Here is a 114,667-nt window from a genome sequence, read left to right on the forward strand (position 1 = left end):
CGGAAACCTCGGGCGTTCGCTTCGCTCAGCCGGTGCCATCGACGCCGACCCGGACACGGCATGACCCTCAGCCTCGTGGGATTACGGGACAGCGCTTAGGCGGTCTGTTCGAGAGCCGGATTCAGGGTGCGCACGTTGCCGCTGCCAGCAGTTCCGGGAAGGCGGAGGGTTCAGCCTTGCGCAGGTCGAGCCACCAGCTCGCGTAGTCCACGTTTCGTAGGGCTTCCTCGACGGTCTCCCACTTGGCCTCCGCCGTGTCTTCGTCCATCACGAGGGCGGTGTACGCGTCGGAGAGGAGCTGGTGGCGGCAACGGGTGGCCCAAGGGACCATTCGTGCCGTGCCGTGGAGAACGGGCATCTGGTGAAGCTTCGCCCATTCCTCGACGGCTTTCTCTTCGGCCGCGCGTTCCTTTGCGCGTTCGGCCGAGCGCGCGGTTTCCCAGCACGCGGTGCAGGGCTGCGTCCCGAGCCACTCGGCGAAGCCGGCCCGGCGATCGGCGGGACGGTTGGTGAGGTCTCGCGTTTCCGTGTGGCCGCAGGTGTGATCGATGGTCCACTCTGTGGGGATTGCCATGTGTTGGTGCCGCTTTCTGTCTTCTGAGTCTGGTCGGCGTGGTCGTGTGGCGGCGGCTCAGCGTGTCTTGCGGATGGCGTCTGTGGCCGCCTTCGCGATGGCGGCGGGCGCGCTGGAGGGCTTGGGGAGGTGAAGAAGGGTGGCCCCCGGCAGGTGCTGGGACTCTGTGGTGAGGGTGAGCTGGAGTACGGCGCAGCCGGCGGCGGTGAGGCGTTTGACGCGGGTGACGGCTTGGGCGGTTTCGTCGCTGCCGTAGTGGGCGTCGGTGACGATCACGAGGAGGCGGCCTGCGCCGGGGCGGCTGAGGTCGAGTCCGTGGTCGAGCGCGTCGATGGCGTCGGCCAGGTTGTGGTTGCCGCCGTTGGCTTCGAACAGTGTCACGCGCTCCGGCGCGCGGTTGCTGGGCCGGGTCAGTGCGGTCAGGTGCATGTCGTAGGCGACGGTGGCGGTACGGGAGTCGGGGTCGGTCAGGGCCGCTGCGCGGGCCACGATCCAGGCAGCGGACGCGACGGGCCCTGTGGCGGCGCTCATGGAGCCGGAGACATCGACGGCGATACCCACGCGTAGCGGTGGGGTGGGGGAGGTGCGGCGGCGGGTGTGGGTGAACGGTTCCGCGGTGGGGACCGATCCGGCCGCGCGCTGTGCGTCGCGGGCGAGGGCCGCGCGCATGTTGAGGCGGCCGGGCGGGGTAGGGCTGGTGGTCCGTTCCTCGGTGCGTTCGCGGTAGGCGGCGGCGCGCAACGCGCGGCTCAGGCGCGCGGCGGCACTTCGCTCGGCAGCGGTGGGCTTGCGGCTGCCGGTGACAGGGTTGCCGTAGGGCGCCGGGGTTCCGTCGGGATCGACGGTGGTGCTGCGGGGGTTGAAGACCGACTTGGCGGTGGCGGCGGCTTTGCGTCGCTGGCCGGCCCGCCGAGCGCGGTCCTCGGCCTGCGCCTTGGACTGTGCGGCCATGGCGTTGGTCGCTGCAGCCTGTGCGGCAAGGTCGGCGGCGTCGGTGGCGGCCATGCTGTTCATGACGGCGCCTGCGGCGTCGGAGAGCAGATCGGTGAGGTTGCCGGGCACGGGCAGGGCGGGGGTCGCGGCGTCCAGAGCGTCGCACCATTCCTGAGCGTGCGCGAGCATCGTCGTGGCGTCGTGATCGGCGCACTGCTGGGCCGCGCCCCAGATGCGGGTGAGGGTGGCCAACAGCGGTGCGCTTAGCACCTGTTCGCACAGCTCGGCGACGGCCCGGGTTTCGGCGGCGTCGAGGATGCCGATATCGCGGCGGCCGAGGATCAGGGCCGCCGCGCCGGCGGCTTGCTCGATGCCCTGGAGGGTGGGGTGGGCGATGTCGGGCATGACCAGGGTCCGGGCGCTGGCGCGCAGGTATGTGCGGTCGGTGGGCCGCCTGAGAAGGTGCTGTCCTTCGACACGGCTCTCCTCCAGCAGGAGCGCGGCCTCAACGACACGGGGGGCCGCTCCGGCGGGCTCCGTCCAGATGGAGTGGGCCGCGTGCGCGGCCTCGTGGACGAACACCCCCCAGGCGGCCGGATACCGCTCCTCGTCGCCGACGATCCGCGGATTGATCTCGTGGGGCTGGAGGGGGGCGAAGAGGCGGGCGTCGAACTCGACCTCGGCCAGAGAGGGGGAAAAGGCGGCGGGTGCGCCGCTGCGGGTGCCGGGGCGGCAGGTGACGAGGAGGTCCTGGCGGCCGGCGAGGTCGACGAGGCGGTCGCCGAGTTCGGCTCCCACGCGCAGCCACGCCGCCGGGGAGGAGCGCGGCTGCGCGGGCGGGGCCCCGTCGTCGGCCCAGCGGGCGAGGTCGGCGACGTCGTCCGGCGCGGTGGCGGGGGACTGGACGTGGTGAGCGCTCATCGCGTGTGCCCCCGGTTCGTGGAGCCGGCGCTCGGGGGCTGCGGGGCGGCTGAGGCAGGGAGCTGCTTGCCGAGGGTGAGGGGAGCGATCTTCTTGACGCCAGCAGCCTTGGTGACGGCGTCGGCGACGGCGTCACGATCCTCCACGGGAGCGACGCCGATCAAGTTCGCGAGCGCGGCCGTGGTGCCGAGGACGGCCTCGGTCTTCTGGAAGCTGAGCAGCTCACGCAGCTGAGGCGCCCAGCCCAGCTCGCCGAGTTCGACCTGGCGGGCGAGGTGCCGGGCGACACGAACCACCCGCGCATCGATCCGCAGCGCCAGGGCCAGGTCGTAATCGGTGCCCACCTGGACCTGCACGCTGAAACGACTCGACAACGCCTCCGTCAGCACCGCCCCGTGCACGCCAGGATTGTGGCCCGCCACCACGTAGAAGCCGCTCTCGGCCTTGATGGTCTCGCCCTTGTGGGCCTTGACCTGGATCTGCCGGCGCCCGTCCATCGCCGGATACAACGACGCCAACACCTTCGGCGAGATCAGGGTGGCGTCGTCGATCAGCAGGGCGCGGCCCTCGGTCATCGCGGTGACCAGCGGACCGTACTGGAAGACGTAGCCTCCGTCGTCGTCCTGCGTGTACTCGCCGATCAAGTCGCCGACCGTGGTGTCGCCGTCCCCGGCGACGGTGAGCAGGTCCGGGAACGCCGCCTCCACCAACGACGTCTTGCCGGTGCCCGGAGGGCCGTAGAGCAGCACTGGCACGTCGGCGTCGCGAAGACGGGCCAGCGCCTCGACATCGGGCAGATCGGCCAGCTCCCGAGGGTGGTAGAGCTGGCCCCCCGCGCGACGGATCGGGCCGGTCTGCTTGGGCGTGGTTGCTGTGGGAATCGTCGTGCGGGCCGTGGCCGCCTGGACGCGGGGAGAGTGGGTGCCCGGTGGGCTGATCACAGCGGTTCGCGCGGCTGCGGCGGTTTTCGCGTTCGCGCGGAAAGTGGGCTGTCCGGTTCCGCCTTGGTCGGCCTCGCCGCGACGCACCAGGGTGAGGGCGGCGTTGCGGACGGCGCCGTGGGAGTGTCCCAGTTGCCTGGCCATGTCCCCGATGGTGAGCGCGTCCGCCGGCCGTTTGGCCAGTAGCTTGGCGACCTTGGCCCGTAGCTCGCCGCCCTTGGTACGAGCTGGACTGGTGGGCGGTCCGGGTGTGGTCAAAGCAAGCCCCTTGAACGGATGCGGATACGGACGGGGGTTGGCAACGCGCTGGAAGACGGGCCGCTCTCGTTGCGGGTCACGGACTGTGCCGATGTCGCCGACCGGCGCGGCCGGGGCGTGGTGGCGGCGCTCACCGGCTGACCGAGGGCTCGGTCCACATGCACGGGGTGGCCGGTGACGAGCAGTTCGCCGGCCGTCGAGCAGGGGCCTGCGTCCGCTCCGTCCCGGGTTTGGTCGCTTGGCAGGCGCAGAGGGGCGCCTCCTCGAAGCCGGACTCGAGCAGGATCCGCCGAGCGGCGGAGTTGTAGCGGGTGGTGGTGATCTCGCCGGTGAGGGCGTGCCGGATGGTGCGGACCGGCTCTGGCGCATCGGGCAAGGTGGGTCTCCTACCGGTGGTGACGGGAATGCGGCGGGGTGTTGGGCGGTGTCTGTGCAGACGCAGTGTGCGAACTGCGGACCATCTCTCCGATGCGCGTCGTGGACGAGGCGAGGCGGCGGGAGAGCCCCTGCGCGAGGACCCGGTAAGTGGCGGCTGCGCGGCCCATCTCATCTGCGGCGCGGCGAAGTTGGTCGGCACTGGTCACGGGTGTGGGGTCTGCGTCGTCGTAGAGGTAGATCTCGGTGCGGTGATGGATGGCGAGGTCGCACAGAGTGGCGGCCAGCGAAATCTGGGCGCAGGCGCCGGCGAGGTGCGCCAGGGATTCGGCGGCGCCCTCCATCTGGGGGTAGGGGCTGACCGACAGGTCGTAGAGCTGGCGCGTGCTCTTCGAGGCCAGCTCGTGCAGCCGCAGGCTGACAGGTGCGATCTCGCGGACAGGCTTGGCGATCTCGCCCCGTTGGATACGCCGGGCCTCGGCCGTCAGCTCCTCCAGGGTGGCGGACGCGTCGCCGAACAGGCGGATGTGTTGGGTCAGGTTGACGGTGCGCAGGGCTACTCCTGCCTCAGCGGGTGCGGGAACTGGACGCCTGTGCGGCGGTAGGACGAGGCGGCGAGAGGCTGATGTTCGCTTCGGTCACTTCAGGTGTGGGATTGCGCCGCAGGGCGGGAGGGGTCTGTACAGCCGCGACCGCGGCGTCGGGTCCGCGACGAGACGCGACGGGAGCGGCGTTGCGTGCCTCGGCGCGGTCGTGGAAGACGGCCTGGGCGAGGCCGGGGTCGGCTGCGACGATCTGGCCCTTGTTCTGCAGGGCGCGGATGGAGCCCGAGACGACGGTCAGGGCCGAGGCCCGGTCCAGTCGTCCGGGCAGCGTGTAGATGTCCAGTTCCTTGTGGTGAATCCAGCCGCGAGCGGTGAGAGCGTGGTCGCCTCGGTCGGGCCCGTCCGGGGTGCTGGCGGTGGCGGCGACGATGCCGAGTTCGGGGTGCTCGGCGAAGACGACGTCGGGGTCGGGGAGAGAGGTCATGGAAGCGTCTTCCTCTCGGTGATGGCGAGAACGGTGTGCGATGCGGTGCGCCTCAGCGGGAGCGGTGCGGCGGCGCCGGCGGGGAAGGTGACGGGGGCCGCTGGCCGACGGGTGTCTCGCCTGTCGGCGCGGCCGGTCGGGAGGCCGCGGCGCGGGTACGTGCGGAGGACACGGGCGGGCCGACGCGACTTGCGAGGTGGGCCCCGGCGCGCGCGAGCGCCGCTCCCTGGGCGGACAGGAGGTCGGCGTAGTGCCATCCCTCGCTGTTGCGCAGTTCGATGGCCCGGACCTCGTACAGGTCTCGGTACCTGGACGGCATGGGGTTGAGGTGGATGACGGCCTCCGCCCACTCGTCCTGCAGCTCGGCGGCCCGTTCGAGCGTGGACTCGATACCGCGCAGGTTGCTCAGATCGGTACTGAGCGGGCCGCTCAGGTAATCCACCGCCAGCGCGGTCGCGCGGACGCCTGCGAGGACTTCGGGACCGTGGGCGAGGAAGGTCTCGACGTGGGTCCATGCCTCGGCGTCGCGGCCGACTTTGCCATCGGCGTAGCGATCTTCGTCCAACGGCCATCCCTCGCTGTCGCACAGGGAGTCCGAGATGGCGTCCCACGCGTCGGAGGCGCGGGTGATGCCCTCGGCTGCGGCGGCCAGCGCGGGAACATGGCGGGTCCAGAGGGGCTCGTCGGCGGGCTCAGAGCCGGGGGCGCCGGTCGGGGTGGTGTTTGCGTCGGTCATGTGGTGGACCTCGTGAAGTGTGCGTGCCCTTGCCGGGCGCTCAGCGGGAGCGGGGGGACAGCAAGGGGGCCGCTGGGTCCGTGACCTCGGCGTTTTTGGGTCCCATGCGTGCGTCGGTGTCGAAGAGTTGGCGCTCTTCGGGGTGGAGGATGTGCTGGGTGATGAAGCTGCGGCCGGCGACCTTCCAGAGTCCCCGGCCGCGGGTCAGGGCGGAGACGGCCTGGGCCTCGACGCCGGTGAGGCCGAGAAGCGTGGTCGCGGCGGCGAGCTGGTCCTGCTCCTGGCGGTAGATGACGCGCGTGGAGCAGTCGCTGAGAAGTCCTTCGGCCAGGGCGCGTCCGCGCGAGCCGGCCGAACCGGCGGCGAGGAGGTCGCTGAGCCGGTGGATGACCATCCAGTTGGCCAGGCCCAGGCCGCGGGAGAGCTTCCACTGCGCCTGCATGCGTTCCAGGAGCCCGGTGTGGCGCATGATGCGCCAGGCTTCGTCGTAGATGACCCAGCGGCGCCCGGCCTCGGGGTCGGCGAGGGCGGCCTCCATCCAGGCGCTGGCGCAGGTCATGGCGAGGACGAGGCCGAGGTCGTCGCCGGTGCCGCCGAGGCGGGAGAGGTCGATGGTGAGCATCGGCGCGTTCGGGTCGAAGGTGACGGTGGAGGGGGCGTCGAACATGCCGCTCAGGTCACCGTGCAGGAGACGGCGGAGGGCGTGGCCGAGGTCGTCGGCGGCGGTCGCGATACGTCCGGCGGACCCGGCGAGGACAGCGTCGATGCGGTCCGGGTGGGTGAGGACGCTGGCGACGTCGCCGAGCAGAGGGACGGCGCCGGCGCTCTCGGCCTCGGCGACGGCGAGGTCGAGGGCCGTGTCGAGGGCGGTGTGCTCGGCGGGGCGAAGGTCGCGCCCGAGGACGGTGCGGACGAGTCCGGCGAGCAGCAGAAGGCGCCGCTTGCGGACTTCGCCGCGCCAGTCCTGCGGCGACACCGAGGCGGGCCGGGCCGGGGCGTCCAGCGGGTTGAGGCGTCCGCTCAGTCCCGGGCCGAGCGCGATCGTTTGCCCGCCCAGGGCCGAGGCGACCGGCCCCCACTCTCCCTTGGGGTCGGAGGGCACGTAGATCTTGTAGCCGTGCGCGATGGCGCGCAGCGCGATGCTCTTGGCGAGCGCGGACTTGCCTGTCCCGATGATCCCGGCGATCACGCCGTTGGGGTTGGTGAAGCCCTCGACGCGGCCGGAGGCGTACAGGGCGAAGGGGTCGTAGCAGAAGGCGGCGTCGGCGTGGACGTCGCGCCCGATGTAGAGGCCCTCGGCGCCGAGGCCACCCTCGGCGAGGAAGGGGTAGGCGCCCGAGACGACTGCCGTGGTCAGCCGGTGGGCGGGCAGACGGAGCTTCCCGCCGCGCGCGGAGGCGGGGCCGGGCCTGCCGGAGGCCGGATAGGTGGCCCGCATTTCGGAGTCGAGCCCTGGCGTGGGCTCCTCGCGGTCGCTCTGTCCGGCGGTGGCTGCGCGGCGGCGGGCGGCGGCGAGGCGGGCGCGGTGGACCTTGCGCTCGGGGCGGTCGGGCCGCTGGGTGGGGGAGAAGAAGGGGGAGGCGATGGCGCGGCGCATGAAGTCCTCGTGTCAGGTGCGGAGTTCGGCGGCGGTGGCCCGGCGGCGGATGAGCCGTACGGCGCCGTGGTGGCGTCGGCACAGGTGGGTAGGCGCGGGGCGCGGGCCCGGGGCGGCGTGGGCGGCGCGGTGCAGGAGGTCGGTCAGCTGCCAGGCGCGAAGCCGTGCTTCGCGTAGTGGTGCGGCGGCTTCCCGGATCGGGGTGGCGCGCTCGGCGTGGACATCGAGGAGGCGTAGCAGGGCGCATCCGAGGTCGTGGAGAGCGTCGAGGTCGTCCGGGCCGGCGAGGAAGGGCCCGGTGCAGGTGGCGCGGTGCAGGTCGAGGGCGGTGGCGGCGAGCGGGAGCAGGCCGTCGGGTGGGGGCGGTTCGGGCTGGTGCATCGGGTTGCCCGCTTATGCCGCGAGGGCCAGCGAGAGCGCCGCGCTCGTGAACGCTTCGGCCTGCTGCATGAGGAGGGGGCGGAGGTTGAGCTGGGCTGCGACGGCCGCCGTCTCGATCGTGGCGCAGGCGGCGCGCAAGTCCTTGTCGTTCTCGGCGGACACGGTGATCAGCCCGGTCAGCGCGACATCGGCGTGACCGGCGATCAACTGTCGTTCCCGGTCGCGGACATCGGCGTACTCGGTGCTGTCCGCCTCGGATTCCACCTGTCCGCGCCGGGCGCGCTCGGCGGCGTCCGCGATGATCGCGGACTTCCTGCGGCGTACGTCGCGCAGCGCGGAATCCAGGCCCTGCGGTGTGTAGAGGAGGGAGAGGGAGCGGCGTACCCCGGCGGAGAACTGGACGGGGTGGAGGAAGGCGGCGCTCACGGCCGTGCGGGGCCAGTTCTCCACCCAGTAGGTGGCGTGGACGGCGGAGTCGGTGCTGATCCGGTCCGGGTGCTCGACGAGGACGACGGGCCCGGCGGCGGTCGGCGCGGCGGCGGGCAGGGGGCCCTCGCTCCAGGAGTCGAGGGCGGGAAGGGCTGCCGGGTCGTACGCGGAGCGGGTCACGGCGGCGATCTGCCCGGCGGTGAGCCACCCGGACGAGGTGAGCCCGGCATCGCGCAGGGCCTGCTCGGCGGTCGAGGTGAGCTGGGCGAGCACGCCGAAGGCGCCGCTCAGGCCGCCGCCCGCCTGCGCGGCGAGACGTCGCGTCGCCTTGAGGTCGAGGGCGAGCGCGACGTACATCTCGTGCGGTGCCGCCGCCGGGCCCGCCGAGGCGATCAGCTCCTCGTACAAAGCCCCGGCCCCGGGGGCGTGCGGGGCGCCGTGCTGGGACCAGTACCGGCGCAGGGCGTCGCCGGAGCCGGGCACGGTGCGCTCCAGGACCTGGATGCGCGCGACGTGCCCGGTGCGGGCGAGTGCGGCGAGCGCGCGGCCCCACCCGGCGACGTTGGCCTGCTGGGTGGCCGGGTCGAGAAGGGCGAAGGCGCGCGAGGAGACGCGCAGCACGGCGGTGAGAGTGGCACCGTGGGGGTCGTGCACGGCGGACAGGCGGCCGTCGCCGCTCGTGACGACGCGCAGGCTCGCGGCCCGGCCCGGCAGGTGCAGCAGCCCGTCGCGCGCCGGGCGGGGGCCGGGGCGGCGCAGCCACAGGAGCTGGCGGCGTATGCGGCGCAGCGCGTACCGGAGCACGACGGGTGTCCAGTCCGGCAGTGGGCGGCCTCGGCGGCGGCCGAGCGTGAGGGCGAGGAGGACGGCCCACAGGGGAAGTAGCGCAAGCGCGGTGAGGACGCCGCCGAGCAGCACCACCACCAGGAGCAGGATCCCGGAGAGAGCGGCGAGCGCGAGCTGCGCGGTGGAGAGGCCGGCGAGCACCCCTCGGCGGGAGCGGTGGGGGAACTTCACGGTCGGGGAGGGGGTTTCAGGCATGGTGGTCCCAGCGGTCGAAGAAGCGAGGGGCACGGGGGCGGGCGGTGCGAGGGGCCGCCCGCCCCTGTCTCAGGTCACGAGCCCTCGGGCGGTGGCGACCCGGGGTCTGGGGCCGGCATGTTCGCCTTGCGAAGGTCCGGCGGGGCCGGGGCCGGGGCCGTGCTCGGCGCGGGAGCGTCGGCGGGCGCCCGGGTGATGAGCGGGGGGATGCCGGGCCTGCGGATGAGCGGGGTGCCGCGGTCGCCCTCGGCGTCCGGGTCCTCGCCGTAGCGGAAGCGGACGGGGGACTGCTCCGGCCCGCCGTCGATGCCTTCCTTGCTCAGCCGGCTCCCGCCGGTCGGGTCGATCCCGGCGGCCGTGCCCGAGGAGTCCGTGCCTGGCACGGACGGCGGCCCCTGCGGCGCGGGGACACCGGTGGATGCCTGGAACGCGAGACGGCCCGCGGTCTTCGCGGCGTTCGCGGCCACGGTCACGCCCGCGACGGCGGTGCGGTGCAGGTCGTCGTGGCCTCCGCTGTCCGTCGCCCAGTGCACGAACTTGTAGCAGGCGTAGGGGCACAGCAGCACGAGGACCATCACGACGAGCCCGGCCAGGGCGTCGGAGACCGCGCCGATGCCGTCGCGGGCGTGGGTCTGGCCCAGGGCGGAGACGCCGATGAGGAAGACAACGGTCATCACGAGTTTGGAGAAGACGAGGGCGGCGGTCGCCTCGATCCAGCCGCGTCGCCACCGCTTTGCCGCCTCCCAGCCACCACCGGCTCCGGCGAAGACGGCCAGGGTCACCATCACGAGGACGGCGACCTTGCGCGCGACCATGACGCACCAGTAGAGGAAGGCGCCGATCGAGCAGGCGAGCGCGACGAACGTGGGCGTGACCCACCCGTTGCTGTACATCGTGCCGAGGTCGGGCCCGCCCACGAGCCTGCGTACGGCCTCCGCGATCGAGGTGTGCGCGGTAGCGAAGAGGCTGTCCGAGAGGCTGTCGGTCACGGTGATCGCGACGGAGGTGAAGGAGACGGCGCAGAAGGAGAAGAGGACACCCGTGACGGTGCCGGTGACGGCCTGGGCGAGCGCCCGCTCGTCGCGCCGGAAGGCGGCCTGCACGAGCTGGAGGCAGAAGGTGGCGACGATCACCACCAGGCCGATGGGCAGGAGCAACTCGTAGTTCTGCCGGAACCAGTGCGCGTCGAGGTCGATCGCGGTGGTGGCGTCGACGGTCCGGGCCGCGAGGTCGGCGGCGGACGCGGCCAGTTCCCCCACGCTCTTCGCGATCCAAGCGCCGACCGCGTTCGTCACCGTCCCGCCGGGATTCTGCGCGAAGTCGATCGCGCCGCACACCTTGTCCATCAAGGGCAGATCACAGACGGCCACGCGAACCTCCGTTCATATGGTTGGAGTTGGAGGTCATGGGGCCACCGCCGGGAGCACTCCGGCCAGCGCGCACGGGCGCTGGGGCCGGCACTGGACGGCGAGCGTGGCCGTGCGGGTCTCTGCGCCGGCCTTCGCGTGCCCCTTCCACGCGATCGACTGGTGGCCGGTGACCGTGACGGCGTAGACGTACGCCGTGCCCAGACGGGCCGGGTCCTGGCGCAGCGCGCGGGCGAACGCCTCGGGATACCGGGCCTCCGCCGCGGTCGCCGTCGCGTACTGACCGGAGGCCGACATCTCGGTCCACAGCGTCGGTGAGGGCACCTGCTCCTCGACGGACTCCCGGTCCACGACCTGCCTCTCGCGGGTGAGCCAGCGCTCCAGCAGTGCGAGGTGCTCGACCTGCGTGGTGCTGCGGGTGTCGTACGACCACAGGGCGACGGCGGCGGCCTTGGCGTAGGTGAGCGGATCGGATGTCGACGGAGGGTCCAGCACCTTTGAGGGCGGCGCTGCTTCGGCCTCCGGCGAGCCCTCGGCGGGGGCGGGCGAGGAGGAATCGCGCCCTGTGGGGGCGGGCGATGCTGCCGGGATGTGAGCGGCAGGTGCGGCGTCGGGGCGGGTGAGATACCCGACGAGCCCGGCGACAGCGAGCAGGACGACGAGGACGAGCGCGCCGAGTACGAGCCTGCCCTTCGCGCCCGTGGCGCTGCGGTCAGGTGTGAAGGAACGTTTCTTCATCAGTGCACCTGTGTGCCCAGGGCGGAGAAGAAGGTCACGATCCCGTTCGCCGCCCCGAGCAGCAGGGCAGCCCCGGCACTGACCAGCACGCCCTTCTTACCGGTCGCTTCCGCCTGGTGGCCGCCGGAGTGGTGCCCCCACGCCCAGACCGCGGCGCTGACCGCGAGTGCCCCGACGGAGGCGATGATCGCGAAGAGGTTGATGCCCCCGACGACCTTCTTGAGGACGGCGAGGCCGGGCAGACCGCCCTCGGTGGGCTTGACGCCCGGGTCGTAGGCGAGCTGGATGACGTCGAGGACATGGTGCACGGGCACTCCGATTCCGGGCATGCCGACGGCAGCCCTGGCGCGGACGGGAGGAAAGAAGAGGAAGGAGAGGGGGAGGAAGCGGTCAGCGCTGCCGGGACGACTCGGCGGAGGTCGGTGACGACGGTGCGGCCGGGCGGTCGGCGTTGCCAGGACGCACGGCCCGGCCGGAGCGGGCCGAGGAGGTGCCGCTCGCTGTGCGGCTGAAGACGCCGGGGCGCGTGGCCTTGATCTGCCGGAGCAACTCGGGCTCAGGCCCGGATAGTTCGCCGGAGAACTCCTCGACGATCCACGCCGCCTCCTTGAGCTGCCCGTGGACGGACAGCACGGAGCTGCGGTACTCGTTCAGTTCGGTGGGCGCAGGCTCCGAGGAGAGATGGAAGCGCACCGCGCACTCCAGGGCCGGTGCCGCCCGCAGCAGCGCCTTGTTCACCAGCAGCGCGGCGTGCGCGTACGCGTAGGTGGCCCTGCGCTCGGCCTCCGCCTCCGGCGACTCGCCCGCCACGTCGACCGGCCCGACGGCGTTACCGACAAGCCCCGCGTACGACTCGGAGAGGTGCGTCAGCATCTCGGAAAGCCCCTTCCAGTGAACGGAGTTGAGGGCGGCGAGGCTGTAAAACGCGGCGGCGCACTGATCCAGGTGGCGGGCCGTCTCCCGCAGGAGGTCCGCCTGGCGCTCGACCGGCAGGTGAGCCTGCGGCTGGTACGGCAAATGATTCCCTTCTGGTCAGACGACCCGCCGGGCGGCGAGGATGTCCCCCCGCCAGGCGTCGAGGGTCGTGATGCGGACGACGTCGCCGGTGTGCGGCGCGTGGATGATCAGTCCGGAGCCGATGTACATCCCGACATGCTCCGGCGCGGCGGCGCTCCCCTCGGTGAAGAGGAGGTCGCCCGGCTCAAGGTGGTCGACCGAGACCGCCTTGCCTACCTTGACCTGCGTGTATGTCGTGCGGCTGAGATGGAGCCCGGCGGCGGCGTACGACTGCTGCATGAGCGAGGAGCAGTCGCACCGGCCCATCGGGTCCGGGCCGTGCGCATCCGTGCAGGACCCGCCCCACTGGTACGGCGTGCCGAGCTGCCCCTGGGCCCAGCGGATCGCGGTCCGCACCGCGACCGGGGCGTCCTTCGGGATGGTGTAGCCCTTCGGGACTGTGCCGGCCGGAATCGGCCCGAACTGCGCCTCGTCGGCGACGCACCCGTCGCCCGTGGCGAGGGAGGCAGCGCCTGTGTCGCCGTCGGGATCCAGGACGTGGGCGAGCGCGGTCCGGAGGGCGAGCGCGAGGTCCTCCCACTTGGCGTAGGCGTCGGGGAGAGCCGAGCGCTGCACTGCCTGCGCCGCCTGGGTGAGGGACAGCGACTGCCACCCGTCCACCTTCCGCAGCGCCTCGTAGAAGCGCGTCGCCGCGTGCACCGGGTCCCGGGTCTCCTCGACCGTCCCCCACCCCTGCGAGGGACGCTGCTGAAAGAGCCCCACGGAATCGCGGTCCCCGTACGCGAGGTTGCGCAGCCCCGACTCCTGAAGAGCGACCGCGAGGGCGATCACCTGGCCGCGCGCGGGGACGCCGAGCGAGATACCGGTGGCCACGATCCGCTCCGCGTTCGGGATCTGCTCGGCCGGGTCGGGAAGACCCTCGACGTTCACCTCGGTGGCCCTGCCGCCCGCGAGGAGGTGCTCGACCTGGCCGGCCACAGCAGCCGTGTCGACGGGGGAGGTTGAGGTGCAGCTCGCTTCGGCCGTCGTACTCGCGACAAGCAGTACGGGCGCGGCGAGCAGCAGGGGTGCGGCGGCCAGCAGACCGAGCGCCGCTCCGGTGGTCTTCACGAGGTCGTAACCCGTGTTGATGTGTGCATGGATGCCTCCCATGGTGAGAAGGCGCGGCGCCGGAGACAGTACGAGAAGGTCCGCGACGCCGCGCCAGGCACGTACCGCTCAAGGCGGCCCGGCCAGAGAGGGATGGGCCCCTGTTGGCCGTGGGTGCGAGCGCGGCAGCAAGCCGCCCTTGTAATCTCTCGCGCCGCACGAATGCCTCCGAACACGCAGGTCAACGCCCTCCGAACCGGCTTCCGGCGGGCTGTGCGGCGAGACGGTACGCACGAACCTCGGCCGCACCAAACGGCAGCCGAGGCACGGGAGTCGAGAGGCGGTCGCGTTAGGTACGGCCGAGGTTCGCGGCTACTCTCCGCCGGACCCATTCCCGCCTGGCAGAAAGGGGGCGAGCCGATGGGCTACACGCTTCACCGCGGCGACGCGCTCACCATCCTCAAGACCCTCCCCGACGAATCGGTCCACGCCGTCATCACCGATCCCCCGTACAACAGCGGCGGACGCACCAGCTCCGAGCGCACCGGGCGCACCGCGCGCGCGAAGTACGTCACGAGCAACAGCGCCCACGACCTCGCCACCTTCCCCGGCGAGAACCGCGACCAGCGCTCCTACCGCTCCTGGCTGACCGAACTGCTCACCGAGGCGTACCGCGCGGCGACCGAGCACTCCGTCGCCATGGTCTTCTCCGACTGGCGCCAGGAGCCCACCACCACCGACGCCCTCCAGATGGCGGGATGGACGTGGAGCGGGACGATCTCGTGGATCAAGCCCGCGAGCCGCCCCCGCAAGGGCGGACCCAAACAGGACACCGAGTTCGTCACCTGGGGTGTCAAGGGCACCCTCGACAACACACGCGACCTCTACCTCCCCGGCCACTACATCGCCTCGCAGCCCCGCAAGGACCGCGTCCACATCACCCAGAAACCCGTCGAGATCATGCGGCAGCTCGTCAAGGTCTGCCCCGAAGGCGGCACGGTCCTCGACCCCTTCACCGGCAGCGGCTCGACCGGAGTCGCCGCCCTGCGCGAAGGACGCAACTTCCTCGGCGTCGAACTCTCCACCCACTACGCGGACATCGCCGAACGGCGGCTGCGCGCGGAGCTGACCCAGGACGACTTCGTCCTCGCCGGGCCCGAGGAGTGAGGTCGAGAACCGGCCCGGGGCCGGCGGATCCCAGACGGCGAAGGGCGGCTGGTGCACCATGAGCCGGTGCACCAGCCGCCCTTCCGTGTGTGTCAGGCCGCTTCGAAGGCCCGCCGTATCAGCGGCTGCGCCCGCTCCAGGGTGGCGGGTGAGCCGACGCGGACCTCCAGGTCTCCCGTCCCGAGGTGCCCGATCCCGCGCATGTCGCGTGTGAAGCCCTCCTCCAGCTCGACGGTGTCGGGGTCGAGGCGCAGGTACGTGAGGATCACCTTGTGTCCGGGGCGGAACAGGACCGAGGCGATGTTCACGAAGCGCCGGTATGCGATGTAGTGCTGAAGCGGGGTGACCTCGACCTCACCCCACGCCGTGAGAGCCTCGTTCAGCTCGCCGTACAGGTCCTCCAGGCACGCCGGAGCGGAGCATCGCGCCGGCGGAACCGGCGCGGCGGAAGGCTTCGGTGCTCCCGCGGTTCGTTCTCTTCTGCGCTGCGCCCCGCTGGGGTGCGACACGCCGGGCGAGGAGTGCTCCAGCAGGAGGCTCAGCAGGTCCCCGTCGAAGACGCGGTAGCGCACGAGGTCGATCCGCTCGGGGACGTTGTCCACGGCGACGCGGTCGTGGTGGGAGAAGGCCGACGCGATGCAGATCATCCGGGGGCGACGCCAGTCGATGCTCTTGGCCGCCTCCGCGCCCAGCACGGCACGGACCAGCGCCTCGAACTCGTGACGCGCCGAACGCAGCCAGGTCATGTACGAGACGGCCTGCGACAGCACGCCGCTGTCCGAGCCCTTCTTGTACTCGATCACGACCGGGGCACCGGTCTCGTCGAGCCCGAGCGTGTCGATCCGACCCCGGTGCCACGGACCCGTCGCGTACTCCGAGGCCAGGAACCGCACCCCGAGCATCGCCTCCAGCCCCGCCTCGACCCGCCGCTGAAGCTCCACCTCCAGCGCCACCGCCGAGCCCACCAGCTCCACGTCCCGCCCGTCTGCACGCCGTCGGAACACCTTCAGCTCGGCCACCAGCAGCTCCTCCCGTGATTCCTGCACGGGACCCAATCACCGGACGGTCGCGAATATTCCACGTGCGCAAGAAGCTCTCCGCCGATGAGGCGGCGAGGCATCGCTAGCGCCGCCTACAACAGGCGGCACGAGCGCCATCTCGACGAAGTGCGCATCACGATGCCGTCCCCCTCCGAGCGACTGAGGTGGTGCGCGACAGTGCCCAGCGCCAGACCAGTAACCCGGCTCAGATCTCGTACGGAAGGCCCTTCGCCGTACTTCCCGATCCACGACCGTATGGACGCAAGGACAAGCGCCCTGCTCTCCCCGGGCTCCGTGGTCACGAGCGACCCGTCGGCGGACATGGGAAGCGGCAGAGCAGCTCGCGCCGTCGCGTATTCGACTCGGGTGCATCCAGTAGCGCGGCCGACTCGCGGATGAGACGGCGTCGCAGCCGGGTGACGTCGCTCGCACTCGCCCTCGCGAGAGCGCCGTAGGTGCTCCACCGCTGAGCGGCAAGCTGTAGGACAGGGTCGTGCTCCATACACCGACCCGATCACATGTTCGATTTTGGGCGCAAGTCGATGCGTCTCGCCGTTGGCGCAGAACAGCTGTGGCTGTGTCCTGTGTCACCGAACTTTGACCGCGTGCCATCGACGCGTGACGGATGCGAGTTTGTGTCATCGAAGGTTGATTGGGCTTCCGCCCAAGTCGGCAGCCGCCGCGTCGGCGATCCGCTGCCCGCTCCATCAGCGGCGCCTTCGATCCCAGCGCGCACCGGGCCAGCGCTCCGCCGTCCGATTGGGCGGGATCCGCGACAGCCTCAACCAGCTGAGCTGGTACGCGCCGATCTCCTCCACCCGCTCCAGTGCGCGGCGAACGCCTTGCTCGCGGTCCGCGTTGGCCAGCCTCCGTAAGGCACTCGGGACTCCACGTCTTATTGCATATAGCTTGCAATAGCGTAGTAGGTGCAATAATGCAGCGCTTGGGCTAAGGAGGGGACGTGGCCGCACCTGTGGTCCTCGGGATCGAGTCGTCCTGCGACGAGACCGGGGCGGGCATCGTGTCGGGCGGGCGACTGCTCGCGCACGTCGTGGCGTCGAGCATGGACGAGCACTCCCGCTATGGCGGTGTCGTGCCGGAGATCGCCGCGCGGGCGCACCTGCACGCGCTGCGGCCTGTCGTGCGGGAGGCACTGGAGCGCGCCGGTCTGCGGCTGCGGGATCTCGACGCGGTCGCCGTCACCACGGGCCCCGGGCTCAGCGGCGCCCTCCAGGTCGGTCTCGCTGGTGCAAAGAGCCTCGCGTACGGGATCGGAGTACCGCTGTACGGGGTGCATCACCTCGCGGGGCACGTCGCCGCGGACACGCTGGAGCACGGGCCGCTCCCGGACCCGTGCGTCGTGCTGATCGTCTCGGGCGGGCACACCTCGCTGCTCCTCGTGCGGGACCTGGCGCGCGAGCCGATCCTGCACCTCGGCGACACCGTCGACGACGCAGCAGGGGAGTGCTTCGACAAGGTGGCCCGTGTCCTCGGTCTCCCGTACCCCGGCGGTCCCGCCATCGACCGCGCGGCGCGTGACGGCGACGGTGGCGCCGTCCGCTTCCCGCGCCCGCTGACGGGGCCGCGTGACGACCCGTATGCCTTCTCCTTCTCCGGCCTCAAGACGGCGGCGGCGCGCTGGGTCGAGAAACACACTCTGGCCGGGGAACCCATCCCCGTCGCAGACGGTGCCGCTTCGCTCCAGGAGGCCGTGGCCGACGTTCTCACCCGCAAGGCGCTGGCGGCCTGCCGCGCCTACGACGTCTCCACCCTCGTGGTGGTCGGCGGCGTCGCGGCGAACTCACGGGTGCGGGCCCTCGCGGAAGAGCGCTGCGCCGCCGCCGGGATCGCCTTGCGGGTCCCGCCGATAACGCTGTGCACGGACAACGGCGCCATGATCGCCGCAGTCGGGGACCTCCTGGTCCGCGCCGGGGCGGAGCCGGCGCCGCTCGACGTCTCGATCGACCCTTCCGCGCCGCTGGAGTACGCGGCTCTGAACCCTGTCGCCGTTGTCAGCGCGAGGGCGGCGTGAGCGGGCTGGTGCGCGTGCGCCGCGTGACCGCCGCCGCGTTGCTGCGCAGGCGAGAGGAGGTCGGGCGAGTCTACGGGGAGGTCTTCGCCGAGCCGCCCTGGTGCGAGGGACCGAAGGAGACCTCGGCCTTTGTGCAGAGGCTCCCTGACGACGTGCTCCGCGAAGGATGCGTCGCGGCCCTGGCATTCGGCAGCGGGCGGGACCGCGAGCGCGTCGTCGGTTTCGCGACGGCCTGGACGACCCCCGCCGTCTTCCCCACCGGGCGGTCGTACGCCGCCGCGCGCGCCGCGCTCGGTGAGAAGAGGACCCGGCTGTGGCTGTGCGGGGCGAGGGAGATCGACGAGATAGCGGTGGCTCCGAGCGCACGCGGCGCGGGAGTGGGCACGGCACTTCTCGGCGCTGTGACCACCGACGCCCCCGACGGCCGTTGCTGGCTGCTCACCTCCGCCGCCGCGACCGGCTCGCTGCGCTTCTACCGACGCCTCGGCTGGGCACGGGCCACCTGTCCAGCCCCCGAGGGCGCCGGGCCCGTCGTTCTGCTCGGCCCTGGCCACCCCCGTCGCGGCGACATACCGGACTGACCCCCGTTCCCAGCCGTCCCGACCACCCCGGAGCACTTCCCTTGCGTACCGCCGACATCCGCAGCCGCTTCCTCGACTACTTCGCCGCCCGCGGCCACACCGTCGTCCCCAGCGCCCCGCTGCCCACGCCCGATCCGACGCTGCTCTTCGTCAACGCGGGGATGGTGCCGTTCAAGCCGTATCTGACCGGCGAACAACCGGCGCCGTGGCCGCGCGCGACGAGTGTGCAGAAGTGCGTGCGCACCCTCGACATCGAGGAGGTCGGCAAGACGACACGGCACGGTTCCTTCTTCCAGATGAACGGCAACTTCTCCTTCGGCGACTACTTCAAGGAGGAGGCCGTCACCTTCGCGTGGAAGCTCATCACCATGGCGCAGGCCGAGGGTGGGTACGGCCTCGATCCGGACCGGATCTGGGTCACCGTCCACCATTCCGATACCGAGGCCCGGAGCATCTGGCGCGAGATCGCCGGGCTGCCCGAGGAACGCATCGTGGACCGGGGCGACGAGGACAACTTCTGGTCGATGGGCGTCCCCGGTCCCTGCGGGCCCTGCTCCGAGCTGTACTACGACCGTGGCCCGGCCCTCGGCCGGGAGGGCGGCCCGGCCGTGGACGAGGACCGGTACATGGAGTTCTGGAACCTCGTCTTCATGCAGTACGAGCGCGGCGAGGGCACCGGGAAGAGCGGCTACCCGATCCTCGGCGAGCTGCCCCGTCGCAACATCGACACCGGCATGGGGCTGGAGCGCATGGCGACCCTGCTCCAGGGCAAGGACAACCTCTACGAGATCGACGAGACCCGCCCCGTCCTCGACCGCGCCGCGGCCCTCGCCGGAGTCCGCTACGGGAGCGACGCCCAGGCCGATGTCCGCCTGCGCGTCGTGGCCGACCACGTACGCACCGCCCTCATGCTTCTCGCGGACGGCACCACTCCGGGCAACGAGGGACGCGGCTACGTCCTGCGCCGCATCATCCGCCGCGCGGTGCGCTCGATGCGCCAGCTCGGTTACGGCGATCCCGCGCTGCCCGAGCTCCTGCCCGCCGCCCGGGACTGCATGGCCCCCAGTTACCCGGAGATCGCCGAGCACTTCGCACGCATCGGTGACCAGGCTTACGGCGAGGAGGACGCCTTCCGTTCGACGCTGCGCCAGGGCACCACGGTGCTCGACACGGCGGTCAAGGAGCTGAAGAGCGAGGGGAGCACCGCGCTGCCGGGCGCGAAGGCGTTCCTCCTGCACGACACCTACGGCTTCCCCATCGACCTCACCCTGGAGATGGCCGCCGAGCAGGGCATCGAGGTCGACCGGGCGGGCTTCACCACGCTCATGACCGCCCAGCGCGAGCGCGCCCGTGCCGACGCCCGCGCCCGGAAGTCGGGCGCGCTCACCGACACCACGGCCCTGCGCGAGATCCGCGACACGCACGGCCCTACCGACTGGCGGGCCTGGGACACCCTCACCACCGAGTCGAAGATCCTCGCCGTGCTCGGCGGCCAGGGACCCGTACCGGTGGCACGCGAGGGCGAGATCGCCACCGTCGTCCTGGACCGGACGCCCTTCTACGCCGAGTCCGGCGGCCAGGAAAGCGACGCGGGCCGGCTCACCGGCGCCTCCTTCGAGGCCGAGGTCATCGACGTGCAGCGCCCGCTGCCCGGCCTCGTCGCCCATCAGGTCCGCGTAACGGCGGGTGAACTCGCCGCCGGGGAGACGGCACACGCTGCCGTCGACCCGGAATGGCGGCTCGGCGCCCGTCAGGCGCACTCGGGCACCCACGTGCTGCACGCCGCCGTGCGCGAGGTACTCGGCCCCACCGCCCTCCAGTCCGGTTCCTACAACCGTCCCGGACACCTGCGCCTCGACTTCCCCTGGCGCGGCGCGCTGACCCCGGGCGTACGCACCGAGATCGAGGAGAGCGCCAACCGTGCCCTGCGCCGCGATCTGCCCGTCTCCGTGCGGTGGATGACCCTTCCGCGGGCGAAGGAACTCGGCGCGCTCGCTCTCTTCGACGAGACCTACGGTGAAGAGGTCCGCGTCGTGGAGATCGGCGGCGCGTGGTCGCGCGAGCTGTGCGGCGGCACGCACGTCGCCCACGCCTCGCAGATCGGCACGATCGCCCTCACCGCCGAGACCTCGGTCGGTGCGGGAATGCGCAGGCTGGAGGCGGCCGTCGGCATCGAGGGCTTCGGCTACCTGGCTCGTGAACGCGATCTCGTCACCCGGCTCGCGGAGCAGGTGGGAGCGCCGCGCGCCGAACTGCCCGAGCGTGTTGCCGCGCTCCTCGACCGCCTCAAGGCCGTCGAGCGCGAGAACACGAGGCTGCGGCAGAGCGCCACGAGCGCGCGTGCCGCCGAACTCGCCGCGCGGGCCGAGGACGTCGCCGGTGTCCTCACCGTCACGACGACCCTCGACGACACGCCTGCGGAGGCGCGTGCCCTCGCCACCGCCGTACGCGACCACCTTCCCGCCCGCACTGCGGGAGCGGTCGCCGTCGCGACAACGGGAGGCAATCTCGTCCTGGCGCTCACGAAGTCGGCCACCGAGAGCGGCCTGAACGCGGGGGCACTCGTCAAGCGACTCCTCGGCGGCCGGGGAGGCGGCTCGCCCCTCCTGGCCCAAGGGGGCGGGCTCGGCGAGGACGACACGACGGAGGCGCTGCGGGCGCTGCGCGGTCTGCTGACGGCGCGGTAGGCGCCGCTGCTCGCCGCCGGGGGGAGGGGGTGAGAGCGCGAAAGCCGGTGCGGTCGCTACCTGCTGAGCCCGTGGCCCGCGCCTCTGGCCTCGGTGTCGCGCGGGTCGGCCAGTGGTTCCGCTTCGTAGGTGAGGCGGACAACGCCGTCGAAGTGGCGTTCGGCACGGGCACGCACGCCGAAGACCTGGTGGAAGAGTCCCGGTGTCAGCACGTCGAGAACGGGTCCGCAGGTGACGAGGCGCCCGTGGTGGAGCACGGCGAGGCGGTCGCAGAGGCGGGCGGCCAGATCGAGGTCGTGGAGTACGGCGAGGGTCGTGATCCCGGTGGCGCGGATCAGGCCGAGAAGCTCGAAGCGGGCGCGGATGTCGAGGTGGTTCGTCAGTTCGTCGAGCACGAGCAGTTCGGGGTCCTGCGCGAGGGCGCGGGCGAGCAGGACCCGCTGCCTCTCGCCGCCGGACAGTGAGGTGAGGTCACGGTCGGCGAGCGCGGCGATGCCGCAGCTCTCCAGGGCCTCGGTGACCGCGTGCCGGTCGCTCTCGCCGTCGCGTCCGAGGACGCCGTGGTGCGGGGTGCGGCCGAGGGCCACCGTCTCGGCGACGGTCAGCCCGCCAGCGCCGGCACCGTCCTGGAGCACGGCGGCGGTGTGCCGGGCGGCGGCGCGCGCGGAGAGCCGCCACACGTCCTGCCCGTCCACCCGGACGACCCCGGCGACCGGCCGGAGGGAACGGTAGACGGTCCGCAACAGGGTCGATTTTCCGCTTCCGTTGGGCCCGACGAGGCCCACGATCTCGCCCGGGCCCACGTCGAGGCCGATCTCGTGCAGGACGGGCGTGGCGTCGAGCGATACGTGCAGTCCGTCCACAGTGAGCTTCATGCGGCGTCGAGTCCCTTGTTGCGGCGCAGCAGCCAGAGGAAGAAGGGGGCTCCGAGCAGCGCGGTGAGGATGCCCAGCGGGAGTTCGTTGGGCCGGTCGAGGGTCCGGGAGAGCAGGTCCACGAGGACCAGGTAGACGGAGCCGAGGAGCGCGCTGAACGGGAGGAGACTGCGGTGGTCGGCGCCCCGTGAGAGCCGCACCAGATGCGGGATCATCAGGCCGACGAAGCCGATGCCGCCCGCGACCGCGATGAGGGTCCCGGTGAGCAGGGCACTCGCCACGAGCAGCAGCGCGCGCGTGCGGTGCACGTCCACGCCGAGCGACGTCGCCGACTCGTCGCCCGCGAGCAGCGCGTTGAGGCGCCGCCCACAGAGGGCGAGCAGCGCCGTACCGAGCAGCACCACAATGGTGACGGTGGGAAGCTGACTCCAGCGGGCCCCGGACACGCTGCCCAGCATCCAGAACATGACCCCCCGCAACTCCGTCGGGGTAGCACGTAGTTGAACGAAGCTCGTTGCGGAGAGCAGGACATAGCCGACGGCGACCCCGGCGAGGACGAGCCGCGTGGGCGCGAGCCTCCCTCCGCGCTGCCCGAGCGCGAAGACGAGCAGCCCTGCGAGGAGCGCGCCCACGAAGGCGGCGCCCGACACCCCGATCCCGCCGAGCCCCGCCCCGCCGAGCGTCATGACGAGGACCGCGCCGAGCGAGGCTCCCTGCGAGAAACCGAGCACGGTGGGGTCGGCGAGCGGGTTCGCGACGAGGGTCTGGAGCACGGCCCCGGTGACGGCGAGTCCCGCCCCCACGACGGCCGCGAGGACCACACGCGGGGTACGGAACTGCCACACGATCTGATCGAGCGCCACGTCGTCGACCGGACCCCGGCCGCTGACGTGATGGACGAGGACCGTCCACACGTCGCCGACCGGGACGTTGACGGCGCCGATACCGACCGCGAGAACCATCGAGACCAGCAGGGCCGCCGTGAGCCCGAGCGTTCCCGCCCACAGGGGGAGGCGGCTCAGAAGGCGTCGGGATGGAGCATCTTCGCGATCTTCTGGACTGCCACGTCGTTGCTGGGGCCGAGGTACATCGAGTCGGACAGCACCACGAACTTGTTCTTCTTGGCCGCGGTCCACTGGGGGAACTCCTTGAGCAGCTTCTTGGCGTATCCCGCCGGGTCCGGGTCGTTGTAGCTGACGACGACGAGGGCGTCGACGTCGGTGGCGGCGACCTTCTCCTTGCTGAGGTCGGCGAAGGACGATTTCGACGCGCTCGCGAAGGCGTTGGAGCCGCCGGCCTTGGCGAGGATGTCGTTGTAGATGCCGTGCGCGGCGATCGAGCTGAAGTCGTTGCCGCCCATGACCATGTTCGAGAAGATCACCATGACCTTCGGCCTCTTCGCCCCCGCCACCTTGGTGGCGACGTCGTCGATGTTCCGCTTCTCGGCGGCCACGATCTTCTCGGCGCGGTCCTCGACCCCGAAGATTTTGCCCATGTCGCGCACGAGCGTGTAGCTGTCGTCGATCGTCAGGCCCAGGTTGTCCGCGCCGCAGCCCTCGGGCGAGACGTAGGTGCGCGCCCCGGCCTCCTTGAGCTGTTCCCGCGTCGCGAAGCCGTTCTTCGCGTCGAAGCCGTAGGCGGTGGTCGAGAGGACGAAGTCGGGACGCAAGCCGATCATCGCCTCGCGCGGGATGTCGAAGGCGTCGTTGGGCTTCACCCCGCCGGTCGGCAGTTTCTTGATCGCCTCCGCGCGCCCGGGCACCTCGGACATGCCGTAGGACTGCTGGTTGGAGACGATGCGCTCGCCCTGACCGAGGGCGAGCAGCGTCGAGACCTCGGCGACCGATGCCCCGTTCATGACGACGACGCGGCTCGGCGCCTTGTCGAACTCCTGCTCCTGACCGCAGTTCTTCAACGCGACGGGGTACGCATCCTTCGCGGCCGGAGAGGCGGCGGCACTTCGCGCACCGGCCTTCCCGGGGTTCTTCGTCTCGCCCGAGTCGCCATCGGAGCAGGCGGTGGCGCTCAGGCAGAGAAGGCCCGCGAGGGCGATGGCCGCCGGCCGGGGAGTCGGCATGGAAGTTCTCCTCGTTCGTCAAGTGGCTGGTATTGGGATGCCGTTGCAGGAGTCGGCGCGGAGTGCGGAGTAGTTCCCGGTGGCGGGGTGTGACGCGGCTCTCCACGCGGTGCCTCACATGTCGTGGGGACGCGCGCGCTCCGTGCGGAAGCGCGGGAACTCCCTGCCGCCCGGAGCGGACTTCTTGAGCGCGGCCGGATTCTCCCGGTCCGTCGGCGAAACAAGGAGGAGACCATGACTCTGCGGGTGCAGATCCTGCTGTACGACGGTGCCGAGGAACAGGACTTCACCGGTCCGCGCGACGTGCTCGGATGGGCCGCCCACGAGAGTGCCGACGTATCGGCCCGGTACGTGCGCGCTTCGGGCCCCGGTGAGGTGACGACCCTCTTCGGCACGCGCCTGATCGTGCCGGACGTGTGGGAACCGGAAGCCGGAGACGTGGTGATCGTGCCGGGCGGTGACTAGTGGCTGATCGAGGACGCCGCCACGCACCGCGACCTGGTCCGTGCCCAGAAGGCCGGAGTGACCATCGCGGGCGTGTGCACGGGAGTGATGGTCCTGTCGGCGGCCGGGCTCACCCGGGGGCGGCCGTGCACGACCCACCACATGGTCAAGTCCGAACTCGCCGCCCAGGGCGACACGGTCGTGGACGCGCGCGTCGTGGACGACGGCAACCTCGTGACCGCGGGCGGCGTCACGAGCGGCATCGACCTCGCACTGTGGCCCGTGACGCGCGAGTGCGGCCCCGACCTCGCACTCGCGGTCGAGCGGATCATGGAGTACGAGCGGCGCGGAACCGTCTGGCACGCCGTCTGAGCGAGGTGAGAGCCCGCCGGTCGCGGCCCGTACCGGGGAGGCGGGCGTGGCGACGCCCCGAGACCGGCGGGCGGGCGCCGGGCCACGTTCGGGAAGGCGCATTCCCCGTGGCCCGGCGAGACCGCATCCTGACACGGACCGACCGCTGTCATGGCCTGTCACGGTCGTAGTTCGCCCGTGAGGATCGTCCTACGCCCGCCGGGGAACCCATCGCCCTCCGGCGCCGACTTCCTTCCTCACCCCTTTTCTCCGCCGCGCCGTGGTTCCCTTCCCGGACAACTTCCGTCCCAGGGCTCTTCCGGCGACCCCGGGCCCTCGTACGTTCCGGGGTGACCCGCGTCACACTCCGTGTGCGGGAACTCACGCATGCCTCGCACCGACTCCTGTACGTCACCGTCCCACCGGTCCACGCACAAGGAAGAGCCGATGACCGAGACCCCCGCAGCCCCGCCGCCCCGGCAACGACAGGGCGGTGCCACCGATTCCGCCGCCGGATACTCCTCTTCCGCCGAGGGCTTCGCGACGCCCGCGCCCAAGAACGGCGGCGCCTGGAGCGGCCTGCGCCCCCTCCTGCTGCGCCTGCACTTCTACGCGGGCATCCTGATCGGCCCCTTCTTGCTCATCGCGGCCGTCACGGGGCTGCTGTACACGGCCACCCCGCAGATCGAGTCGGTCGTCTACCGCCACGAACTGAAGGTCACCCCTCACGGGGAGGCCCAGCCCCTCGCCGCGCAGGTCGAAGCCGCGCGCGAGGCGATACCCGGCGGGCAACTGGTCTCGGTCACCAAGGGAGCGGGACGCGAGGACACCACCCGGGTCACCTTCAACGTCAAGGGCCTGCCCGAGGGCTACTCGCAGACCGCCTTCGTCAATCCCTACGACGCGCAAGTCCGCGGCACACTGCGGACGTTCGGCGAGTGGCTGCCGGTGCGCTCCTGGTTCGACAGCCTGCACCGCACACTCCACCTCGGCGACTTCGGCCGCAACTACAGTGAGATCGCCGCGAGCTGGTTGTGGGTCGAGGTGCTCGGCGGTCTCGCGCTCTGGGCGGGATCGCCGCGAGGGCGCGAGCGCCTGCGCAAGCTGTTCGTGCCGAGCCGGGGCCCCAAGGGCCGTAAGCGCACACTGTCCTGGCACGGAGCGGTCGGGCTGTGGGTCTCGATCGGGTTCCTGGCGCTGTCGGCGACAGGGCTCACATGGTCCGCGCACGCCGGCACGAACATCGGCAAGATCCAGGACTCGCTGGGCGGTGCCACGCCCGCGGTCTCGACGGTCACCGGGCGCGGTGAGAGCTCGGACGCCGTGGACGACCCGGGCGGGCCGGGTGCCTCGGACCCCTCGCAGGCTTCCGCGCCGAGGATCGATCTCGACGAGGCGGTCCGTATCGCCCGCTCCGAGGGCCTCAAGGGCAAGCTCGTCATCACCCCGCCCGCCGACGCGAAGAGCACCTACGTCGTGGGGGAGAACACCCGGCACTGGCCCGAGCAGCAGGACTCGGTCGCCATCGACCCGGCCACCGGCAAGGTCACCGACAAGCTGGCCTTCGACGACTTCCCGGTCCTCGCCAAGCTCACCCGGTGGGGCATCGACGCCCACATGGGACTCCTGTTCGGGCTCGCCAACCAGATCGTGCTCGCTCTCATCGCCGTCGCCCTCATCGGAATGCTCTTCTGGGGCTACCGCATGTGGTGGCTGCGCAGGCCCACCCGCGCGAGCGGAAGGAAGGTCGGCAGGCCACCGACGCGGGGTGCCTGGCGGCGCGTCCCCGGCAAGGTCATGGCCCCCCTCGTCGCCATCGGCGCAGTGCTCGCGTACTTCCTCCCCTTGTTCGGACTGCCCCTCGTCTGCTTCCTGCTCGTGGACCTGACGCTCGGCCACGTACGGCGCCGCCGGCGCGAGCCGAGCCCGGCGGGCACCGGACCGGTACCCGAGGAGAGCCCCCGGGACGAGAACCCCAAGGAGATGGCCCGATGATCGCCGCCACCGGGCTGCGCTGGATACTGACCCTGCTCTTCTGCACCCTCGCCGCCCACGGCCTGTGGCGCGCCCTCGCGGCACGCTCCCACTCCTGGAGCGCCCGCCTCGCGCACGGCCTGCACGCCGTCATGGCCCTCGCGATGTTCGCCATGGCCTGGTCCTGGGGCATGAACCTGCCGACGACTCCGCAGGTGGTGTTCTTCTCCGCCGCCGCCGCGTGGTTCCTGCTGGTCGCCCTCGGCCTGCCGAACGCGACCGAGTCGCGCGGGCGCGCGCTCGTGGCGGCTCTTCCGCACGCCGTCATGACCGCCGCCATGGCCTGGATGGTCGCCGCGATGTCCTCGGGCATGTCCATGGACGGCATGGGCGGGGGACACGCGCACGACATGCCGGGGATGGACATGTCGGCCCCCGGTGCCCTCGCCTCGATGACACTCAGCGCCACCGGCGACCGCTGGAGCGCGACCCTCTTCGCCCTGGTCCTCCTCGCGCTCGCCCTGTGGTGGCTCGCGCGCGGCTTCGACACAGGGCGCCTGGCTCCCCGTGCGGCGGCCCCCGGCGTTCCGGGCACCGGCGCGGCATCGAGCGGCGCGGTGCACGCGGCCTGGGACCTGGGCTGCCACGGCCTCATGGCGTTCGGCATGGCGGTGATGTTCGTCGTCATGGTGTGAGGCCACGGAGCGCGGGGGAAGGCGGACTCCTGTCGCACGGCTCCGGAGCGCGGCGGCTCCGGGGGGTCGGTGTGGCAGGAGTCCGTTGTGTGACGCGGGTCACGCGCCGGTCGGGGAACTCGCGTCGCGCGGCGTCCGACTCCTGGACCGTACGTACGCACCACAAGCACCATCCGCACCACCCGCACTCATGCCGGAGCCCCGCTCATGGACCACTCGGTGACGCCGCCCGCAGGACGGCGTGCCACCCCCGCGCCGTACGCGCTGCTCGGGGGCTTTCTGCTGCTGCTCGCCGCCCTCTTCACCGTTTCGTACGGGGCCGGGCACCTGGCCGGACCCGTCGCCCCCGACCTGCGCGGGGTCTCCCACCACGACGCGGACCCCGGTTCGCAGCACGGGGACGGCATGAGCGGAATGGGGCACTGATGGGCCGCGAATCCGCTCCCCGTACGGCGCCCGAGCCCGGCCTCGCCACCACGGATCTCGTCGTCGGCGGCATGACGTGCGCCGCCTGCGTGCGCCGGGTCGAGAAGAAGCTCGGCGCGCTCGACGGCGTCAGCGCCACGGTCAATCTCGCCACCGGCACGGCGCGGGTGAGCCACCCGGACAGCATCGGACCGGACGCGCTCGTCGCCGCCGTCGAGAAGGCCGGCTACACCGCCCGGCTTCCCGAGCCACCCGTCTCGCGGGTCGGCACGAAGGAGGACGAGGAACCCGAGTCGTCTCCCCTCCAGCGCCTTCTGGTCACCGCGCTCCTGGCCGTCCCCGTTCTCGTGCTGTCGATGGTGCCCTCCTTCCAGTTCCGCGACTGGCAGTGGCTGTGCTTCATGCTCGCCGCGCCCGTGGCCGTCTGGAGCGCGTGGCCCTTCCACGAACGGGCGTGGCGCGGACTGCGGCACGGCGCGGCCACGATGGACACCCTCGTCTCGCTCGGCGTCCTCGCCTCCTTCGGCTGGTCCGCCTACGCCCTCTTCCTCGGCGGCGCGGGCGACCCGGACATGCGCATGGCGTTCACACTGCTGCCGACCGCCTCGGACGGCATGGCCCACGTCTACCTCGAAGCCGCGGTCGGCGTCCCGCTCTTCGTCCTCGTCGGCCGCCACCTGGAGGGCCGCGCCCGACAGGGCACCTCGGCCGCTCTGAGGGCGCTCGCCGAGCTCGGTGTGAAGGAGGTGACGGTACGCGACGGAGCCGTCGAACGGACCGTCCCGGCCGCCCGCCTGGCAGTCGGCGACGTCTTCCTCACGCGTCCCGGGGAGCGGGTGGCCACGGACGGTGAGGTCGTCGAAGGCGTGTCCGCAGTGGATCTCTCCCTCGTGACCGGTGAGACGCGGCCCGTCGAGGTCGCCGCCGGCTCCCCTGTCACGGGCGGAGCGGTCAACGCGGGCGGACTCCTGCTCGTACGGGCGACGGCGGTCGGCGCGGACACCCGGCTCGCGCGGATCACCGCACTCGTCACCGACGCCCAGGCCGGGAAAGCGCGCGCCCAGCGGCTCGCCGACGCGGTCGCCGGGGTCTTCGTGCCCGTCGTCCTGGCCCTGGCGGTCACCGTGCTCGGCTTCTGGCTGGGCGCGGGTGCCGACCCGCAACCGGCCTTCACCGCGTGCGTCGCCGTCCTCGTCGTCGCATGCCCCTGCTCGCTCGGCCTCGCGACGCCGACCGCGCTCATGGCGGCGACCGGGCGCGGAGCGCAACTCGGCGTCCTCGTCAAGGGCCCGCAAGCGCTCGAAGCACTGCGCCGCATCGACACCGTCGTCCTCGACAAGACCGGCACGCTGACCACGGGACACCTCACCGTCACCGCTCTCACGGCGCGCACCGACGGCCCCGGACCCCAAGAGGTGCTGCGGCTCGCCGCAGTCGTCGAGACGGGCTCGGAACACCCGCTGGGACGCGCACTCGTCCTGCACGCCGAACGCTCACTCGCCGAAGGCACGGTAGGCGGTGCGGCGCTGAAGGACTTCTCCGCCACCCCGGGCAACGGCGTCCGCGGCCACGTCGAGGGGCGCCTCGTTCAGGTCGGCGCCCCCGAGGGCGAGCTGCCCCCCGAACTCGCCCGCGGGCTCACCGCCGCCTTGGACGCCGCCCACACTCCCGTCCTCGTCCGGATCGACGGACGCCCGGAGGCCCTCATCGCCCTCGGCGATGTCGTACGCTCCGGCAGCTACCACGCCGTGGACCGGCTCCGACGCCTCGGCATCCACCCCGTCCTCGCCACCGGCGACCAGGAGGAACCCGCCCGCGCCGTCGCCACCGCCCTGGGCATCGCCGAGACCTACGCGCGCTGCACTCCCGAGCGCAAAGCCGAACTCGTCCGCGCCCTGCGCGCCGACGGCAAGCGCGTCGCCGTCGTCGGCGACGGCGTCAACGACGCGGCGGCACTCGCGAGCGCGGACCTCGGCATCGCCATGGGTACCGGCACGGACGTCGCCATCGGCGCCGCCGACGTCACCCTCGTACGCGACGACATCGAAGCGCTCGCCGACGCCGTCCGCCTCTCGCGCCGAACCCTGGCCACCATCCGGGGAAACCTGCTGTGGGCCTTCGGGTACAACGTCGTCACGATCCCGCTCGCCATGGTCGGCCTGCTCAACCCGATGCTCGCCGCCGCCGCGATGTCGCTCAGTTCCGTCCTCGTCGTGCTCGGGAGTCTCCGCCTGCGCCACTGGCAACCGGCGCCCGCCGCCGCCCGCCGGCGCCCGTCCCCGAGGGCGGCCTTCTGATGCCCGGCACTTTCACGCGCCTGCGCGCCCCGCTCACCGCTGTCGGCGTCCCCGTCCTCGCCTGCGGCCTCGCCCTCGCCGGTCTCGGCACCTGGGCGGCGAGCGGACGCGCCGGCAGCCCCGCCCACGTCACCGTCACGAAGGCGTACGTCTACCAGCCGCTCGGGACGACCCCGGAGACCGCCGCCTTCTTCACCCTCGGCAACGACGGCGGCTCCGCCGACCTGCTCACCGGCCTGACCTCGCCCGACACCGTCACGTCCCCCGCGCTCAGCCGCCACCGCATGACGACCTCCGGCGCCGCCTACCGGCAGCCTGTGAACTCCGTGCCCGTCCCGGCCGAGAACGGGCTCACGATGGGCCCCCACGGCGTCGACGTGACCGTACAGCCCAAGAGCACGTGGCATCCCGGCGACCAGGTCTCCTTCACCCTGCGCTTCGCCCACGGCGCGCCCCTCACGGTCCGTGCCGTCGTGGTCCGCCCCGGCGCGGACACGGACGGACTGCCCCGCCCGTAGGACACCGCGCTCATGACCCCCGCAAAGGCGGTATTTCCTCTCCGTATATGCCGGGACTTCCCGCCATGCGCGACCTTCCCGGCAATAGCGGCGAGCGGGACACCCTGCCATGTCGCCCGCCGCCCCGTGATGGGAGGATGAGGCGCCATGGAAGCCGGACCGGTAGGACGTGTGCTGAGGGCGGCGATGTTCGCCGCCGTCTCCGTCACGCTCGCCGCGACCGGCCACGTCCTCATGTCGGCGACGCCGCTTCCCGTCTGGGTGCTCGCCGTCGCCTTCCTCTCCCTCGCGCTCCCCGGCTGGTGGTTCGCCGCCCGCGAGCGCGGCCCCTGGCTCGTGACGGCTCTCGCCGTCGCCACCCAGGGCGTCCTGCACAGCGCCTTCACCGCCGCGCAGTCCGCCCTCGGCCCGGTAAGCGGGACGGGGATGCCGACGGCCGCGCGCACGACGTCCCCGTACGACAACTTGTGCTCCGTCGACGACAGCGGCCTCGCGGGCGGGACTCCGGGAGCCGACCCCGCGGCGGGTACGCACCACTCCGCCATGGCCGGGATGAGCGACATGGCCGGTATGGACCACTCCGCCATGGGCCACATGGCGAGCATGGACCACTCGGGCTCGCTTGTGTCCATGGCCCACATGGGCCATGACATGGGCGGTATGTCCTCGACCGGCATGCTCGCCGCGCACGTGCTGGCCGCGCTGATCTGCGGCATCTGGCTCGCCCACGGGGAACGCGCGGTCTTCCAGGTCCTGCGCGCCGTCGCCGGCTGGCTGCGTGCCCCGCTCCGCCCCCTCCTTACGGCCCCGCTGCCCGCGCCGCGCCGCCGCCTGCGTCCCCGCAAGGGACTGAGCGACCGGCTGCCCCAGGGCCTGCGCTGCGCCCGCGCCTTGGAACGGCGCGGGCCACCCGGGGTGCTCGCCGCGTTCTGACGACGCGGCAGGCATTCCGGAGGACGTACCCCACCCGGCACGCGACCGGCCACCGACCGGCCGCCCGGTGGCGTACCCGCACGGAGCGGCGGCCCGCACGCGTTCGCGACGGCGAGCCGTACCCGCATCCGTACGGGGCGTCCTCCGGCACACCCGGCCCCCGAGGGCCAGGGTGCCCCGTTCACCGGAGATCCGGAACCGTGCGCAGGTCAGGCTCGCCCCGCCGCGTGCCCCGTGCGCCACCCACGTGTTCCGCCGTCCCCGGACCGATCCGTGAAGGACTCACCTGGCGATGAACACCACGCTGCCCGCCCCGCGCGGGCCACAGCGCGCCACCGTCCTCGTACGGGCCCTGCACCGCGATGTCGTGCGGTACGTGGCCCACCTCTCGGCCGACCCCCAGGCAGCCGAGGACCTCGCGCAGGACACCTTCCTGCGCGCGCTGCGGACACTGCACCGCTTCGAGGGCCGCTCCTCGGCCCGCACCTGGCTGCTCGCCATCGCGCGCCGCGCAGTCGTCGACGACTTCCGCAGGGCGGCCGCGCGCCCCCTGCGCGCCGACACCGACGACTGGTGCCTGACCGTCGAGCGGAACCAGCCGACCGGACTGCCCGGCTTCGAGGAAGGGGTGGTGCTCCAGGACCTCCTGGCGGCGCTCCCGTACGACCGCCGCCAGGCATTCGTGCTCACCCAGCTCCTCGGTCTCTCCTATGCGGAGGCCGCCCGCGAGGCCGGCTGCCCCATCGGCACCGTCCGCTCCCGGGTCGCACGGGCGCGCAGCGCCCTGACCACGCGACTGGAACAGGGAGAGGAGGAGACCGAAAGCCGGGCCCTCGCGGCATAGCCCGGCCGCATTCCGGAAGCGTGCGGACGGGACGGGAAGCCGCACCCCGTCCGCACGCACAAGGATTGGGCTGGACGCGCGCCCGCTCCGTCCTCGTCCCGGCGGGCGCACGTCCCCCTCGGTAGTCGGCGCGGTACCGAGGGGAGTTCCCCGGTTACGCGGAGGGACGACAAGAGTGAACTCCCGGCCATACGCGGGTACATCCGCCTCGTCCAAGGCCGCCACCAAGAGCGCGGCCCCGGCGGAAGGTGTCCCCATGACCCACGAGCCCAGCGTCCTCGACCTGACCTCCCTCGAACCGGTTGCCACGTTCTGCGGCAACTGCAATTGCGGCTGCCCCCAGCTCTTCGTGGACCCCGCCGCCACCGAGGATCGCCGGATCGTCCTCACCGACGACTTCGGCCAACGCGTCCAGATGAGCCCCACCCAGTTCGCCGACCTCGTGAACGAGGCGAAGGCGGGCAGCCTGGACGGCGTGTTCGCCGCCTGACGGTGCGCTGCTGCGGAAAACCCTCAATCTCGCGCTAGGCAGGACGCCGGCCCGCGGACGACTCCCTGGTGGCTCCCTCTGCCTCAAAGCTACTCGTGGGCAGTGGGGGCCACGTCCGCCCCCGCGAGCATCGAGTGCCACCCCCCCAAGGCTGATCGCTTTCACGCCGGCGTGTTCATCGCCCCGGCGGCTTCCTCATCACCGTGGCCCCCACAACAAGCCTGCTTGTACGACTCCCGCCGTGCTCGGCTGAGTACGCCGACGCGCACTTGTCTGAGGGCAGTCGGCCCGCGTCTCCCTCCTCGCTTCACTCAACCGGTCGCGATCCGTGGCAGAGGGTTTGCACGGCCTCGGAACTGCGGAGGTGGCCCAAGGGGGTCGCGGCGCACGTGATGTGGGCAGTCGGTCTGGCCGCGGCGCCTGGCCGACACCAAGATGGACGAGGGCCATAACGGCGCCGTAGGCGGTGAGGCGACGGGTGATGGCCGGGCCCAGGCCGTCGGTTGCGCCCGGCGACCAAGGCGGTGCGGCAGTTGGAGAGGCGGCTGGGAAACACCAGCCCTCCTCAGCGCGTCGCGCGTGGGATTCCTTGAAGGCAGTCGCCCTCCCATGTTGCTGCTCGTTGAATGCGTGATGTCCGTGGGGTCAGCAAGACTTCCGTCATGATGACTACGCTGAGGGTGGCAACTGTGGTTGCGGGGGCCCTCCTCGTGCTTTGGGTATGGGATTTATGGTGCCGGAAGCTATGGCCGCCCTTGCGTGAGCAGACTGTAGAGCGGGTCCGCAGACGACGGGACGCCTTCGCACGGGAACGAACCTCGATTTTCATCGAGCAGACCTGCGCGACAGTTGCTCCTGTCACGAGTGGGCATGTGCCGGACAATCTGCCGGGGTTGGCTCCCCAATGTGTGCTGCTGTGGTGGCAGAGGTTCCTGACTCAGGTGCCGATGATGCTGACCCTCTGGGTGATGATGGCCACTGCGGTGACGGGCGGTTCAATCCTGAACGGCGTGGTCGACGCGCTGCGATGGGGCACATGGAAGGTGACGTCTGTCACGACATCGCGCGGGCGTGTCTGGGACAGTCCACCCGGCCTTGCCTTCGGACTGCGGGTCGTGCTGTTGCTGTTCCTCGTTGTCACAGTGATCGTTGCCGTGCGCGGCGTGAGCCTTTTCTTCCATGGAAGCGAACGAGCGAAGCGGGAGCGCGAGCGACGGGAAAGGCAGAGGGGCGAGCGGGGTGACTTCCTGCCGGTCGTAGTTCTATTGGTGTCCGCCGCACGGTGCAGTCGCGCACATCAACAGTGGTCGCAGGGGACTGGCGTAGCTGGGGTCCCGCGCGTCTCGATGCGGTCCGCCGAACGCGTCATCTGGCGGGCGTACAAGACGCGTTACGTCGTGTCGGAATCGAATTGGCGAAACACGATTGGGCTCGCGGAGATCGGCACTCAGCACCGCAGAGTCCTCAAGACGCATGCTGCGCAGGTGGTCGGCGCACTGCGGGCGGCTGAGGCTCGGCAGGACGCCGAACCAGCCGAGGCATTGAGGGAATTGGCTGTCATGCTCGTGATCATCGCGGAGCGATACGCGGAGGGACGACTCGGTCGGCTTCTCGACCAAGACCGTCTGGACCCAGCGATCTCCGCGACCCGGGGAGAGTACCTGCGGTTCTTCGGCCTTGGTGCTGGGGTCGTCGCTGCTATGACTGCGGCGGTCTCCTGCGGGATCCCCTCTGACGCCTTGGGCCCTCTGCTGGGCTTCGTCATCACATTCGGAGCGGTCATCTTCCTCCGAGGGCGGATGCCCGCCCCTGCGGATCTTGTCGACATTCTTCGCGGCGCGGACCGGGCCTGAAGCGCAAGCGCGCTTTGCCATGTGGCCTTGCGAGGAAGCTCGTTCGCGCGGCGTCGGTGCCGTCTGCCGGCAGGAGCGACGGACGAGGAGCCGATCGGAAGCCGGGAACCTTCGTCGGCTCCCCAATAGCGGCTCCCAACGACTCGGATAACCGAACACCGGCGCGAACAGTCATCTGGTGCGAACCCCCTTTTCGTGCCGAACGAAGAGCGCACCAAGTCGTGTTCGGCGGCTACTCTGGCAGTTGCCTTAACGGAGTTTGGTGGACACGAACGTGGACAACCCGGACCGGCAGGTCCGGCTGAGCTTCTTGGGCTGAGCTTTCCGGGGCGGGCGGGGCCGGTCGGTGGGGCCAGGTGACCGGGCCGGGGTGCCGGGCGCGCGGGCGGCCTGGGGCGTCGGGTGTGCGGACAGCCGTACGCGGTGCCGTTCCCCGTGCCGCGAGCGCCGCGAGTGGTCGCGGGAGGGAACGCGCGGGCGTGCTCGTAGCCCCGGCGTTCCTCGGAGGGGTCCGCCCTCTTCGTCTTCCGGGGGTCCGCCCGTCCCTGCCCGGGCGGGGCGGGACGGGCGGACCCCCGGCGGCGCGTGAGGTGCCGCCGGGACTCCCGCCGGACGTCAGGAAGCGGCCGGGAAGCGGTCCCAGACGCGGTGTGTCCGCAGGAGGGTGGTGAGCTGCTCGAACACCTCCGTGCCCGAGCCGCCGAGCACCACGCCCGGCGCGTCCTGGGGCACCCCGGCCGCCGCGAGGGCCGTCTCGGCGCCGGCCCAGCCGCCGATCGCCTTGCCGTGCCGGTACGCCTCGTCGAGCAGCAGGGAGAGCCGGGGCTCGACATCCGCGCCCTGGGCGCCCGTCTTGGCGTCCCGTACCGGCAGCGCGTCGGCGGCCGGGGCGGGGGCGCCCGCGACGAGCAGCGCGTCGAACTCGACGGACCGCGCGGTCGTGAAGGTCCGCTGCACCGGGACGCCGTCGAGCGTGCCGCCCGCCGGAGCGATGACCAGCGGCACCATGGAGGCCGCGAACACCGCGTCGCGCAGCGCCCGTACGCCCTCCGGGTCGGCGCCCGGCGCGACGACGACGCCGATGATGCGGCCGTCGGTGGGCCACTCCTGGCCGAGCTGCGAGAGCGCGGGGCTCACGAGGCCGTCGTCGGAGCCGGTGGCCGGGGCCGGGGCGGGCAGGCCGAGCGAGGCCGCGACCTCGGAGCAGAGCCGCTCGTCGATGTGCGCGAGCGTGAGCAGGACGCGTTCCTTGACCGCCTGCTCGTAGCACTTGCCCAGCTCGAAGCTGTACGCGCCGATGATGTGCTCCTGCTCGACCGGGCTCATGCTGCGCCAGAACAGGCGCGGCTGGCTGTAGTGGTCGTCGAAGGACTCGGGCGCCTCGCGGACCTTGCGCGAGGCGGCGACCGGCGCGGGGACCTCGATGTCGGCGCCCTGCGCCGAGCCCGGCAGGAAGGGGCAGCCGCCGTCGAGCGAGTTCGGCCGGTACGGGGCGACGCCCTGGTGCACCGCCGTCTGGTGCATCCCGTCGCGCAGCATGTCGTTGACCGGGGCGTGGGGGCGGTTGATGGGCAGCTGGGCGAAGTTGGGGCCGCCGAGCCGCGTGATCTGCGTGTCCAGGTACGAGAAGAGGCGGCCCTGGAGCAGCGGGTCGTCCGTCACGTCGATGCCGGGGACGAGGTGGCCGAGGTGGAAGGCGACCTGCTCCGTCTCGGCGAAGAAGTTCGAGGGGTTCCGGTTGAGGACGAGCCGCCCGATCGGCCGCACGGGAGCGAGTTCCTCGGGGACGATCTTCGTGGGGTCGAGCAGGTCGATGCCCTCGAAGGTCTGCTCCGGGGTGTCGGGGAAGGTCTGGATGCCGAGTTCCCACTCGGGGAACGCGCCCGCCTCGATCGCGTCCGCGAGGTCGCGCCGGTGGAAGTCCGGGTCGGCGCCGGCCGCGAGCTGGGCCTCCTCCCACACGAGGGAGTGCACACCGAGCTTCGGCTTCCAGTGGAACTTCACGAGCGTCGTCTCGCCGGCCGCGTTCTGGAGCCGGAAGGTGTGGACGCCGAAGCCCTCCATCATCCGGTAGGAGCGCGGGATGCCCCGGTCGGACATGTTCCACAGCGTGTGGTGGGTCGCCTCGGTGTGCAGCCCGACGAAGTCCCAGAAGGTGTCGTGCGCGCTCTGCGCCTGCGGGATCTCGCGGTCCGGGTGCGGCTTGCCCGCGTGGATGACGTCCGGGAACTTGATGGCGTCCTGGATGAAGAACACCGGGATGTTGTTGCCGACGAGGTCGAAGACGCCCTCCTCGGTGTAGAACTTCGTCGCGAAGCCCCGCGTGTCGCGCACGGTGTCGGCGGAACCCCGCGAGCCGAGCACCGTCGAGAAGCGCACGAAGACGGGGGTCTCGACGCCCTCGGCGAGGAACGCCGCCTTCGTCACGCCGCTCGCGGTGCCGTAGCCGGTGAAGACGCCGTGGGCCGCCGCGCCGCGCGCGTGCACGACACGCTCGGGGATCCGCTCGTGGTCGAAGTGGGTGATCTTCTCGCGCAGGTGGTGGTCCTGGAGGAGGACGGGCCCGCGCGGACCCGCCTTGAGCGAGTGGTCCGTGTCGTGCATCCGGTCGCCCTGCGCGGTCGTCAGCCACTCGCCCTGCTGGGCCACCGCCTTCTGGGGCACGCCGGTGGGCGCGCCCGTCGGGGTTCCGGTCGCCGGACCGCTCTGGTCGCCCTTCGGGGGCGCGGGCTCGCGCGGCTCGACCGGCTCGGCCACCTCCGGGGTGACGGTCGACGGCACGCCGGGGACGTGGTGCTCGTCGGAGGACTCCGGCGGCACTGCCAGGGGGTTCGTGGGCATGGGGAACAGCCTCTTCTCGTACGTGGGGGGCGGGCCGCGTGCTGCGGGCCGCCCCCGGGGTACCCGGCGCACGGGGACTCACGCGTGTTCTTCGCCGATTGGGGCTGGGCGGGTGAGGCCGCGTCATCCCCCGGTCGCCGGCGGCTTGGGAACGGCCATGTTTCACCCGCGCAGCGGGGGAACCCACCCCGGGAGTGACGAAGGCGGGACGGCCCCGGCCGGAGAGGGAGCGACATGACGGAGCGAAGGGGCGGGGCGGCCTCGTACGGGACGGCGGGCCACGGCGAGGAAGGTACGAGCGTGTGCGAGACGGTCTTCCGGCACATCCGGGCGAGCGGAGTGCAGGTGCCGGTGGCCGCCCGGCTCTCGTACGACACGAGACGGCCGTACGAGGTGGCGCTCGACCTGTGCCCGGCGCGGGACCGCGAGGTGCGCTGGGTGCTCTCGCGCGACCTGCTGCTCGCCGGGACGCGTACGCGCAGCGGGCTCGGCGAGGTGCGCGTCGCACCCGTGCCGGGTCCGGGGCGGGAGGGGGCGGTCGTGGTACGGCTCGGGGTGCCCGGCGCCTCGGCGTCCTTCGCGACGGACCGGCACGTGCTGCGGCGCTGGCTGGCGTACACCGAGGAACTGGTGCCCGTGGGCACCGAGGCGGCGCGGATCGACTGGGACGAGGTGGCGGCGCGACTGCTGCGCTGACGGTGCCGTGACCGGCGCGGGACGCCGCCGTAGCGGTGACGCGGGGTGAGGGGGTGCGCACTCGTCTCCGTGGCGGAGGGGGCGCGGAAGGGAAAGTCCACAAGATGCGGTGTGAGAGGGAATCGGGAGGATAGACGAGACAGCGGTGCTTAGGAATCAGGCACGCGATGACCCCTGGTCGCGTGTGCGCGGATTCCGCCGCTCTTTCGCGCGTCTGGACAGCGTCATCCCCTGACCAGCGTTGACAGGAGCGACGTGGTGACTACGACCACTCCCCACCGGCAGGAACCGGAGCGCGTCGGCGGCTCCGGCGGCACGTGCGGCTTCACGCTTCTGCGACGGCTTCCCCCCGGCCCCGAGCGGGAGCGCCAGCGTGCCCGCCTCGTCGAGACCTGGCTCCCCATGGCGCACCGCATCGCCGGGCGCTACCGGGGACGCGGCGAGAACCTGGAGGACCTGTGCCAGGTCGCCGCGCTCGGTCTGCTCAAGGCCGTCGACCGCTTCGACCCCGAGGTGTCCGAAGCCTTCGAGACCTACGCGGTGCCCACCATCCAGGGCGAGCTCAAGCGGCACTTCCGCGACAACACCTGGGGCGTGCACGTACCGCGCCGCGTGCAGGAACTCCGCAACGCCGTCCGCACGGCACTCCAGGAACTCGCCCCGCGCACCGCGCCCCGCACCCCCACCGTCGCCGAACTCGCCCAAGGCGCGAAGCTCAGCGAGGAGGAAGTGCGCCAGGGGCTCGAAGCCCTCGACAGCTACCGCCCCGTCTCGCTCGACGGGCCTCCCCTGCCCGAGGGCGAGCACCCGCTGCGCGACCGCCTCGGCGTGGACGATCCCGCCTACGCGATCGTCGTCGACCGCGAGTCGGTGCGTCCCGCGCTCGCCGCGCTCCCCGAACGCGAGCGGTACATCCTCTACCTGCGGTTCTTCCACGCGCGCACCCAGCGCGCCATCGCCGCCGAACTCGGGCTCTCGCAGATGCACGTCTCCCGGCTGATCACGCAGGCGTGTGCGCAGGTCAAGCACCGCGTGGAGGCGCGCCCACCGCGTGAGGCCCTCGCCGGGAGCGGTCCCGCCTGAAGTCCCAAGGGGCCGGCACGGGGGAGGCCCCGCTCCGGGTCGCGCGCGACGGGCACCCACCCGGGGCCATCACTCGAACGGGTCACGCAGGCGTGAAGAGGGTCTCCCGACGGGCGATCCCGGGCGAGGACGCCGGTCCGATCGGCGTTCCCGTCGGCGTGCCCCTCCCGTACCCGTGCCGCCGGGCACCGTGCGAGGGTGGAAGGACAGGACCTCAGCACCCGGCCGGTCCCGGCGGCACGCCGGAGCCCGGCGGGAGGGAGAGCCACCATGGCAGAGCACGTGCCCTTCGACGTGCAGTCGCTCCTCCTGGAGACCGACACGCTCGACGCCTTCCTCGCCGAAGTCACCGCCGAGGCCCGGCGGCGCACCCCCGGCGCGGACGGCTGCGGCATCACCCTGGAACGCGACGGGCGCCCCTTCACCGTCGCGAGCGCGGGCGCGAGCGCCCCTCCGCTCGACGACAAGCAGTACGACATCGACGACGGCCCGTGCCTCCAGGCCCTGCGGAACGACAAGGAAGTGCACGTCACCGACATGCGCGCCGAGAAACGCTGGGGGGGCTACCCGCCCTTCGCCGCCGCGCACGGCACGCTCTCCTCGCTCTCCTTGCCGCTGCGCGAGCGGGACGGCATGGCCGGAGCGCTCAACCTCTACGCCCCGGCCCCCGACGCCTTCTCCGCCAAGGACATCGACTCGCTGAGGCTCCTCGCCGCCCAGGCCGCGGGGGGACTCGTCCTCGCGGTCCGCCTCTTCGACGCCCAGCGGTTCGCCGCCGACCTCCAGGCGGCGCTGCGCTCACGTACCGTCATCGACCAGGCCATGGGCGTGATCATGGGGCAGCAACGCTGCACCGCGGAAGAGGCGTTCGCCTACCTCCGCCTGGCCTCGCAGAACCGCAACGTCAAGCTGCGTGACCTGTGCGCGCGCCTCGTCGAGAGCGTCTCGGGCACCCCTCCGCAAGAAGGCGCCTGGAACCCCCGCACCTGACGTGCCGCCCGTGCGGCGCGGAGCGGGGGCGAACGGCAGGGCCCGGCGCGCGGGGGAGCGCCCGATACCTTAGGGTGTTCCACGGGTCCAGCAGCGTGGCCTGTCGCTTCACGCTGCTCAGGAGATGTATCCGTGGCCCCCAGTCCCTTCACGCTGTCCCGTACCACCCGGTCGTGGCCCTCCGCCGAGGTGACGACGGTGCGTCTCACCGGACAGCTGGACGAGGAGGCGTGGCCCGCGTTCATCCGCTGCCTGGAAGAAGCCGGTGCCGCCTCGGCCGGGCCCTACATCGCGCTCGAACTCGGCCTCGACGCCCAGCTCTCGGACACCGCCGCCCAGCGGCTCGTCCGCCTCGTCCTCGACGGCGGCCGGTCCACGGGTGCCGGACGCCTCCAGCCCCTCGTCCTCACCGGCGCGTGGAGCGCGACGGGCGAGGAGGGGACGAGGCCGTCCGGCCAGAGCGCGGCGGCCGAACTGCGTGATCTACGCGCGAATCTGCGCACCCGCCCGCTCATCGCCCAGACGCAGGGCATCCTCCAGGAACGCTACGGACTCCCCGACGCCGACACGGCATTCGACCTGCTGCGCGCCAGCTCACAGCGGCACAACGTCAAGCTCCGCACCCTCGCCTCCGTCTTCCTGAGCGCGCCCCGGCCCGCCGAGAACAGCGCGCAGTGGTTTCCCGGCCGCACCCGGACCCCCGCGCCGCCCCTCGCCTTCGCCCCGGGGCTGCGCCGCAGCCGGGTGCCGCGCAGCGCCTTCGCGGAGGCCCTGCTCCGGGCCGGGCTGCGCTGCGTCCACGGCGAGAGCGGACTGCTGCACGTCGTCGACCCGCTCATCGGCCTCCAGTACGAGGCCCAGCAGGGCCTCCCGGACGCGCTCCTCGACCACCTCACGCGCGCCCCGGACGGCGCCGACCGGAGGCCCGCGACGGACGCGCTGCGTTCGGGCACCCGTGTCGCGCTCGTGGACGGGCTCGCCGACGAGCGTCTCGACGAGGAGACCCGGCGGGCGTTCGGCGCGGCGGGCATCGGCCGGGCCTGGTACCTGCCGCTGCCCTCGCTCAGCGGCGAGGGCGCGGGCGTCCTGACGGTGTACGGGGCCACGGGCGGCGCCGAGCCGACGGACATCGAGTGGAAGGCCCTGGACCTCCTGCTCGCGCAGGCGGGCGAGTGGCTCGACTGGCACCGCCGCACGGTGGTGCTCGACGCCTTGGAGTACCTGCACGCACGGGCGCGCGTGGCCGCCGGACAGGCACGCGGGTGAGGGCTTCCCCGCTCTGTTCGTAGCCGACGGCGGCGCGGGCGACCGGCCGCTCAGCCCACGTAGCGGCGTGCCGTCCCGGCGCGCTGCGCCGCTTCGAGGGCGACGAGGCGGGCCTCCAGCCAGGCCGGGACGGGGGAGCGCCGGCGCAGGACCCACGGCAGGCCCGCGAGGGCCTGGGCGAAGGCGCGGGCGGTGGCGCGGTCGTGCGGAGCCGTGCGGGCCAGGTGGAGGGTGCGGCGCAGGGCGGAGCGGGCGGGACGGCGCAGCCACGTGAACCACAGGGTGTTGCGCAGGCCGAGGACGCGCCGTCCGGTGCTGTCGCGGACCGTCGAAGGAGCGTGGTGCACCGTCAGTTCCGGACTGTAAGCGAGCCACCAGCCCGCGCGCTGGAGGTCCACGGCGAGAAGTTCCTCCTCGCCGCCCAGCCACAGCCCCGGGTGGAAGCCGCCCGCTGCGGTGAAGGCGTCGCGGCGCAGCACGGTCGCGGCGGCGAGGAAGGAACCGAGCGCGGGCCCCGGCAGCCACGCCGGGCCGCTGAGCGGCGAGTCGCGCAGCTCAGCGACCACCGGGTCCTCCGCGCCGCCCGGTTCCACGACGATCCGCGCGGTCACCGCGGCGAGGCGCGGGGCCGCGTCGAGCAGTTCGGCGGCGCGCGCGAGGGAGCCGGGCTCCCACCACGTGTCGTCGTCGCACAGGGCGAGGTAGGGCGTACGGGCGTAGCGCGCCGCGATATTGCGGGCCACCGCGCCGTGGTTGCGGTCCAGGCGCAGCAGCCGCATCTCGGGGAAGCGCGCGGCGACCGCGTCCGCGCTGCCGTCCCGCGAGGCGTTGTCCGCGACGACGACCGGAGGGCGCTCGGGCAGCGCGCGCAACTTCTCCAGCGTGCGCAGGAGTTCGGGGCGCCGGTTGTGCGTGATGACGAGGACCGTGACGGCGGGCCGCGCGGGGCTCATCGCGTGACCTCCGTAGGGATCGCGGAAGCGGGTGGCGGCGTGCCGGTGTCGAGCCGGCGTACGGCGCGCTCGGTACCGGGCGGGAGCGGGGAGCGGTGGCGCAGGAGCGCGCGGGGGAGCCGGTCGAGGGTGCCCGCGAGCGCGGCCGCCGCGCCGGGCTCGCCGCGCAGCGCGTCGGCGGCGCAGGCGAGGGTGCGGCGCGCGGCGAGCGGCAGCGGGCGGCGCAGCCAGTCGGTCAGCAGGGCGTTGCGGCGGACCAAGGCGGCGCGCCCGGGGCGCGGGGCCCCGTCGGGCGCGTGCCGGGCGACGACCTCGGGCACGTAGGCGACGCCATGGCCCCGCGCGGACAGGTCGAGTGCGAGGAGCGTCTCCTCGGCGCCGAAGAAGAGCAGCGGGTGGAAGCCCCCCGCGGTGAGGAAGGCCGAGCGGCGTGTGACGGCCGCGCAGCCGAGGAAGCCGAGCACGGGGCGCCCCGGAAGCCGCGGGTCCAGGGGCTGCGGGGACGCGGCGAGGACCGCGTTGAGCGGGTCCTCGGTCGTCCCCGAGGCGCCGACGAGGGTGCGGGCGGCGAGCAGCCCCAGCGCCGGGTGCCTATCGAGCAGCGCCGCCGCGCGCGTGAGCGCGCCGGGCTCCCACCACGAGTCGTCGTCGCTGAAGGCCACATAGGGCGTACGGGCGTGGCGGGCCGCCAGCGTGCGGCCCACCGCTCCCGTGTTGCGCCCGGGGCGCAGCACGTGCGGGGCGCTCGGGTGGGACAGGAGGGCGTGTGCCGCGGCGGGATCGGTGCCGTTGTCCACGACGACGACGGGCGGGCGCTCGGGGAGCGCGGCGAGCCGGTCGAGGGTGCGCAGCGCGCTGTCGGGCCGGCCTCGCGTGATCATCGCGACGGTCACGCGGGAGGCGGAGGGGTCAGCCACGGCGGTCACGCTCCGATGGCGCCGCGAGCCGGTTGCGCACGGCGGTGAGGACCTCGGGCACCGTCAGGCACAGCAGCTGCCGGTCGGGCACCGGTCCGTTCGCGTCGCCCGGCGGCCCCGTGTGCCACAGCGCCGCGTGCCGGGGGTCCTCGGGCGGGCCCCAGCGCCAGGGCGGGACCGGGCCGAAGAGGGTCACCGAAGGCGTGGCACACGCGACGGCGAGGTGCGCGGGCCCGGTGTCGGAGCTGAGCAGCAGGGCGGCGTCGGAGAGGAGCGCGGCGAAGGCGCCGAAGGGGAGGGTGCCGGGGAAGAGGTCGTCGTCGCTCAGTCCGGTCGCCCGGCCGAGATCTGTGACGAGGTCCTTCTCGCCGGGCCCGCCCGTGAGCACGACCCGCCTGCCCTCCGCGCGCAGCGCCCGGATCACCTCCGCGTACCGCTCCCGAGGCCACTCGCGCGCCGGGGAGTTCGCGCCGGGGTGCACGACGACGGCGCCGGGGGCGGGCGAGGGCACGGTGGGCGGGGCGAGGAGCACGTCGCCGGGGTCGGCGGGGATGCCGTACGCGGTCAGGAGCCGGCACCACAGGACCCGCTCGTGGTCCCCGGCGCGCGGCCGGGGCGCCGGGGGGTGCGGTGCCGTGTACGAGAGGAGCCGCGCGGGGGAGAGGGCCGCGAGGGCGCGGTGGCTCTCGGGGCCCGTGCCGTGCAGGTCCACGGCGAGCGCGGGCGGCGGACCCGGCCAGTGCCGCAGATCCGGTACGCCGCGCCCCGGTGCCTCGGCGGGAAACAGCTCGTCGACCGCGCCGCTCGCGTGCGCCGCCTCGCGCAGCGCCGCGGGCGCGGCCAGGACCAGCCGGTGCCCCGGGAACGCACGCCGCAGGGCGCGCAGCGCGCAGACCCCGGCGAGCAGGTCACCGAGACCGAGGGCGCGCAGGACCAGCACGGTGGGCGCCGGGGAACGGGGGGACATGGGCGGCTCCGGGGGTCAGCGCGGGGAACGGGTCGCCGCGCGGTGGGCGAGGGCTGTCGTGGAGTGACCCGCGAGGTAGGGGACGAGGACCACCTGGCCGCCCCAGCTCTCCACGAGATCCGCCTCCGGCAGCCCGTCGCGCGTGTAGTCGGCGCCCTTCGCCCACACGTCGGGCCGCAGCGCGCGCAGCACCCGCTCCGGGGTCTCCTCGTCGAAGACGAGGACCGCGTCCACGCAGCCGAGCGCGGCGAGCAGCCGGGCGCGGTCGTGGGCGGGGACGAGCGGGCGCCCCGGCCCCTTGCCGCGCCGTACCGAGGCGTCGGAGTTGAGACACACGACGAGGCAGTCCCCGGCGGCGCGGGCCGCTTCGAGGAGGGCGACGTGTCCCGCGTGCAGGAGGTCGAAGCAGCCGCCCGTCGCCACGACACGCCCGCCGTTCGCCCGTACCCGGGCGACGACCTCGAAGGGGTCCTCGGGGGAGTCGCCGGGAAGGGCACCCCCCGGCGATGACGAGCCGGGCGAGGAGGACGGGTCCGCTCCCGCCCGTACCGAAGCCGCCCCGCCGTCGGCGACGAAGCGTGCCGCCGCGTCGACCGCGCCCACGACCGCCTCCTCGGTGAGCGCGCCCTCGGCGAGGAGCGCGGCGGCCGCGGCGGCGAAGCGGTCGCCCGCGCCGCAGGGATCGCCGGGCGCGGTGAAGGGTGTCGGGACGAAGAGGGGCGCCTCGCCGTGGCTCAGGAGTGCCCCGCGCGCGCCGAGCGTGACACACACGGAGGCCGCCCCCCACTCCCGTACGAGCGACCGCGCGGCCCCCGCCGCGAGGGCGAGCGCGTCGTCGGTGCCCCCCTCGGTGGCGGCCCAGCGGGCCGCCTCCGCGAGGGAGGGCGTGACGAGCCGGACGCCTGGGACGGGGGCCTCGCCGCGCGGGTGCGGGTCCCAGACGAGCAAGCCTCGCCCGGCCGCGTCGGTGAGGGGCGCGCGCAGCACGTCGGCCGTGCCGCGCCCGTAGTCGGAGACGAGGATCGTGCCCGCGCGGGCGACCGCCTCGCGGGCGGCGCGGCTCGGGCCCGCCGCGCGTCCCTCGCCCTCGTCGAGCCGCAGCAGGCTCTGCCCGCCGCCGCGCACCCGGGTCTTGCGCGAGAGCGTGCCGCGCAGCGGGAGCTGCACGAGGTCCACCTCGCCTTCCAGGAGCCGCCGGAGTTCGGCGCTCGCCGGGTCCTCGCCCAGCGCCGTGACGAAGGTGACCGGGTGTCCGGAGCGGGCGGCGAGCAGCGCGGCGAGCGCGGCGCCGCCGGGGCGCGTACGGCGGTGCGCGTCGTGCACGACGGGGACGGGCGCGTCGGGGGCGAGTCGCGCGACCTCGCCGTCCAGGTCGCAGTCGAGCAGCGCGTCGCCGATGACGAGCAGCGGGGCCCTCATGCCGTGTCCCCTTCCGTGCCCGGCCCGGTGAGGCCGTCCCCCGCCGTCAGCCCCTCCACCGCGACGTCCCCCGCCGTCGTCCGCGCGGTGAGCGGCGCTTCCAGTTCCTCCGCGGCGAGCGCCGCGTCGAACGCCTCGCACAGCATGTGCACGGCGACGAGGTGGAGTTCCTGGACCGTCGCGGCGACGGGCGCCTCCACGCACAGCGCCGCGTCGCTCGCCGGGGCGAGCGGGTTGGGCGCGGGACCGGTGAGCGACCACACGGTCAGGCCCAGCGCGCGGGCCTCCTCGGCGGCCGTCAGGAGGTTGGCGCTCGCGCCGCTCGTCGAGAGCAGCATGAGGACGTCGTCGGCGCGGCCGTGCGCACGCACCTGCCGGGCGAAGACGGCCTCCACTCCGTAGTCGTTCGCGATCGCGGTCGTCGAGGAGGTGTCGGCGTGCAGGGCAAGCGCCGAGTACGCCGGACGGTCCTCGCGGTAGCGGCCGACGAGTTCGGCGGTGAGGTGCTGGGCCTGCGCCGCCGAGCCGCCGTTGCCGGCGACGAGGAGCCGCGCGCCCGCGCCGAGACGGCGGGCGAGGTCGCGGCCCCAGGCGTCGAGCAGCGCGGACTCCGCGCGGAAACGGCCGAGGGCCTCATGCAGCGCATCGCAGTGGGCGCTGCCGGTGCCGGGCCCGGAAGCGGGGGGCACGGAGGCGGGCGTGAAGTACGTCATCGTGCGGCCTCCGGTACGGGAGTGGGCTGGTGCAGGGCCGACGCGTAGACCTCGCGCACGCCGGCGGCCACGCGGTCCCACGTGTAGGTGTCGAGGGCGCGTCGCCGTCCCGCCGCGCCGAGCCGGGGCAGCCGCCCGGGCTCCGCGAGCAGGTCGCGCACCGCGCGCACCAGGTGCGGATCGCCTCCGAGGCCCCCGTGCGCGGCGGTCGGGGGAACGTGCGCGCCCGTCACGCCATCGCGCACGGTGTCGAGCTGGCCGCCCACGGCCGTCGCCACGACCGGGGTACCGCAGGCCATCGCCTCGATGGGGACGATGCCGAAGGGCTCGTACACCGGGAGCGACAGGACGAGGTCGGCGCGCGAGAGCAGCGCGGGCATCTCGGCGTGGCGCACTCCGCCGAGGAGCGTCACGCGGTCGGTCACGCCGCACTCGGCGGCGATCTTGCGCAGCCGTACGGCCTCCGGCTCGCCGCCGAGCCGGTCGGCGGGCGGGCCGCCCGCGATGAGCAGCCGCACCTCGGGGAGTTCGCGCAGCGCGCGGATCGCGCGGTCGAAGCCCTTGCGCGGGACGAGCCTGCCCACGGCGAGCAGCGTCGGGGGACGCCCCGGCCGCGCGGTGTCCTCGGGACGCGGCGCGAAGTGCTCGGTGTCCACGCCGCACGGGACGACCGCGATCCGCTCGGCGGGCAGCCCCATCGCGCGCAGTTCGCGCACCTCGTCGGCGCACGTCGCGAGGAGCCGGTGGGCCAGCCGCCCGACCCTCGTCTCGATGGCGACGCGCGAGGACGGGCTCGTGTCGGCGGTGCCCTGGTGGCGCCGCTTGACGGTGCCGAGCGCGTGGTAGGTGTGCACGACGGGCACCCCGAGCGTGCGGGTCGCCGCGAGGGCGGCGAGCCCGGACATCCAGAAGTGCGTGTGCACGAGATCGGGCGGCGCCAGCAGGAAGTCCTGGTGCAGGCGGGCGGCGAAGGCCGGGATGTGCGGGAGGAGTTCGTCCTTCGGGACGACACGGGACGGGCCCGCGTCGACGTGCGCGACCCGTACTCCGCCCCCGGTCGTGACGACGGCAGGGAGCGCGGGGTCGTCACGGCGCGTGTACACGGTGACCTCGTGCCCCTCGCGCGCCAGTCGCTCGGCGAGCCGTGCCACGTACACGTTCTGGCCGCCCGCGTCGGCCCCGCCGAGCGCGGCGAGCGGGCTGGCGTGCTCGGACACCATGGCGATCCGCCGGGGGGCGGGAGTGCGTCGCCTCATCGCACGACCTCTTTCATGAGCTGGTCCCAATCGGTCAGGAAGCGCCGCAACCCGTACCGTTCACGGACGGCGTCCCGCGCGGCGGCACCCGCTTCGCGGGCGTGCTCCTGGTCCGCGAGCAGCCGCCGGACGGCCGCGCGCAGCACTTCGGGCCGGTTCGACACGGTGCCCGCGCCCGGCGGCACCGCCTCGCGTGCCTCCGTCGTGTCCAGAGCCACGACGGGCATCCCGAGGAACATCGCCTCCAGGAGCGAGAGCCCGAGCGAGGTCCAGCGCACCGGGTGCAGGTAGAGGCGGCGCAGCGCCATCGCCGCGTGCAGCCCTCCCTGCGGCAGCTCGCGCACGCGCAGCCGCTCGCCGGGGAGGCCGAGGTGGGCGGGGAGGTGGCTCGTGCCCATGCCGAAGACGTCGAGCGGCACCTCTGCGGCGAGGGCGGGCAGCAGGTCGGTCCCGGTCGTGCGACCGCGCCGCACGGGCTCGTTGACCACGACCGCGGCCCGCTCGATCCCGCCGGTCCACAGCTGCCCCGGGTCCACGATGCCGTGTTCGACGACGGTCGTCGGGGCGCGCCCGCAGTCCCACATGAGCCGGTTGAAGTGCGTGACGTGCACCACCGGGATGTCGTCGCGCCCGGCGAGCGGGTGCCGGGTGTGCTCGGCGGGGCCGTCGGGCGCGTTGTGCTCGACGTAGACGGCCGGTACGTCCCGGCCGGGGCGGCGGCCCGTCCACCGCTCGGCGAGCGCGACTTCGCGCGGACGCTGGAGCACGACGAGGTCGATCGGCGTTGCGCGCAGTGCGCCCGGCGTCACCTCCCGCGCCGTGGCCGGCCAGTCCCACGTGCGGGCGCGGCCGAGACCGTCCGCGTCGCGCTCCGGGGTCACGGGGAGCAGGTAGGTGTGCGGGCCCTGGAGGAAGGCGGTGAGCCAGGAGCCGTGGACGTGCCAGACGAGGATGTTCACGCCGCCTCCTTGAGCAGCTTGCCGACGGCGGCCACCACGTCGTGCGCGGTGACGCTCTCCAGACAGGGGTGTCCGGGGACGGGGCAGGTCCGCGCCCGGGTCTCGGCACACCGTTCGCGCTGGTCGCCGAGGAGCACCGAGGGCACCCCGTAGGGGGCCCAGCGCCCTGCGGGCACGACGGGCGAGTACAGGGAGACGATGGGCGTGCCGACCGCCGCGGCGAGGTGCGCGGGCCCGGTGTTGCCGCACACCACGGCGTCCGCGTGCGCGAGGACCGAGGCGAGGGTGCGCGGCTCGGTGCGCCCGCCGAGGTCCACGGCGATCCCGGCGCTCACGCGGCGGGTCAGCGCCCGCTCGTCCGGGCCGCCGGTCACGACGACGCGGTGCCCCGCGTCGGCGAGCGCCGCGACGGCCTCCGTGCAGCGCTCCGGGCTCCAGGCCCGGGCCGGGGCGCTCGCCCCCGGATGCACGACGACGTACGGGCCGTTGCCGGTGAGCGCGGCCGTGTCGGGCGCGGGCAGCACGCGCAGCCTGCCGTCGTCACCGGGGCGCGGGGCGAAACCGCTCGCGACCGCGATGTCCAGCGCGGCCTCCGCCTCGTGCCTGCCCGGCAGCCGCCGATGCCGTACGTCGACGAGCGAGCCGGGTGCGTCGGTGCTCGCCGCGCCGATGTGCCGCACGCCCGCGAGGCGCAGCAGGAGCGCGGCGGGCAACGGGCTCTGGTGGAACGAGGTGAGCACGACAGCCGCGTCGAAGGCGCCCTGGCGCAGCCGCGCGACGATCCCCGCGACGTCCTCCGGGTCGACGGCGGGAGGCGCGACCCCCTCCCAGGGCGCCTCCCACTCCAGCACCTCGTCGACGCCGGGCAGCAGGCGCGCCGCCGGGGCGCCGCGCGGCCCGCACCAGAACGTGACGTGCGCGGAACCGGCCGCCACGGCCCGCACCGCCGGGCCCGCGAGGAGCACGTCTCCGAAACTGTCGAGCCGCACCACGACGCTCCGCGTCATCCCCGCTCACCTCCCCACGGCGCCGCACGCGGCGCCAGCAGGGCCCACACCGCCGCGGCGGGATCGGGGAAGCACCAGCGCGCCGCCGCGATCTCCGCCTCGCGGGTCGCCGCGTTCGGCACGAGCACCCCGGTCGCTCCCGCCGCCTCCGCCGCCTCGACGTCCGCCCCGATGTCCCCGACGACGGCGCAGGCGCGGACGCTCACACCCAGCCGCCGCGCGGCGGCGAGCACGAGTCCCGGGCGCGGCTTGCGGCACCCGCAGCCCCCGCCCGGCGCGTGCGGGCAGTACGCCCACACGCCGAGCCCGCCGAGCAGCGCGTCCGCGCGCGCGTTGACCGCCTGTACCTGCGCGTGGGTCAGGAGCCCGCGCGCGACACCCGACTGATTGCTCACGACCCCCGTGAGCACGCCCTCGGCGCGCAGCAGCCGCACGGCCTCGACCGCGCCCGGCAGCGGACGCACCCGCGCGGGGTCGCCGTTGTAGGGCACGTCCTCGACGAGAGTGCCGTCGCGGTCGAAGAGCACCGCCGCGAGCCAGGGCCGCCCGGTCATGCCGCCACCTCCCCGGTCCACGGCCCGGCCGCGCGGTGCCGGACACGGCCGGCGAGCCGGTGTCCGACGGCCAGCGGCGGGATGACGGCGCTCGTCGCGAGCATCGTCACGACCTCCGTACGGCCGAGCGGTCCGGGCCGCAGCCGCGCCCACGCGAACTCCGCTGTGCCCAGCGCCCACACCGCCGCCGCGCCGGCCGCCGCGCGGCGTCGCCCCGCGAGCGCGAGCAGCGGCGCGGCGAGCGCGGCACCGCTCACCGCGACGTGCCGCCGCAGCCGCCCACGCGGCGCCGCCGCCCGCTCCCACCAGTCGCCGCCGTGCAGCCGCACCATGAGCGCGTCGTCCGCGTTGCCGCGCTGCGCGCGCACCGACACCCACCGGTCGGCGGGCCGTACCGGGTGCAGCGTCCGCCTGCGCCCGCGCCGCAGCTCCCAGCCCGCCGCGGCCACCCGCAGCGCGAGATCGGCGTCCTCGCGGAAGGCGCGCGGGAACCGTTCGTCGAAACCTCCCACCGCGCGCAGCGCCTCCGCCCGGTAGGCCATGTCGGCCGTCGCCCACGCCGCGTCCTCCAGCCCCGCCGTACCGCGCTCCCAATCGGTCGGGGCCCGGTCGGCGGGCAGCGGCACGCGCAGGACGCCCTGGACGCCGCCCGTGTCAGGACCCGCCTGCGCCAGATCCTCGGCGAGCAGCCCGGCCCACTCGGCGCCGACCCGCACGTCGTCGTCGAGGAAGACGACCCAGGGCGCGCCGGTCGCGGCGAAGCCCGTGTTGCGCGCGGCGGCGGGACCGCGCCCGCCCGAGCGCAGCACCGTGACCGCCCGGCCGGCCACCTCGGGAACGTCGAGCGAGGGGGGATCGCCGGGACGGTCGTCCACGACGACGACCTGCGCGGGGGCGGGCCCGGCGCTCGCGTCGAGCGCCGCGAGACAGTCACGCAGGCAGGGCCGCCCGATCGTCGGGACGACGACGGCGTACGAGGGGTGCGTGCCCCCGTGCCCTCTCGGCGCGTCCGCCCGCGCGCCGAGCGCCTCCGCCCCGAGCGCCCCGCTCCCGGCCGCCGCCGCGCCGGCCCCCGGCCGCCCGCCCACACGGCCCGCCCCGTTCCCGGCTCCATGGGCGCGAGTCATGCGAACACCCCCGCCCGCCGCACCGCGAAGGGCCCGAGCGCGAGCAGGTCCACGGGCGCGGAGCCGAAGCACTCCAGCGCGTCGCGCGGATCGTCGACCATCGGGCGGCCCGCCGTGTTGAGGCTCGTGTTGACGACGACGGGGAGCCCCGTGCGCCGCTCGAACGCCGCGAGGACGCGCGCCATGAGCGGCTCGTCCGCCGCGTCCACCGTCTGCACCCGCGCCGTTCCGTCCACGTGCACCACGGCGGGGATCCGCGCCCGCCACTCCTCGGCGACATCGTGGACGAAGAGCATGTACGGGCTGGGCAGCGGCCCGCCCGAGAAGATCTCGCCCGCGCGCTCGGCCCGCACCATCGGCGCGACCGGCCGGAACTCCTCGCGCCCCTTCACGGCGTTGAGCCGCTCCAGGTTCTCCGCGCGCCCCGGGTGGGCGAGCAGGGAGCGGTGCCCGAGCGCGCGCGGCCCGTACTCGGAGCGCCCCTGGAACCACGCGACGACCCCGTCGGCCGCGAGCACACCGGCGACCGCCTCGGCGATGTCGGCCGGCTCCTCGTACGGCACGGCCGCGTTCTCCAGCCACGCCCGCAGTTCCTCGTCGCTCCACCCGCGACCGAGCGCGGCCGTGCCCATCGGCTTCACCGGCCCCCGCTCGCGCGCCACGTGCAGCGCGGCGCCGAGCGCCGTCCCCGCGTCCCCCGCCGCGGGCTGCACCCACAGCTCCGAGAACGGCGAGTCGCGGTACAGCCGGGAATTGGCCACGCAGTTGAGCGCGACACCGCCCGCCATCGTGAGCACGTCGGCGCCCGTGCGGGCGTGCAGGTCGCGGGCGAGCGCGAGCTGGGTCTCCTCCAGGACGCGCTGGGCGCTCGCGGCGAGGTCCGCGTGCGCGGGCAGCCACGGAGTACCCGGCGCGCGCGGCGCGGTGAACTCCGCCCAGGGCACGGGCCGCGCCCTGAAGTCCCCGTCACCGAGCGGCCCCACGTACGCGCCCAGCTCCTCGGCGAAGCGCGGGCTCCCGTAGGAGGCGAGTGCCATGACCTTGAACTCGTCGCTGCTGCGCAGGAAGCCGAGGTGCTGCGTGAGGTCCTCGTAGAAGAGGCCGAGCGAGTCCGGAAGGTCCCGCGTCGCGAGCACCTCCAGCTCCCCGTCCCTGTAGTGGCCCGCGAGGTGGGCCCCGCACTCGCCGCGCCCGTCCAGGACGAGCACCGCGTTGTCCGGGTGTGGGCCCGCGAGCCCCGCCGAGGCCGCGTGCGCGACGTGGTGCGGCACGAAGCGCACCTGTTCCGGGTCGAGCCCCGGCAACGCCTCGGCGAGGAAGCCGGGCGCCTGGCGCGCGTAGTCCTGCCGCAGCCAGTCGTACGGGTCGTGCAGTCCCAGCTCCTCGGCCGGGCGCGCGAGCGCCGGGTCGTAGGCGTAGGCGACGGCGTCGAGGTCGCGCGGAGTGAGCCCCGCCCTTTCCAGGCACCAGCGGGCCGAGAGCTCGGGCAGTTCCCACGCCGAGAACGGCAGCGGCCGCTTGCCGTGCTTGCGGCGGCTGAACCGCTCCTCCTCCGCCGCCGCCACGACGACGCCGTCGATCACGAGGGCCGCGGCGGGATCGTGGAAGAGGGCGTTGATGCCGAGTACGCGCATGGGGACTCCGAGCGAAGGGGGGTGAGTGCCCCCTGCCGAGTGGCGGCGGGGACTCCGGGGGGTTGTCGGCCGGCCTGGCGGCCGGGGGAGGGGGAGGGGAGCGGTACGGGAGGTCAGCCGGTGGCGACGACCGCCGAGATGGTCCGCTTGAGCCCTTCCTCCCAGTCCACGGAGGGCTGCCAGCGGAGCAGTTCGCGCGCGAGCGTGGTGTCGGGCCTGCGCCGCGCGGGATCGTCCACGGGGCGCTCGACGAAGGTGATTCGCGAGGTGGAACCGGTGAGCTGGAGAATCTTCTCGGCGATCTCCAGGACGCTCACCTCCTCCCCGCCGCCGATGTTCACGGGCCGCACCGCGCGGCTCGCCGCGACCAGGAGCACTCCGTCCAGCGTGTCGTCGACGAAGCACAGCGAGCGCGTCTGCGTACCGTCCCCCGCGACGGTCAGCGGTTCCCCGGCGAGCGCCTGCGCGATGAACGTGGGCACGACCCGTCCGTCGTGACCGCGCATCCGCGGCCCGTACGTGTTGAAGAGCCGCACGATGCCCGTGTCCGTGCCGTGCGTCGCGGCGTGCGCCGTGACGAGGGCCTCGGCGAACCGCTTCGACTCGTCGTAGACGCTGCGCGGGCCCACCGGGTTGACGTTGCCCCAGTAGTCCTCCCGCTGCGGGTGCACGAGCGGGTCCCCGTACACCTCCGACGTCGAGGCGAGCACGAAGCGCGCGCCGTCCCGGGCCGCGAGATCGAGCGCGTGCCGAGTGCCCGCGCTGCCCACCTCCAGGGTTTCGAGCGGGTGGCGCAGGTAGTCGGCGGGCGAGGCGGGGCACGCGAAGTGCAGGACGAGGTCGTAGGGGCCGGCGAGCCGCTCCACGCACTCCGCCCGCGACACATCGCACTCCACGAAACGGAAGCCCGCCCGTTGCTCCAGGTGGGCGATGTTCTCGCGGCTGCCGGAGAGGAGGTTGTCGGCACAGTCGACGAGGAGGCCCGCGTCCAGCAGGCGTTCGCACAGGTGCGAGCCGAGAAAGCCGGCACCACCGGTCACGACCGCACGCCGCCAGTCGCCTCGGGCCGGTGTCGAGGACATCGCGCCCCCCTTTCTGAGGGTTCTGGCTCTGACCACCCGGTGGGTGTCCCGGCCACACGCCTTGGCATGTGGGGATCTTCCGTGGGGAAGTCCGGGGATGCGCGAGAGCCGATCGCGCACCACCACCGCCCGTGAGCGGATGCCACCTCGTCCACCATGCGCCGACGACGGCTCGCCCGCACCATGAGAGGAGCCGTGCCCCGTACCCGCTGCCCGGGGCCGCAGGCGCGCGCCCGCCGCCCGGGCCCCGCCGCTGCCCCGCCCTCACAGACCCGGACAGGTGCCCGTGGACACTCCCGACCGCCTCGTCGCGGCGCTCCGCGCCCACCCCGAAGGCCCCGGCACGGTGCTGCTCACCGGCTGGTTCAGCTTCCTGGACGGTGAGGCCACGGCCGGTGACCTGCTCGCCCGTACCGCTGTCGCCCGCGCGCTCGACAGGGCGCGGATCGCACACGACACGGCGTGGAGCGCGGGCTTCGCACCCGGCGCGCGCACGCTCGACGAGGCGGACCCGGCGGCGTACCGCCACGTCGTCTTCGTGTGCGGTCCCCTGCACGGTCCGCAGGTCCTCGGCCTGCACCGCCGCTACGCGCACTGCGTCCGCATCGCCGTCAACGTCAGCGTCATCGATCCCGGCGCCCCCGCCACCACGGGCTTCCACCTCGTCCTCGCCCGCGACGGCGGCACCGGCCCGCCCCGCCCCGACCTCGCCGCTCTGGCCCCCGCCGGGCCGCCCCCACCGCTCGTCGCCGTCGTGCTCACGGGGGGCCAGGGGGAGTACGGGGAGCAACGCGGCCACGCCGGCGTGAGCGCGGCGCTCACCGGCTGGCTCGGCGCGAAGGACTGCGCGCGCCTGCCCGCCGACACGCGGCTCGCGCACGACGACTGGCGGCTGTGCGCGAGCCCGGAGCAGTTCCTCGCCCTCGTGGGACGCTGCGACCTCGTCGTCACGACCCGGCTGCACGGACTCGTCCTCGCGTTGCGCTCCGGAGTGCCCGCGCTCGCCGTGGACCCGGTGCGCGGCGGCGGGGCGAAGCTCAGCGCCCAGGCGCGCGCCTTGCGCTGGCCCGCGCTCGTACCCGCCGAGGAGGCCCGCCCCGACGTGCTCGACCGCTGGTGGGACTGGTGCCTCGACGGGCGCGGGCGCGCGGCGGCCCGGCGCCGCGCCGCGCTCCAGGCCCGCGCCCGCGCGGCTCAGCTCGCCGGGTAGGGGTGGTCGCGCAGCAGCCCGGCCAGGTGGTGCGCGTTGACCGCGAGCGTGCGCGTCGTGGAGGCCACCGACTCGGGGGTCTCCGCCAAGTCCTGGTAGTCGGTGCCGTGCTGCGCCTCGCCCACCCAGTAGGTCACGGCGCCCGGCGGCAGCGAGAAGCCCACGTCGTCGAGCGCCTGGAACAGGTCCGCGCTCACCTTGTGGGCCCCGTCCTCGTTGCCGACGACGGCGACGAGACCCACCTTCCCGTACGTGAGCAGCCGCCCCTCCTCGTCGCTCTCGGACAGTTCCGCGTCCAGGCGCTCCAGGACCCGCTGGCACAGGCTGGAGGGGTGCCCGAGCCAGATCGGCGTCGCGAGCAGCAGGATGTCCGCGCCGAGCACCTTCTCGCGCAGCGCCGGCCACGCGTCCCCCTCACCCATGTCCAGGCCCACCCCGGGCCGCACGTCGTGATCGGCGACCCGCACCACCTCCGTCTCCACGCCGAGCCGCTTCAGCTCCGCCATCACCTGCTCGGCGAGCAGGTGACTGCTGGAGCGCTTCGGGGACGGGTTGAGAGTGCAGACGAGACCGAGCGCGCGCATGGATTGCTCCCTGGGACGGTGGTGGTACGGGCACGGAAGCCCGAAGGGGAAGGGAAGGCCGTACGGGAAGGAAAGGCCGTACGCGCCTGAGTAACCCGGCGGCCCGGCCGACGCGCGCCACCGCGCCGGTCCGTAACCCGCCCGGCCCGGAATCCGCCACCCTTTCTTTTGCATGGCCCGACCGCGCGGGGGCACACTCGGACGTGAGGTCAGGCAGCGGCCGTAACAGGAACACCCGTTCACGGAGGAGTTCCATGAGGACGATCATGCCCGCTGACACCACCCCCACCGACGCCGTGCTCGTCGTGCCCTTCGACGGCCTCGTCGACCTCGACAACGAGGAGGAGACCGAGACCGCGCTGTTCAGGACGCTCGACCGCGTCGCGGCGCGCCTCGTGGTGGTGCACATACGGTCGCGGATCGTCACCCCGCAGGCCCTGCGCGTCCTGCTGCGCGCCCGCACCCGTGCGGGCGAGCGCGGCACCGTGCTCTGCGTCGCCGCGCCCTTCCCGGTCGCCCGTCGCGTCCTGCACCTCACCGGGCTCGCCCGTCGGCTGCGCCTCGCCGCGACCGTGACGGGAGCCGTGCGCCGCGCCTCGGGAGGCGGTGCCTGCGCGCACCTCGCGACGCTGCCGGCGCAGCGCGCGGGCGAGGAGAAGGGTTCCGCGAGCCGCCGCGGCGGGCGGCGCACCCCGCGCTCGAACCCGAACTGAACCGCTGGACCACCCCCACGCAGAGACACCGAAAGGCACCACCATGCCCGAAGGCAGCTCGCGCGAGCCCCGCGCCCCCGAACCCGAGTTCCCGCAGCAGTCGCAGGAGCACCCGGGCCGCACCGACGAAATGGACCCGCCGCCCGACCACGGCGAGCACTCCTACCGCGGCAGCGGCCTCCTCACCGACCGCAAGACCCTCGTGACCGGCGGCGACTCGGGGATCGGCCGCGCCGTCGCGCTCGCCTTCGCCCGCGAGGGAGCCGATGTGCTCTTCACGCACCTCCCGGAGGAGGGCGAGGAGGCCGCGCGGACGGCGCACCTCGTCAAGGAAGCGGGCCGTACCGCGATCCCCGTGCCCTGCGACATCCGCGACGAGGAGCAGTGCGTCCGCCTCGTGGAGCGCGCCCGCGACGAGTTCGGGCACCTCGACGTACTCGTCAACAACGCCGCGTACCAGATGGCGCAGTCCGAGAGCATCGAGGGGATCAGCACCGAGCAGTTCGACCGCGTGCTGCGCACCAACCTCTACGGCATGTTCTGGATCACCAAGAACGCGCTGCCGCTGCTCCCCGAGGGCGGTGTCGTCCTCAACACGACGTCCGTGCAGGCGTACCAGCCGAGCCCGCACCTGCTCGACTACGCCATGACGAAGGCCGCGATCGTCAACTTCACCCAGAACCTCGCCCAGTTCCTCGCGGAGCGCCGCATCCGCGTCAACGCGGTCGCCCCCGGCCCGGTGTGGACGCCGCTCATCCCCTCGACGCTCCCCGACACCGCGAGCTTCGGCGAGCAGTCCCCGCTCGGCCGCCCCGCGCAGCCCGCCGAAATCGCCCCCGCCTACGTCTTCCTCGCCTCGCCGCAGGCGCGCTACATCACCGGCGAGATCCTCAACGCGACCGGGGGGACGCCTCTGCCCTGAGCACGGACACCCCCTTCCCGCACCCTCCGAGGAGAAGAGAACCCCATGCGCGCACTCACCTGGCAAGGCCGCCGCGACGTGTCCGTCGAGACCGTCCCCGACCCGGAGATCACCCAGCCGGACGACATCGTCATCCGCGTCACCTCGACCGGCATCTGCGGCTCCGACCTGCACCTGTACGAAGTTCTCGGCCCCTTCCTCGCGCCCGGCGACATCCTGGGCCACGAGCCGATGGGCATCGTCGAGGAGGTCGGCCCCGGTGTCACGGAGGTCGCGCCCGGGGACCGCGTCGTGATCCCGTTCAACGTCTCGTGCGGTACGTGCTTCATGTGCCGCCAGGGACTCCACTCGCAGTGCGAGACGACGCAGGTGCACGAGTACGGGACCGGCGCCTCGCTCTTCGGCTACACGAAGCTGTACGGGCAGGTGCCCGGCGGTCAGGCCGAGTACCTGCGCGTGCCCTTCGGCAACACACTGCCGGTCAAGGTGCCGCACGGCCCGCCCGACGACCGCTTCGTCTACCTCTCCGATGTCCTGCCGACCGCCTGGCAGGCCGTCGCCTACGCGGACGTCCCGCGCGGCGGCTCCGTCCTCGTGCTCGGCCTCGGACCCATCGGCGACATGGCGACCCGCGTCGCACAGCACCAGGGAGCCGGTCTCGTCATCGGCGTCGACCTCGTGCCCGAACGCCTCGCGCGCGCGTCGGGGCACGGGGTGCACGCGCTCGACCTGCGCGACCACGAGAAGGACCTCGCCGAAGCGGTGCGCGAGCTGACCGGCGGGCGCGGCCCGGACGCCGTGATCGACGCGGTCGGCATGGAGGCGCACGGGAACCCGGTGCCGAAGGCGGCCCAGTGGGCGACCGCGCTGCTGCCCGACGCCGTCGCCGAGCCGTTCATGGAGAAGGCGGGCGTCGACCGTCTCGCGGCGCTCTACTCGGCGATCGACCTCGTGCGGCGCGGCGGCACGGTCTCCCTGTCGGGCGTCTACGGCGGCGCCAAGGACCCGCTGCCGATGCTCCAGATGTTCGACAAGCAACTCCAGTTCCGCATGGGGCAGGCGAACGTCTGGCGCTGGGTCCCCGACATCCTTCCGCTGCTCACCGACGAGGACCCCCTCGGCGTCGACACCTTCGCGACCCACCACCTCCCGCTGGAGCAGGCTCCCGCCGCGTACGCCACCTTCCAGGCCAAGGAGGACGGCATGATCAAGACGCTCCTGCGGCCGTGAGCACACCGTCTCCCGGCCGGTCCCCGGCTCCTGCACTGGACGTGCGTGGGCCGGGGCCGGTGCGGCGGGAGATATCGCCCGTGCTGCGGTACCTCGTGCGGGGGTGAAGGCCGTCCTCGGCTATGACGGCCCGAGCGATCGCGGGCGCCGCGCCCGCTCCGGTCGCCCGGCCCGCCGCTCACTCCGGCCACCCCGCCGCTCCGCACGAGCCGTAACCTGGAGCGCATGTCAGCCATCCGTCTCCTCGTGCTGGGCGCCGTGCGCCGCCATGGGCGGGCCCACGGCTACCAGGTGCGCAACGACCTGGAGTACTGGGGCGCCCACGAGTGGTCCAGCGCCAAGCCCGGGTCGATCTACCACGCCCTGAAGCAACTGGCCAAGCAGGGGCTGCTCCACGCGCACGAGAGCGCCCCCTCCACGGCGGGCGGTCCGCCGAGGACCGAGTACGAGATGACGGCGGAGGGCACGGAGGAGTACTTCCGGCTGCTCCGCGAGTCGTTGACCGCGTACGACCAGAAGCCGGACGTGCTCGCGGCGGCGCTCGGCTTCCTCGTCGACCTGGAGCGTGCCGAGGCGCTGGACCTGTTGCGCGAGCGGGTGCGGGCCATCCGGGAGTGGCGGCAGACCGTCACCGAGTACTACGCGCCGCAGGACGGCGCCGGGCAGTTCGGGCACATCGGTGAGCTCATGAACCTCTGGGTGCACTCGGCGGACGCGGGTGCCGAGTGGACGGACGGGCTGATCCGGCGCCTGGAGGAGGGGGCGTACACCTTCGCCGACGAGGGCGACCCGTTCGCCGGGGTGCGGGCGGTGCTCGCAGACGGCGAGCCGAACCCGTACGCGACCGGGGAGCGACACCCGCAGGACGAGCGCTGACGGGCGAGCGTCGGCGCACCCGCAGGACGGGCGTCGGCGCGTCTACGGGACAAGCGTCCGCGCACCCGCGTGAAAAGCCAAGGACGCACGAGGCTCGCTTTAGTCAAGTTTGACTAATGAGCGGAACGGGTCTAGCTTGCGCCAATCCGGTCGGCGGAGACCGGTCCCGCTCGTCGGCCCGCCTGGACCGGCCGACCGGTGACGGGGCGTAGGGAACAGGGGGATCACGATGTGGACTGCGCGTGAGCATGACGGGTGGCTGGCCCGGTACGCGGTCGCCTTCGAACCGGCCGATCCCCCGCGCAGCGGGCGCCTGGCGTTCTGGGACCCGGACGGCGGAGACCCGCCCGCGCGCCCCGGCGCCGACGTGGCGCGGGCCGGGCTCGTCACCGTGGGAGGACGGCGCACGGTCCCCGTGCTGTGGCTGTCCGTCGACGAGGCGCTGCCGGTCCTCGCGCTCGCCCGCCGCCGGTACGGGGACGAGGAGATTCACGACGCGGCGGCCTTCTGGGGCGCCGCCACCGCCCTCGCGCTCCACCTGGCCGCGCGCGAACGACTCCTGCCCGGTGTCTCGGACGGCGACCACGACGCCTGGCGGGTCGGCCCGCTCGAACCGGCGGACATGACGCGCCTGCGCGAACTCGCGGCCGCCGCACCACCGGAGGCCCTGGCGATCCCCGACCCGGGCGGCGAGCTCCTGCCTCCCGCCGACCGCGTGCTGCGCGCCTTCCTGGACGCCGTCGCCGACACCCTGCCGCGCACCGCCGCCGCCGAAGCGGCCACAGGCCGGGCGGCGTTCGCCGCGCGGGCGCCCCAGCACGTGCCGGGACTGCGCGCCTGGGCCGAGGAGATCGCGGTCGGCGTGGACACGGGCGTACGGATCTCGCTCTCCGTGCGGGCGGTCGACGGCGCGGACGGTACGACGGCACTACGGCTCGTCCCCCTCGTGTCCGATCTCGCGGACCGGACCGTCGAAGTGACCGCGGAGGACCTCTTCGACGGCGTCGCGCACCGGCTCGGCCCGCGCGCCCAGGCCGACACCGTCCGCGCCGTGCGCCGCGCGGCCGGCGTGTGGGCACCGCTCGCCCGGCTGCTGCCGGTGCCCCGCCGCATCGACCTCACCGACGAGGAGTTCGGCGAGCTGCTCGGGGGAGCGGAGGCCCGGCTGCGGGCGCACGGTGTCCCCGTGCGCTGGCCTGCCGGGACGGGCGGGCGGCTGACCGCGCGGCCCGTCGTGGGCCGGGACCGCACTCCGCCGGCCGACCTGCGCGCCTTCCTCGGCGAGGACGGCACCGTGGACCTGTGCTGGCAGCTCATGCTCGACGGCGATCCGCTCACCGACGAGGAGTCGGCGGCCGTCGCCGGGGCGGAACGGCCGGTGGTACGGGTGCGCGGTGACCAGGTGTTCATCGGCCCCGAGCTCGCCCGGAAGGCGCGGGAGCGCGCGCTGCCGCCGCTCACCGCCGTGCAGGCACTGGCGGTCGCGCTCACCGGGTACGCCGAGATCGGCGGCAGGCAGGAGGCCGTCGCCGACGGGCCCTGGCTCAGCGCCCTGCGCACGCTGCTGACCGCCCCCACGGACGACAGCGCCGTCGGGCAGCCCGCGGCGCTCGCGGCGCGCCTGCGCGCGTACCAGCTGCGCGGGCTCGACTGGCTGGCGCGGATGACCTCGCTCGGTCTCGGCGGCTGCCTCGCCGACGACATGGGCCTCGGCAAGACGGTCCAGCTCATCGCGCTCCACCTCCACCGCCAGGAGCACGAAGGCACCCGCGGGCCGACCCTCGTGGTGTGCCCCGCGTCGTTGCTCGGCAACTGGGAGCGGGAAGTCCGCAGGTTCGCCCCCGGCACCGCCGTGCGCCGCTTCCACGGCGCCGGACGCAGCGTCGAAGGAGCGGACGACGGCTTCGTCCTGACCACGTACGGGACCATGCGTCTCGACGCGGAGCGGCTGGGCGCCCACCGCTGGGGGCTGCTCGTCGCCGACGAGGCCCAGCACGTGAAGAACGCCTCGTCCGCCACGGCCAGGGCGCTGCGCCTGATCCCCGCCGCCGCGCGGGTCGCGCTCACCGGGACGCCCGTGGAGAACGGGCTCTCCGAGCTGTGGGCGCTCCTCGACTGGACCTCGCCGGGCCTGCTCGGCACCTCCGCCCACTTCCGGCGCCGCTGGATCGCCCCGATTGAGGCCGAGCGTTCCGCCTCGCCCGCCGGTGAGGGACCTGGCCCCACCACCGAACGGCTCGCCGGTCTCGTCCGGCCCTTCCTCCTGCGCCGCCGCAAGTCCGACCCCGGCGTGGCCCCCGAACTGCCGCCCAAGACCGAGACGGACCACCCCGTGGCGCTGACGGCCGAACAGACGGCCCTCTACGAGGAGCAGGTGCGCGCCACGATGGCCGAGATCCGGACGGCCAAGGGGATCGCCCGCAGCGGTCTCGTCCTCCGGCTGCTCACGGGACTCAAGCAGATCTGCAACCACCCCGCCCAGTTCCTCAAGGAGAACGAACCGAGGCTGCCCGGACGCTCCGGCAAACTGGCCCTGCTCGACGAACTGCTCGACACGATCCTGGCGGCGGACGGCGCGGTGCTGGTCTTCACCCAGTATGTCGCCATGGCCAGGCTCCTCGAACGGCACCTGGAAGAGCGGGGCGTCATGGCCCAGTTGCTGCACGGGGGCACACCGGTACCCCGGCGCGAGGAGATGGTGCGCCGCTTCCAGGAGGGCGCCGTGCCCGTCTTCCTGCTGTCACTGAAGGCGGCGGGCACCGGCCTCAACCTGACCAGGGCCGACCACGTCGTGCACTACGACCGGTGGTGGAACCCGGCCGTCGAGGCCCAGGCGACCGACCGGGCCCACCGCATCGGGCAGACGCGGCCCGTGCAGGTACACCGGCTCATCGCGGAGGGAACGGTCGAGGACCGGATCGCGGCGCTGATGGAGAGCAAGCGGGAACTGGCCGACGCGGTGCTCGGCAGTGGCGAGCGGGCGCTGGCCCGGCTCGGGAACGACGAGCTGGCGAGCCTGGTGGCGTTGAGGAGTGTGCGATGAGCGACGGACACGAGGACCTGGCACAGGGTTTCGCCGCTTTCCCCGCCCGCCAGAGCGGCCCGGTCCGCGGCCGGTCCTGGTGGGCCAGGACCTGGATGGCGGCGGTCGAGGACGGCTGGCCCGTCGGCGCGTCGCTCAAGAAGGGGCGGGCGGTCGCCCGCTCGGGCCGCCTCGGCCCCCTGACGGTCGGTCCGGGCCACATCGCGGCCCAGGTGTACGAGGACGCGGACGAGCCGTACACCGTGGCCCTCACGCTCCCCGAACCGGACGACGAGCGCTGGGACGCCCTGTGGGAGCGGGTCGCCGACCGCCCGGCGGAGACGGCGGCGCTGCTCGCGGGGGAGGTGCCGCCCGATCTCCTGGAGGCGGCGGAGGACGCCCGCCTCGGCCTGCTTCCCGGGTACGGCGAGCTGGACGCCGACTGCGGTTGCGACGCTCCGGACCACCCGTGCGCGCACGCGGTCGCGTTGGCGTGGCAGTTCTCGTGGCTGCTCGACGAGGACCCGCGGCTGCTGCTCCTCGTACGCGGCCGAGGAGGGGCGACGGCACTGGAGGAGCTGAGGAGTGTCCTCTTCCTCCGCGCGCTGACCGAGGACGGACCGGGCGACGACGTCACGGAGCAGGGCGAGAACGGCACGGAGCCGGGCGATGTCCCGGTCCCCGAGGGCACGCCGCCCGCCGAGGCGTACGCACGCCCGCGCGTCCCTCTCCCGGCGCTCCCTCCTCTGCCCGAACTCCCTGAGGAGAGCGACGCGCCGGTCACCGGCATCGAGGCGGATCCGCTGGAGCGGCTCGTGGCCGACGCCGCCGCCCGCGCCGCGGCACTCCTCGCGTACGTCCTGGGGACGGCCGCCGAACCGCCCCCGCCGCTCGATCTGTGGCAGGACACCGTACGGATCGCCGCGACCCACCCCGACCCCCGAGTTCCGGCGCGGCTGCGGGGCGCCTGCGGGCGGCCGGACGCACTGGACCGGGCGGTCGAGGCATGGCGGTGGGGCGGGGCCGAGGGGCTGAAGGTGCTCGAAGAGACCTGGCAGCCGGACGCCCCCGCCGTCGCCCGGGCACGCACGTCCCTCTCGACGGGCTGGGAGGACGAGAACCTCCCCGCCCCGGTCGTGAGCGGCAACCACTGGACACTCGCCGCACGGGGCCTGCAACTCCGCTACGGTCGCGACGCCCGCTGGTACCCCTACCGCGCCCGCTCCGGCACGTGGTGGCCCGCCGGACCCCCTGCGCACGACCCCGCCCTGGCACTCGCGGAACTGCTCGGGGACTGAGGCGGCGGCAGCGGTCGGCACGCCAATCCCCGCCGCTGTCACGCCCGCGGGAAAGCCAGGACCGGCGGGAAACGCGGCGGTGTGCGCCCCCGCAGGCGTGCGAGCATTGCTTTGAGTTCTTCCCGCATTGATCCCCGTTCGGGCAAGGAACTTTTGGACTCCGGGGCCCGTGTGCCCCCCATCAGCCATGATCCGGGGCACCGGGCTCGGAAGCACTGGGAGACCGCCGCTCCGGGGCATGGCCGTCATCTGCTCGCAGGCCGGGACACGGTGGGCACTGCGTCGCGCCGCTGAAGAAAGTGTTCGGTGGCGCGGTACGCCCCACTGGCCGTGACCGGTCTCGCGACGCGGAAGGGAGAGGCTGCACAGGAGACCCTCGTGTGCAGCCTCCAGTCCGGTTCTCGCCACCGCCGACGCAGACGTGCGAGCCGACGACGTAGCCGCTCTGTTCCGAGGCTCCGAGGCCAGGAAGGCCAGAACGGCGGCGGCTTCCTCTGGCGCCCCCATGGAGACCGTCCTTGGTGCTGAGTCCGCATTCCTTTACGTGTCGTCCAAGGCGTCGGCGGTGTCCGGCTTGCAGGGCCCAGTGGCGGACGCGGCGATCGCGCAGGCCCCCGGTGGCGTCCGGCGGATCTCGGCGCTGCCTTCCGGTGGACCTTGCCGCTCGCGGTGGCACGGCCTCCGGTGCTTCGTCAGGCGCCGGATGTGCCGAACGCCCCGGCGGGGCAAGGCCGTTGAGCCCGGCTTGGCTGACCGGATCTCCGGCAGTTTCGGCCGAGTCGTCGGCGTCGTCCGCATCCTCGCCCCCGCGCCCCGCCAACCACCTTTCGGTAATGAAAACCATTGTCGTATGCTGTCTTCCGCGCCGCCACACCTGGCCCGGCGACGGCCCCGCAGGGCCTCGGCAAGAAACGAAGGACAGCGATGAAAACCGGAATCCACCCCCCGTACAGCCCCGTCGTCTTCCGTGACCGGGCGGCCGGGTTCGCCTTTCTGACCCGTTCGACCATGACGAGCGAACGGACCGTCGAGTGGGAGGACGGCCGGACCTACCCGGTGGTCGACGTCGAGATCTCCTCCGCGAGCCACCCCTTCTACACCGGCACCGCGCGCGTCGTGGACGCCGCCGGGCGGGTCGAGCGCTTCGAGCGGCGGTACGGGCGAGGGGCCGGCCGATGAGGCCGCAGGACACCCCGCTGCCCGTCGTCCTCGTGGCGGGCATCCACGCCGAGGCGCGGGCGAGGACGGTCGCCCACCTGCTGCGCGTCGTGCCCGGCAGCGTCGTGCTCCACCACGACCTGCGCGACGCCCCCTCGGGAGCGGTCGTACGCGAGTTGCGCGACGCCTCGGGCACCCTGGCCACCGGCGAGACGCCGCTCGTCAACGACTGCGCGTGCTGCGCGCTGCGCGAGGACCTCGTCCCCGAGCTGCGGCGTCTCGCGCGCGACGGTACGACGCGACTCGCCCTCGTCGAGCTGTGGGACTCCGTCGAACCGCGCGCGATGGCCGAGGTCGTCGTCGCGCACGCGGGGGAACTGCTGCGGCTCGGGAACGTGCTGACCGCCGTGGACCCCGCTCTCGTACTGGCCTGCCTCGGCAACGGTGACGAACTCGCCGAGGCCGGTCTCGCCGCCGCGCCGACGGACGAGCGCACCGTGGGCGACACCTTCGCCCGGCAACTGGAGTATCCGGGCGTCCTCGTGCTCGCCGGTCAGGACGAGGAATGCGCCCCGGACGACCTCGCCCTGCTCACCCAACTGCACCCCACCGCACGACGTCTGCCGCTCGGTTCCCCCGCACTGCCCCGTCTGCTCGACGCGGGCTTCGACACCGAGGCGGCGGCCGCCGCCCAGCATCCGGCGATGGCTCTTCTTCCACAGGAGGCGGAGGAGGCCGGCGTCGGCACGCTCGTCTGGCGTCACCGCCGCCCCTTCCATCCCGGCCGCCTCTTCGAGGCGCTGGAGGAGTTGTGCTGCGCGGCGGTACGCAGCCGGGGCCGCTTCTGGCTCGCCGACCGGCCCGACACGCTCCTGCACTGGGACGCGGCCGGTGGCGCCCTGTGCGTGGAGACGGCCGGGCCCTGGCTGCGCGGACTGCCGGACGCGGCCTGGGACCTCGTTCCCCCGCTGCGCCGGGCCGCCGCCGCGCTCGACTGGGACCCCGAGCACGGCGACCGCGAGCAGCACCTCGTCTTCACCTCGCCCGACCTCGACCGCGAGGGCATCGCCGCCCTCCTCGCCTCCTGCCTGCTGACCGACACCGAGATGGCGGGCGGCGCGGAGACGTGGAAGCACTTCCCGGCCTCGTTCGACCAGTTCCTCGACCCCGTCCACTGACGCCGCCGCACCAAGGAGCCCTCCCGTGCCCCGCACCACCCGCCGTGACACCCGCACCCCGCGCCCCAACCCGCTCGACGCCGCCGGGATCACGTACATCGACTACAAGGACACCGACCTCCTGCGGAAGTTCATCTCCGACCGCGGCAAGATCCGCAGCCGCCGCGTCACCCGGGTGAGCGCCCAGCAGCAGCGGCAGCTCGCCGCCGCGATCAAGAACGCCCGCGAGATGGCTCTCCTTCCGTACGGCAGCCGCTGAGCCGCAGCCGCCGAGCCGCGATCCCTGAGTCTCGCTCCCCCGGGGACGCAGTCGCCGAGCCGCGCGCGCCGGACCCGTGCTCCCTGGGCCCGGGAGCGCCCGGCCGCGGTCGTCCTCCCCACCTATGGACCAGGCGCCGTCGCGACACCACCTCCTGACCCCTCGCATCCCCGCCTCAGAAAGGCAGCCCCCATGGCCGTCCCCAAGCGCAAGACCTCCCGCGCCCACACCCGTCACCGCAGGGCGCAATGGAAGGCGAGCGCCCCGAAACTCGTCACCGTCACCGTGGACGGGGTCGCCCACCGCGTGCCCCAGCACCTCGTGGCGGCCTACCGCCGCGGCCTGCTGCGACCCGAGGAGTGAGCGCGATGGGCGCGCACGCCCTGCCCGTGGCCGTGCTCTCCGGCTTCCTCGGCGCGGGCAAGACGACGCTGCCCCAGTACGTGCTCGACGACCGGGACCTCCTCATCGAGTCCAGCGGGATCTCCGAGCCCTGGCGGTCGCCGCGACCTTCGCCCTTCGCCCGTGACGACGGGACGAACCTCGGCGAGGTGGCGCGGCTCGACACGAGGGTCACCGTCGTGGAAGGGAGGAACTCTTCCGTTCGCCCGCCGCCTTCCATCCCGGCCATGCGGCGCGTACCGCGAGAAGTAGCATACGACAACGATTTTCATTAGCGAACGGGGTTCGTGCCCCGCGAAGAGAGAGGCATCCATGTCCGCGCACTGCCAACTCACCGGGAGCAAACCCGCTTTCGGCAACAAGGTGTCCCATTCGCACCGCCGCACGTCGCGGCGCTTCGACCCGAACATCCAGCGCAAGAGGTACTGGCTCCCCAGCGAGGGCCGGTACGTCCGGCTGGTGCTGAGTGCCAAGGGGATCAAGACGGTCGACGCCATTGGCATCGAGGCCGCCGTCGCCCGTGTCCGTGCCCGGGGGAACCGCGTCTGATGGCCAAGAAGAGCAAGATCGCCAAGAACGACAAGCGCCGCGAGATCGTCGAGCGCTACGCCGCCCGCCGGGCCGAGCTGAAGGAGATCCTGCGTCGCCCGGACTCCGGTGAGGAGGAGAGGAGCGCCGCCCTGCGCGAGCTGCGTCGCCAGCCGCGCGACGCCAGCGCGACGCGCGTCCGCAATCGGGACAGCGTGGACGGCCGGCCCAGGGGGCACCTGCGCAAGTTCGGCCTCTCGCGCGTCCGCGTCCGGGAACAGGCGCACGCGGGCTTCCTGCCGGGAGTGACCAAGTCCTCCTGGTGAGGGAGTGATCAGCCCCGCTGCGCGGCGGCCACGGCACCGCCCGCGCCGCCTCGCCGCGGGCGTCGCGGCCGGTACCGCTTCGGCGCCTCGCTCACGAAATGACCGGCGAAGGGGGCGGCTCTGCTCGGCCCCCCGGGCGGGCCGCGCTCTGGATCAGCCGCCCTGGGTGCCTGGCGCCGGGAAGGCCGTCCCGCCGGGCAGGCGGTCCGGTTCGCGGCGGTCCGGCGTGACGCCCTGGGCGGCCGGGGCCGCCGCCACACCGCCTGGGCCCGCGTGCCGCCCCCGCCCGGCGACCGGGCGCTCCGCTCCGTGGCGGGCGGGGCGCCGGTGGACCGGGGCACCTCGGGGGCGGTCCGGGTGGGTGCCACGGTCACCCGCCTTGCTCTTCCGCGTCACCCTGCCGCTAGTTTGGGTCCGGAGAGGTATGAGGGCCCGTGGGGCGAAGGCGCGCGCGGGGAACTGGAGGGCGGGAAGAGTGTCGCTGCGTGTCGGGGACCCGGCCGAGATCGGCGGCTACGCACTGGAGGCGCGGCTCGGCTCGGGCGGGATGGGAACGGTCTTCCTGGCGCGCACGGGATCGGGGCGGCCTGTCGCGATCAAGCTGATCCACGAGCAGTTCGCCGCCGACGAGGAGTTCCGTACCCGGTTCCGGCAGGAGGTCGCCGCCGCGAGGCGGGTCAGCGGGGCCTTCACGGCCGCCGTGGTCGACGCCGCTCCCGACGCCGGGCGGCCGTGGATGGCGACGAGCTACATCGAGGGCGACACCCTCAGCCAGCACATCACCGCGAAGGGCCCGCTCGGCGGCGCCGGGCTGCGCAGGCTCGCCATCGGCCTCGCCGAGGCCCTGCGCGACATCCACCGCGTCGGCGTCGTCCACCGCGACCTCAAGCCCTCCAACGTCGTGCTCTCGCCCGAGGGCCCCCGTGTCATCGACTTCGGTATCTCGCGTGCCGCGGGTCAGCAGACCCTGACGATGACGGGGCGGATCATCGGGACGCCCCCCTTCATGTCGCCGGAGCAGTTGCAGGCGCCGCGCGGCGTCGGGCCGCGCTCCGACGTCTTCTCGCTCGGGACCCTCCTCGTCTACTCGGTGACGGGGCGCGGGCCCTTCGACGCCGACAGCCCGTACATGACGGCGTACCAGGTGGTGCACGAGGAACCCGCACTCGACGCGGTGCCGCCGCCCCTGCGCGCGGTCGTCGAGCTGTGCCTCCACAAGGAGCCCGAGCGCCGTCCCTCGGCGGAGGAACTCCTCGTCCTGCTGCGGGACCTGCCCTCCGACCTCGCCACGGCGGGCGGGGCCGACGCTGTCGCGAGCCGCACCAGGGACGTGGCCACGCGGCACGACGTCGCGACGCCCGGCACGGCTGCCGAAGCGACCCGTCCCCCCGGGACGCCCGACGCCGCCGAGGCCCCTGAAGCGCCCGATGCCGCCGAAGCAGACGCCGAGGCCGAGGCCGCCGAAACCCCCGATGCCGCCGAAGCACACGCCCAGGCCGAGGCTCCCGAGGCCGCCGAAACCCCCGAGGACCCTGGGACCACCGGCCGCACCACCCTCAACGGTCGCCGCCCCCGGCGCCGGTGGCATTCCGTGCTCGCCGCCGTGGCCGCGGTGACCGCCGTGGGCGGGGGAGTGGCCGTGGTGACGACGACCGGCTCCGGGGAGGACGAGGGGGCCAAGAACAGTGGCGTCGCGGCCCCGGCGCCTCCGGACGGCTTCGCGCCCTGGCAGCAAACGGTGCGGGGCGGGCGCCCTGACATCCCCGACGAACTGCGCTGCGTCGCACGCGGGGACGCCGTGTTCTGCGGGGGAGGAGGCGTGATCGCGACTCGCCTCGACGTCAAGGACGGCTCGCGGGTGTGGACGGTGAAGAGCCCGGGCGTCCCCGCCAATGGCCTGTACCTCGTCGGAGCCACCCGGGACACCGTGCTCGGCTACCGCTTCGCGCGCGAGAACTCCCTGAAGGACCCGCCCAGGCAAGTGGTGGCACTCGACGCGCGGACGGGCCGCGAGCTGTGGTCCGTGCGGAGCGGCGCCCAGTCCCAGGCCGTGACGGGCCGCACCCAGGACGCCGTCGTCGCCGGTGAGGCCGTCGTGTCGGTCGACGGGTCCGGCTCACGTCTGGAGGCGAGGGACGCGCACAGCGGCGAGGTCACCTGGAAGACTCCGTTCCCGGCAGGCGACCGGTGCGCCCCCGTCGTCGCGGGCACCCGGCTGCTCGCCATGTGCGCGCGGGACGCGGAGATCGACGCGCTGGAGGTGTCCCACCCGACCCTGTTCACCGTCGACCGTGCCTCGGGCCGCCTCGGCAGCCCCGTCGAGGTGAAGGGCCCCGTGGTGCCCGTGGGCGTCGCCGGTGGCCGTCTCGCCCTCCTCCGGGTCCACAAGGAGGGCGCGGCGTCGGTGGGCTACGACGGCGTGGCGCTGGCCGACCCGGCCACGCGGAAGGTCACGTACGCCCGGCTCGACCGGACCTACGAGGGGACGCCGGGCATGGCGGGCGGCACCGTCTACGTGAGCGGGCAGACAGGGCGGGTCGTCGCGATCGATCCGGAGAGCGGGCACCTGAAGTGGTCGCGCCAGACCGCCGTGGAGGGCGCCTCGGGGCCCGCCGCGGGCGAGGACGCGCTGTACTTCAGCTCGGCCACAGGGCGGGTGGTCGCCCTCTCGCCCTCGGACGGCGAGGTCCTGTGGTCCACCGACCCCCGGGTCGACGGGCTGACGGGCGAGAGGGGCGCGGGCCCCCGCGTGACGACGGTGGGCGGCGCCCTGGTGGTGGCCGCGGACAAGAACACGCTCTTCGCCTTCGACGCGCGCAAGCCGCCCCAGTCCGGCTGACGACCGGCTTTCGTACGCGCCGCGTTGTCCGTTCCGCCGGTCTCGTGGCCTCGCCGCCACCGCCGTGCTCGCCGCCCCGGCCAGCGAGCGCGGTGAACGGCGCCGCGCCGCCCGGCCGACCGGAAGGTACCGGCGCCATGAAGGTGGCCGACGAGAAGCACGCCGGGCGGTGTCACGCGGGGGCGTCGGGCGTCACGCGGGGGGCGCGCCGCGCGGGGGAGTGGCCGTCCTGCCGCGCGCGGAGACCGCCGCCGCACCGCCCACCGTTTCGGTGACGTCGTGGAGGTGCAGGGCGCGCAGCGCGGCCTCCATGGCGAACCGGTGCTCGGGGTCCTCCAGGCGGTGCCCGAAGTGCGCCTCCAGGTTGCGCAGCCGGTAGCGGACCGTCTGGGCGTGCACACCGAGCGCGTCGCCCACCTGGTCGGCGGTGCCGCGCGTGGTGAGCCACGCGTGCAGCGTCTCCACGAGCCGGGTGCGGCGCGTCCCCGAGACCTTCGCCAGGGGGGACAGCTCGCGCCGCGCGACCTCGCGCGCGAGGGGGAGGTCGGAGAGCAGCCACAAGGCCATGAGGTGGTCGGCGGTGCGCAGGTACGGCGTGTCGGGGACGACGCCCTCGTCGACGAGCTGGAGGACGCGGCGGGCCCAGCGCAGCGAGTCCGCCGCGTGGGCGGTGGGCACCGTGAGCCCGATGGCGAGCCGCCCGTCGAGCACCGCCGTCTCCAGCATGGTGTGCCGCTCCGGGGTGAGCGGCCCGGGGACGAGGAGGTGCGGCTGGGGCGCGCCGAGGTCGGAGAGGACGTCGGCCGCGAGCCCCGCCTGGGTGTGCTCGGGCGCGGGGGCGCGCAGCGCGATCATCGTGACCTCGTCCGGCACCTGCCAGCACGCCTGCTCGCACAGGTCGTTGATCGTGGCGTGGTGGAGCGGGGTCCCGGCCAGGAGCAGGTGCAGGAGCCGTCTTCGCACCATCTCACCGCCCGCGCCCGCCCGCGCCTCCATGTACCCCTCCAGGGACAGCGCTTCGAGTTCCCCGATGTACGAGAACAGCGCCTCGGCGAAGGTCAGGAGGAGTTCGGGCGAGAGGTCGAAGCGGCGTCCCAGGGACTTCGCACGGCGCAGCGCGACCCGGGCGCCGAGGCGGTAGGCGCTCTGCAGGGTGTTGAGGTCGCGGCCCTCGTACGCCTCCACCCGGCCGAACTTGCGGAGCAGTTCGTCCCGGCTCGCCGTGGAGGCCCCGGGATCGGCGACGCGGTCGACGAAACCGTTGAGGCTCTTCTCGACCCCCTGCCGGATCGCTGCCTCGTCCGGGCCGTCGAGCAGCCCCGCGTACTCGGGGAAGGCGCGGGTCACCTCGACCCTGATCTCCTTGATCAGTCCGGGGATCTCGGGCCGCATGATCCGCGCGAACTCCCGTGGTAACGGACCGGGCGAGTCCTCGACCTCGGTGGTGCGGGCCGGCAGTTGCACGGCAGCCTCCTTGCTGTCCGGGCGCCCGGGTGGGTCCGGGCGCGAGGGCGTCCGACGGGAGCCGCGCCCTCGCGACCGCCAGGTGCGTACCGAGGGGGGACGTCTGGTGGGGGCTACCGACGGTAGAGCAACTGTCGCTTGTTGTACACAAGTTGTGCGGGATTTGACGGTGGGGTGTGGGGGCTTGAGGGGGAGTTCGGGTCAGGGGGTCGTGGCGGGCTTGAGGCGGGGCAGCTCGGGGACGACCGGGGGGCACCCGGAGGGGAAGTCGCCGGTCACGCACGTGGGCGCCTGGTTCATCCGCAACTCGTTGTCCGGACCGCTGATGGCCGCGGTGAACAGGCCGTCCAGGTTCTCGCCCGCGGTGCCGCAGCCGGTGAAGGCGGGAATGGTGACCTTCCCGGTCAACAGGCCGCCGGAGAACACGTTCACGTACGGGTTCTCCTTGGAGTTCATGTCGCCGTTGAGCAGCACGCGGAAGCTCTTCGCGGTCCGGCAGGAGGGGCCGACGTCGAGCGGGGTGCCGTTGACCACGACGTCGTGGAGACGCAGGGACTGCTGGAAGACGATCCGGGCGAAGGCGGTGGTGGGGTCGTTCATGTGGGGCTGCCCGGTGAGGATGGTGACCTTGCCCGTCTCGAAGGTCACGCTCGCCGTCACGGGGAGGTAGCCGAAGTTGAGGAAGCTGGCGCGGGCGTCCGGGAGGTGGATCTCCGCCAGTGACCAGATCTGGTTGAAACCCTCCGCCCCCGGCTCCTCGGCCCATTCGCCCAGATCGGAGCGGACCACACCCCGGACCCGCATCAGCGCTGGCTTCCCCGCCGGGTCGTTGATGAGCATCGAACCGTTCTGCTTGCGCACTGTGCTGATGCCGACGGCGTAGGCGCACAGGGGCACGCCGTCCAGCGGGATGGGGTTGAAGTGGTACGGGGGCGGTGGCGCCGAGACGCTGGTGTCCAGCTCGCCGGTGGGCATGTCGGCGCACTCGTCGGGCCAGGGCGCGGCAGGCGCGGCTTCCCTGGGGGACAGGGTGACATCGTCCTCGCGGGCCTTCTCCCGCGCCGCCGGTCCCGAGGGCTCCCCGCGGGGCGAGGCGGGCCGCGTGTCCTCGGGTACGGCCGTGTCCTCCGGTACGGCGAGGTCCGCCACTCGCGGTTCCCGGCCGGGCGCGGGGGAGCACACGAGCGACACCGGAGGGCCCGCGTCCGGCTGGAGGACGAGACGCGCCTCGGCGGCGAGCAGCCGGACCCGGCCGGAGGAGTTCACGGTGATCGTGGGGACTTTCCCGGCGTAGCGAAGGACGAGTTCGGTCCCTTGTGCCGGGATCTCCGTCCCGGCGGCCCGCAACGACCAGTCGGCCCGCGCCTGTTCCTTGTTCTGCCGGACATCGACGCCGAGCGTGGCCGAGCCGGTCACCACGCGCGCGTCCGGGAACAGGGCACTGGTCGCGGCGCGCGGGAGGTGCGCGGTCACCTCCACGGTGCCCGCGTCGACGGGGCGGCCGGGGACCGCGCTCCGCGGCAGGCGGGTCGTCACCTCCACGCGCGCGTCCACGGTCGTCGACGGGGCGCCGGTCGGGTCCGGGAACCGGCACGCGTAGGCCAGGTCGGCGCTGGTGGGGGAGTCCTCGTCGGCCTGTGAGCCCGTACCGGTCAGGAGCCCCAGCACCAGGGCGGTCGCGGTCGTGGCGGCCACCCGCGCGGGACGCGCCCCACGCCGCGCCCCGGTCGCTCCTCCTGTTGTTCGCATACGTCCTCTTCCTTGTCCTGGGCGCTTCCTACCGGGCGGACGCCGGGGGTCACGGGAGTGCGCGGGCGCGGGGCGGGCGGCCGGTTCACGGGGGCGCGCCGGGCCCCCGCCGCGCGGCCGAGGGGAACACCGACGCCCGTCACGGGCCCGGGGGCCGGTGACGGGCGACGACGCGCTCACGCGCTCACGGGGTCAGCGGATCACGGAGAGGTGATCGACTGGGAGGCGGTCAGGGCGTAGTTGGCGATGAAGTCGGCGTGCGCGCCCGCCGTGATCAGGCCGAGGCAGCTCGCACCCGCCTGCGCGGCGAGCGAGCCGCCGCCGGTGATGTGCAGCGTGCTCGTGGTGTTCTCGTACCAGCCGTTCGTGGTACCGGCGAAGGTGACGTTGCAGCCGCTGCCGGTCACCTTCGCGCTGATGTTGCTGACGTTGCCGTCGATGTGGTTCGCCGTCGTGCCGGTGGCGTTGATGGAGAACGGCGCGCTGGTGCTCGCGGCGGCCGACACGGTGAACGGGATGCCGGACACGGAGCAGCCGGTGAAGGTCAGGCTCGTGATGGAGGCGAGCTTCGCCCCGGCGTTGCCCGAGCCGCTCTTCAGCGTCCCCTTGGCCTGCGAGGAGGTGCAGTTGAGGATGGCGGCGCCGGAGGTCAGCTTCGGGTTGCTGGCGTTGGCCGTGAAGGCCCCGCCGGGGGTGACGGTGTACGTGGCGGTCGCGGTCGCCGACGCGGAGGAGACGGAGAGGCCGATGGCCGAGGCGAGCGCGGCGGCTGCGACGGCTGCGTTCCGGGTGAATCTGCGCACGAGGGATCCCTTCGGGGGAGCGAATGGCGTACGAGCTCGGGTACTGACACAGGTCGACCGCCCGCGAGAGGGGCGGCCGGCGGCTCACACTCCAGGTCAACGAACCGATCGGTCGCACAGGCCGTTGTTCGTCGCCTTCGAGAGGGGACGTTACGAGCTGGTAACCGGAAGCCGCAATGGAAAAGGGAAAGAATCTCTCGTGCGGGTCCTGATCGGTGAATTTCTTACCCGCGGGCGAGCAACGGAACCCGGCTTTTTGTCGACGCGTGACGATTTCAGGGCTGCCGGGCTGAATTGCTCACCAGGTGCGCAAGCCGGGGGCCGCGATGCTCACTCGCTGACAAACGCACGGGTAATGGAAAATGCGTCAGCAGGCTTATTGCCGTGCGAGGTTTCCGGTGAGTAGCGTCCGGGCTCGCGTAGTCCGACTCCGAAGGGAAACCGGAATGAGCACTCTTAGACGCCTCACCGTGCTGAGCGCCACCGCCGCCTTGGCGACGCTCGCGTCCATCGGTACGTCAACGGCCGCGGGATCGCAGCTGAACGGGCACTGGGCGCCGTTCAACCGCTGCCCGGTCGACAATGCCGCGATGCTCGCGGCCGACGGGATCAACGACCAGGCGACCTGTATCTCCTCCAGTTCGTCGAGCGGTGTCATCAAGATCGGCAGCTCCGTCGTCCCCACCGGCAGGACGGACCTCCAGGCCGGAGTCATCACGCACGCGGACGGCACCAACACGGTGATAGCCCCCGCGGACGGTGCGCTCGTCGCCGACCCCGCCGACCTGCCCGGTGGACTGCTCGGCCTCATGTGCCCCAGCTCCGTCCCCGTGGTCGGCGCCGTGTGCGACCAGATCACCAACAGCACCCTCAACCGCGTCACCGCCACCGTCGAACCGGTCGGCACCCCCACGGACTTCCAGCTCTTCGCCGGCCTCGGCGAGAAGCAGCCGATCCTCTCGATCCCGGTCCGCGTGCACCTCCAGAACCCGCTCATCGGAAGAAACTGCTACATCGGGACCAAGTCCTCTCCCCTCGTGCTGCGCCCGCAGAACCAGAGCGTCCCGGACGTGGCGGCCGAGTCCTTCGCCGCGAACGGCACGCCGGCCGACACCGGCGAGATGGTGCGGCTCGCGGCCACCGGGGCCGGTCAGGAGGACACCACCTTCGCCGCGCCGGGCGCGAGCGGCTGCGGCCCGCTCGGTCTCGGTGCCTTCAACTGGGCCGTCAACCTGAAGTCCGGCCTGCCCGCGGCCTCCGGCAAGAACTCGTTGACCCTCAACAGCGCCTCCACCTACCTGGCCACGCTCACCGACCCCGGCAGCGCCGCACCGCACCAGGGCAGGACGTTCTCGCAGTACTGGCACTCGGCGGCCAAGTGACCGGACGGCTCCCGCGGCGGGCGGCGGAGCCGTCCCTCGCTCCCGGCCGCTTGTCACCCCGTGACAAACCCGAACTCCCGCTTCGCCGCCATCGTGATCATTCCGTTCCCTGAAAACCGGTGAGGAAATACTTGGTGAACGGCTGTTGCGGGTCGAGGTTACCCGGCCGTAACGTCATTTCCGGGGAATGCTTCTCTCTCGGTCCGGCGCCCTCCCGCCTGCCGGGAGTCAGCGGAGAAACGGACCCGGGCCCTCCTTCTCGGCCGTTTCTCCACGGTGGGATCCCGTCTTTCGCCCGTCCCCGGCGAGGCGGGGTCCCGCCGCTTGTTCCGCTCACGCGCTGACAGAGGTGACGCTTTCTTTTATCAGCGGATGGCAAGTTCTCCGCGCAGGCTCGGAGCAATGGTTCCGAGATCTTGTCCGGCACGTGCGAAGAGCATTACGGTGCGCTGCCGAGTCCGCTCGCTGAAGGTGAGAAGGCGATGGGAATCGAAGTGAGGGTCGAGGGGCTGACGAAGTCCTTCGGCCGCCAGACCATCTGGCAGGACGTCAGCCTGACGCTGCCTGCGGGGGAGGTCAGCGTCATGCTCGGTCCCTCGGGGACGGGCAAGACCGTCTTCCTCAAGTCGCTGATCGGCCTGCTCAAGCCCGAGCGCGGGCGTGTCCTGGTGGACGGCGTCGACATGGCGCGCTCACCGGAGCGGGACGTCATGGAGGCCCGCAAGAAGTTCGGGCTGATGTTCCAGGACGGTGCCCTGTTCGGGTCGATGAACCTCTTCGACAACATCGCCTTCCCCTTGCGCGAGCACACCCGCAAAAAGGAGGCGGAGATCCGCCGCATCGTCATGGAACGGATCGAGCTCGTCGGCCTGACCGGCGCGGAGGGGAAGCTGCCGGGCGAGATCAGCGGCGGGATGCGCAAGCGCGCGGGCCTCGCGCGGGCCCTCGTGCTCGACCCGGAGATCATCCTCTGCGACGAGCCCGACTCCGGCCTCGACCCGGTACGCACTGCCTTCATCTCCCAGCTGCTCATCGACCTCAACACCCGCATCGACGCGACGATGCTCATCGTCACGCACAACCTCGACATCGCCGCGACCGTGCCCGACAACATGGGGATGCTCTTCCGCCGCGAACTCGTCGCCTTCGGCCCGCGCGAAGTGCTCCTCACGAGCAGGGAACCGGTCGTCGCCCAGTTCCTGACCGCCAGCAAGGCGGGCCCGATCGGGATGTCCGAGGAGAAGGACGCCGCGACGCTCGCGGCCGAGGCCGCCGCGTACACCCCGCCCGCCGAACCGAAGGCGCTCGTCCCGCAGTTGGAGCCGAGTGCGGGCCTCGGGGAACGGGCCGCCGTGGCGCGGCGCAGGGAGCGCGTACGGGGACTGCTGCACACCCTGCCCGAGCGCGCGCAGTCCGCGATCCGCGCCGCCTACGGCTGGGAGCGGAGCACGTGGGCGCACCACGGAGGTGCCTCGTGAGGGCGCGTACGCGCTTCGGGGCGGCCGCATGAGCATCGACGAGCGCCCCGCCCCGCCGCCGGAGCCGCCCACCGTCCCCCTGGGCGAGGTACGCACGCCGCCGGCCCCGCCGCGTCCCCCGAACCCGCTGCTCGGCCCGCTCCGCCAGACCGGCAGGCTCTTCGCGCTCACCCTGGAGGTGCTGCGCGCGATCTTCCGCCGCCCCTTCCAGTTCCGCGAGTTCATCGAGCAGTTCTGGTTCATCGCGAGCGTCACCATCCTGCCCGCCGCGCTCGTGTCCATCCCCTTCGGCGCCGTCATCGCTCTCCAAGTGGGAAGCCTGACCCAGCAGTTGGGGGCGCAGTCCTTCACCGGAGGAGCCAGCGTCCTCGCCGTCATCCAGCAGGCGAGCCCGCTCATCGTCTCGCTGCTCATCGCCGGGGCGGGCGGCTCGGCCATCTGCGCCGACCTCGGCTCGCGCAAGATCCGCGAGGAGCTGGACGCCATGGAGGTCATGGGGGTCTCGCCCGTGCAGCGGCTCATCGTGCCCCGCGTGCTCGCCACCATGTCCGTCGCGCTGCTGCTCAACGGCCTCGTCTCCGTCGTCGGCACCCTCGGCGGCTACTTCCTCAACGTCGGCCTCCAGCACGGCACCCCCGGCGCCTACCTCCAGAGCTTCTCCGCCCTCGCCCAGCTCCCCGACCTCTACGTCGGTGAACTCAAGGCACTCGTCTTCGGCCTCATCGCCGGGATCGTCGCCGCCTACCGGGGACTGAACCCGCGCGGCGGGCCCAAGGGCGTCGGCGACGCCGTCAACCAGTCGGTCGTCATCACCTTCATCCTGCTGCTCGTCGTGAACATGGCGATGACGGCGGTCTACCTCCAGATCGTTCCGCCGAAGGGAGGCTGAACGCATGGCATCCCCGCTCGCCTGGCTCGACCGCGGTGGCGACCAACTGCTCTTCTACATCCGCGCCCTGCTGTGGATCCCGCGCACGATCACGCGGTACGCCAAGGAGGTGCAGCGCCTGCTCGCCGAGGTGGTGTTCGGCTCCGGCGGCCTCAGCGTCATCGGCGGCACCGTCGGCGTCATGATCGGCATGACCGCCGCGACCGGCACCGTCGTGGGACTCCAGGGCTTCGCCGCCATGGACCAGATCGGCACCGCGCCGCTCACCGGCTTCGTCACCGCCTACTTCAACACCCGCGAGGTCGCCCCGCTCGTCGCCGGTCTCGCGCTCTCCGCGACGGTCGGCGCGGGATTCACCGCGCAACTCGGCGCGATGCGCATCAACGAGGAGGTGGACGCCCTCGAAGGGATGGGCGTGCGCTCCATGCCGTACCTCGTGACCACGCGCATCATCGCGGGCGTCGTCGCCATCATCCCGCTCTACGCGCTCGGCCTCCTCTCCAGCTACGTCGCCTCGCGCGTCGTCACCGTCGTCTTCAACGGCCAGTCCTCGGGCACCTACGACCACTACTTCAACCTGTTCCTGGTCCCCGAGGACGTGCTCCTCAGCGTCCTGAAGGTGCTCGTCTTCAGCGTGATGGTGATCCTCGCCCACTGCTACTACGGCTTCCGCGCCCAGGGAGGGCCCGCCGGGGTGGGCGTCGCCGTGGGCCGCTCGGTGCGCAACGCCATCGTCCTCATCGCCGTCACCGACTTCTTCCTCTCGCTCGCGATCTGGGGCGCCACCACGACGGTGAAGGTGGCGGGCTGACATGGAGACCCTGCGCCTGCGCCTCGCGGGCATCGCCTTCCTCGTCGCCGCCGCTCTGCTCATCTGGCTCGCCGTCGCCGTCTACCAGAAGGACTTCAGCGACGACCCGCGTGTCGTCGTCGAGACCGGCAGCATCGGCAACGAGATGCACATCGGCGCCGAGGTGAAGCTGCGCGGCGTCGTCGTCGGCGAGGTCCGCGCCATCGACGCCTCGCGGCAAGGCGCCCGCCTCACCCTCGCCATGAAGCCCGGCGCGCTCCGGTCCATCCCGGACGACGTCCGCGCCCAGATGCTGCCCACCACCCTCTTCGGCGAGCGGTACGTGGCGCTCGTCGCGGACACCACGGAGCCCGCCCGCCCGCTCGGCGCCGGCGCCGTCATCCCGCAGGACCGCTCGGCGAACGCCATCGAACTCCAGCAGGTTTTGGACCACACGCTCCCGCTGCTCACCGCCGTCCAGCCGCAGAAGCTCTCCGCGACCCTCTCCGCCGTCTCCCAAGCGCTCGACGGGCGCGGCGACAAGCTCGGCGAGACCCTCACCGAACTCGACGCGCACCTCAAGAGGTTCAACCCCGAACTCCCCGCGCTCAACGAGGACCTGAGGCAGCTCGTGAAGGTCTCGCACGTGTACGCGGACGCCGCGCCCGGCATCGTCGACGCGCTCCACGACTTCACCACGACGAGCGGCACCCTCGCCGAGAAGGAGACCGGCCTCTCCGCCGCCTACGCGAGCACCACCCGCGCCGCCGAGGACATCGACGGCTTCCTGCGCGCCAACAAGGACACGATCATCCGCCTCTCGGCCACCTCGCGCGGCACCCTCCGGCTCCTCGCCGAGTACTCCGCCGAGTTCCCCTGCACCCTGCGCGCCCTCACCGAGTTCACTCCCCGCATGGACCGCGCCCTCGGCAAGGGCACGGGGCACGCCGGCGTCCACGTCGAGGTCACGACCGTGCCGTCCCAGGGCGCCTACCGGCCCGGACGCGACACCCCCGCCTACACCGCGTCCGGCGGCCCGCACTGCTACTCCGCGCCCTACCTCGGCGAGGCGAGCGGCACCCGCCCCGCCGCCACCGCGAGCCTCTCCGCCGACAAGGACCTCGGGCCCGCCAACTCCCCGCAGGAGAACGACCTCGTCAACGAACTGCTGAGCGCGCCCGCCAAGGACACGGGGGCCCCGACGGGAGCGAAGGAAGGCAAGGGCGCGAAGAGCGCCGGGACCGGCACGCGCCGACCCGCCGGGGGCACACAGGCCGGGGAGCTGCCCGACTGGTCGAGCCTCCTCGCCGGACCCGTCTTCCGGGGCACGGAGGTGAGAGTGAAGTGAGCGCGGACAAGGACTCCTTCCCGCACCGCAAACCGCCGACAGGGGCGGTCGTCAAGTCCCTCGTCTTCGTCCTCGTCACCGGGGTCGCGACCGCCGTGCTCGGCCTGTCCATCGCCAACACCGGTGTCGGCGACGACACGACGACGTACAAGGCGCTGTTCTCGGACGTGACCGGGCTCATCGACGGCGACGGGGTGCGGATCTCCGGCGTCAAGGTCGGCGAGGTCACCGACGTACGCGTCGTCGACCACCGCACGGCCCAGGTCACCTTCACCGTCGACCGCGACCGCGGCCTGCCCGCCACCACGACGGCCTCGGTCAAGTACCTGAACATGGTCGGCCAGCGCTACATCTCGCTGGAGCGCGGCTCCGGCGGCGCCACCGGCGAACTCGCGGACGGCGGCACCATCCCGCTGAGCCGCACCACCCCGGCCCTCGACCTCACGCTCCTCTTCAACGGCTTCAAACCGCTCTTCGAAGGGCTCGACCCGGCGCAGATGAACGAGCTGGCCGGCTCGATCGTCAAGGTCCTCCAGGGCGAGGGCGGCACCGTCGAGAGCCTCATCCGGCACGTCGGCTCGCTCTCCACGACCGTCGCGGCGAAGGACGAGGTCATCGGCGAGGTCGTCGACAACCTCACGCAGGTGCTCGACACCTTCAACGACCGCGAGGACCGGTTCGACGACCTCGTCACCACCCTCAAGGAACTCGTCTCCGGGTTCAACGCGGATAGCGAACCCCTCGGCGAGGCGGTCCGGGCCATGGGGGACCTGACGAGCGTCACCGCCGGGCTGCTCCAGGACGCCAGGAAGCCGCTCAAGGACGACATCCATCAGCTCGGCCGTCTCTCCGGCTCGCTCGGCGACGGCATCCCGCGGATCGAGAGCTTTCTCGACAAGGCGCCCACCAAGCTCACCGCCCTCGCCCGCCTCTCCTCCTACGGGTCGTGGTTCAACCTGTACCTCTGCGAGGCGAAAGTCGGCGGCCTCACCATGTCCGACGGATCGAAGCCTCCCACCGGCATCCCCGTCACCGAAGCGAGGTGCCAGTCATGACGCCTGCGAAGCGACCGCGCCTCACCCCCGTGAAGGAACGCGATCCCGTCGCCGTCGCGCTCGTCGGCCTCGCCGTGCTCGCCCTCGTCCTGCACGCGGCCTTCCACGCCGCGAGCCTGCCCCTCGTGGGCGGCGGCACCACGTACACCGCCGACTTCAGTGAGGCCGCCGGGCTCGACGACGGCGACGAGGTGCGGATCGCGGGCGTCAAGGTCGGCGAGGTCACCTCGGTCGGCCTCGAAGGGAACCGGGTGAAGGTCGCCTTCCGGGTACGGGACGGCGATACCTGGATCGGCGACCGCACCACGGCCGCCATCGCCATCAAGACCCTGCTCGGCTCCAAGTACCTCGCCCTCGACCCGCTCGGCACCGGTCGCCAGGACCCCGGCAGCCGCATCCCGCTCGCGCGCACCACGTCCCCGTACGACGTGACGAGCGCGCTCCAGGACCTCGGCAGCACCATCGACGAGGTCGACACGGAACAGCTCGCCAACAGCTTCCAGACGCTCTCCGACACCTTCAAGGACTCCCCGCCCGACGTGCGGACCGCGGTCGAGGGACTCTCCGCGCTCTCCCGAACGGTGTCCTCGCGCGACGCCGAACTCGCCCGCCTGCTCAAGGGGAGCGAGCAGCTCACCAAGACGCTCCGGACGAGGAAGTCCAGCTTCGAGACGCTCATCGACGACGGCGGCTCCCTCCTCGGCGAGCTGAGGCAACGGCGCACCGCCGTCAAGGCGCTGCTCAGCGGCAGCAAGGCGCTCGGCGAGGAGCTGAACGGCCTCGTCGCCGACAACGAACGGCAGTTGCGCCCGACGCTCAAGGCACTCGGCCGCGTCACCGACGTGCTCCGGAAGAACCAGGGACAGCTCGACCGGACCCTCGGACTGCTCGGCCCGTACTACCGGCTCATGGGCAACTCGCTCGGCAACGGCCGCTGGTTCGACAGCTACCTGTGCGGGGCCATCCCCCGCGACTTCCTGCCCGCGTCCGCGCGGCCCGAGACCTCCTGCGTGCCGCCGAGGAACGGCGCGTACGAGACGAAGAAGGGAGACGGCCAGTGAGCGAGACCCCGCACAGATGGTCCCCGCGCCACCGGTTCCTCGTCGGCGGGCTCGTCCTCGTCCTCCTCGCCGCCGCGGGCGTCTACGGCGTCCGCGCCGCGAGCCCCGGCGGGACGCGCGTCACCGCCTACTTCGACCGCGCGGTCGGCATGTACCAGGGCTCCGACCTGCGCGTGCTCGGGGTCCGTGTCGGGAAGGTCGTCGAGGTGCGCCCGCAGGGCACGAAGGTGAAGGTCGTGCTCGCCATCGACCACGGCGTGAAAGTCCCCGCGAACGCGCGGGCCGTCGCCGTCGCCCCGAGCGTCGTCGCGGACCGCTACATCCAGCTCACCCCCGCCTACACGAACGGCCCCCGGCTCCGCGACGGCGCCGTGCTCCCGCTCTCCCGCAACCGCACCCCCGTCGAGATCGACCAGCTCTACGACTCCCTCACCGAGCTGAGCAAAGCCCTTGGGCCCGAGGGCGCCAACGCGAACGGCGCGCTGTCCGGCCTCCTCGACACGGGCGCGAAGAACCTCAAGGGCAACGGTGCCGCGATCGGCGAGAGCATCGAGCAGTTCGGCAAGGCGGCCAAAACCCTCGACGGCAGCAGCGAGGAACTTTTCACCACGCTCAGCCACCTCCAGTCCTTCACCACGATGCTGAAGGAGCAGGACGGCTCGGTGCGCACCGCCCAGGAGAACCTCGACAGCGTCACCACCTACCTCGCCGACGACCGCGACGACCTCGCGGCGGCGCTCAGGGAACTCGGCACCGCGCTCGGCCGGGTCAAGACCTTCATCCAGGACAACCGCGGCGAGCTGAAGAAGAACGTGGACCGGCTCGTGCCCCTCACCCAGACCCTCGTCGACCAGCGGAAGTCTCTCGCCGAGGCGCTCGACACCGCGCCGCTCGCGGCCGGCAACCTCGTCAAGGCGTACGACCCGAAGACCCGCACCCTCACCGGGCGCGCCAACCTCAACGAGGTGGCCCAGGGCAGCCCGATGCTGCCCCTGCCCGCCGTGGGGGGTGAGTGACCGTGAAGAGGTCCACCGCGGCGGGGCTGTGGGGCGGCACGGGGCTCGCCGCCGTGCTCGCGCTGTGCCTGACCCTCGGCATCGTCCCCGCGCCCACGCTCGGCTTCGACGGCATCGAGGACCTGCCGCTGCCCGGCGGCGCCGACCTCGGCCCCCACCCGTACACCCTCACCGCGGACATGAAGGACGTCCTCAACCTCGTCCCGCGCTCCGACGTCAAGGTCAACGACGTGACGGTGGGCCGGGTGACCGCCGTCGCCCTCGCCCACGACGGCTGGACGGCCCGCGTCACCCTCCGCGTCAACGGAGACGTACGGCTGCCCGCCGGGACAGGGGCCCGCCTCGAACAGTCCAGCCTGCTCGGCGAGAAGTACGTTCAGCTCGTCGAGCCCGAGGACGGCGGCGGGCGGCTCCGCTCCGGGGACCGCATCCCGCTCGCCCGCACCGGCCGCACCACCGAGGTCGAAGAGGTCTTCGGCGCGCTGTCGCTGCTCCTCAACGGCGGTGGCCTCAACCAGCTGAAGTCCATCACCACCGAACTCAACAAGGCGATCGGCGGTCGCGAGAGCGAGGTCCGCTCCACTCTGCGCCGGGTCGACACGCTCGTCACCGACCTCGACGACCACCGCGGCGACATCACGGCCGCGCTCGACGCGGTCAACCGGCTCTCGACGACCCTCGCCCACCGCAAACAGGACGTGGGCGCGGTGCTCGACGACCTCGCCCCGGGGCTCAAGACGCTGGAGGAGCAGCGGGGGTCGCTCATGACGATGCTGCGCTCGCTCGACCGGCTCCAGGACGTCGCCGTCGACACCATCGACAGGAGCAAGGCCGACATGGTCGCCGACCTGAAAGCCCTCGCGCCCACTCTTCGCTCCCTCGCCGACGCGGGCCAGGACCTGCCCGACTCGCTTCAGGTCCTCCTCACCTACCCCTTCACCGACGAGGTCCTGAACGGCGTCAAGGGGGACTACCTGAACGCGTACCTGCACATCACGGCGGCCGAGGGGACGACCCTGATCCCGCCGCTCGTGCCGGGAGACGCCGACGACGGCGCGGGGGGTTCGGAGGCACCGGCTCCCGGTGGGGACGCGCCCAGGAAGTCGGCGGGCGAGCCCTCCGGGAAGGGCGGGAAGTGGCCCTCTGACGGCGCGGTGCCCACGGGCGCCGGCTCCACGAGCGGGGCGTCGAAGGGTACGGCGTCGAAGGGTACGGCGTCGCACCGTGCGGCATCCGGGAGCGCGGCCCCGGAGGGCTCCACGGCCGGGCCCACCGGCTCGCGCTCCGCGTCGGCGCACTCCTCGGCGAGTCCCGGCGCCACCACCCGCAGCCCCCTGCCCCTGCCCGCCACCACGAGCGGAGGCACCCCGTGATCACCCGCGCCACGGTGCTCAAGAACATCGCCTTCGTCGTCATCGCCGTCCTCGTGCTCGCGTACCTCGGCGTGCGGTACGCGGACCTCGGCCGGTACGCGGGAGTGGCCGACTACTACTCGGTCAAGGTCGAACTCCCGCGCACCGGCGGACTGTTCACGCACGCCAACGTCACCTACCGGGGTGTCTCGGTGGGCCGCGTCGGTGACATCGGGCTCACCGCCGACGGCGTGGAGGCCCAGTTGCGCATCAAGAAGTCCGCGCCGCGCATCCCCGAGGACGCCAAAGCCGTGGTGGCCGACCTGTCGGCCGTGGGCGAGCAGTACATCGACCTGCGCCCCGAGAGCGACGGCGGCCCCTACCTCGGCGACGGCTCCCGGATCGCGGCCTCCGCCGCCTCCGTGCCCCGCCCCGTCACCGATGTCCTCTCGGGCGTGGACGACCTGACCGCCTCCGTCCCGCTCGACGACCTGCGCACGGTCGTGGACGAGTTCGGCAAAGCCTTCGAGGGGCGCGGCGACGACCTTCGGGTACTGCTCGACAACGGCTCCGCCTTCGTACGGGCCGCCGACCGCTCCTTCCCGCAGACGCGCGCGCTCATCGAGGACGGCCGTACGGTCCTGCGGACCCAGGCGGAGGAGGCCGAGGCGATCAAGTCCTTCGCGCGCGGCGCCAAGGACCTCGCGGCGACCCTCAAGGGATCCGACGCCGACCTGCGCCGCCTCATCATGGCGGCGCCCGGGGCCTCGGAGCAGATCGGCGGCGTTCTGCGCGACCTCGACCCGGAGATCGGCGTCGTCCTCGCCAACCTCCTCACGACCTCCGAGGTCGCGGTCACCCGGCAGCGCGGCACGGAGGAACTGCTCGTCAAGCTGCCCCAGGCGGTCGCCATCGGCTCCACCGCCGTCGACGGCGGAAAGCTCGATCTCGGCATGGCCGTCACCTTCTTCAAGCCCCTTCCCTGCACGGCCGGTTACGGCGGCACGCGCTACCGCATCGGTACGGACACGAGCCCCGCGCCCGCGCTCAACACGGGGGCGCGCTGCACCGCGCCCGCGGCGAGCGGCGTCCAGGTGCGCGGCTCGGCCCACGCCCCCCGGGGCGGCGCGGTGCCGGAACCGGTACGGCCCGGGGCGCTCGCGCTGCCCTCGGTACGCGAGAGCGGGGCCGCCTCGACGGGCGGCGGCATGGCCGCTCTGCTCGGCGTGGGGAGCGGATCGTGAGCACGGAGGAACGCGTGAGCGGGACGGAGACGGGCGACCCGGCGGGTCGGCCGGACGGCGACGCACCACAGGTCGCGGGTGTCACCGGTGTCGGGGATGACGCCGAGACCTCGGAGCGGGAGCGGCCCGGCGGCCGTGTGCGGGCGCACGTCGTGCGGCGCGTCCTCTGCGGGCTGGGGGTCGTCCTCGCGCTCGCGGTGTGGGCCGCGGGCACGTGGTCCTACGTGCGGGCACGGACCGACGACGACCTGGCCTACGGGCGGGCTCGTGACGCTGCGCTGAAGGAGGGACGGGCCGCCGTCGCCACGCTGTCCACTCTCGACGCCTCCTCGCGGGCCCGCGCCGAGGCGGGCGTGGCCCGCTGGAAGACGGTCAGCGCCGGTCCCCTGCGCACCGAACTCGCCCGCGTGGAACCGGCGAAGGGCGCCTCCTCACGGGGTGTCGTGACGGACGCGGCGCTCACGGCGCTCGACACCCACGCGGGCACGGCGCGTCTCATCGCGACGCTCAGGGTCGAGACGACCGCCCCGGAGGCGCGGAAGCCGACAACCGACCGCAAGCGCCTGGAGGCGGTCCTGACACGGGAGTCCTCGGGGGAGTGGAAGGTCAAGGGCCTGTCGGCGGTGGCGGTTTCGGAGGTGACGCGATGAGGCGCGGGACGCCGGTGCGGGCGCGCGAGGCCGAGACGGAAACGGCTGCCGGCGCGGGGGAGGAGCCCGGTACAGGAGCGGCCGGGCCGGGGGAGGAGCCCGGTACAGGACCGGAAGCGGCTGGGGCGGGTCGGGGGCCCGGTGCGGAGGCGGAAGCCGCCGCCACCGGGGAGACCTCCGCCGCCGAGGGCGCGGGCTCCGCGTCCTCCGCGTCGGGGGAGGACCCCTCCGGGAAGGCGAGACCGGCCCTTACGTGGTGGGCGCGGCGCCGGACCGTCGTCGTCGCCCTCGTGTCCGTACTGCTCCTGCTCACCGGATGCGTACTCCTCCAGCAGGCGGGCTCGCTGCGCCACACGCCCGGCGCGGCCAACCACGCGCTCACCGACGCCGAGGCCAGCGACCGCGTGAGCGGTGACGTCGGCAGCGCGCTCGCCCGGATCTTCTCCTACACGCCGGACGGCATGGCGGGGACCGAGCGCTCCGCGAAGGCCGCGCTCGCGGGGAAGGCGGCCCGGCAGTACGAGGCGCTGATCGGCCGGGTCAGGGAGGACGTCCGCGCCCAGCGCCTGACGCTCTCCACACAGTCCGTCCGCGTCGGCGTCGTGAGCCTGCGCGGTGACACCGCGCACCTCCTCGTCTTCCTCGACCAGACCGCCCGGCGTGGGGAGGGGAAGGCGACGACGAGCGCCGCCCAGCTCTCCGTCACCGCCCGGCTCCACGACGGCGTCTGGCGTGTCGTCGACCTCACGGCCCGCTGAGAACACCTCCCCGAATGCCCGCTGATCCGCCCGCTCGACCGCTCGCTGAAAGGACCCGCATGAACCGGCTCACGCGGCCGCTGCTCCTCGTGGCGCTCGCCCTCACCCTGGTCGCGGGCGGCTTCGCCGCCTGGGCCGGCTGGTCCTGGTACGGCGCCGCCCACGACGACGGGATCTCCTACGCCGCCGCGCGCGACGACGTGCTCGAAGCGGGCGAGCAGGCCGTGCAGAACCTCAACACCCTCGACCACGCGCACTTCGCGCGCGGCCTCGACCTGTGGGAGTCCTCCACGACCGGCGCCCTGCACCGTCAGCTCGTCAAGGGACGCGACGCCTTCGCACAGCAGGTGCGCACCGCCAAGACCGTCAGCACCGCGAAGGTGCTCGACGGGGCCGTCACCGAACTCGACGCACGCGCGGGCAGGGCGCGCGTGATGGTCGCCCTGCGCGTCACCGTACGGGCCTCCGGCCAGAAGACCACCGACAAGGACAGCCGCATGCTCGGCGAACTCACCCGCACCCACGGCACGTGGAAGCTGAGCGCCCTCGGGCAGGCCCCGGTCGGCGGCACCGCGAGCACCGAGACCGACTGAGCGGCGCAAGGGAGCCCACGATGTCCACGACGCGCCACACCACCCGCCACCACCTCAACCGGCAGCGCAGGCTCGCCGCGGTGACGGCCTCGACGACCCGGCCCGCGCCCGGCCCCCGGGCCGGACGACCCGGCCAGGAGCCGCTTCCCGGTGGGGCGCCGCCCGGCGGGACCGGTGAAGGCACGCCGTCCGAGGAGTCCGCCGCCCCCGAGCCCGCCGCCTCCCGGGCCTCCGCCGCGGAAGCGTCCGCCGCCGCGCCACGCGGGGCCGGGCCCCTGGGGATCACGCGAGGTGTCGCGGTCCTGTGCCTGCTCACCCTCCTCCTCGGTGCCTTCGCGGGCTGGGCCACGACCCGTGCCGACGCCCTGCGCGACACGGCCGCCGCGCGCAACACCGCGCTGACCGACGCGGCCCGCACGAGCGAGGTCAAGGGGCAGGCCGAGAAGGCGGTCGACGCCCTGTTCTCCTACGACCACGCCGACCCGGGCGCGATGGACAAGGCCACCGCGCGCTGGCTCACGGGAAAGGCGGTCGCCCAGCACAAGGCGCTGCTCGGGCCCGTCCTCGCCGCGGCCGGGAAGCAGAAGACGGTCGTCACCACGACCGTCACCGACACCGCGGTGGAGCGGATCGAGGGCGACCGCGCTCGCGTCCTGGTCTTCGCCGACCAGAGCAGCACCAGTACGGCGGCGAAGGCCACCGCCGCCGCGAACTACGCGGGCGCCATGCTCGCCGTCGACCTCGTGCGCCGCGAAGGACGCTGGCAGGTCTCGGCGCTGGACACCTTCGGAGGCTGACTCCGGCGCCCACCGACCGCGGCAGGACCGACCGGAGAAGGACGTACAGGAAGGGAAACCCATGCGCCCCTCGCGTATCCCGCGCCCCCGTGGCCGTCGCCTGCGCGGCGGCCTGCGCGGCACGGCGGTCGCCGTCGCCGCGACCGCCCTGCTCAACGCCTCGCAGGCTCCCGCCTTCGTCGAGGGCCTGACCGGGCGCCACAAGGACGCGTCGAGTCCGGTGGCCACGCCGCTCCCGCCGCTGCCGGAGGTCCCGACGCAGGGCGACGACTCCTACCACGTCGAAGCACCCCCGGTCGATCCGCTGAAGGTGCCCGGGGCCCGGCCCCCCGTCGTGGAGGTGCCGCTGCGCAGGTCGTCCGGGCTGCCCGCCACCGTGCTCGCCGCCTATCAGCGGGCGGAGGCCGCTCTGGCGCACTCCCGGCCAGGGTGCCACCTTCCGTGGCAGCTGCTGGCGGCGATCGGGCAGGTCGAGTCGGGGCAGGCGCGCGGTGGCGACGTGGACGCGCGGGGCACCACCCGGCACCGCATCACCGGGCCCGCACTCGACGGGGACGGCTTCGCTCTCATCCGCGACAGCGACCACGGCGCCTGGGACGGCGACTCCGTCTACGACAGGGCGGTCGGCCCGATGCAGTTCCTTCCCGGCACCTGGCGGCGCTGGGGCGCCGACGGGAACGGCGACGGCCGCGCGGACCCCCACAACGTCTTCGACGCGGCACTCGGCGCCGGCCGCTACCTGTGCGCGGGAGGGCGCGACCTGGCGACGGGCGGGGGACTGGAGCGCGCGGTCCTGAGCTACAACTACTCGCGCGACTACCTCCACCTGGTGCTGCGCTGGCTGGCGTTCTACCGCGACGGCGTGCACGCCGTGCCGGACGGGACGGGCGTCGTGCCCCGGAGCCCGGGCGCAGGCGGCGACCGGGAGGCCACGGCCCCCGTGGGCGACGGCGGCAGGGGGAACAAGGGCGGCGGCATCGTGATCGGGCCTCAGCCGAGCGAGGAACCGGACGAGAGGCCGAGCCCCGGGCCCGGCACCACGTCCGCCCCGCCCCCCGATCCGTCCCCCGGCCCCTCCTCCGGCGGCAGCCCGGCCCCCTCGCCGAGTCCCTCCGGTCCGGACGCCTCACCGACCGGATCGGCACCGTCGCCGGAGTCCCCGTCGGCGACCCCGGACCCCTCGACGACCGACGAGCCCGGCACCCCCTCACCGAGCCCGTGCGCCTCCGACAGCGCAGATGAGCGCCCGGCCGACGAGCCGTCACCCACCGAGACCCCCGCCCCCACGGACGAGCCCTGCGAGGCCTCGCCAGGGGCCTGAGTCCCGCCGTGTCTCCGTGCCTGCCGGGCGCGGGCCCGGGAGAACACCCCTCTCACACGGTGTCCGCGGTGCATGAGGGGAGGCGGGGTACGGAGCGCGCCTCGCTCCGTACCCCGCCTCCCCCGTGGGCCGCTCCCCTCGCTACTCCGCCTTGATCGCCTGGAGCGGGTTGAGGCGCGCCGCGCCCCGGGCCGGCCACAGCGCCGCGAGGACTCCGACCACGGCCGCGCTCGCGAGGAAGACGAGCAGCCGCGGGACGGGAACCTCCATCCGGTACGTCGGGACTTCCTCGCCGACCGCGCCGCCCGCGACCCAGCCGAGGAAGAGACCGAGCCCCACCCCGAGCACCGCGCCGAACAGGGAGATCACCACCGACTCCAGCCGCACCATCCGCTTGACCTTCGCCCGGTCCAGGCCGATGGTCCGCAGCATCCCGATCTCGTGCCGCCGTTCGAAGACCGACATGGCCAGGGTGTTGACGACCCCGAGGACCGCGATGAGCACGGCCATCGCGAGCAGCCCGTACAGCATCTTCAGGAGCATGTCGATGGCGCCGCCGATCTCGCCGCTGATGGCCTCCTTGTCCTGGATCTTGAGAGCGGGGTTGGAGCCGAGCGCCTTGACGAGCGTGTCCTCCGCCTTGTCGCTCGCGCCGCCCCGCATCCGGACGAGGACCTTCTCGTCGGTGATCCGCGAGAGGTGGGGATCGACGACGGAGGTCGGCACGTAGACCCCGTTGAGCAGGTCGTTCGGCCGGTAGACGCCCGCGACCCGCAGCCGTGCCCGGCCGCCGTCGTCGTCGAACTTCACGGTGACCCGGTCGCCCGTGCGCAGTCCCCGGTCTTCGGCGGTGTCCCGGTCCAGGATGACCGCGTCGCCCCGCAGATCCCGGAGCGAGCCGCTGTCGAGATCCAGGTCGACGAGGCTGGCGAAGCTCTTCGGGTCGATGCCGGAGAGCCGGTTCGGGGTGCCGCCCACATCGGCGTGCGCCGTGCGCACGGGGCTGGAGGCGGTGACCTCGGGAATCGCGGCCACCGTCTTGTTCACCTGGGGCGCGAGGGGTTCGTAGTTCGCCATCGAGACCGTGTAGTCGGCCTTGAGCGAGGCGGTCGCCATACGGTCGATCGCGCCGCTCGTCGAGGTCGCGACCACCGTCATCGCGGTGATGAGGGTGAGACCGATCATCAGGGCCGACGCGGTCGACGCGGTACGGCGCGGATTGCGGACCGCGTTGAGCCGGGCGAGCCTTCCCGCCACCCCGAACGCCCGCAGCAGCGGCGCCGCCGCCGCGACGAAGGGCCGCGAGAGCAACGGCGTCAGGATGATGACGCCGACCATGACGATGCCCGCGCCCGCCGAGACGACGTAGTTGTCGTCCCTGAAGAGCAGTACGGTGCCGAGCGCGACCACGAGGGAGCCCAGGGTGTTGCGGACGACGAGGCCGCGCACCGTCGGGACGGCGTGGACGCTGTTCATCGCGGCGACCGGCGGGATCTTCGCGGCCCGGCGGCCCGGCAGCCACGCGGCCATCATCGTGACGCCGATGCCGATGAGCAGCGAGACGAGGACCGTGCGGGGGGCGAGGACGAGCGGCCCTTCCGGCAGTCCGGCCCCTCCCGCCTTCAGCAACGTCTGGAGGGTGACGGCGACGCCGACCCCGAGAACGCCCCCGGCGACGGCGGCGACGAGACCGATCAGGAACGCCTCGATCAGCACCGAGCGCGTCACCTGGCGGCGCGAGGCGCCCACCGCGCGCATCAGGGCCAGCTCACGCGTGCGCTGGGCGACGAGCATCGTGAAGGTGTTGGCGATGATGAAGATGCCCACGAAGAGCGCGATCCCGGCGAAGAGGAGCAGGATCTGACTCGTCGAACTGGTCTGTTGCTCGATCATGCGGTCCTGCTCCGCGGAGAGCGCCGCTCCGGTGCGGGCCTCGGTGTCCTTGGGCAGGATGGCCTTCACCGACCGGAGCAGCGCGGACTGCGAGGTGCCCGGTGCGGCCTTGACGTCGATCTCGTCGTACTCGCCGTCGCCGAGGACGCGCAACGCCGTGGTGTTGTCGAAGAGCAGGAGGCTGCCGCCGGCGACGACGTTGCCGTCGTCCGTGTCGAAGACACCCGAGACCTCGGCCTTCACGACGGAGCCGTTCGTCGAGAGGCGCACGGAGTCGCCGACACGGTAGCCGGTGCGCTCGGCGGTCCGGCTGTCGAGGGCCACCTGACCCGACGAGGCCGGGGCCTTCCCCCGGACGAAGGTCCAGCGGGGGTCCTGCCCCTTCCCGTCCGGGTAGTAGTTGGCGCCTCGGCTTCCCCAGCCGCCGCCGACGAGCTTGCCGTCCTTGTCGGCGAGGGCGGTGAAGCCGTTCACGCTCCCGAGCGCCGACTCCGCGCCGGGCAGCGCGGCGGCCTTGTGCACGAGGGCGTCGGTGAGACGAGCGGCGCTCCTGCTGCCTTCCTCCTCGGGGACCGAACGGCCGTCGGACTCGATGGCGACGGAGACGTGGTCGAAGCTTTTCGCGGACTTGTTCTTGTAGGCGGAACCGAAGGTGTCGGTGAAGACCAGGGTGCCGGAGACGAAGGCGACGCCGAGCATGACGGCGAGCACGGTCATGAGGAGCCGGGCCTTGTGCGCGAGCACGTTGCGCAGGGCGGTACGGAACATGGTGAGGGAGTCCTGAAGTGAGGGGACCGGAACCGTCGTGGAACCGGCGGGGGAGGGGTGGCGGCGTGCGTCAGCTCACGCGGCCCCTGCCGTCGAACTCCTTCATGCGGTCGAGGACCCGCTCCGCCGTCGGCCCGTGCATCTCGTCGACGATGCGGCCGTCCGCTAGGAAGACGACCCGGTCCGCGTAGGCGGCGGCGACCGGGTCGTGCGTGACCATCACGACGGTCTGGCCCATCTCCCGCACCGATGCGCGGAGGAAACCGAGGATCTCGGCGCCCGAGCGCGAGTCCAGGTTCCCCGTGGGCTCGTCACCGAAGACGATCTCGGGCCGCGAGGCGAGCGCGCGGGCCACGGCGACACGCTGCTGCTGGCCGCCCGACAGCTCCGTGGGCCGGTGCTTGAGCCGTCCTTCGAGGCCGACCATCGAGATGACCCGCTCCAGCCACTCCTTCTCGGGCTTGCGGCCCGCGATGTCGAGGGGCAGCGTGATGTTCTCCCGCGCGGTCAGCGTCGGCAGCAGGTTGAACGCCTGGAAGACGAACCCGATCTTGTCCCGGCGCAGCGCGGTGAGCTGCTTGTCCTTGAGTCGCGACAGCTCCGTGCCCCCGAGCTGCACGGAGCCGCCGCTGAAGGTGTCCAGCCCCGCCACGCAGTGCATCAGCGTGGACTTGCCCGAGCCCGAGGGACCCATGATGGCGGTGAACTCGCCCTGGTGGAACGCGATCGAGACCTGGTCCAGGGCCACCACGCGGGTGTCCCCGGTCCCGTAGACCTTGGACAGCTCCGTGGCCTGCGCGGCCACGGCGGTGGTGGGCGAAGGGGCGGCGAGGTGGGGGAAAACACTCACGAGCGGGGACTCCTGCGAAACGGGAACGGTGACGACACCAGCCATCGTTCCCGGCGGAACCCCCTCCTGTAGACCCTCGCAAGAGGTGTCTCCAGGGTCCACTTGAGGCGGACCCCGGAGCCGCGTCTCCGACTTGAGTATGACCTTCTCCCCTAAGGGCCGGACGTCCTCACCTCGCCTCCACCTCCTCCTCTCCTCTTCCCCCCCGAGCCCGCTCAGGGCTGCCGGAGCAAGGGGTCGAACGGCGAGGAGCGCAGGCGGCCGGACATGAACGACACGAAGGCGCGGACGAAAGCGGCGCCATCGTACGTGTCCGCGCCACTCGCGCTCTTTGTTCCGCCCGCGCCGCCCGTGTCCGCCGTCTCGCGGCGGAACGCCGTGCGGAAGAGCGCGCGGTACTCCTCGGCGTCGATGGTGCCGTTGCCGTCGCGGTCGGTCGCCGCGAAGAGGACCTCCGCGACCCGGATGAGCGCCGGTCCGGCGAGCCCAGCAGTGTTGCTCGCGTACTCCCGCGCACTCACCCGCCCGTCGCCGTCCGTGTCCAGCGCGGCCTGGAGCTCGCGCCACCAGCCCGCGAAGGCCTCGTACAGCCGGGTCTCCTCGGGTTCGTCGAGATCGAGGCGCGTCGCCATCTCCCGGGCCATGGCGGCGAGGTCCGGCCAGTCGAGATACCCGTCGCCGGTCTGGTCGAGCACGTCGCGGAAGAACTCCTCGGCGCCGCTGTGCACCGGCACGGAGGACGCGGCGGGCTCGGGCACCGGCAGGGGCGAGAGGAGACGGAGGAAGGCCCCGGCACGCCGCAGCCGCTCGTGCAGCGCCGCCGCCGTGCGCGAGGCGGGATCGTCACCGCCGGGCGTGGCCGAGAGCACGTCGACGACGCTTTCGGCGCTGATCCAGTCCTCCGGCAGGAAGCGGGTCAGGCCGGCGGCGAGGTAGGTGCCCCGCATGAGCGTGGTCACCCCGGGCAACTCGGGGAGCCCGGCGCGCCGCCGGAACGGCTCGGGCAGCGAGGCCACGGTGACCGCCCCGATCAATGGCCCCGCCACCGCCCTGCCCGTGGCCCACACGGTGGGCAGCCCGCTCAGCACCCCGGGCGCGGGGAGGTGGTCGAAGAGTTTGTAGAGGATGATCCGCATCGCCTCGGTGTCCTCCAGCTCGCGCTCCACCGTGGCGTCGTAGTACGGCCAGAACTCCCCGGTCGTGGGCGGCAGGTGGGCGTCCTCCTCGCCGAGCGCGCGCAGGTAGCCTTTGGTCTCCTCGTAGAGGCCCTCGATCTCCTCGTGCGCCAGCGGCTGCCCGCTCAGCCGGTACATCGTGACGGCGCTCTCGAAGATGGTCGCGAGGACCCAGGCGCGCGCGGCCGGGTCCATCGCGTCGTAGGGACGCTGATCGCGGCACTCACCCTTCAGCCGTGCGTGCAGCCGGTTGAGCCGGGCGGCCTCCCTGGCCCGTACCGCCTCGTCGGCGTCGCACATGCGGCGCATGCTGTGGAAGGTATTGCGCAGGCGGCGCCACGGGTGCGTGACGAAGGTGGAGTTGTCGATGAGGGCGGCGCCGACCTGCGGGTGGGCGGCCTCCAGGACGGTGGCGCGGACGAGCGCGGGCGCCCAGCGAGGGTCGTCGAAGAGCTTGCGGTAGCGGGAGAATCCCCCGGCGGTCGTCATGGGGCGGTGCTTCCGTTCTGCTGGGCCGGAACTCCGCCGAAGCGGCGCTCGCGGTGCCGGTAGTGGTCCAGGCACTCCAGGAAGTGCGGGGCGCGGAAGTCGGGCCAGAGCACGGAGGGGAAGACCCATTCCGCGTAGGCGACTTGCCAGAGCATGAAGTTGGAGATGCGCTGCTCGCCCGAGGTGCGGATCACGAGGTCCACGTCGGGGGTGTCGGGGAAGGGGAGGTGGGCGGCGAAGCTGCGTTCGGTGACCTCCTCGGCCGGGACCCCGGCGCGGATCAGGGAGCGCGTGGCCGCGACGATGTCGCCGCGCCCGCCGTGGTCGAAGGCGATCGTGAGGGTCATCCGGCGGTTTCCCGCCGTCAGCGTCGTGAGGTCGGCGAAGTCCCTGGCCAGGCCCCGTGGGACGCGGGCGTCGGTCACGCCGAGGAAACGGCAGCGAATGCCGCGCGCGTGCAGGAGCGAGGCGTGCTTGCGCACGGTGTGGCGCACGAGGTCCATGAGGTAGCCGACCTCGGCGCTCGGACGGCTCCAGTTCTCGGTCGAGAAGGCGTACAGGCTCAGCCACTCGACCCCGGCCGAGCGGGCCGCCTCGATGATGTCGATCACCGTCGTCTCGGCGGCGCGGTGCCCGGCCGTCCTGGGCAGGGACCGCCGCTCGGCCCAGCGTCCGTTGCCGTCCATCACGCACGCCACATGGCGCGGGGCCCTCCTCGTCCGCGTGGCGGCGCCCTCGTACCCGACCGTCATGGTCCCCCCTTCCGGTCCACCGGGAGCCTGTCCGGCGGACCGGCGACAAAGGCTCATCGGATGATCGGAAGCAGCGTCCCAGCCACGACGGGCGCCCGGGGCCGTTCCGCGTGGCGTTCACCCGTAGAACGGACGACCGAGCGGCGAGCGAAGCGGCACGGCCCCGGTCATGCCGGACACCACGAGGACGATGACGGGCCCGAGCGGGCCGGCCCGGCGTCCGCGGCGGTGCCCCGGAAGGCGTGACCGGGGAAGCCCCGGCCCCCGGCCGGCGCTCGCGCCCCAAGCCCCGCACGTGACATGCCCCCGCCCCGCACATGACGCGGCCCCGGACCGCACGAGGTCCGGGGCCGCGTCACGCACGCAGGGGTGTGGCTCAGCCGAGCAGCTCCACCTCCGCCACGCGCGGCGCCGCCGCGTCCGTACCGCCGGCGTCCGGCACGATCCGGTAGTGCGCGTACGTCCCCGGACGCGCGACCGAGAACACGCGCGTCTGCTGGTCGTACGCGAAGGACTCGCCGACGCGCTTGTCCAGGTCCCGCCACGAGGTCCCGTCGGCCGAGCCCTGGAGCACCCAGCCGCTCGGCGCCTTGGCCCGGTCCGCCGACGTGAGCGTGTACTGCACCGCCTTCACGGCCTCGCCGACGGGCAGCTCGTCCCGCGTGAGCGGCCCCTCGGTCGCCGATGTGTTGTCCGTGAGCGGGCCCTGACCGTCGAGGAGCGCGTCGGAACGGGGCTTCGCGACCGCGTCGCCCTGCGTGAGCGAGCGCGGCCCCGCGGTCTTCCCGCTGCCCCACGAGGAGGGCTTGGGGCCCATGACGAACTCCAGCGTGCCGCCCTTCGCCACGGCGTCGCTCGGGAGCGCGGTCGAGTCCCACTTCTTGCCGTTGAGCCGCGCGCTCTGCACGTAGATGTTCTTCGCGCTGTTGCCGCGCGCGGTGACCGTGAACTTCTTGCCGTTCTCCAGGCGCAACGTCGCCTTCGTGAAGAGCGGGGAGCCGATCGCGTACTCCTGGCCGCCCATCACGAGCGGGTAGAAGCCGAGCGCGGAGAAGAGGTACCACGCCGACTGCTCGCCGTTGTCCTCGTCACCGTGGTAGCCCTGCCCGATCGAGCTGCCCGAGTAGAGGCGGGAGAGGACCTCGCGGATCTTCTCCTGCGTCTTCCACGGCTGCCCGGCCGCGTCGTACATGTACGCGGCATGGTGCGCGACCTGGTTGCTGTGCCCGTACTGGCCCATGCGGACGTCGCGCGCCTCGGTCATCTCGTGGATGACACCGCCGTACGAGCCCGTGAACTCGGCCGTCGCCGTCTCGGGGGTCGAGAAGTACGTGTCGAGCTTCTTCGCGAGCCCGCCACGCCCGCCGTACAGGTTCGCGAGCCCGTGCGCGTCCTGCGGCGCGGTGAACGCGTAGCCCCACCCGTTGGTCTCCGTGTAGTCGTAGCCCCACACACGCGGGTCGTACTTGTCCGCCGGGAGACGCCAGGACCCGTCCGCCTTGCGGCCCTGGAAGAAGCCGGTGTCCTTGTCGAACATCTTCACGTAGTCCTGCGCCCGGTTGAGGAAGTACTCGGACTCCTCCTTGTAGCGCTTCTCACCGGTCTTCTTGTACAGCGCCTCGCCCATGCGGCCGATGCCGTAGTCGTTGACGTAGCCCTCCATCGCCCACGACATGCCCTCGCCCGTGTCGGTCGAGGTGTAGCCGAGGAACGGCGAGGTCTTCATGCCCTTGCGGCCCACGCCCGAGGACGGCGGCACGACGGTCGCGTTCTTGAGCGCCGCCTCGTACCCCGCCTTCGCGTCGAAGTCCACGCCCTTCGTGTACGCGTCCGCGAAGGCCACGTCCGAGGACGTCCCCGTCATGAGGTCCGCGTAGCCCGGCGAGGACCAGCGCGAGATCCAGCCGCCGTCCTTGTACTGCTGCACGAAACCGTCGACGAGTTCCCCCGCCTTCTTCGGCGTGAGCAGCGAGTAGGCGGGCCAGGTGGTGCGGTACGTGTCCCAGAAGCCGTTGTTGACGTAGACCTTGCCGTCCACGATCTTGGCCCCGGTGTGCGTCGCCGTGTCCGGCCCTGGCATCTTGGAGAACGGGCTCGCGTACTGGTACGTCGGCTTCTTCCCGCTCCCGGTGTTCTCGAAGCCGGAGTTGGGATACAGGTAGAGCCGGTACAGGCTGGAGTAGAGCGTCGTGAGCTGGTCCTCGCTCGCGCCCTCGACCGTCACGGTGCGCATGAGCTTCTCCCACTGCGCCCGCGCGTCCGTGCGCACCGCGGCGTAGCTCTTGCGTGCCGGGATCTCCTGCTCCAGGTTCGCCTTCGCCTGGTCGACGCCGATGAGCGAGGTCGCCAGGCGCAGCGTCACGGTGCGGTCCCGGCCCGCGTCGAAGCGCAGGTAGCCCTTGACGCCGGAGGAGTCGCCGCCGGTGACCTTCTTGTCGAAGACTCCGTACACGAAGAGGCGCGTGGCCCCCGTGGAGAGGCCGCTCTTGACGTCCGAGTAGCCCGTGACGGTGCCGTGCTCCTTGTCGAGCGTGAGCCCGCCCTGCTCCGAGACGTTGTCGAAGATCACCGAGGCGTCGTCGCCGGGGTAGGTGAAGCGGAGCGCCGCCGCGTGGTCGGTCGGGGTGACCTGCGCGCGCAGGCCGTTCTCGTACGTCACGGCGTACTCGTACGGCTTCGCGGACTCGTTCTCGTGCCGGAAGGGCAGCGCGCGCTCGGTGCGCCCGGTCGGCGGCGTGCCGGCCGCGAGCGAGGGCATCACCTGGAAGGTCTGCCGGTCGCCCATCCACGGGCTCGGCTCGTGGCTCGCAGCGATCGCCTGCATGGTGGGCAGGTTGTCGGAGTTGTTGGAGCGCGCGTAGTCGTACAGCCAGCTCGTGGAGCCCGCGTTCGTCACCGGGGTCCAGAAGTTGAAGCCGTGCGGGACGGCGGTCGCGGGGATGTTGTTCCCGCGCGAGAAGTCACCGCTGGAGTTGGTGCCCCGCGTCGTCGTCGCGTAGTCGGAGAGGTAGGGCTTCGGCCGCGGCGCGGCCTCTTCCTTGACGCTGATGTCGTCGACCCAGCCCCGGAAGGCGTGCGGGCCCTTGTCCGCGTCGTAGCCGAGGAGCACGCGGTCGATCGTCTTGCCCGCCGCGACGCTCCCGATCCGCGCGCTGCGGTCGTTCCACTGGTTGACGTAGAGCGCCTTCGACGCGCCCTGTCCCCGCGGGCTGAGCCGGAAGCCGAGCTGGTCGACGGCGTTCAGGTCGCTCAGGTACGTCCCGTCCGTGAAGGCCAGGTCGACCGCGACGTACGTCGCCGGGTAGTCGAGGTCCGTCGCGGGCAGCGAGGGGAAGATCTTGTACGAGAGCGTGGTGTCCTTGCGGACCTTCACGTTCACGTCGAAGACCTTGTTGTACGCGTAGCCGCGCCCCTTCGCCTGGTGCGTGCCCGAGTAGCGCAGCGCGTGCGTCCCCGTGAAGCCCGCGCCCGCCTTGGCGGTCGGCGAGCCGCTCGGGCCGTGGTCGACGAGCGTGCTCATGTCCTTCGGCGGCGCGGGATCGCTCCCGCCCGTGGAGAGCTGCACCTCGGCGAGCTGGGTCGCGTCCGGGCCGCCGTTGTTCGCGGTGACGTCCAGGCGGTAGTGCGCGTACGCGGCGGGCGTGCCGCCGATCTCGTACGTCTTCGACTGCGCCCGCTCGGTGAACCTCTCACCCGCGCGCGTGTCGAGCGTCTTCCACTCCTTGCCGTCCGCGGAGCCCTGGAGGGTCCAGTCGCGCGGGTCGCGCTCGTCGTGGTCGTTGGCCGAGACGAGCGCGTACCGCGTGATGGACTGCGGGGCGTCGAGGTCGAACTCCACCCAGCCCTTGTTCTCGAAGGTCAGCCACTTCGTGCCCGGCAGGCCGTCCGCGAGGTTGGCCGCGACCTCTCCGCCCGCCGTGTTCTCCGCGCTCGCCCGCACGGCCGTCACGTGGTCCGTGACGTTGCCGGGGATGCCGGAGCTGTAGGCGCCGTCGACGCCCGAGCGGCGCGGCTTGCCCGAGGCGTCGGTATCGGCGGTGTTGAGCCAGTCGGGCGCGCTCTGGCCGTCCTCGAAGGAGGAGGCGAAAGCGGTCTGCGGACGGTGCGCGGCCTCGCGCGGCGCGGCGACGGCGCCCTGCGCCGTCCCCACCAGCAGCAGAGCGGCCGCCCCGAGGACGACCCCTCCCGATCTGCGGCGTGACGGCGGTCTGCCCCCTCGGGACGTCCTGGACAAGGGCCCGTGCGGCATCGGATCGTCCTCCCCGGCTCCGGGACACGACCCGGAACCCACCTGTGACAACGTTGTCAGGACCCTGTGCGGGGTCCGGCCCCCCAGTAGGTCCCGGAGGCGGGTGAGGAATCAAGAGGCAGGACGGGCGGACGTAAAGCTTGGCCTGAAACCGACGGTGGGGGGAGCCGTGCGAGGGGCCCGGCGCCTGGTGGCGGATGCGGGTGCGGGCTTCGGGGCGCACGCTGGGGAGAGGTGCCGCGAGGACGACCGCGCCTGGCTGCGCGGGCCCCGAGCGGGCACCGGACCGTACGACAACCGCACGCGAGCGGCCCCGGAGGCGGACCAACGGAGCGGAGGGACTCTCGCGGGGTGACACCCCGCACGCCCGTCGTCCCCCCGCTGTCGCGACCGGCCGGAATCAGGTGATCACGCGATGAAGGCACTCGTCTACGAAGGCCCCCAGCCGGTGGCGGTCGAAGACGTACCCGACGCCCGGATCGAACGCCCCACCGACGTGCTGGTCCGCGTCACGTCCACCCATATCTGCGGCTCCGATCTCCCCATGTACGAGGGCCGCACGACGAGGGAGCAGGGCCGCGTCCTGGGTCACGAGACCCTCGGCGTCGTCGTGGAGACCGGCGAAGGGGTCTACGGCGTCCACGTCGGCGACCGCATCAGCCTGCGCTTCAACATCGGCTGCGGCTTCTGCGAGAACGGCGAGCGCGGCTCATCCACCACGACCGCGCCCCTCCTTCCTTCCTCGTCTCGCACGAACTCCCCCTCGCCGACGCCCCGGACGCGTACCGCGACTTCGACGGCCACGAACCGGGCTGGACGAAGGTGATCCTGAAGCCCTGAACGGGGTACCGGAGGGACAGAAAGGAAAGAGGTGAGCATCGTGCCGGCAGGTTCCAACCGCAAGCGCGAGCGTCAGTACGAGCACATCAAGGACAGCGAGGAGCAGCGGGGCACGTCCGAGGGGCGGGCCGAGGAGATCGCGGCCCGGACCGTGAACAAGGAGCGGGCGCGCTCCGGCGAGTCCCGTACCGCGAGCAAGGTCTCCACGCGTGACCCGAAGTCGAGCTACGAGCGGGGTGGACAGCGCTCGCACAGCGGCGCCGAGGGGCCCACGCGCGACCAGCTCTACGAAGAGGCGAAGAAGAAGAACGTCCGGGGCCGTTCCTCGATGAACAAGCAGGAACTGCGCAAGGCCGTCGGCCGCTGAAGCGGCCCGAGGAAAGGAGCATCATGGCGGAGAACACCCCCGACCTCAGCGGGCACAAGGTGCTCGCCATCGTCACGAACTACGGCGTCGAGCAGGACGAGCTGGTCGTCCCCGTCGAGCACCTGCGGAAGGCGGGAGCCGAGGTGACCGTCGCGGCGGTGAAGGAGGACCCCGTCCAGACCCTTGTCGGGGACAAGGACCCCGGCAGGACCGTGACCCCCGAGGCGAAACTCGCCGACGTCGACCCGGGGCAGTACGCACTGCTCCTCGTCCCCGGCGGCACGCTCAACGCGGACACCCTGCGCCTGGACGAGAACGCGCAGCGCATCGCCCGTGACTTCACCTCCGGTGGCCGTCCCGTCGCCGCGATCTGCCACGGACCGTGGCTCCTCGTCGAGACCGGCGCGGTCCGGGGCAAGTCCCTGACCTCGTACCCGTCGCTGAGGACCGACATCACGAACGCGGGCGCGGCCCAGTGGGCCGACAAGGAGGTCGTCCGCTGCGACGCGGAGGGATTCACGCTGATCACCTCCCGCAACCCGGGCGACCTCGATGCCTTCCTCGGCGAGATCGACGCGGTGCTGGCTGCGGCCTGACACCGCGGGCGTGTCCCGCCACGACCGGCGGGACGCGGCACGCACGGCCGGGAGCACGGCTCCCGCGGGCAGCGCGCCCGTGGGACCCCGCTGCTCCCGGCCGTTCGTCATGAGGGGGTACGTCCCCGCGCTCTGCCGCTACCGCCCCCGGCGCGGGGAGCACGTCCGCGAGGGCGGTACCGACGGCGCGGGGCGGGGTCGGCCGGGAAGCCGGTGAGCTGGGCGGACATGTCACGCAAGGGAGGACGGAAAGCGGCCGGAGTATTGACATCCATTCAACAAGTTCTAGCCTGAATGGAAATATTTACTCAGTGCGGGGGCTCTTCGCGGGCTCCCTTCCGCCGTACGTCCCCTCGCCGACCGTCACCAGGAGCCCGTCCATGTCAGCTCCCCGCTCCACCGGCACCACGCCGTCCCCCGCCGGGACGCCCGCCCCCGGCGGTCTCGTCGAGCGCCGCTCCATCGAGGCCGTCCCCGACGCCGAGCGGCACGGCCGCCCCTTCAGCCAGTTCACGCTGTGGTGCGGCGCCAACCTCCAGATCACCGCCGTCGTGACGGGGGCGCTCGCCGTCGTCCTCGGCGCCGACGCCTTCTGGTCGCTCATCGGCCTGCTGCTCGGCAACCTCCTCGGCGGCGCCGTCATGGCCCTGCACTCCGCCCAGGGCCCCCGCCTCGGGCTGCCGCAGATGATCTCCAGCCGCGCGCAGTTCGGCGTCCACGGGGCGATCGTCCCGCTCGTGTGCGTCGTCGTGATGTACGTCGGCTTCTTCGCCAGCGGTACCGTCCTCGCCGGGCAGGCCGTGGGCCACCTCACCCACCTCGGCGACGTCACCGGCATCGTCGTCTTCGCGCTCACCGCGGTCGTCGGCTACCGCGTCATCCACCGCCTCGGCCGCGTGGCGAGCGTCGTCGGCGCCCTCGCCTTCCTCTACCTCGGCGTCCGCCTCCTCCAGCGCGTCCCCCTCGGCGACCTCCTCGCCGACCACTCCTTCCACCTCCCCGCCTTCCTCCTCGCCATCTCGCTCTCCGCCTCCTGGCAACTCGCCTTCGGCCCCTACGTCGCCGACTACTCCCGCTACCTGCCGCGCGACACCTCCGCGGGCGCCACCTTCTGGTGCACGCTCGGCGGCACGGTGCTCGGCTCGCAGTGGTCGATGGCCTTCGGAGCGCTCGCCGCCGCGGCCTCGGCGGGCGCCATCGCGGGCGACGAGGTCGGCTACGTCGTCGGGCTCGGCGGGACGGGGATCATCGCCTCCGTCCTCTACTTCGTGATCGCGCTCGGCAAGCTCACCATCAACGTGCTCAACACGTACGGCGGCTTCATGTCCGTGCTCACCGGCGTGACCGGCTTCCGCGGCCAGCGCACTCTGAGCCGACGGGGGCGCGCCGGGTACGTCCTCGCGATCATGCTCGCCGGGACGATCGTCGCGCTGCTCGGGCGCGGCGACTTCCTGGACTCGTTCTCGACGTTCCTGCTCTTTCTCCTGATCTTCTTCACCCCGTGGAGCGCGATCAACCTGGTCGACTACTACGTCATCGCCAAGGAGCGGTACGACCTCCCGGCGCTCTCCGACCCGAATGGCCGCTACGGCGGCTGGCGCTGGCGCGCGATCACCACGTACGTCCTCGGCATCCTCGTCCAGCTCCCCTTCATCTCGACCGAGTTCTACACGGGCCCCCTTGTTGACCCCCTCGGTGGCGCCGACATCTCCTGGATCATCGGCCTCGTCGTCCCGGCCGCCCTCTACGCGCTCCTGGCCCGCGGCGACCGCGCGGCCCGCGTCCCCGAGGAGATGATCTGGGGCGCGGTGGACAACCCGGACGACACCCTCCCGCCCGCGGCGGCGGGGTACAAGGCGGCGCTCGTGGGGGAGGCCACGGGCTGACACCTGGCACCGCCGGACGGGCGCGGGTCTGTTTCACGGGGCGAGCCATACCTACCGCGTCGGCGCCCCCTCCGGCGCGGTGTCGCCGCCCGTCGGCAGTGGCCGTGAGCGGTGGGCCACGAGCAGGGCGAGCGCGATCAGGAACGTGCTCGTCCACAGGGGACCGCGCGGGCCGGCGGGTGTCGTGAGCGACGGGGCGGCGAGGAGGGGGCCCGCCGCCGCGCCGACGTTGAGCGCCGTCGTCGCGCAGGCGCCCGCCAGCGTCGGCGCCCCGCCCGCCTCGTACAGGACCCGCGTGATGAGGGTGCTGCCGAGAGCGAAGGACAACGCGCCCTGGACGCAGACGAGTGGCAGCAGGACGGCCGGCACGCCCGCCGCGAGGGCGAGCGCGGGCCAGCCGAAGAGCAGCGCCGGGCCCGTGATCGCGAGCAGGAGACCCGGACGGCGGTCCGAGAAGCGGCCCGCGAGCGTGACCCCCGCGAAGGAGCCCGCGCCGAAGAGCATCAAGGCCACGGCGACCCAGCGCTCCCCGAGACCGGCGGGGCCCGTCACGACCGGGGCGAGGTAGGTGAAGCTCGCGAAGGTCGCCGCGTTGACGAGCGCGCCGAGCAGCATCGCGAGAAGCAGCGGCGGCCTGCGCAGCACCGCCGCCTCCACCCGCAGTGCGGAGCCGCCCACCGCGCCACGCCCGGCGGGCACCCCCGTGAGCACGCCGAGCGCCACCGGCACACACAGCGCCGCGAGCCCCCAGAACACCGTCCGCCAGCCGTACAGGGCGCCGAGCGCCGCCCCACCGGGGACCCCGGCGACCGTCGCCACCGTCGTGCCCGCGAGCAGCACGGCGAGCGCGCGCCCGGTGCGGTCCGGCGGTACGAGCGCCGCCGCGGCGGGCAGCGCGAGCGCGAGGAACCCCGCGTGCGCGAGCGCGGCGACGACCCGGGTGGCGCACAGCACGGCGAAGCTCGCCGTGAGAGCCCCCACCGCGTGGGCGGCGCCGAAGACGAGGACGGAGGCGAGGAGACAGGCGCGCCGCGGCAACGCGCGGGCGAGTACGGCGACGAGCGGCGCTCCGACGATCATGCCGACGGCGAAGGCGGGCGTGAGCAGGCCGGCCGTGGCGACCGTGACACCGAGATCCGGCGCGAGTCCGGGCAGCAGGCCGGCGAGCATGAACTCCGATGTCCCCATGGCGAACACGGCCAGGGCGAGCGGGTACAGGGCGAAAGGCATCGAACGGCTCCGGGGAGGGGCGAGGTACGAGAGGTCGTCTCGTCATCGCCGTCGGTCCCCGGAGCGCGCCCGCCCGCCCGTACGGCGACAGCGGTGCGCGGAGCGCGGTGGCTCAGCGGCTCACCGGCGCGGTGGTGCGCAAGCTCAGTGGTTCAGGGGGCTGACGGCGTGACCGAAAGCCCCCGACCTGTCCGACTCGGGACTCGACATGCCGCGCACGATACCCCGGAGACCGAGGAGGGGCCACGGCATTTCCGCTCCCTCGACGCCTGGCAAGACGAGGCGACCGACCAGGTCACCCATGACCACCAGCACTGCCAGGTCCGTGCACGCGGTCGCCGGTGAGAGCGCCCTCCCTGTCCCACCGGTGCGAAGAACGGCCGGTGAAACGCAGTGTTCCCGCGATCACACCTTTCCTGAGTTGCCGTAGTACGCCGTCGCGCCGTGCTTACGGGTGAAGTGGCGGTCCAGCAGGTGCTGCGGGGGCGTGACGGCCCCCAGGGCGAGGGTGTGCAGCGCCATTTCCGCGACCGCCTCGCAGACGACGGCATGGTCGAGCGAGACGTGGGCGTCGGCGCCCCAGGTGAACGGGCCGTGGTGGGCGACGAGCGCGGCAGGCACGGTGCGGGCTCGTTCGTCGGCGCCTTCCAGCAGCTCCACGATGACTTGTCCCGTGTTGAACTCGTAGTCGCGCGTGCACTGTTCCCGGGTGAGCGGGGCGGTGACGGGCACTTCGCCGTCGAAGGTGTCCGCATGTGTGGTGCCGAGGACTGGTATGGGCCGCCGGGCCTGTGCGAAGGCTACGGCGTGCGGGGAGTGGGTGTGGGTGATGCCGCCGATCGACGGGAAGGCCCGGTAGAGGCTGCGGTGCGTCTCGGTGTCGGTGGAGGGGCGCAGGTCACCCTCGACGACCCGCCCGTCGGAGAGGGCGACGACGACGAGATGGTCCTCGGTGAGCCGGTCGTACGGCACCCCCGAGGGTTTGATGACGAAGACGCCCGCCTCGCGGTCGACACCGCTGACGTTGCCCCAGGTCAGGGTTGCCAGGCCGGCGCGGGGCAGGCGGAGGTTGGCGGTGAGGACCTCGTGGCGCAGTTTCGCGAAAGCTGTCCGGGACATGGCGGGGCTCCTGGCGGGGGGAGAAGAGTGGTCGTCTCGGCGGGCCGGGTCACAGGGCGTCGGCCAGCCGGTGGTACGCCTGGTTCCAGCGCAGTTCCTGGGCGAAACGCCGTACGGTCGTCTCCGCGTCGATCACCGCGAGTTCGACGGCCAGCATGTCTGCGAGGTCCTCGAACTCCTCGCGCGTCAGGGCCGTGGTCAGCACTGTGTGGTGCGGGGCCCCGGCGGTCAGCCACGCCTCGGTGGAGGTACGCAGATCGGGTGCGGGCCGCCAGACCGCGCGGGCCACGGGGAGCAGCGGCAGCGGGGCGGGTGGGGCGATGATCTCGACCTCGTTGGCGACCAGGCGGAAGCGGCTGCCCATGTCGGCCAGGCCGACGACGAGTCCGGCTCCGGGGTCGGCGTCGAAGACCAGGCGGACGGGGTCCTCCCGGCCGCCGATGCTCAGCGGGTGGATCTCACAGGAGGGGACCGAGGTGGTGAGGGAGGGACAGACCTCCAGCATGTGGGCGCCGAGGACGAGGCCGCCCTGCGGGGTGAGGTCGTAGGTGTAGTCCTCCATGAAGGAGGTGCCGCCCGGCCGCCCGTACGCCATGGCCTTGGTGGCCCGGAGGAGGGCGGCGGTCTTCCAGTCGCCCTCGCCACCGAACCCGTAGCCGTCGGCCATCAGGCGCTGGACGGCCAGGCCCGGCAGCTGCCGCAGTCCGCCGAGGTCCTCGAAGTTGGTGGTGAACGCCGCGAAGCCCCCCTCGGTGAGGAAGCCGCGCAGACCGGCCTCGATGCGGGCGGCGTACCGCAGGGAGGCGTGGCGTTCCCCGCCGGGACGCAGCTCGGGGGCCAGGGCGTAGGTGTCGGCGTACCGCTCGGTGAGGTCGAGGACGGTATGGTCCTCGACGGCGTCCACGGCTTCCACCAGCTCGTTGACGCCATAGGTGTTGACGGAGGTGCCGAGCCGGTACTGGGCCTCGACTTTGTCGCCCTCGGTGACCGCGACATCGCGCATGTTGTCGCCGAAGCGGGCGAGGCGCAGCCTGGCGAACTCGGCCCGGCCGACGGCGGCCCGCGTCCACGCGTCGATGCGGCGGACCGCCTCCGGATCACCGACGTGTCCGGTGACGGTCTTGCGCGCGACCCCCAGACGGGACTGGATGTGACCGAACTCGCGGTCCCCGTGCGCCGCTTGGTTCAGGTTCATGAAGTCCATGTCGATGGTGGACCAGGGCAGGGCACGGTTGGCCTGGGTGTGCAGGTGGAGCAGCGGTTTGCGCAAGGCGGCCAGTCCGGCGATCCACATCTTGGCCGGGGAGAAGGTGTGCATCCAGGCGATGAGGCCCACACAGCGGTCGTCCGCCTCGGCGTCCAGACATGTCCGGCGGATCGCGTCGGCCCCCGTCAGGACGGGCTTCCAGACGATCCGAGGCTCCGGCCCCGCTCCTGTGCTCGGCCGGGCTTGGACGCAGGCGGCGAGGCCGGCGGCAAGCTCCTCGGCCGTCTGCCGTGACTGGGCGGCGACTTGGGCGAGGGTGTCCTCGCCGTAGAGCGACTGGCTGCCGGTGAGGAACCAGATCTCGCTGTCGGTGGGGGCGGCGGGCATGGGCAGGGTCTCCTTCGTGCGGTGAGGGCCGGGGCAGGGGAACGGTCAGGGTCCCGGCCGTTCCGGGGTCGTCTGCCGGGACCTGGCCTGGTTGCGGAGTCTGCGCAGCCGGTGCAGCAGCAGATCGGCGCCGGTGCCGAAGTGGTCGTGGAGCAGGCGGTATTCGGCGAAGAGGAGGTCGTAGACGTCGGCCGACTCCGGGTCGGGCCGGTAGACGTCGCGCTCGACGCTTCCCATCCGGGCTGCGGCGGCGCGGATGTCCGGATAGGCCCCGGCGGCGACGGCGGCGTGGATCGCCGAACCGAGGGCGGGGCCCTGGTCGGAGGTGGCCAGCGAGACGGGGCGGCGCAGCACGTCGGCGTAGATCTGCATCAGCAGGGTGTTCTTCTTGAGTCCGCCCGCGACGATGAACTCCGTGACCGGCACCCCGTGTTCCTCCAGGGTTTCCACGATGACGCGGGTGCCGAAGGCGGTGGCCTCCATCAGGGCGCGGTAGACGTCCTCGGGGCGGGTTCCGAGGGTGAGCCCCACCAGGACGCCGGAGAGGTCGTGGTCAACGAGCGTGGAGCGGTTGCCGTTCATCCAGTCGAGTGCGACCAGTCCGTGTGCCCCGGCCGGCTGCCTCGCCGCGAGGGCGGTCAGATGGTCGTGCAGGTCCTCGCCCGCGGCCTCGGCGGCGGCGCGGTAGTCCTCGGGTACGCCTTGGTGAAGCCACCAGGCGAAGATGTCGCCGACCCCGCTTTGTCCGGCTTCGTAGCCGTACGCCCCCGGCACGATGCCGCCGTCGACGACCCCGCAGACGCCGGGGACGTCGACCAGGTCCGCGCTGTTGATGACGTGGCAGGTGGAGGTTCCCATGATGGCGAGCAGGTGGCCGTTCTCCACGGCCCCGGCGGCGGGTGCCGTGACATGCGCGTCGACGTTGCCAACGGCGACCGGCGTCCCTTCGACGAGCCCGGTCCAGGCGGCGGCCTCGGCGCTGACCGTCCCGGCGCGGGCGGCGAGGGGCAGCAGGGGGTGCTCGAGCCGGGTGGCGGGGAAGTCGGCGAAGTCGGGGTGGAGCTGGGCGAGATAGGCGCGCGAGGGGTAGGCGCCGTCCTGGTGGATGCCCTTGTACCCGGCGGTGCAGGTGTTGCGGGACTCGGTGCCGGTCAGCTGCCAGACGATCCAGTCGGCCGCTTCGATCCAGCGGGCGCAGGCCGCGTAGACCTCGGGGTCCTCCTCCAGGACTTGGAGGGCTTTGGCGTACTGCCACTCCGCGGAGATACGGCCGCCGTACCGGCTGATCCATGCCTCCCCCCGCTCGTGCGCGAGGGCGTTGATGCGGTCGGCCTGGCCCTGGGCGGCATGGTGCTTCCACAGCTTGGGCCAGGCGTGCGGGCGTTCGGCCCAGGCGGGCTGCTCGGCCAGTGGGACGCCGTCGGTCGTGACCGGGAGGACGGTGCAGGAGGTGAAGTCGGTGCCGACGCCGATGACGAGAGCCGGGTCGACGCCCGCTGCGCCGAGCGCCCGCGGTACCGCCGTCCGCAGGGCCTCGCGCCAGTCACGCGGGTCCTGGAGGGCGTAGTCGGGCGGCAGCGGGACCGCCGACCCGGGCAGGCTCCGGTCGATGACGCCATGGCGGTATGTGTGGACGGCGGAGCCCAGTTCGGCGCCGTCTCGGACCCGCACCACGACGGCCCGCGCCGAAAGGGTGCCGAAATCGATGCCGACCGTACAGGCGTCGGGAGCACAGGCGGGGTCTGTGCCGGGGAGGGGAGCTTTGGCGTCGGGGAAGTGGCTGGGCGGGACGGACTGAGGAGGCACGGACAAGACTCTCTGTCACAGGAATCGAGGTGCGGGGGGCGTCACCGCCCTCTGATTGTTAGCGCTCACAATCCGCTGGGGCAAGAGGGGGGACAGGCGGAGATGAGCGCGGGGTGGTCACGGGGGAGGCGGCGGACCTCGTGCCGGGAACCGCGGGGCGAACGGGCGTCGGCCTCTCAGGCCGGGGCGTCGCCCGGGGCCCGCGTGCTGGCGCGGACGATCAGCTGCGGTTCCACCACGGCGTGCTCCACACCGGTCGCCACGCCCTCGATGTGCTCCAGCAGGAGCTGGATGCTGCGGCGGCCGATGGCCGTGAAGTCCTGGCGGACGGTGGTCAGCGGCGGTGGGAAGAACCCCGCCTCGGGGATGTCGTCGAAACCCGCGACCGCCACCTGGCGGGGGGTGTGAATGCCCGCCTCCCGCAGGGCCCGCAGGACGCCCAGCGCCATCTGGTCGTTGGCGACGAAGGCCGCCGTCACCGGGGCCGATCCCCGCCTGGCCAGGGTCAGCCCGGCCAGCTCCTGACCCGCGTAATAGCCGGAGAGCGGACTCCAGTCCCCGCGCAGCACTCGGGGCGGTTCGATCCCTCTCTCCTCCAGGACCGCGCGCCAGCCCTCGGTCCGGGCCGCGCTCTCCAGCCAGTCCTCCGGCCCGGCCACGTGCCAGACGGTCCCGTGGCCGGCGGCCAGCAGATGCTCGGTGACCAGGCGCGCGCCCAACTCCTGGTCGAGGGAGACGCCCGGGATGTCCAGGTCATGGCCGCCCTCCACCGTGACGACCGGGAAGGGAGGGGTCAGCCGGGTCAGCGCTCGGACGCTGGAGCGCTGCGGGGTGAGCACGACGGCCCCCTCCACGCCCCAGGCCGCCAAGTGGTCGAACGCGTCGGCGAGGGCTTGGCCGACGCCGTTGCGCAGGGTCACCGTGGAGACGAGATAGCCCTCGTCGCGGGCGGCCTCCTGGAGTCCGGCCAGCGTGCTGGCGGGGCCGTAGAGCGTCGGGTCCACCGCGACGACGCCGAGCGTGCGGGTGCGCCGGGTGACCAGTGCCCTGGCCGCCGGGTTGCGGCGGTAGCCCAGCCGCTCGATCGCCGCCGTCACCTGCTCGCGGGTGGAAGCGCGTACGTTGGGATGGCCGCTGAGCACTCGGGAGACGGTCTGGTGGGAGACCCCCGCTTCCTTGGCGACGTCCGCCATGGTCGGCGGACGGACGGCCTCCGTGGAGCGGGTCATTGCCTTACTTCCTTCGGACGAGGGCCGCGGCCGGGCCGGGTCACGGCACGCTGTGCGAAGGCGCGGCCGGCTCACCTCGAATACGAGAAACACCTTAACGCCTCTTGCCCTGATCATGTGTGAGCGCTAACAATCCCAGTGGCCGATGGCCAGTCGGCATCCCGGTGGCGGTCTCACGGCCGCCACGTCCGGCTCCGCAGCCACACCGCAACACCGAAGCAGCTCCGCCAGCTTTCTCCAGCCACCACCTCGCAAGCCGCCCCAGAGCCGCCCCAATGACGGGAATGCCAGGTAACGACCATGAAGAACCGACGAGCCGCTCTTCCCCTCCTCTCCACCGCCCTCACGTCCGCCCTGCTGCTGACCGCCTGCGGCCAGAACAGCGAGGGCGGCAGCCGGCCGGATTCGGGTGACGGCCCCCGGACCATCGGGGTCGCCATGCCCACCAAGTCCTCCGAGCGCTGGATAGCCGACGGACGGAACGTGACGACGAGCCTGAAGAAGGCGGGGTTCAAGACCACCCTCCAGTACGGAGAGGACGACCCCGACCAGCAGGTCTCGCAGATCGAGAACATGATCACGCAGGGGGTGGACGCCCTCGTCATCGCCGCGATCAACGGCGAGGCCCTCTCCAACGTGCTCCAGCAGGCATCCGAAGCCGATATCCCCGTCATCTCCTACGACCGGCTGATCCTCGGCTCCCCGCACGTCGACTACTACGCCTCGTTCGACAACGAGAAGGTCGGCGAACTCCAGGGCTCCTACATCGTGGACAAGCTCGGCCTGAAGGACGATCCCGGCAAGGGGCCCTTCAACATCGAGTTGTTCGCCGGATCGAACGACGACAACAACACCAAGTACTTCTTCAACGGCGCGATGAAGGTCCTCAAGCCCTTCATCGACGACAAGCGCCTGGTCGTCCGCTCGCGGCAGACCCATCTCAACCAGATCACCACGCTGCGCTGGGACGGAGGCACAGCCCAGCGGCGGATGGACGACCTGCTCACCTCGGCCTACTCCACGCGCCGGGTGGACGCGGTCCTCTCCCCGGCCGACGGGATCTCCATCGGCATCCTCTCGGCCCTCAAGTCCGACGGCTACGGCTCCAAGGCCAAGCCCCTGCCCGTGGTCACCGGGCAGGACGCGGAGGCGTCGTCCGTGAAGTCGATCATCAAGGGCGAACAGACCCAGACCGTCTACAAGGACACCCGCAAGCTCGCCCAGGTGGCCTCGGACATGGTCGAGGCGGTGCTGAAGGGAAAGAAGCCGAAGACCAACGACACCACCACGTACGACAACGGCAAGAAGGTCGTGCCCGCCTACCTCCTGCCCCCGGTCAGTGTGGACAGGAGCAACTACAAGGCCGAGATCCTGGACTCCGGCTACCTCAAGGCCGAGGACCTGCGGTGACCGCCCCGATACCCGGCACCGCCCCCTCCGGCCCGGACACCTCACGGTCGTCCTCCACCGCCGACTTCGTGCTCGACATGCGTTCCATCGGCAAGTCCTTCCCCGGGGTGAAGGCGCTGAGCGACGTGAACCTCCAGGTCCGGCGCGGCGAGGTGCACGCCCTCTGCGGGGAGAACGGGGCCGGCAAGTCCACCCTGATGAAGGTGCTCTCCGGCGTCCACCCGCACGGCAGTTACGAGGGGGAGATCCGCTACGCGGGGGAGGTGTGCCGCTTCCGGGACATCCGCGCCAGCGAGCGGCGAGGCATCGTCATCATCCACCAGGAACTGGCCCTCGTGCCGCAGCTCTCCATCGCCGAGAACATCTTCCTCGGCCATGAGCCCGCCCGGCGCGGCGTCGTCGACCGGCGGCAAGTCCTGCGCCGGACCGCCGAACTCCTGCACCGGGTGGGCCTGGACGAGCACCCGCAGACCAGGGTCGCCGACATCGGAGTGAGCAAGCAGCAACTGGTGGAGATCGCCAAGGCCCTGGCCAAGGACGTCGGGCTGCTCATCCTCGACGAGCCCACCGCCGCGCTCAACGACGAGGACAGCACTCACCTGCTCGATTTGATCGGAGGGTTGAGAGGCGAGGGCATCACATCGATCATCATCTCGCACAAGCTCAACGAGATCGCGGCGATCGCCGACTCCGTCACCGTGCTCCGCGACGGCCGAACGGTGGAGACCCTGGACCTCGCCGACCCCGGGACCACGGAGGAACGCATCATCCGCTCCATGGTCGGCCGGAGCCTGGAGAACCGCTTCCCCGACCGGACCCCCTGCACCCTGCCACCCTCTCCCGCCCCGGCCCTGGAGGTCCGGGACTGGACGGTCGGCCATCCCGTGGACCACCACCGCAAGGTCGTCGACCACGCCTCGCTGCGTGTGGAGCGGGGCGAGATCGTGGGGATCGCCGGACTGATGGGGGCCGGCCGCACGGAACTGGCAATGAACGTCTTCGGCCGGTCCTACGGCAGGTACCTCGGCGGCACGGTGCTCCGTGACGGCGCCGAGGCCCGGACCCGGACAGTGCCCGAGGCCATCGCGTCGGGCATCGCCTACGTCACCGAGGACCGCAAGCACTACGGCCTGAACCTCCAGGACACGGTGAGCCGGAACATCTCCCTCGCCTCACTGCGCCGTCTGGCGCGCCGCTCGGTGGTCGACGGACACCAGGAGCGGCAGGTCGCCGAGGAGTTCCGGCACACGATGAACATCCGCACGAGCACCGTGTTCGAGCAGGTAGGACGGCTCTCCGGCGGCAACCAGCAGAAGGTCGTCCTCAGCAAGTGGATCCTCGCCGGTCCCGACGTCCTCATCCTGGACGAACCCACCCGAGGCGTGGACGTCGGCGCGAAGTACGAGATCTACACCGTCATCGACCGCCTGGCCGCCGAGGGCAAGGCAGTGCTGCTGATCTCCTCGGAACTTCCCGAACTCCTCGGCATGTGCGATCGCATCTACACCATGGCGGCGGGCCGGATCACCGGCGAGGCCACCCGCGCCGAGGCCGACCAGGAACTCCTCATGCGCTACATGACGCGGGACCGCACCGCCTCCTCCGCAGCGCCCACCCCACCCGACGCGACAGTGACCGAAGCCGCAGGTCCCCAGCACGGCGCACCCGACGAAGGACTCTCCGATGACCACTGACACCAGCCCGCCCCCTCCCGCTGTCAAGGAGCGTCCGACCGGCGCCGGGCCCGCGGTGACCAGGCTGCTGATGGACAACATGCGGCGCAACACCCGCCAGTACGGGATGCTGTTCGCCCTCGGCCTCATCGTGCTGCTCTTCCAGATCTGGACCGGCGGGGACCTGCTGCTCCCTCGCAACGTTTCCAACCTCGTCCTGCAGAACAGCTACATCCTCATCCTGGCCATCGGCATGATGATCGTCATCATCG

100 protein-coding genes and 3 pseudogenes (1 of these 103 cut by a window edge) are annotated in these 114,667 nt (G+C 72.8%); 56 read left to right on the forward strand and 47 right to left on the reverse strand.

From position 1 onward, the window contains the following. Positions 1 to 121: 121 nt before the first annotated feature. The 15 genes from IF99_RS0111685 to IF99_RS0111755 all read right to left on the reverse strand — a co-directional run bounded on the left by IF99_RS0111685 (position 122) and on the right by IF99_RS0111755 (position 13,447). On the reverse strand, positions 122 to 574 hold the full coding sequence (locus tag IF99_RS0111685) for a hypothetical protein (protein ID WP_030996346.1): 453 nt from the start codon (positions 572 to 574) through the stop codon (positions 122 to 124). Positions 575 to 631: 57 nt separating this feature from the next. Then, complete coding sequence (locus IF99_RS0111690) at positions 632 to 2,428, reverse strand: hypothetical protein (RefSeq protein ID WP_030996347.1); 1,797 nt, start codon at positions 2,426 to 2,428, stop codon at positions 632 to 634. Then, complete coding sequence (locus tag IF99_RS0111695; protein WP_199806487.1) at positions 2,425 to 3,513, reverse strand: AAA family ATPase; 1,089 nt, start codon at positions 3,511 to 3,513, stop codon at positions 2,425 to 2,427. The genes IF99_RS0111690 and IF99_RS0111695 overlap by 4 nt, the downstream gene beginning before the upstream one ends. Positions 3,514 to 3,757: 244 nt before the next feature. Beyond that, positions 3,758 to 4,003, reverse strand: a complete 246-nt coding sequence (locus IF99_RS0111700) for a hypothetical protein (protein ID WP_010262970.1) — start codon at positions 4,001 to 4,003, stop codon at positions 3,758 to 3,760. Positions 4,004 to 4,013: 10 nt separating this feature from the next. Further along, on the reverse strand, positions 4,014 to 4,346 hold the full coding sequence (locus IF99_RS0111705) for a hypothetical protein (protein ID WP_030996349.1): 333 nt from the start codon (positions 4,344 to 4,346) through the stop codon (positions 4,014 to 4,016). A gap of 223 nt (positions 4,347 to 4,569) precedes the next feature. After that, positions 4,570 to 5,031 carry a hypothetical protein gene (locus tag IF99_RS31615; protein WP_051703450.1) on the reverse strand — a complete coding sequence of 154 codons (462 nt, stop codon included), beginning with the start codon at positions 5,029 to 5,031 and terminating at the stop codon, positions 4,570 to 4,572. A 52-nt stretch (positions 5,032 to 5,083) separates the two neighbouring features. After that, on the reverse strand, positions 5,084 to 5,767 hold the full coding sequence (locus IF99_RS0111715) for a hypothetical protein (protein WP_030996351.1): 684 nt from the start codon (positions 5,765 to 5,767) through the stop codon (positions 5,084 to 5,086). 40 nt (positions 5,768 to 5,807) lie between these two features. Beyond that, a complete protein-coding gene (locus tag IF99_RS0111720) occupies positions 5,808 to 7,364 on the reverse strand; it encodes an ATP-binding protein (protein ID WP_030996352.1) in 1,557 nt (518 codons plus the stop codon). Positions 7,365 to 7,376: 12 nt separating this feature from the next. Continuing rightward, entirely contained in the window at positions 7,377 to 7,745 is a 369-nt protein-coding gene (locus IF99_RS0111725) for a DUF6238 family protein (RefSeq protein WP_030996353.1), read from the reverse strand. Between the two features lie 12 nt (positions 7,746 to 7,757). After that, positions 7,758 to 9,215, reverse strand: a complete 1,458-nt coding sequence (locus IF99_RS0111730) for an SCO6880 family protein (protein WP_030996354.1) — start codon at positions 9,213 to 9,215, stop codon at positions 7,758 to 7,760. Between the two features lie 74 nt (positions 9,216 to 9,289). Beyond that, on the reverse strand, positions 9,290 to 10,585 hold the full coding sequence (locus IF99_RS0111735) for an SCO6881 family protein (protein WP_420705666.1): 1,296 nt from the start codon (positions 10,583 to 10,585) through the stop codon (positions 9,290 to 9,292). A gap of 33 nt (positions 10,586 to 10,618) precedes the next feature. Then, positions 10,619 to 11,320: a hypothetical protein gene (locus tag IF99_RS0111740; RefSeq protein WP_030996357.1), complete on the reverse strand. Its 702-nt coding sequence runs from the start codon at positions 11,318 to 11,320 to the stop codon at positions 10,619 to 10,621. Then, positions 11,320 to 11,649 carry a DUF6112 family protein gene (locus IF99_RS0111745; RefSeq protein ID WP_051703451.1) on the reverse strand — a complete coding sequence of 110 codons (330 nt, stop codon included), beginning with the start codon at positions 11,647 to 11,649 and terminating at the stop codon, positions 11,320 to 11,322. Before IF99_RS0111745 ends, IF99_RS0111740 begins: the two co-directional genes overlap by 1 nt. Positions 11,650 to 11,710: 61 nt before the next feature. Continuing rightward, positions 11,711 to 12,337 (reverse strand): hypothetical protein, encoded by a 627-nt coding sequence (locus IF99_RS0111750; protein ID WP_030996359.1) that lies wholly within the window; start codon positions 12,335 to 12,337, stop codon positions 11,711 to 11,713. Positions 12,338 to 12,352: 15 nt separating this feature from the next. Beyond that, a complete protein-coding gene (locus IF99_RS0111755; protein WP_030996360.1) occupies positions 12,353 to 13,447 on the reverse strand; it encodes a C40 family peptidase in 1,095 nt (364 codons plus the stop codon). 399 nt (positions 13,448 to 13,846) lie between these two features. On the opposite strand from IF99_RS0111755, the gene IF99_RS0111760 reads away from it, so the two are divergent. Then, on the forward strand, positions 13,847 to 14,593 hold the full coding sequence (locus IF99_RS0111760; protein WP_008746474.1) for a DNA-methyltransferase: 747 nt from the start codon (positions 13,847 to 13,849) through the stop codon (positions 14,591 to 14,593). Between the two features lie 92 nt (positions 14,594 to 14,685). On the opposite strand, the gene IF99_RS0111765 is transcribed toward IF99_RS0111760, so the two are convergent. Together IF99_RS0111765 and IF99_RS35740 are read right to left on the reverse strand one after the other, a co-directional pair. After that, positions 14,686 to 15,612, reverse strand: a complete 927-nt coding sequence (locus tag IF99_RS0111765; protein WP_030996361.1) for a DUF5655 domain-containing protein — start codon at positions 15,610 to 15,612, stop codon at positions 14,686 to 14,688. A 702-nt stretch (positions 15,613 to 16,314) separates the two neighbouring features. Continuing rightward, a pseudogene (locus IF99_RS35740) lies at positions 16,315 to 16,495 on the reverse strand (hypothetical protein); the annotation flags it as partial. A gap of 111 nt (positions 16,496 to 16,606) precedes the next feature. Between IF99_RS35740 and tsaD the strand changes: the two are divergent. From tsaD to alaS, 3 genes are read left to right on the forward strand one after another with little or no spacing between them, the layout of a single operon-like run. Further along, positions 16,607 to 17,665, forward strand: a complete 1,059-nt coding sequence (tsaD, locus tag IF99_RS0111775; RefSeq protein ID WP_030996363.1) for a tRNA (adenosine(37)-N6)-threonylcarbamoyltransferase complex transferase subunit TsaD — start codon at positions 16,607 to 16,609, stop codon at positions 17,663 to 17,665. Next, on the forward strand, positions 17,662 to 18,246 hold the full coding sequence (locus IF99_RS0111780; RefSeq protein WP_107048958.1) for a GNAT family N-acetyltransferase: 585 nt from the start codon (positions 17,662 to 17,664) through the stop codon (positions 18,244 to 18,246). Before tsaD ends, IF99_RS0111780 begins: the two co-directional genes overlap by 4 nt. A 41-nt stretch (positions 18,247 to 18,287) precedes the next feature. Continuing rightward, entirely contained in the window at positions 18,288 to 20,933 is a 2,646-nt protein-coding gene (alaS, locus tag IF99_RS0111785) for an alanine--tRNA ligase (RefSeq protein WP_030996365.1), read from the forward strand. 56 nt (positions 20,934 to 20,989) lie between these two features. Here the strand turns inward: alaS and IF99_RS0111790 are convergent, their stop codons facing one another. The 3 genes from IF99_RS0111790 to IF99_RS0111800 are packed head-to-tail and all read right to left on the reverse strand — an operon-like array spanning position 20,990 to position 23,885. Beyond that, positions 20,990 to 21,808, reverse strand: coding sequence for an ABC transporter ATP-binding protein (locus IF99_RS0111790; RefSeq protein WP_030996366.1), 819 nt, complete (start codon positions 21,806 to 21,808; stop codon positions 20,990 to 20,992). Next, entirely contained in the window at positions 21,805 to 22,770 is a 966-nt protein-coding gene (locus IF99_RS0111795) for a FecCD family ABC transporter permease (protein WP_030996367.1), read from the reverse strand. The genes IF99_RS0111790 and IF99_RS0111795 overlap by 4 nt, the downstream gene beginning before the upstream one ends. Positions 22,771 to 22,826: 56 nt before the next feature. Next, on the reverse strand, positions 22,827 to 23,885 hold the full coding sequence (locus IF99_RS0111800; protein WP_030996368.1) for an ABC transporter substrate-binding protein: 1,059 nt from the start codon (positions 23,883 to 23,885) through the stop codon (positions 22,827 to 22,829). A gap of 234 nt (positions 23,886 to 24,119) precedes the next feature. On the opposite strand from IF99_RS0111800, the gene IF99_RS30740 reads away from it, so the two are divergent. The 11 genes from IF99_RS30740 (at position 24,120) to IF99_RS30755 (ending at position 34,710) form a co-directional block, all read left to right on the forward strand. After that, entirely contained in the window at positions 24,120 to 24,350 is a 231-nt protein-coding gene (locus tag IF99_RS30740; RefSeq protein ID WP_037826794.1) for a hypothetical protein, read from the forward strand. Positions 24,351 to 24,383: 33 nt separating this feature from the next. After that, positions 24,384 to 24,701: a DJ-1/PfpI family protein gene (locus tag IF99_RS30745; RefSeq protein ID WP_267882241.1), complete on the forward strand. Its 318-nt coding sequence runs from the start codon at positions 24,384 to 24,386 to the stop codon at positions 24,699 to 24,701. Positions 24,702 to 25,127: 426 nt separating this feature from the next. Then, on the forward strand, positions 25,128 to 26,675 hold the full coding sequence (locus tag IF99_RS0111810) for a PepSY-associated TM helix domain-containing protein (protein ID WP_051703454.1): 1,548 nt from the start codon (positions 25,128 to 25,130) through the stop codon (positions 26,673 to 26,675). Beyond that, positions 26,672 to 27,349: a DUF5134 domain-containing protein gene (locus IF99_RS0111815; protein ID WP_030996370.1), complete on the forward strand. Its 678-nt coding sequence runs from the start codon at positions 26,672 to 26,674 to the stop codon at positions 27,347 to 27,349. The genes IF99_RS0111810 and IF99_RS0111815 overlap by 4 nt, the downstream gene beginning before the upstream one ends. 207 nt (positions 27,350 to 27,556) lie before the next feature. Next, a complete protein-coding gene (locus tag IF99_RS0111820) occupies positions 27,557 to 27,775 on the forward strand; it encodes a hypothetical protein (protein ID WP_030996371.1) in 219 nt (72 codons plus the stop codon). Further along, the gene (locus tag IF99_RS0111825; protein WP_030996372.1) at positions 27,775 to 30,072 is read left to right on the forward strand and encodes a heavy metal translocating P-type ATPase; all 2,298 of its coding nucleotides are present in this window, start codon (positions 27,775 to 27,777) and stop codon (positions 30,070 to 30,072) included. The genes IF99_RS0111820 and IF99_RS0111825 overlap by 1 nt, the downstream gene beginning before the upstream one ends. After that, entirely contained in the window at positions 30,072 to 30,590 is a 519-nt protein-coding gene (locus IF99_RS0111830) for a copper chaperone PCu(A)C (protein WP_030996373.1), read from the forward strand. Before IF99_RS0111825 ends, IF99_RS0111830 begins: the two co-directional genes overlap by 1 nt. A gap of 147 nt (positions 30,591 to 30,737) precedes the next feature. Continuing rightward, entirely contained in the window at positions 30,738 to 31,523 is a 786-nt protein-coding gene (locus IF99_RS0111835; RefSeq protein WP_030996374.1) for a hypothetical protein, read from the forward strand. Positions 31,524 to 31,815: 292 nt separating this feature from the next. Next, on the forward strand, positions 31,816 to 32,367 hold the full coding sequence (locus tag IF99_RS0111840; RefSeq protein ID WP_051703455.1) for a sigma-70 family RNA polymerase sigma factor: 552 nt from the start codon (positions 31,816 to 31,818) through the stop codon (positions 32,365 to 32,367). 256 nt (positions 32,368 to 32,623) lie between these two features. Then, entirely contained in the window at positions 32,624 to 32,857 is a 234-nt protein-coding gene (locus IF99_RS0111845; protein WP_030996376.1) for a hypothetical protein, read from the forward strand. A gap of 755 nt (positions 32,858 to 33,612) precedes the next feature. Then, on the forward strand, positions 33,613 to 34,710 hold the full coding sequence (locus tag IF99_RS30755) for a hypothetical protein (protein WP_158716595.1): 1,098 nt from the start codon (positions 33,613 to 33,615) through the stop codon (positions 34,708 to 34,710). Positions 34,711 to 35,325: 615 nt separating this feature from the next. Here IF99_RS30755 and IF99_RS0111855 read toward each other — a convergent pair. Next, positions 35,326 to 37,551 (reverse strand): catalase, encoded by a 2,226-nt coding sequence (locus IF99_RS0111855; RefSeq protein ID WP_030996378.1) that lies wholly within the window; start codon positions 37,549 to 37,551, stop codon positions 35,326 to 35,328. A gap of 234 nt (positions 37,552 to 37,785) precedes the next feature. Between IF99_RS0111855 and IF99_RS30760 the strand changes: the two genes are divergently transcribed. The 4 genes from IF99_RS30760 to IF99_RS0111875 all read left to right on the forward strand — a co-directional run bounded on the left by IF99_RS30760 (position 37,786) and on the right by IF99_RS0111875 (position 41,586). Further along, positions 37,786 to 38,247, forward strand: coding sequence for an SsgA family sporulation/cell division regulator (locus IF99_RS30760; protein ID WP_051703456.1), 462 nt, complete (start codon positions 37,786 to 37,788; stop codon positions 38,245 to 38,247). 255 nt (positions 38,248 to 38,502) lie between these two features. Beyond that, on the forward strand, positions 38,503 to 39,330 hold the full coding sequence (locus IF99_RS0111865) for a SigB/SigF/SigG family RNA polymerase sigma factor (protein WP_030996380.1): 828 nt from the start codon (positions 38,503 to 38,505) through the stop codon (positions 39,328 to 39,330). Positions 39,331 to 39,600: 270 nt separating this feature from the next. Further along, the gene (locus tag IF99_RS0111870) at positions 39,601 to 40,320 is read left to right on the forward strand and encodes a GAF and ANTAR domain-containing protein (protein ID WP_030996381.1); all 720 of its coding nucleotides are present in this window, start codon (positions 39,601 to 39,603) and stop codon (positions 40,318 to 40,320) included. Positions 40,321 to 40,452: 132 nt separating this feature from the next. Continuing rightward, a complete protein-coding gene (locus IF99_RS0111875) occupies positions 40,453 to 41,586 on the forward strand; it encodes an ANTAR domain-containing protein (RefSeq protein ID WP_030996382.1) in 1,134 nt (377 codons plus the stop codon). Between the two features lie 50 nt (positions 41,587 to 41,636). Here the strand turns inward: IF99_RS0111875 and IF99_RS0111880 are convergent, their stop codons facing one another. The 12 genes from IF99_RS0111880 to IF99_RS0111935 all read right to left on the reverse strand — a co-directional run bounded on the left by IF99_RS0111880 (position 41,637) and on the right by IF99_RS0111935 (position 54,174). Further along, complete coding sequence (locus IF99_RS0111880; protein ID WP_030996383.1) at positions 41,637 to 42,539, reverse strand: glycosyltransferase family 2 protein; 903 nt, start codon at positions 42,537 to 42,539, stop codon at positions 41,637 to 41,639. Next, positions 42,536 to 43,420: a glycosyltransferase gene (locus IF99_RS0111885; RefSeq protein ID WP_078655062.1), complete on the reverse strand. Its 885-nt coding sequence runs from the start codon at positions 43,418 to 43,420 to the stop codon at positions 42,536 to 42,538. Before IF99_RS0111885 ends, IF99_RS0111880 begins: the two co-directional genes overlap by 4 nt. Before the next feature lie 28 nt (positions 43,421 to 43,448). Next, entirely contained in the window at positions 43,449 to 44,423 is a 975-nt protein-coding gene (locus tag IF99_RS0111890) for a glycosyltransferase family 9 protein (RefSeq protein ID WP_030996385.1), read from the reverse strand. 15 nt (positions 44,424 to 44,438) lie between these two features. Continuing rightward, positions 44,439 to 45,842, reverse strand: coding sequence for a D-glycero-beta-D-manno-heptose 1-phosphate adenylyltransferase (gene rfaE2 / locus IF99_RS0111895; RefSeq protein WP_030996386.1), 1,404 nt, complete (start codon positions 45,840 to 45,842; stop codon positions 44,439 to 44,441). Beyond that, complete coding sequence (locus IF99_RS0111900) at positions 45,839 to 46,555, reverse strand: D-sedoheptulose-7-phosphate isomerase (protein WP_030996387.1); 717 nt, start codon at positions 46,553 to 46,555, stop codon at positions 45,839 to 45,841. The genes rfaE2 and IF99_RS0111900 overlap by 4 nt, the downstream gene beginning before the upstream one ends. Next, positions 46,552 to 47,811, reverse strand: a complete 1,260-nt coding sequence (locus IF99_RS0111905) for a glycosyltransferase (protein ID WP_030996388.1) — start codon at positions 47,809 to 47,811, stop codon at positions 46,552 to 46,554. Before IF99_RS0111905 ends, IF99_RS0111900 begins: the two co-directional genes overlap by 4 nt. Then, the gene (locus tag IF99_RS0111910; protein ID WP_030996389.1) at positions 47,808 to 48,770 is read right to left on the reverse strand and encodes a glycosyltransferase; all 963 of its coding nucleotides are present in this window, start codon (positions 48,768 to 48,770) and stop codon (positions 47,808 to 47,810) included. Before IF99_RS0111910 ends, IF99_RS0111905 begins: the two co-directional genes overlap by 4 nt. Next, the gene (locus tag IF99_RS0111915; RefSeq protein ID WP_030996390.1) at positions 48,767 to 49,777 is read right to left on the reverse strand and encodes a glycosyltransferase family 9 protein; all 1,011 of its coding nucleotides are present in this window, start codon (positions 49,775 to 49,777) and stop codon (positions 48,767 to 48,769) included. Before IF99_RS0111915 ends, IF99_RS0111910 begins: the two co-directional genes overlap by 4 nt. Then, entirely contained in the window at positions 49,774 to 50,331 is a 558-nt protein-coding gene (locus tag IF99_RS0111920) for a D-glycero-alpha-D-manno-heptose-1,7-bisphosphate 7-phosphatase (RefSeq protein ID WP_030996391.1), read from the reverse strand. Before IF99_RS0111920 ends, IF99_RS0111915 begins: the two co-directional genes overlap by 4 nt. Beyond that, complete coding sequence (locus tag IF99_RS0111925) at positions 50,328 to 51,458, reverse strand: glycosyltransferase family 2 protein (RefSeq protein ID WP_030996392.1); 1,131 nt, start codon at positions 51,456 to 51,458, stop codon at positions 50,328 to 50,330. Before IF99_RS0111925 ends, IF99_RS0111920 begins: the two co-directional genes overlap by 4 nt. Further along, positions 51,455 to 53,092, reverse strand: a complete 1,638-nt coding sequence (locus IF99_RS0111930) for a carbamoyltransferase (protein ID WP_030996393.1) — start codon at positions 53,090 to 53,092, stop codon at positions 51,455 to 51,457. The genes IF99_RS0111925 and IF99_RS0111930 overlap by 4 nt, the downstream gene beginning before the upstream one ends. Positions 53,093 to 53,205: 113 nt before the next feature. Beyond that, positions 53,206 to 54,174: an NAD-dependent epimerase/dehydratase family protein gene (locus IF99_RS0111935; RefSeq protein ID WP_030996394.1), complete on the reverse strand. Its 969-nt coding sequence runs from the start codon at positions 54,172 to 54,174 to the stop codon at positions 53,206 to 53,208. 286 nt (positions 54,175 to 54,460) lie between these two features. Here IF99_RS0111935 and IF99_RS0111940 point away from each other — a divergent pair, with 286 nt between their 5' ends. Next, on the forward strand, positions 54,461 to 55,384 hold the full coding sequence (locus IF99_RS0111940; protein WP_030996395.1) for a polysaccharide pyruvyl transferase family protein: 924 nt from the start codon (positions 54,461 to 54,463) through the stop codon (positions 55,382 to 55,384). Here IF99_RS0111940 and IF99_RS0111945 read toward each other — a convergent pair. Continuing rightward, the gene (locus tag IF99_RS0111945) at positions 55,369 to 55,968 is read right to left on the reverse strand and encodes a flavodoxin family protein (RefSeq protein WP_030996396.1); all 600 of its coding nucleotides are present in this window, start codon (positions 55,966 to 55,968) and stop codon (positions 55,369 to 55,371) included. The two genes, IF99_RS0111940 and IF99_RS0111945, sit on opposite strands and share 16 nt — an antisense overlap. Positions 55,969 to 56,234: 266 nt before the next feature. Between IF99_RS0111945 and IF99_RS0111950 the strand changes: the two genes are divergently transcribed. The 14 genes and pseudogenes from IF99_RS0111950 to IF99_RS0112020 all read left to right on the forward strand — a co-directional run bounded on the left by IF99_RS0111950 (position 56,235) and on the right by IF99_RS0112020 (position 70,719). Further along, the gene (locus tag IF99_RS0111950; protein ID WP_234340671.1) at positions 56,235 to 56,681 is read left to right on the forward strand and encodes an STAS domain-containing protein; all 447 of its coding nucleotides are present in this window, start codon (positions 56,235 to 56,237) and stop codon (positions 56,679 to 56,681) included. 43 nt (positions 56,682 to 56,724) lie between these two features. Next, a complete protein-coding gene (locus tag IF99_RS0111955; protein WP_030996398.1) occupies positions 56,725 to 57,603 on the forward strand; it encodes an SDR family oxidoreductase in 879 nt (292 codons plus the stop codon). A gap of 45 nt (positions 57,604 to 57,648) precedes the next feature. Then, positions 57,649 to 58,833, forward strand: coding sequence for a zinc-dependent alcohol dehydrogenase (locus IF99_RS0111960; protein ID WP_030996399.1), 1,185 nt, complete (start codon positions 57,649 to 57,651; stop codon positions 58,831 to 58,833). A gap of 225 nt (positions 58,834 to 59,058) precedes the next feature. Then, positions 59,059 to 59,709 (forward strand): PadR family transcriptional regulator, encoded by a 651-nt coding sequence (locus IF99_RS0111965; protein ID WP_030996400.1) that lies wholly within the window; start codon positions 59,059 to 59,061, stop codon positions 59,707 to 59,709. A 229-nt stretch (positions 59,710 to 59,938) separates the two neighbouring features. Further along, positions 59,939 to 62,752: a DEAD/DEAH box helicase gene (locus IF99_RS0111970; RefSeq protein WP_030996401.1), complete on the forward strand. Its 2,814-nt coding sequence runs from the start codon at positions 59,939 to 59,941 to the stop codon at positions 62,750 to 62,752. After that, positions 62,749 to 64,029, forward strand: a complete 1,281-nt coding sequence (locus tag IF99_RS0111975) for a hypothetical protein (protein WP_030996402.1) — start codon at positions 62,749 to 62,751, stop codon at positions 64,027 to 64,029. The genes IF99_RS0111970 and IF99_RS0111975 overlap by 4 nt, the downstream gene beginning before the upstream one ends. Before the next feature lie 924 nt (positions 64,030 to 64,953). After that, the gene (locus IF99_RS0111980; protein WP_030996403.1) at positions 64,954 to 65,208 is read left to right on the forward strand and encodes a type B 50S ribosomal protein L31; all 255 of its coding nucleotides are present in this window, start codon (positions 64,954 to 64,956) and stop codon (positions 65,206 to 65,208) included. Then, entirely contained in the window at positions 65,205 to 66,365 is a 1,161-nt protein-coding gene (locus IF99_RS0111985) for a CobW family GTP-binding protein (RefSeq protein WP_030996404.1), read from the forward strand. Before IF99_RS0111980 ends, IF99_RS0111985 begins: the two co-directional genes overlap by 4 nt. A 25-nt stretch (positions 66,366 to 66,390) precedes the next feature. Next, complete coding sequence (rpsR, locus tag IF99_RS0111990) at positions 66,391 to 66,624, forward strand: 30S ribosomal protein S18 (RefSeq protein ID WP_030996405.1); 234 nt, start codon at positions 66,391 to 66,393, stop codon at positions 66,622 to 66,624. A gap of 192 nt (positions 66,625 to 66,816) precedes the next feature. Next, complete coding sequence (gene rpmF / locus IF99_RS0112000; RefSeq protein WP_030996406.1) at positions 66,817 to 66,987, forward strand: 50S ribosomal protein L32; 171 nt, start codon at positions 66,817 to 66,819, stop codon at positions 66,985 to 66,987. Next, positions 66,984 to 67,220: pseudogene (locus IF99_RS0112005) on the forward strand (hypothetical protein); the annotation flags it as partial. The gene rpmF and the pseudogene IF99_RS0112005, both read left to right, overlap by 4 nt. Before the next feature lie 118 nt (positions 67,221 to 67,338). Next, the gene (gene rpmB / locus IF99_RS0112010; RefSeq protein WP_030996408.1) at positions 67,339 to 67,575 is read left to right on the forward strand and encodes a 50S ribosomal protein L28; all 237 of its coding nucleotides are present in this window, start codon (positions 67,339 to 67,341) and stop codon (positions 67,573 to 67,575) included. Further along, positions 67,575 to 67,880: a 30S ribosomal protein S14 gene (rpsN, locus tag IF99_RS0112015; protein WP_030996409.1), complete on the forward strand. Its 306-nt coding sequence runs from the start codon at positions 67,575 to 67,577 to the stop codon at positions 67,878 to 67,880. Before rpmB ends, rpsN begins: the two co-directional genes overlap by 1 nt. Before the next feature lie 475 nt (positions 67,881 to 68,355). After that, positions 68,356 to 70,719 carry a serine/threonine-protein kinase gene (locus IF99_RS0112020; RefSeq protein WP_030996410.1) on the forward strand — a complete coding sequence of 788 codons (2,364 nt, stop codon included), beginning with the start codon at positions 68,356 to 68,358 and terminating at the stop codon, positions 70,717 to 70,719. 192 nt (positions 70,720 to 70,911) lie between these two features. Here the strand turns inward: IF99_RS0112020 and IF99_RS0112025 are convergent, their stop codons facing one another. The 3 genes from IF99_RS0112025 to IF99_RS0112035 form a co-directional block, all read right to left on the reverse strand. Beyond that, entirely contained in the window at positions 70,912 to 72,183 is a 1,272-nt protein-coding gene (locus IF99_RS0112025; RefSeq protein WP_030996411.1) for a helix-turn-helix domain-containing protein, read from the reverse strand. A gap of 201 nt (positions 72,184 to 72,384) precedes the next feature. Next, positions 72,385 to 73,932 (reverse strand): DUF6801 domain-containing protein, encoded by a 1,548-nt coding sequence (locus IF99_RS0112030; protein WP_030996412.1) that lies wholly within the window; start codon positions 73,930 to 73,932, stop codon positions 72,385 to 72,387. Positions 73,933 to 74,132: 200 nt separating this feature from the next. After that, positions 74,133 to 74,735: a hypothetical protein gene (locus tag IF99_RS0112035; protein WP_030996413.1), complete on the reverse strand. Its 603-nt coding sequence runs from the start codon at positions 74,733 to 74,735 to the stop codon at positions 74,133 to 74,135. Positions 74,736 to 75,181: 446 nt separating this feature from the next. Between IF99_RS0112035 and IF99_RS0112040 the strand changes: the two genes are divergently transcribed. The 15 genes from IF99_RS0112040 to IF99_RS0112110 all read left to right on the forward strand — a co-directional run bounded on the left by IF99_RS0112040 (position 75,182) and on the right by IF99_RS0112110 (position 90,469). Beyond that, entirely contained in the window at positions 75,182 to 76,117 is a 936-nt protein-coding gene (locus IF99_RS0112040; RefSeq protein ID WP_030996414.1) for a hypothetical protein, read from the forward strand. A 482-nt stretch (positions 76,118 to 76,599) separates the two neighbouring features. Next, complete coding sequence (locus IF99_RS0112045) at positions 76,600 to 77,595, forward strand: ABC transporter ATP-binding protein (RefSeq protein WP_030996415.1); 996 nt, start codon at positions 76,600 to 76,602, stop codon at positions 77,593 to 77,595. A gap of 28 nt (positions 77,596 to 77,623) precedes the next feature. Next, entirely contained in the window at positions 77,624 to 78,484 is an 861-nt protein-coding gene (locus IF99_RS0112050) for an MlaE family ABC transporter permease (protein WP_234340672.1), read from the forward strand. Positions 78,485 to 78,488: 4 nt separating this feature from the next. Continuing rightward, positions 78,489 to 79,295: an MlaE family ABC transporter permease gene (locus tag IF99_RS0112055; protein WP_030996417.1), complete on the forward strand. Its 807-nt coding sequence runs from the start codon at positions 78,489 to 78,491 to the stop codon at positions 79,293 to 79,295. Between the two features lies 1 nt (position 79,296). After that, positions 79,297 to 80,622 (forward strand): MCE family protein, encoded by a 1,326-nt coding sequence (locus tag IF99_RS0112060; protein WP_030996418.1) that lies wholly within the window; start codon positions 79,297 to 79,299, stop codon positions 80,620 to 80,622. Next, positions 80,619 to 81,677: an MCE family protein gene (locus tag IF99_RS0112065; protein WP_030996419.1), complete on the forward strand. Its 1,059-nt coding sequence runs from the start codon at positions 80,619 to 80,621 to the stop codon at positions 81,675 to 81,677. The genes IF99_RS0112060 and IF99_RS0112065 overlap by 4 nt, the downstream gene beginning before the upstream one ends. Then, positions 81,674 to 82,738 carry an MCE family protein gene (locus IF99_RS0112070; RefSeq protein WP_030996420.1) on the forward strand — a complete coding sequence of 355 codons (1,065 nt, stop codon included), beginning with the start codon at positions 81,674 to 81,676 and terminating at the stop codon, positions 82,736 to 82,738. The genes IF99_RS0112065 and IF99_RS0112070 overlap by 4 nt, the downstream gene beginning before the upstream one ends. After that, a complete protein-coding gene (locus IF99_RS0112075) occupies positions 82,735 to 83,754 on the forward strand; it encodes an MCE family protein (protein ID WP_030996421.1) in 1,020 nt (339 codons plus the stop codon). Before IF99_RS0112070 ends, IF99_RS0112075 begins: the two co-directional genes overlap by 4 nt. A gap of 2 nt (positions 83,755 to 83,756) precedes the next feature. Then, positions 83,757 to 85,127 (forward strand): MCE family protein, encoded by a 1,371-nt coding sequence (locus tag IF99_RS0112080; protein WP_078655061.1) that lies wholly within the window; start codon positions 83,757 to 83,759, stop codon positions 85,125 to 85,127. Beyond that, positions 85,124 to 86,350, forward strand: a complete 1,227-nt coding sequence (locus tag IF99_RS0112085; RefSeq protein ID WP_030996423.1) for an MCE family protein — start codon at positions 85,124 to 85,126, stop codon at positions 86,348 to 86,350. The genes IF99_RS0112080 and IF99_RS0112085 overlap by 4 nt, the downstream gene beginning before the upstream one ends. After that, the gene (locus IF99_RS0112090; RefSeq protein ID WP_324604373.1) at positions 86,347 to 87,000 is read left to right on the forward strand and encodes a hypothetical protein; all 654 of its coding nucleotides are present in this window, start codon (positions 86,347 to 86,349) and stop codon (positions 86,998 to 87,000) included. The genes IF99_RS0112085 and IF99_RS0112090 overlap by 4 nt, the downstream gene beginning before the upstream one ends. A gap of 290 nt (positions 87,001 to 87,290) precedes the next feature. Further along, positions 87,291 to 87,758, forward strand: a complete 468-nt coding sequence (locus IF99_RS35745) for a hypothetical protein (protein WP_420705668.1) — start codon at positions 87,291 to 87,293, stop codon at positions 87,756 to 87,758. Positions 87,759 to 87,817: 59 nt separating this feature from the next. Continuing rightward, on the forward strand, positions 87,818 to 88,351 hold the full coding sequence (locus IF99_RS0112100; RefSeq protein WP_030996426.1) for a membrane protein: 534 nt from the start codon (positions 87,818 to 87,820) through the stop codon (positions 88,349 to 88,351). A gap of 20 nt (positions 88,352 to 88,371) precedes the next feature. Then, on the forward strand, positions 88,372 to 89,148 hold the full coding sequence (locus tag IF99_RS0112105; protein WP_030996427.1) for a hypothetical protein: 777 nt from the start codon (positions 88,372 to 88,374) through the stop codon (positions 89,146 to 89,148). Between the two features lie 61 nt (positions 89,149 to 89,209). Continuing rightward, positions 89,210 to 90,469 (forward strand): lytic murein transglycosylase, encoded by a 1,260-nt coding sequence (locus tag IF99_RS0112110; RefSeq protein WP_030996428.1) that lies wholly within the window; start codon positions 89,210 to 89,212, stop codon positions 90,467 to 90,469. A 141-nt stretch (positions 90,470 to 90,610) separates the two neighbouring features. Here the strand turns inward: IF99_RS0112110 and IF99_RS0112115 are convergent, their stop codons facing one another. The 5 genes from IF99_RS0112115 to IF99_RS0112135 form a co-directional block, all read right to left on the reverse strand. Continuing rightward, the gene (locus IF99_RS0112115) at positions 90,611 to 93,130 is read right to left on the reverse strand and encodes an ABC transporter permease (protein WP_030996429.1); all 2,520 of its coding nucleotides are present in this window, start codon (positions 93,128 to 93,130) and stop codon (positions 90,611 to 90,613) included. Positions 93,131 to 93,200: 70 nt separating this feature from the next. Then, a complete protein-coding gene (locus tag IF99_RS0112120; RefSeq protein WP_234340673.1) occupies positions 93,201 to 94,025 on the reverse strand; it encodes an ABC transporter ATP-binding protein in 825 nt (274 codons plus the stop codon). Positions 94,026 to 94,195: 170 nt separating this feature from the next. Next, positions 94,196 to 95,644, reverse strand: coding sequence for an oxygenase MpaB family protein (locus IF99_RS0112125; RefSeq protein WP_030996431.1), 1,449 nt, complete (start codon positions 95,642 to 95,644; stop codon positions 94,196 to 94,198). Further along, entirely contained in the window at positions 95,641 to 96,396 is a 756-nt protein-coding gene (gene uppS / locus IF99_RS0112130) for a polyprenyl diphosphate synthase (RefSeq protein ID WP_199806488.1), read from the reverse strand. The genes IF99_RS0112125 and uppS overlap by 4 nt, the downstream gene beginning before the upstream one ends. 376 nt (positions 96,397 to 96,772) lie before the next feature. Next, positions 96,773 to 100,546: a GH92 family glycosyl hydrolase gene (locus tag IF99_RS0112135; protein WP_030996433.1), complete on the reverse strand. Its 3,774-nt coding sequence runs from the start codon at positions 100,544 to 100,546 to the stop codon at positions 96,773 to 96,775. A 514-nt stretch (positions 100,547 to 101,060) separates the two neighbouring features. On the opposite strand from IF99_RS0112135, the pseudogene IF99_RS0112140 reads away from it, so the two are divergent. From IF99_RS0112140 to IF99_RS0112155, 4 genes and pseudogenes are all read left to right on the forward strand, one after another. After that, a pseudogene (locus IF99_RS0112140) lies at positions 101,061 to 101,354 on the forward strand (alcohol dehydrogenase catalytic domain-containing protein); the annotation flags it as partial. Positions 101,355 to 101,525: 171 nt separating this feature from the next. Then, entirely contained in the window at positions 101,526 to 101,852 is a 327-nt protein-coding gene (locus IF99_RS0112145; RefSeq protein ID WP_030996435.1) for a hypothetical protein, read from the forward strand. A gap of 23 nt (positions 101,853 to 101,875) precedes the next feature. Continuing rightward, on the forward strand, positions 101,876 to 102,448 hold the full coding sequence (locus tag IF99_RS0112150) for a type 1 glutamine amidotransferase domain-containing protein (RefSeq protein ID WP_030996436.1): 573 nt from the start codon (positions 101,876 to 101,878) through the stop codon (positions 102,446 to 102,448). A 380-nt stretch (positions 102,449 to 102,828) separates the two neighbouring features. After that, the gene (locus IF99_RS0112155; RefSeq protein ID WP_030996437.1) at positions 102,829 to 104,334 is read left to right on the forward strand and encodes a purine-cytosine permease family protein; all 1,506 of its coding nucleotides are present in this window, start codon (positions 102,829 to 102,831) and stop codon (positions 104,332 to 104,334) included. Positions 104,335 to 104,385: 51 nt separating this feature from the next. Here IF99_RS0112155 and IF99_RS0112160 read toward each other — a convergent pair whose 3' ends face one another. From IF99_RS0112160 to IF99_RS0112185, 5 genes are all read right to left on the reverse strand, one after another. Beyond that, positions 104,386 to 105,564, reverse strand: a complete 1,179-nt coding sequence (locus IF99_RS0112160) for a Cmx/CmrA family chloramphenicol efflux MFS transporter (protein WP_030996438.1) — start codon at positions 105,562 to 105,564, stop codon at positions 104,386 to 104,388. A 405-nt stretch (positions 105,565 to 105,969) separates the two neighbouring features. Then, entirely contained in the window at positions 105,970 to 106,683 is a 714-nt protein-coding gene (gene araD / locus IF99_RS0112170) for an L-ribulose-5-phosphate 4-epimerase AraD (protein WP_030996439.1), read from the reverse strand. A 49-nt stretch (positions 106,684 to 106,732) separates the two neighbouring features. Further along, entirely contained in the window at positions 106,733 to 108,277 is a 1,545-nt protein-coding gene (gene araA, locus IF99_RS0112175) for an L-arabinose isomerase (RefSeq protein WP_030996440.1), read from the reverse strand. A 45-nt stretch (positions 108,278 to 108,322) separates the two neighbouring features. Next, entirely contained in the window at positions 108,323 to 110,083 is a 1,761-nt protein-coding gene (araB, locus tag IF99_RS0112180; RefSeq protein ID WP_267882240.1) for a ribulokinase, read from the reverse strand. Between the two features lie 176 nt (positions 110,084 to 110,259). Continuing rightward, complete coding sequence (locus tag IF99_RS0112185) at positions 110,260 to 111,312, reverse strand: LacI family DNA-binding transcriptional regulator (RefSeq protein ID WP_030996442.1); 1,053 nt, start codon at positions 111,310 to 111,312, stop codon at positions 110,260 to 110,262. A 300-nt stretch (positions 111,313 to 111,612) separates the two neighbouring features. Here IF99_RS0112185 and chvE point away from each other — a divergent pair, with 300 nt between their 5' ends. The 3 genes from chvE to mmsB form a co-directional block, all read left to right on the forward strand. Then, entirely contained in the window at positions 111,613 to 112,722 is a 1,110-nt protein-coding gene (chvE, locus tag IF99_RS0112190; RefSeq protein ID WP_030996443.1) for a multiple monosaccharide ABC transporter substrate-binding protein, read from the forward strand. A 77-nt stretch (positions 112,723 to 112,799) separates the two neighbouring features. After that, positions 112,800 to 114,416 carry a multiple monosaccharide ABC transporter ATP-binding protein gene (gene mmsA, locus IF99_RS0112195; protein WP_051703459.1) on the forward strand — a complete coding sequence of 539 codons (1,617 nt, stop codon included), beginning with the start codon at positions 112,800 to 112,802 and terminating at the stop codon, positions 114,414 to 114,416. Continuing rightward, positions 114,406 to 114,667, forward strand: the 5' portion of a protein-coding gene (gene mmsB, locus IF99_RS0112200) for a multiple monosaccharide ABC transporter permease (protein ID WP_030996445.1). 974 nt of this gene lie beyond the right edge of the window; only the first 262 of its 1,236 coding nucleotides appear in the window; the start codon lies at positions 114,406 to 114,408; its stop codon lies beyond the right edge, outside the window. The genes mmsA and mmsB overlap by 11 nt, the downstream gene beginning before the upstream one ends.

Origin of the sequence: Streptomyces sp. NRRL F-5630, assembly GCF_000719475.1 — a bacterium.
GTDB lineage: Bacteria > Actinomycetota > Actinomycetes > Streptomycetales > Streptomycetaceae > Streptomyces.

Coding starts and splice junctions, on each gene's coding strand:
- IF99_RS0111695 (WP_199806487.1), bottom strand. CDS start 3,513: ATGGCCAGGCAACTGGGACACTCCCACGGCGCCGTCCGCAACGCCGCC.
- IF99_RS0112060 (WP_030996418.1), top strand. CDS start 79,297: ATGGAGACCCTGCGCCTGCGCCTCGCGGGCATCGCCTTCCTCGTCGCC.
- IF99_RS0111890 (WP_030996385.1), bottom strand. CDS start 44,423: ATGTCCCCCCGTTCCCCGGCGCCCACCGTGCTGGTCCTGCGCGCCCTC.
- IF99_RS0112155 (WP_030996437.1), top strand. CDS start 102,829: ATGTCAGCTCCCCGCTCCACCGGCACCACGCCGTCCCCCGCCGGGACG.
- IF99_RS0111705 (WP_030996349.1), bottom strand. CDS start 4,346: ATGGAGGGCGCCGCCGAATCCCTGGCGCACCTCGCCGGCGCCTGCGCC.
- IF99_RS0111960 (WP_030996399.1), top strand. CDS start 57,649: ATGCGCGCACTCACCTGGCAAGGCCGCCGCGACGTGTCCGTCGAGACC.
- IF99_RS0111725 (WP_030996353.1), bottom strand. CDS start 7,745: ATGCACCAGCCCGAACCGCCCCCACCCGACGGCCTGCTCCCGCTCGCC.
- mmsA (WP_051703459.1), top strand. CDS start 112,800: ATGCGTTCCATCGGCAAGTCCTTCCCCGGGGTGAAGGCGCTGAGCGAC.
- IF99_RS0111945 (WP_030996396.1), bottom strand. CDS start 55,968: ATGCGCGCGCTCGGTCTCGTCTGCACTCTCAACCCGTCCCCGAAGCGC.
- IF99_RS0111815 (WP_030996370.1), top strand. CDS start 26,672: ATGATCGCCGCCACCGGGCTGCGCTGGATACTGACCCTGCTCTTCTGC.
- chvE (WP_030996443.1), top strand. CDS start 111,613: ATGAAGAACCGACGAGCCGCTCTTCCCCTCCTCTCCACCGCCCTCACG.
- IF99_RS0111855 (WP_030996378.1), bottom strand. CDS start 37,551: ATGCCCACGAACCCCCTGGCAGTGCCGCCGGAGTCCTCCGACGAGCAC.
- IF99_RS0112115 (WP_030996429.1), bottom strand. CDS start 93,130: ATGTTCCGTACCGCCCTGCGCAACGTGCTCGCGCACAAGGCCCGGCTC.
- IF99_RS0111835 (WP_030996374.1), top strand. CDS start 30,738: ATGGAAGCCGGACCGGTAGGACGTGTGCTGAGGGCGGCGATGTTCGCC.
- IF99_RS31615 (WP_051703450.1), bottom strand. CDS start 5,031: ATGACCTCTCTCCCCGACCCCGACGTCGTCTTCGCCGAGCACCCCGAA.
- IF99_RS0111880 (WP_030996383.1), bottom strand. CDS start 42,539: ATGAGCCCCGCGCGGCCCGCCGTCACGGTCCTCGTCATCACGCACAAC.
- IF99_RS0111980 (WP_030996403.1), top strand. CDS start 64,954: ATGAAAACCGGAATCCACCCCCCGTACAGCCCCGTCGTCTTCCGTGAC.
- IF99_RS0111795 (WP_030996367.1), bottom strand. CDS start 22,770: ATGGTTCTCGCGGTCGGTATCGGCGCCGTCAACGTCCCGGTCGGCGAC.
- IF99_RS0111935 (WP_030996394.1), bottom strand. CDS start 54,174: ATGTCCTCGACACCGGCCCGAGGCGACTGGCGGCGTGCGGTCGTGACC.
- IF99_RS0111950 (WP_234340671.1), top strand. CDS start 56,235: ATGCCCGCTGACACCACCCCCACCGACGCCGTGCTCGTCGTGCCCTTC.
- IF99_RS0112160 (WP_030996438.1), bottom strand. CDS start 105,564: ATGCCTTTCGCCCTGTACCCGCTCGCCCTGGCCGTGTTCGCCATGGGG.
- IF99_RS0111970 (WP_030996401.1), top strand. CDS start 59,939: ATGTGGACTGCGCGTGAGCATGACGGGTGGCTGGCCCGGTACGCGGTC.
- araD (WP_030996439.1), bottom strand. CDS start 106,683: ATGTCCCGGACAGCTTTCGCGAAACTGCGCCACGAGGTCCTCACCGCC.
- IF99_RS0111730 (WP_030996354.1), bottom strand. CDS start 9,215: ATGCCTGAAACCCCCTCCCCGACCGTGAAGTTCCCCCACCGCTCCCGC.
- IF99_RS0112105 (WP_030996427.1), top strand. CDS start 88,372: ATGTCCACGACGCGCCACACCACCCGCCACCACCTCAACCGGCAGCGC.
- IF99_RS0112070 (WP_030996420.1), top strand. CDS start 81,674: ATGACGCCTGCGAAGCGACCGCGCCTCACCCCCGTGAAGGAACGCGAT.
- rpmB (WP_030996408.1), top strand. CDS start 67,339: ATGTCCGCGCACTGCCAACTCACCGGGAGCAAACCCGCTTTCGGCAAC.
- IF99_RS0111800 (WP_030996368.1), bottom strand. CDS start 23,885: ATGCCGACTCCCCGGCCGGCGGCCATCGCCCTCGCGGGCCTTCTCTGC.
- IF99_RS0111845 (WP_030996376.1), top strand. CDS start 32,624: ATGACCCACGAGCCCAGCGTCCTCGACCTGACCTCCCTCGAACCGGTT.
- IF99_RS0111870 (WP_030996381.1), top strand. CDS start 39,601: ATGGCAGAGCACGTGCCCTTCGACGTGCAGTCGCTCCTCCTGGAGACC.
- IF99_RS0111955 (WP_030996398.1), top strand. CDS start 56,725: ATGCCCGAAGGCAGCTCGCGCGAGCCCCGCGCCCCCGAACCCGAGTTC.
- IF99_RS0112120 (WP_234340673.1), bottom strand. CDS start 94,025: ATGGCTGGTGTCGTCACCGTTCCCGTTTCGCAGGAGTCCCCGCTCGTG.
- IF99_RS0112125 (WP_030996431.1), bottom strand. CDS start 95,644: ATGACGACCGCCGGGGGATTCTCCCGCTACCGCAAGCTCTTCGACGAC.
- IF99_RS0112185 (WP_030996442.1), bottom strand. CDS start 111,312: ATGACCCGCTCCACGGAGGCCGTCCGTCCGCCGACCATGGCGGACGTC.
- IF99_RS0111685 (WP_030996346.1), bottom strand. CDS start 574: ATGGCAATCCCCACAGAGTGGACCATCGATCACACCTGCGGCCACACG.
- IF99_RS0112030 (WP_030996412.1), bottom strand. CDS start 73,932: ATGCGAACAACAGGAGGAGCGACCGGGGCGCGGCGTGGGGCGCGTCCC.
- IF99_RS0111790 (WP_030996366.1), bottom strand. CDS start 21,808: ATGAAGCTCACTGTGGACGGACTGCACGTATCGCTCGACGCCACGCCC.
- IF99_RS0111720 (WP_030996352.1), bottom strand. CDS start 7,364: ATGCGCCGCGCCATCGCCTCCCCCTTCTTCTCCCCCACCCAGCGGCCC.
- IF99_RS0111975 (WP_030996402.1), top strand. CDS start 62,749: ATGAGCGACGGACACGAGGACCTGGCACAGGGTTTCGCCGCTTTCCCC.
- araA (WP_030996440.1), bottom strand. CDS start 108,277: ATGCCCGCCGCCCCCACCGACAGCGAGATCTGGTTCCTCACCGGCAGC.
- IF99_RS0112150 (WP_030996436.1), top strand. CDS start 101,876: ATGGCGGAGAACACCCCCGACCTCAGCGGGCACAAGGTGCTCGCCATC.
- rfaE2 (WP_030996386.1), bottom strand. CDS start 45,842: ATGAGGGCCCCGCTGCTCGTCATCGGCGACGCGCTGCTCGACTGCGAC.
- IF99_RS0111965 (WP_030996400.1), top strand. CDS start 59,059: ATGTCAGCCATCCGTCTCCTCGTGCTGGGCGCCGTGCGCCGCCATGGG.
- IF99_RS0111830 (WP_030996373.1), top strand. CDS start 30,072: ATGCCCGGCACTTTCACGCGCCTGCGCGCCCCGCTCACCGCTGTCGGC.
- IF99_RS0111915 (WP_030996390.1), bottom strand. CDS start 49,777: ATGACGCGGAGCGTCGTGGTGCGGCTCGACAGTTTCGGAGACGTGCTC.
- IF99_RS0111820 (WP_030996371.1), top strand. CDS start 27,557: ATGGACCACTCGGTGACGCCGCCCGCAGGACGGCGTGCCACCCCCGCG.
- IF99_RS0111760 (WP_008746474.1), top strand. CDS start 13,847: ATGGGCTACACGCTTCACCGCGGCGACGCGCTCACCATCCTCAAGACC.
- rpsN (WP_030996409.1), top strand. CDS start 67,575: ATGGCCAAGAAGAGCAAGATCGCCAAGAACGACAAGCGCCGCGAGATC.
- IF99_RS0111885 (WP_078655062.1), bottom strand. CDS start 43,420: ATGATCACGCGAGGCCGGCCCGACAGCGCGCTGCGCACCCTCGACCGG.
- IF99_RS0112110 (WP_030996428.1), top strand. CDS start 89,210: ATGCGCCCCTCGCGTATCCCGCGCCCCCGTGGCCGTCGCCTGCGCGGC.
- rpmF (WP_030996406.1), top strand. CDS start 66,817: ATGGCCGTCCCCAAGCGCAAGACCTCCCGCGCCCACACCCGTCACCGC.
- uppS (WP_199806488.1), bottom strand. CDS start 96,396: ATGACGGTCGGGTACGAGGGCGCCGCCACGCGGACGAGGAGGGCCCCG.
- IF99_RS0111825 (WP_030996372.1), top strand. CDS start 27,775: ATGGGCCGCGAATCCGCTCCCCGTACGGCGCCCGAGCCCGGCCTCGCC.
- IF99_RS0112100 (WP_030996426.1), top strand. CDS start 87,818: ATGAACCGGCTCACGCGGCCGCTGCTCCTCGTGGCGCTCGCCCTCACC.
- IF99_RS0111810 (WP_051703454.1), top strand. CDS start 25,128: ATGACCGAGACCCCCGCAGCCCCGCCGCCCCGGCAACGACAGGGCGGT.
- IF99_RS0111900 (WP_030996387.1), bottom strand. CDS start 46,555: ATGACGTACTTCACGCCCGCCTCCGTGCCCCCCGCTTCCGGGCCCGGC.
- IF99_RS0112040 (WP_030996414.1), top strand. CDS start 75,182: ATGAGCACTCTTAGACGCCTCACCGTGCTGAGCGCCACCGCCGCCTTG.
- IF99_RS0111715 (WP_030996351.1), bottom strand. CDS start 5,767: ATGACCGACGCAAACACCACCCCGACCGGCGCCCCCGGCTCTGAGCCC.
- IF99_RS0111905 (WP_030996388.1), bottom strand. CDS start 47,811: ATGAGGCGACGCACTCCCGCCCCCCGGCGGATCGCCATGGTGTCCGAG.
- IF99_RS0111840 (WP_051703455.1), top strand. CDS start 31,816: ATGAACACCACGCTGCCCGCCCCGCGCGGGCCACAGCGCGCCACCGTC.
- IF99_RS0111690 (WP_030996347.1), bottom strand. CDS start 2,428: ATGAGCGCTCACCACGTCCAGTCCCCCGCCACCGCGCCGGACGACGTC.
- IF99_RS0112050 (WP_234340672.1), top strand. CDS start 77,624: ATGAGCATCGACGAGCGCCCCGCCCCGCCGCCGGAGCCGCCCACCGTC.
- IF99_RS0112055 (WP_030996417.1), top strand. CDS start 78,489: ATGGCATCCCCGCTCGCCTGGCTCGACCGCGGTGGCGACCAACTGCTC.
- IF99_RS0112045 (WP_030996415.1), top strand. CDS start 76,600: ATGGGAATCGAAGTGAGGGTCGAGGGGCTGACGAAGTCCTTCGGCCGC.
- IF99_RS0111745 (WP_051703451.1), bottom strand. CDS start 11,649: ATGCCCGGAATCGGAGTGCCCGTGCACCATGTCCTCGACGTCATCCAG.
- IF99_RS30760 (WP_051703456.1), top strand. CDS start 37,786: ATGACGGAGCGAAGGGGCGGGGCGGCCTCGTACGGGACGGCGGGCCAC.
- IF99_RS0111930 (WP_030996393.1), bottom strand. CDS start 53,092: ATGCGCGTACTCGGCATCAACGCCCTCTTCCACGATCCCGCCGCGGCC.
- IF99_RS0111925 (WP_030996392.1), bottom strand. CDS start 51,458: ATGACTCGCGCCCATGGAGCCGGGAACGGGGCGGGCCGTGTGGGCGGG.
- IF99_RS0111920 (WP_030996391.1), bottom strand. CDS start 50,331: ATGACCGGGCGGCCCTGGCTCGCGGCGGTGCTCTTCGACCGCGACGGC.
- IF99_RS30740 (WP_037826794.1), top strand. CDS start 24,120: ATGACTCTGCGGGTGCAGATCCTGCTGTACGACGGTGCCGAGGAACAG.
- IF99_RS0111985 (WP_030996404.1), top strand. CDS start 65,205: ATGAGGCCGCAGGACACCCCGCTGCCCGTCGTCCTCGTGGCGGGCATC.
- IF99_RS0111740 (WP_030996357.1), bottom strand. CDS start 11,320: ATGAAGAAACGTTCCTTCACACCTGACCGCAGCGCCACGGGCGCGAAG.